This window comes from Peptacetobacter hominis (genome assembly GCF_006861675.1).
GTDB lineage: Bacteria > Bacillota > Clostridia > Peptostreptococcales > Peptostreptococcaceae > Peptacetobacter > Peptacetobacter hominis.
In genome coordinates this window covers 1-115,343 of record NZ_SGJB01000002.1, presented here as the reverse complement: position 1 = coordinate 115,343, position 115,343 = coordinate 1, and the positions used below count along the sequence as shown (strand labels likewise).

Here is a 115,343-nt window from a genome sequence, read left to right as displayed (position 1 = left end):
CACTCCTTGCATATACTGCTGTTTGACGGGTCATATATAGTTATAGTACTTTTATCCTCAAGAGATTTTCTGAATGCATATCCGTAGATTTTTTCACCTATTTTTTCTATATATTTACCTGTTCCAGCAATTCTTATAAGATTTTCATCTACTATTGTTACATCTATATTCAGCACAGATTCTATTGCATCTGCAATATTTTGAATATCACTTTTTATACAGCTAAGATCTATTATCATAAATACCATTCCTTATCATATTTATAAATATCTTCTATCTGCTTCCTCGGCAGTTGTATCTTTTTTTGTTCTGTAATCCATTCTTTTTCTTATTTCCTTCAGTTCAACATATATTCTGTTGAGTGTAAACTGTATGGATATAAGTATTACAAAAAGCATTAAAACGGCAATTATTTTAAAATCCACCATTATAACCACTCCTTTATATATTTCCTGATTAGTATATTATATCATTTTTTTACTGCAATTTAAAAGTCCGGCTGAAACCGGACTTTTTAAACAAATAATAATTATGCTCTTTTTTTCGCTATATATAAGAATGTGTGATTTCTGTTTTCATGCACAAATCCATCAAATCTAAGATTGGCAAATATTCTACTTATATCCTGAGGATAGAAGTCGTTTCCACAAAGACCGCACACTTTTCTTTTTATATATTTCACTTTGCTTTTTATTTTATTAAGATTGAAATCTTCAAGTATAAGCTCTCCATTTTCCTTTAGTACTCTGCTTATTTCTGAAGATGCTTTTTTGTAGTTTCCTGTACAGTTGAACTGCTCAAGAACTATTACTTTGTCAAAATAGTTATTTTCAAAAGGAATATATTCAAGAGTTCCTTTTACAAAGTTACAGTTTTCATTGTGAACAAGAGAATAACATACATCCTCATAATTTGTATTCTCCATTATGGTCACATTCATTCCATTAAGTCTAAGCTCTTTTCCAAGCTTCCCTATATCACCGGCTAGAAGAACCTTCTCTCCTATACCACCTTTTATTTTATCCAGGATATTTTCTATATCGCTGCTTTTTTCATTAAGTATTTTACCTTTAACAGAATGAAATATTTCACCCTTCACAATATTCACCTCTTTACCCTTTATTTTGGAAATTAAACAATATTACCTATTTTATTTCCCATAGATAAGATTATAATCCCAAAAGACAAAGTATTCAAGGGTTATTTATGATTTTTCACGTTTATATTTTATCATACTTTTTTAATTATAAAGCTGTTTCCATTTCCGGCTTTTTAAGTTTTGAAACACCTGATTTAAACATTGTATATGCTGTATAGAATATTACAAATATAACAAGAACCTTAAGCATATCAAGAGGCATTGAACCTACTATAAATGCTGCTATAAGAACTCCAACTATTCCACCTATAGTTATAGCAAGAGAAGATTTTCTTGGATACTGTCCCTCTTTTATAAACTCCATACTTGATATAGGAAGTAGTATTGCACAAGATCCCATCATTATAGGGAATGCTGCTCTTGGTGACATACCAAGGAAATAAAGCATTGCCATACATGGAGCAAATAATCCTATACCTGCTGTCATTAATGCTCCAAATACAAAGTTTCCTACTATACCTATTATAAGTTTTGCTCCTTCAAGTCCTATTGCTTCTCCTCCACCTGGCATAAGATTTATCCAAGGAAGACCTAAAAACATCAGTACTCCTGTGACAAAAAGAGCACCACCCATTATAACTTCTACTATTGCTTCATCAAGTTTTGATATAACTTTAGCACCTATAAAAGAACCAGCCGCTGCAGATGCAAGAAGTAGAACAAGTGTAAGCGGATCTACTTCAACTGCTGTTATAAATATAAGAGCTTCAAGAACCGCCGGTATACAACAACCTATATTAAGCATTCCAGGGATATGCTTATCATGTACCTTTAATTTTAAAGCTTTTGAAAGTGCTACTATTATTGCAAAAGAACCTATTCCTAAAGTGTCTGCAAAGTTTGCTATAAATCCTATAATTCCTGGTTTTACCCATCCCTCATCTTCAAGTCTACCAGCTTTTTTTTCCTTTGAAAAATCCTTTCCAAAGAATCCGGCAAATACTGCTGTAAATGCCACAAGTACTATTCTTACCATAGTCGCCATAAAATCTTTACCTCCAAAAATAAATATCTTTTTATTCATACTAAAATTATTGATTTTTAATAATAGTATGTGTTATTTTTATCAACTTTTATATTATAGCAACGTTTGCATTTTTATTCAACTATTTTTATTTTTTAGTAATTTTTACTTATTTTATTAATATATTATGCGTATTTTATATATTTTTCTGAATTTTATACATTTTATTTTTATTGTATATTTTTTATAAAATAAAATTTTATTAGATAAATATTAATACTAAATTTATACATTTCAAAGATATAAATAGATTTTAAAAGGGCATACTCCAACTGAGTACGCCCTAATTTTTTATTACATTTCCCGTATACTTACCTTATCTGCAGATAATATGGATTTTTTTATCATAGATACAGATGTATAATATATAACAAAAACACATAAAACTTTTATCGCATTCATCGGCATATAAGAAAATACTGTCGCTGCTATTATAACTCCTATAACTCCACCTATTGATATTGCTATCGAAGCTTTTCTTGGATAATTACCCTCTTTTATAAATCTTATACTGGCTATAGGCATAAGAACTGCACAAGAACCCATCATTATAGGAAAGGCACATTCCGGAGACATTCCAAGAATATAAGTAGTTGCCATACACGGTGCATAAAGCCCTATACCAGCAGTCATAAGTGAACCATAAATAAAATTAAGTAAAACAGCTACAACAAGTTTTATACCTGCAAGTCCTGTAGCATTTCCTCCTACAGGTAAAAGACTGATCCACGGAAGCCCCATAAATATAACACTTGCTGTTATAAATAATGCGATTCCCATAGCTGCCTGTATCTTTCTCTCATCAAGCTTTGATGTTATTCCTGCTCCTATATAGGATCCCGCACCTGCTGCTACAAGCATCGGTATAAGTGTACCTCTATCTACATCTACAACAGTTATGAAGATAAGTGCCTCTACTATATTAGGTATCGCACATGAAATATTAAGCATAGCCGGAATCTGTCTATCCTCGATATCGAGCTTAAGTATATTCTTCATAGCAATAATTACAGCAAATGAACTTACACCTAAAGTATCAAAGAAATTTCCCAAAAGTCCGGTTATTCCTGATTTTATCCATCCATGATTTTCATTTTTACCGCTTTTTGAAAAGTCGATATAATCCTTCCCCATCATGGCAGATTGCGCCACTATAAAAGCGGCAAAAATTCCTCTTATTAAATTTACCATTTTGTATCCTCCATGTCTCCGGCGCACAGGGCTGCCGGTACATTTTTTCAGGTAAATATTATACATTTTTTTTATTTTAATTTCAAGTGTTTCAGATTTTCTTGTTTTCTATAAAATTTATTTTTATTACTTTAAATATTTTCTTATAAGTCTACTGGCCTTTGATTGAGATATTCCAAGTTTTTCGGCTACTTTATAGCTACTTTTGTATTTAGAATAATATTTTTTTATTATTTTCTTTTCATATTCATCTATAATATCATCTAAACTTTTATCCTCAAAATTATCCTCATCAATATCTTCAAAAATAGTTTCACTATTAATACTTTCATGATCTATTTTTACTCTAGGAAGTACTGCTCTTACATCATCTACATCTATAGTTTCATTTACGGATATTATTACAAGTTTCTGTATTATATTCTGAAGTTCTCTTATATTTCCTGGGTAATCATATTTTGAAAGCATCTCTATCGCATATTCTGATATACTTTTTTCAGGCATACCAAATTCTATAGAATATTTTCTAAGATAATATTTTATAAGTCCTATAAGGTTTTCTCCCCTATCTCTAAGTGGTGGCATTTTAAGTTCTATTACATTCAATCTATAGTATAAATCCTCTCTGAATAGTTTTTCTTTCATTTTTGATTTTAAATCTGCATTTGTTGCTGAAATTATCCTTATATCAACTTTCTTTGGTGTAACAGATCCTACAGGTATAAATGTTCTTTCCTGAGATAATTGAAGAAACTTTGCCTGAAGAGAAAGAGGAATATCTCCTATTTCATCAAGAAAAAGTGTTCCTCCATCAGCAAGTTCAACAAGACCAGTTTTTCCTTTTGGATTGGCTCCTGTAAATGCTCCCGATTTATATCCAAAAAGTTCTGATTCAAGAAGATGAGGTGGTATAGTTGTACAGTTTATAGTTATAAATGGACCTGATGATCTATTACTTGAGTCATGTATAAACTTCGCTATGGAACTTTTTCCAGTACCAGATTCTCCAAGAAGCATAACATTTACATTTGTTTTAGCAACCTGTCTGGCTCTTGAAAAAATAGATCCCATAACTTTTCCTTCACATATTATATTGTCCTCATATCCTAATGCTGTTCTATAAAAATTTTCAACTTCTGATTTATATCTTTTTACTTCTCTTTGCGAATCTTCAAGCATAGATTTTATTCTATTTAACTCTGTTATATCTCTTACATTTTCAACTATATATTCTATATTCCCATTTTTATCGAATACAGGTGCCGCTGTAAGTATTAATGTTTTTCCGGTATGTGTATCCTGTCTTATAGAAACTGTAGATTTTTTATTTATAGATTCCGGTATAGGACTTTCACTGGCATAACCATGATTTTTCAGATAATCGACATGCTTACCTATTATTTCATCCTTTGATATTCCGTAGTTAAATTCAAATGCCCTATTACAATATATTATTATTCCATTTCTATCGGACACGCATATTTCATCATGAGATGAATCTAATATTTTTTTATAAAAAGAATTATCAAATATCATAATTTCCTCCCTATTTTTTCTATAAATAGAATATATATCTTCAACAGAAAATAATCAAGTCTAAAACGACTTTGAGTTGTATTTAACTCATATTCTGAATATAAATTCATATTTAAAAGTCATTTTAGACTTATCAAGTTTAAATTTCTTTAAAAATTCAGTCTTTCTCTGCATTATAAATTGGCATAAATTTTGCTTATTTATATTAATGTCAGATATATAAAAATAGGATAAATTAAAAATCCGCCAGAACAGTTCTTTATCGCACTGTCCTGACGGATATCATATACATCTCTATTTAAATAGATAAGAATCTATATTTTATTCGTCTTAATGTTATTTTTTGCTTAATGCAGGTTTTAACATTGTGAAAGAAGTATAGAATATAACTAGTATAACTAATATTTTTAGTATATCCATTGGAAGTGATTTAACTAGGTATGCTGCTATGAATACACCTATTACACCACCTATAGTTATAGCTAAAGATATCTTTCTTGGATATTCTCCCTCTTTGATGAATTTTGCAGATGCTATAGGCATTAATACTGCACAAGAACCCATCATTATAGGGAATGCAACTCTTGGAGACATTCCAAGGAAGTATACTAGAGCCATACATGGAGCATATAGTCCTATACCTGCTGTCATTAATGCACCAAGTATAAAGTTACCAACTATACCTATTACAAGTTTAACACCTGTTAATCCTATTTCTTCTCCACCACCTGGCATTAAGTTTACATAAGGATGAGAAAGTAACATTAATATAGCTGTTACGAATAATGCAACACCCATTACAAGCTGTATTTTCTTTTCATCCATTTTTGATATTATTCCGGCACCAACATATGAACCTATACCTGCTGCTGCAAGCATTGTTATTAATGTTATTGATTCAACTTCTATAGTTGTAGTAAATATAAGTGCTTCTGTTACGACTGGTATTGCACAAGATACGTTAAGCATACCTGGTATGTGCTTGTCTGTAACCTTCATTTTTGATACTTTTGTCATAGCTACTATTGGAGCAAATGATCCTATACCAAGTGTATCACCAAAGTTTGCTATAAATCCTATAATTCCCGGTTTAATCCAACCTTCACTTTCTTCCCATCCCTGAGTTCCTTCTGAAGTGTCTGTTAAATCTGTTTTCATTGTAGCTGCATAATCTTTTGCAAATAATACTGCAAATATTGCAGTTAAAACACCTAATACTGCTCTGACTATGTTTACCATAACTTTACCTCCCACTTTTTAATTTTTATATTTAAAGTCTGCTGCAGGAAATTTCCTGCAGCAAACATTTAAACAAACCAATACCCTATTTTATCTTATTTTAAGATAAATCCATATTTAACTGGGTCGTCTTCATCTATTAGGAAGTTATTGAATCCTGTCATCCAAGCTGAACCAGTTATTTTTGGTAATACTGCATCGTATTCACCAACTTTAGTTGTTCCAACTATTTCTCCTTCAAATAATGTTCCTAATATACTTTCGTATACGAATTTTTCGCCTTCTTTTAACTCTCCTTTAGCGTGTAGAGTAGCTAATTTAGCACTTGTACCAGTTCCACATGGAGATCTGTCAACCTGTCCCTGTCCAAATATAACAACGTTTTTATAAGTTGCTTTTGGATTAGTTGGCTCATCCCATATTTCAACTAGGTCAACAGTTTTTATATGATCTAATGTTGGATGCTGTATTTCTATTTCTCTGTTTATTATGTCTCTTAATTCCATAGCCATATCAGTTAATTTAGCTGCATTTTTAGGCTCTATTTTTAATCCAAACTGACTTGCATGTACTATTGCGAAGAAAGATCCACCAAATGATATATCAAATTTAACAGTACCAACACCTGGTAGTTCTACTTCCTGATCTCTCTTGTATAGGAATGCTGGAACGTTGAATATAGAAACTGATTTAACTTTTTCATTTTCAACTCTTACATCACCTTTTATTATTCCTGCTGGAGCTTCCATAACAACCTTAGTTATAGGCTCTTCCATTGGAACTACACCTGTCTCAACAGCTACAGTCATAGCACCTATTGAACCATGTCCACACATGTTTAGGTATCCTCCACCGTCCATGAAGATTATACCGAAATCTGCTTCTGGATCACATGGCTGAGTCATAACTGAACCGAACATATCATTGTGTCCTCTTGGCTCAAGCATTATAGCAGTTCTTATATGATCTAGATGATCTTCTAAGTACTGTTTCTTTTCTGCCATTGTGTTACCTTTTATATTAGGTATACCACCAACAACTATTCTAGTAGCTTCTCCGGCTGTATGAGAGTCTATAGCCTGTATTGTTCTGCTAAATTTCATAACAATTTCCCCCTTAAGTTATATAGCGCTTTGCGCTTTTATTTTAAGCCTTTCGGCTTATAGGCTTTGGTTAGTTATTAAACAAACTATCGTTGACAAGAAAAATATTTTTATCTTTAGAAAAATCCGTCAATTTAATTTTTTAAAAAAATTTAAAAGGTAGAGTTTCTCTTTTCTATATATTGTATATTCTTTCTTTTCAGATTGTTTACACTCTTATTATATAACAAATCTACTGTTTTGTCATGTCTATAACAATAATTTATTATAAAATTTTTTAAATATTATAGTTATTATCTATTAATATTTTTAAAGATATCTAAACGGCTATTATTTGCCCCGTTTTCTCATTTTTAATTTAAGGAACGCAAGTGCTTTTCTGGCATCTGTCTTATCCACGTTGTTTTCTCCAACAATTTCAGTTTCTGTTCCTGATTCAGACTTGTTTATATCCACTATTGTATCCATATATTCATTTACAACTACAAATTTTGCAGCTGTACCATTGAAAGTTATACCTACTGCAGGTATACCTCTTTTTCCTATTTCTTCAAAAGTATTTGCATAATCGACGTGAGAGTTTCCCCATCCGTCAGCAGATACTATTACACCATCAGCTCTCATAGCTTCAAGCCACTGAGCAGCTCTCTGGCCTACAAAGTTTTTGTATTTATTATCCTGTGGTGTACCAACAACCATTACACCCATTAAATCTATATCTGTATCATCTGCACATATTTCAAGAATAGGATCTCTGAAATGATGTAAAGACGTTTCTTTAGTTGAAGGACCTATACCCATAATCTCCACTCCTCACAATTAAACTAATGCTCTTAATGCACCATCTCTATATTCGTTAGGTGATATTATCATAGGTACGTTACACATATCTATAATAGATGTTCCACCTTCGAATCCACTTGGTTCATCTGAAAATAACTGGTTATCATACATAGCACCCTGTCCAGCTATCTGTTTTAATATAACAACTTTTTTTGCACCAGGTCTTACTCTATCGAAAAATTCATGAGATTCTGAAGCGTGTCTTCCGTCTTCTCTTTTTAGAATCTGTCTGATATCCTGTATAAAGTCATCACATGCTTTAAACGCTGCATTAGGAAGGTGTCTATCAAATGGAAGTCCACCTTTAAGAGTTACATCCATATGTATTATATAATCATTTTCAGAAGGTGTACCACATTTACCAAGTATCATCTGCTCAGCAAGCCTTCCTTCAGAAGAACCGAATTCATGCATCTGTCTTCCGTCTTCATCAGCTCCTGTAAGCATTACATATACACCTGTAAGAGTGTGAGTTAAACCTTCTCCCATTTTTCCTAGAACTTTTGTTGATATTGGTATTATATCCATGATAGTATTTATTTCTCTATCATATGCATCTGGATTTTTTGCTTTTGGTTCAATTATTTCAAGTTTTATATCAGTTATAAGATCATCAGCATCTATAAGTTCCTTTATTCTGTCACCTTTAAGTATAAGTTTATTACCTCTTATTATGACATTGGAACCGATTTCCACATCGTTTATGTGGAAAGCTTTGATTGCAAGTCTTCTCATTATTTTTTCTTCCATAACTTTGTCCACCTTTATTTAAACCCCCTCCCCGGGCCGCCGGAAAGGGGGTATTTTTTTAATGGATTAAACCACTATTCAATTTCCAAATATACACTAGACTATATAGCAGCGTGATATTCGAATGGTAATGGAACTATCTTACCAGCAGATGGTATTTCAACAAGCTGCTGTAAAGTAGCTTTTAATATACCAGTCTGCATTTCAACGTTGTGAGGTTCACCAGCGTTAGCACCCATTGGAACCATTGGAGCAACTGCTCTTGGAGATCCGTTCTGTCTAACAACTGGAGGTAGAGCTGCTATTATTATTGTAGGTATACCAGCTTCTTCTATTGCTCTCTGCACGATCACGGCAGTTCTGTGGCAAGTACCTCAACCAGCAGTCATAACTACACCATCAACATTTTCTTCTTTTAATTTTCTAGCGATTTCTGGACCAGTTTCTTCTGTGAATACATGCTGGTTTCCTCCACCACCCATGAATGTGTAGTGCATTGGTGCAACACCTTTTATAAATCCTTCTTTAGCAAGTTCATGTAATCTTTCTATAGGGAACATACAGTTAACGTCTCTGTTTACGTCAGAGTTATCGTATCCACCGTGAGATACCATTAAGTCAGCTGGAGTAGCTGTATCTGGTACCATTCTGTAAGATGTATCCCCTGCTAGGTTAAATCTCTTGTCAGATTTCATATGTACACCAGCAGCTGTAGCTAAAGCTATTACCATGTCTTTTAATTCTTTAGTTACAGGAGTCCAAACTGGAGGAGGTGTTATAGGAACGTATATTTCAGACTGAAGTCCTTTTACTGTTGTAAGACTCATTATATTATCTCTCCCTTCAAATTTAAACCTAAACTTTTTAAGTTTATAATTTTTGTGTTAATTGTTATTTACCCTCATTTGCAATTTCTTCAAGAAGCTGCTTTTTAAGGTTTTCTCTCTTCTTCGCTTCTATCCTAGCGAATTTTTCTTTTTCTCTCAGAATGTTGGCTACATACTCTGGATTAGGCTCTGGACTTAATACCTCAGGATAACTTAGCATAAATCCAACCTCTTGTCCTATCTTAGGTTCGTAGTCAGTTATAAGCATTCTGCTAGGTATTTTGAATTGTCCAAGTCTGCCTTTAAGGTCTATAACGAAAGCTCCGTCATGGATTTCCACTATAACACCTTCAACGTATGTTTCTGAAGATATATATCTAAGTTTTTCCATCTCATACCTCTTTTTCAAACTTGGTTAATTTTATGTTATAGAATTACTGTATTTCTTTTACTTCAACTACACCAGCTTCTATATCATCTTTTTCGTAGATTTCTCTTCTTTTCTTAGATGTTGGAAGAACTGTTTCGTTGTCTTCTAATTCTACTTTTATTCCTAATTCTTTTTCTATAGCTTCAACGTTGTTTAATTTAACGTTTGGATTCCATTTTCTTTCTGGAGCCTTAACTTCAACACCAGCTATAGCATTTTTAAGCATGCACATTATTCTTATAGCATCTTCTGGAGATAATGTGTTGTTTGCTAGTATTTCGTTTTCTATACCCTGTCTAGATTTGTTGTTGTCTACCATGTGAGTCATGTACTTGTTACCAACAACTAGAGCACCCTGAACAGCACAGTAAGAAACACCAACTACTGGTATACCTCTCATACCTATCTGCTCTATGTGAGAAGCGAAGTCTATGTGGTTGTTACCGAATCCTTCTGTAGTAACTACAGCACCGTCAACTTCCATAGCCTCAACTAACATACCTAATCTCTTAGATACATAGAATTTTTCTGAGTTAGCCTGTGGAGATCCTACGAATACAACACCTACTAGGTCTACTTCTTCGTCTTCCATAGCTCTTATTACTAATGGCTCTCTCCAGTAATGTCTAGACATTTCTTTTGAAGCAGGTCCTATACAAGTTAATGCATGTATACCACCGTCTAATACTTCAAGTGGAGAAAGAACAACTGGAACGTTACCAAGGTCAACGTTTGGTCTAGCTCCTAATGTACCAACTGGCTCAGATGGTAATATTAGGTTGTCGTGCATTGCACCCTGTCCCATTATTTCTTTTACTATAACTATTTTCTTTTTACCTTCTCTTCTGTACTGATCTATAGTCTGAGTATCAACTACTAGAGACTCGTCAGCTTTCTTTAAGGCTTCTCTTATTTCCTGAGTTATGTGGTCGAATGCTTTGTGAGCTGCTAGAGGTCCTGGTCTTTCCATGTTAGTACCTTCTTTTATAGTTACCTGACCTTTTATGAATATTTCACCTTTTTCAGCTGCACCTGGTCTACCCCACATCATTGTAGTAGACATTTCACCTTCAGAAGAACCGAATTCACCTATCTGAACTCCGTTTGCATCTGTTCCTGAAAGAACCATTATAACACCGTCTATAGTTCTTGTTACACCTTCACCAAGTTCGCATCCATCTTCTTTAGTTGCTATTGGCTGTATGTCAAGTATAGCTTCTGAGTACTCATTGTATCTGTCTGGAGTTATTATATCTAACTTCATGTCGTATACTAATTCTTCAGAATCTACTGCTTCTTTACATAAGTCTTCAGGAGTTCTTAATGTTAAAGTAGTTCCTTCTATTTTAGTTTCTTCACCAAAAACAACTTTGTCTATTTTGAAGTGTTTTTTAGTTAAAGATCTTATTAATTTTGTTTCTTCAGCTGCTTTAGCTTCAGCTACTGCTGGAACTGCTGCTGCTTCTGCTGGAGCTGCTGCTACTGGAGCTGCACCCATAGCTGCTGCTACACCTAAAGGTATTTCAAGGTTTATATCTTTACCTTCTCCTATGTGTAATTTAAATACTCCACCTGATACTGGAGCTGCTGGAGCTGCTACTGGAGCTGCTTCTACTGCTGGAGCTGCTTCTTCTACAACTTCCTCTGCTGCTTCTTCTGCTTCTCCTGCTGAGAATCCTTCACAGTTTTCTGGAGTTAGAGCTGTTAAAGCATCACAAGTTGCTGTTAATTTAGCTCCTAAAACCTGTCCTATTGTTAAAGTGTTTTCTGGTAGAACTAGTAATCCTGATTCCACTAGGTCTGGGAATATAGCTGGATCCTCTAAGTTTGATGGTTCTACTACTGTTCCTGCTTCAAATCTGCAGCAAGTTACCGCTGGATCATTAGCATGGGCCTGAGCTGTTTCTACAGTTATTGACATAGTAAAATACCTCCTAAAATTTTATTTTTCTAATCTATGTCCAGATATACTAATATAATGATATCTGTACTGTTTTATACCGGCGCCTCTGTATAACAAAGACACCGGGTAGATTACAGTTTTTCACAGTTCAGTTTGTAAATTTCATTCTGAACATTTATTCAATACTCATTGTGTTTAATATACTCAATGGTATTTATTACTAAATCATTCTCATAAGCTGTTTATCTTAACTAAGTATATAGATATTCTTATATAACTAAATTATACTATTTTTTTCTTCTGTATAATCTATGTCCTGCTGCTCTTAATGAATGATCTGTACTATGGTATACTGGCAATCCTAACCTAGGTGCCACTTGCATTACTGTGTTAGTTCAGTCCTCACAGTTACTTATAAGTAGGGCTTCTGCTCCCTGACTCTTAAGTTTAAGAACTGTTTCTGCCTGTCCTGGACACATACCAGGAAGGTCACATCTATATCTTCCATTTACTTCTGTCATTCTCTTACATCTTGCTTCTGCTATTATTTCTGCGTCCATAAGAGATGCTATCTGTTCTAGTCTTTCTTCCTGAGCACCGCACTCACAGCAGATTATACCAAGTTTTCTGCTTTCTTTCATTAATGGCATAGACACAATTATACCACCTAATGTTTTTGTTACCGGAGCATCAAGTTCTCCATGTTTACCAGTGAAAGGTCCTCCTAGAACTATTTCGCCATATGGCTCCTGGATTCCTCCACACTGATCTATAAAGTAACTTACAGGAAGTCCTATAGGTGCATCCATAAATACTTTTCCACTCTGTGCATCTTCATCCTTAACTCTTCCAGCTACAGTTAAATCCTTTGTTATAACAGGTTTTCTTTCTTCTATAGCTGCAACTACGTTTTTAACAGTTTCAACGTTAGATATTATAGCTTTTGCAACACTTGGAAGCTGTCCTGGCTGAAGTTCAACCCCTAGTATTTCTCTTACTATAACTCTTTCGTCTCCTGCTGGATACATATTAGGAAGATATTTTATTTCTATATTAGCTTCTTCCTTAGATGCTTTTCCTAAAGCTATAAGAGCTTTTGTATGGTGAGGTTTTATAGCTATGTATCCTTTAACTGCCTTTGTTATTTCAACAAGGTACTTAAGACCTCTAACAAGTTCTGCTGCGTGATTTTCTACATACTCCATATTGTGAGCTAGTATAGGTTCACACTCTGCAGCGTTTACGATTACATAACCGCCTTCTATATCTCCCTTGTATTTAACGTGCGCTGGGAATCCCGCACCACCTGCACCAACTATACCCGCTTCCTGTATAGCTTCTAGGTATGAATCAGTTTCTTTTATCTTTACAAATTCATCTGGCTGTTCTTCATCTGCTTCTATAAATATGGCAGTATCAGATATTTCTTTTACTGTACCATACATAGATGCATGAATGTTTGCACCCAGACCTGTTGGTTCTGCTATAAGCTGACCTTTTTTTACATGTTCCCCAACTTGTACTACAGGCCGGCATGGAGCACCAACATGCTGTCTTAGTTCCATTCTAAGTAGCATCAAAATCACCCCTATTATCAATCTGTCGCATTATATATTATAGCAATTGGCGTGCCAAATATTTGTTTAGAGTTTTTTTCTATATAATTTGTTTATTTATCCTCTATTTTATCTATATTTGAACACGTTTCTTTAATTTAATTATATCAAATATAATACTATTAAACAAGCAAGAAAAAGGTTTTTTTCGTCGAATTTCCGACATATAGGGTGCTTTTTGATATTTTTTATCTATAGAATAATAAAATAAATCTTTATAATTACTCATTTCGTTAAATATTTATGTAACTTTTGTCGATTTTTCGACACGTGTCAACCATCCGACTTTTAAAGAATTTTCAGAAGAATTTTTTATTTTTATCAATATATATTTTTATTCTATAGAACTTTTTTATATACTTATTTTATACTGTTCCATTTTGTAATATAGAGTTGTTCTTGGTATATTCAGAATTTTTGCAGCCTTTGCCTTATTCCCTCTCGTCATGGAAAGTGCCTTTTTTATATTATTGATTTCAAGTTTTGACGTTGCTTTTGTAAGGTCCATCGGATATTCTTCCTCTGATGAAACCTCCTCTACGCTATTTAAAATATAGCTCGGTATGTCCTCCGCTGTCACTGTATCTGAGTTCCCGGAAAGTACAACAATATTTTCAACTGTATTTTTCAGTTCCCTGATATTTCCTTTCCATCTATAATTTTCAAGTATCTTGTACGCTTCCTTATCAATAGAAAGTAAAGGCCTGTTATTTTCTGCACACATTTCCTCCAGAAAACTGTGTAGAAGAATTCCTATATCCTCTTTCCTTTCTCTCAAAGAAGGAATCTTTATCTCCACTACGTTCAATCTATAATATAAATCTTCTCTGAATGTTTCTTCCTTTACCATTTTTTCAAGATCTTTGTTTGTTGCAGATATTATCCTAGGATTTATTTTTATAGTCTTTTCTCCACCTATACGTCTTACTTCCTTTTCCTGAAGTACTCTAAGAAGTTTTGCCTGCATATTCAAAGGTAAATCTGCAATCTCATCAAGAAATACAGTCCCATCTTTTGCAAGTTCAAAAATACCCGGTTTTCCTTTCTTGTTTGCTCCTGTAAATGCACCTGACTCATATCCAAAGAATTCACTTTCAAAAAGTTCTGACGGTATTGCACTACAGTTTACAGGTATAAATGCACCTTTTCTGCCACTGTATTCGTGTATAGCTCTTGAGAAGACCTCCTTACCAGTACCACTTTCTCCCCATATAAAAATACTGCTGTTTGTTTTTGCAACCTGCTTGGCTATGGATTTTGCTTTTTCTATTTTGTCGCTTTTACCAAGTATTTTGCTGAATATTCCATTTGAAAGATTTTTGACCTCATCCTGAAGATACTTAAGTTTCTCATTTGTCTGTTCAAGTTCATAGGAAAGATTTCTCGCTTCTGTTATATCAAGCTCTGTACATACTACACCCACAAATTCATCTCTGAAGAATATCGGATTTGCATGTACCAATCCATACATATTCTGTTTTTTGTATGTATAGTATACGTCGCTTATTCCTACTCTTGTTTTTAGAACTCTTTCACAAATTGTATTTTCAAGATAATCGCTTATCGGTTTTCCAACTATGTCAGATGATTTTATGTCATATCTTTCTTCCATAAATCTATTCCATAAAATTACTATACCCTCTTTATTTACAGCACATATTCCCTCTTTTATCTGTCCAATTATATACTTAAGCGTTATACCGTAATCCTCAAGATGCATATAAAGAAAATCTCTTATGTGCTCCTGTCTTAAAACTCCAATAACTCTTTCATTTTCCATTACAGGAAGCATACCTATATTTTCTTTTATCATTATGTCCCTGCAGTAATCTATGCTTACACCTTTGCTGACAGAAACTATATTTTTTTTCATTATTCTTTCTATGTTTATATTGTCTATATCTGGATTGTCCCTTTTAAAGTTATGTATATCCGTCATCGATATTATACCTTCAAGAGTATCATTCTCATCCACTACCATAAGAGTTCTTCTGTTATTTTTTATCATCTCATCCACTGCGGATCTTACAGAGATATCTCTTTTTATGGTTTTAAAATCAATATCCATAACTTCTTCCACTTTTTTTAATTCCGGAATTGAAAACATATTATGCTTATCACCTCATTTAAACCAACTGTATTTAATAATAATATAACATACTTTCAATATATTCCGCAAAACGGCGCTATAACTATAGATAGAAACAATCTATAATGTTTTGGCTGTCTTGATAAATAAATATACTGATGATACAATTATAAGGTAAAAGGACTAATCGGTCCTTTATTCAATTAATTCATGGAGGTCGATTCTAATGTTTGAAAATTCATCAGAAGAAATGGTTTATCATAAGCTTCTGCTCCTTTATATATTAAAAAAATCTGATATGGCTCTTACTAATTCTCAGATTACACAGGTTGTACTTGATACAGAGATGATAAACTACTTTTCTCTTCAAACACTTTTATCAGAACTTGTTGAAACAGGTCTTTTGACAACTTATAAGGAATCCGACAAAGAATTTTACACACTTACTTCAAACGGTCTCGATTCTCTTGAATATTTCTTTTCAAGAATTCCTGAATGTGTACTTGAAAAAGTCGGAGCATATATAGATGAGAACAAATCAAACCTTCTTGAAGATACACAGATTAAGGCTGGATTTGTCAAACAGAGCGATATAGAATATATAGTTAATCTCAGAGTAATTGAAAACCAGTCAAATCTAATAGATTTAAACCTTAATGTTTCTTCAGAAAAACAGGCCAATATGATCTGCAACAACTGGAAACAGAATGCTTCAGATCTTTACGGAGAGATTCTTTCTCTTCTTATAGAAAACAGATAGTATATCAGGAGGTAACACTTTATGAAAATAAGCTACAAACCAAGTGGTGTATGCTGTAGAATGATGAATTTCGAAATAGACTCTGATAATAAACTTAGAGATGTTGAGTTTATCGGTGGATGTGACGGAAACCTTAAAGGCATATCAAAACTTGTTGAAGGTATGGATGCAAAAAAAGTATCTGATCTTCTTATAGGAAATACATGTGGTAATAAATGTACTTCATGTCCTGATCAGCTTGCAAAAGCAATCGCTGAAAATATATAAGTATACTAAAAGGCAGTCGGGTATCCAACTGCCTTTATGTATTTATATTATATTTCTTTTTCTGAATATACTTCTTATTTTTCCTGTCATGTATAGAGAGCCCGCTGCTATTATTATATCCTCATCTGATGATACTTCAAGTATTCTATCTATAGCAGACTCTACATCCGGTACTGATTCTGTATTACATCCATAAATGGATATTTTTTCAGCTAATCTATCAGATGACATAGCTCTTGGGCTATCCGGTGTAGATGTTACAGCATAGTCACAAAGAGGTATAAGTTTTGAAAGAACTGTGTCAATATCCTTATCCTCAAGCATACCTATAAGAAATTTCACTTTTTTATCTGAAAAATATTTCTTGATTACCTTTTCTAATGATTCTGCTCCATCTGCATTATGAGCTCCGTCGAGTATAAATACAGGTTTTTCCATAACTTTTTCTACTCTTCCTGCCCATCTTGTGTTTTTCATACCTGTTCTAAGAGAAGTTTCAGTTATTTTGTTTGCCTCTTTTGAAAGAATTTCAATAGCATTTATTGCTGTTATTGCATTTTTTATCTGATGCTCTCCTATAAGCGATATCTCCATATTTTCATATTTTTTATTTTCTGTGGAAAAACTGAATATCTGAGAATCTATACTCTCTTTTATTATTTCCACATCATCAAAGGAAGCCTCTATTAATTCGGCATTATTTTCTTTTGAAATCTCTTTCAGTATGTTCATAACATGTGGTTTCTGTGAATAAACCACAACTTTTGAGTTCGGTTTTATAATTCCACCTTTTTCATAGGCTATTTTTTCCACAGTATCCCCAAGAACCTTTGTATGGTCAAGACTTATAGAGCCTATTACACATACTGATGGATTTTTTATTATGTTTGTTGAATCATATCTTCCACCAAGTCCAACTTCAAGCACAACATAATCCACATTTTCCATCGCATAATACACAAACGCCATAGCTGTCACTATTTCAAACTCTGTAGGATACGGATATCCTTCAGATACCATAATATCTATTTTTTCTTTTATAATACCTGTAATTTCAGCTATTTTTTCATCAGATATGTTTTCTCCGTTTATTCTTATTCTTTCATTGAATACTTCCAGAAACGGAGATGTGAAAAGCCCTGTTTTGTATCCGCTTTCTTCAAGCACCTTCGCTATAAATGAACATATAGATCCTTTCCCATTTGTACCTGCAACGTGTACAAACTTCAGTCTATCCTGTGGATTTCCCAGAAGTTCCATAAGTTTTTCAGTCGTTTCTAGTCCAAGTTTCATACCGAATTTATGACTTTCTTCTATGTATTTAAGAGCCTCTTTACAATTCATCAAATCACCTGCTTTTAGTTTATTGAGAATAAAAGAGAGTCCGCTTTGCAGACCCCCTCTATTCTATTATTTACTATTTAAGTTTTGAGTTTATGCTTTCTAGTCTTTCTTCAACTGACTTCATCATTTCCTCAAATTTTTCTTTTTTAGCTTTTTCCTCATCTACAAGCTTCTGAGGTGCTTTTGCAAGGAATCCCTGATTTGAAAGTTTTCCGTTTACTCTCTTTATTTCACTTTCAAGTTTTGCTTTTTCCTTGTTAAGTCTTTCAAGCTCTTTTTCGAAGTCAACAAGCTCATCAAGAGGTATAAATATCTTAACACCATCTATAACTACGCTTACTGCATCTTCCGGTATACCTTCTTCATTGTCTTTTATTTCAACTTCTGAAGCTGATGCAAGAGTTACAAAGTAATTCTTACCTGCTTCTATGGCTTCTCTTCTTTCTTCTGTAGGAACTGCTATAACCTTAGCTTTCTTTGATGGTGGAACGTTCATTTCAGCTCTTACGTTTCTTATGTTTCTTATTCCTTCCATCATTATATCCATCATAGCCTCTTCTTTTGCCATGTTGTCCTCTTCTGAGAATTCAGGCCACTGAGATACTATTATCATTCCGTCTACTGTTGGAAGATGGTTGTATATTTCCTCAGTTATGAATGGTATAAATGGATGAAGAAGTTTTAATACTTTTTCAAGAACATATGTTAATGTATAAAGTGCAGCTTTTTTAGCTTCAACATCTTCTCCGTAAAGTCTTGGCTTAACCATTTCTATATACCAGTCACAGTATTCAGCCCAAGTAAAGTCGTAAGCTTTCTGAAGAGCCATTCCAAGCTCAAACTTATCCATGTTTGCACTTACTTCTTTAACTATATTGTTTGCTCTTGATATTATCCACTTATCTGCAAGTGTAAGATTTGCTTTTACATCTTCTCTAGTTACACCGTTCATAAGTTCTTCATCATAGTTCATGAAAACAAATCTAGATGCGTTCCATAATTTGTTGGCAAAGTTTCTTGCAAACTCAACTCTTTCCATATAGAATCTCATATCGTTTCCTGGTGAGTTTCCTGTTATAAGTGTAAATCTAAGTGCATCTGCTCCGTACTGATCTATTATTTCAAGCGGATCTATACCATTTCCTAAAGACTTACTCATCTTTCTTCCCTGAGAGTCTCTTACAAGTCCATGTATTAAAACATGTGAGAATGGTTTTTCATTCATACAGAACATAGCTGCAAATGCCATTCTTACAACCCAGAAGAATATTATATCGTATCCTGTTACAAGTACATTTGTTGGATAGTAGTAATTTAATTCTTCTGTATTGTTTGGCCATCCAAGTGTTGAGAAAGGCCATAATGCAGATGAGAACCAAGTATCAAGAACGTCCTCGTCCTGCTTGAATGAAGTACATCCACACTTAGGACATTTTTCAGGAGTTTCTCTTGCTACTACTACCTCCCCACATTCTTCACAGTAGTATGCAGGTATCTGATGACCCCACCATAACTGTCTTGATATACACCAGTCTCTTATATTTTCAAGCCACTGAAGATATGTTTTATCGAATTTATCCGGAACAAACTGAAGTTCCTTGTTTTTAAGTATCTCTATTGCAGGTTTTGCAAGCTCGTCCATTTTTACGAACCACTGCTCAGAAAGTCTAGGCTCTATTACTGTATGACATCTGTAGCATGTACCTACTGCATGATCGTGCTCTTTTATTTTTATTAGGTATCCTTCTTCTTTAAGGTCTTCAACTATGGCTTTTCTACACTCGTATCTATCCATACCAGCGTATTTTCCAGCCTTTTCATTCATAGTACCGTCTTCGTTCATTACGTTTATCTGCTCAAGATCATGTCTTAGACCTACCTCAAAGTCGTTAGGGTCGTGTGCAGGAGTCATTTTAACAACACCTGTTCCAAATTCCATATCAACATAATCGTCTGCAACTATAGGAAGCTCTCTTCCAACTAGAGGAAGTATAGCTGTCTTTCCTACAAGGTCAGCATATCTTTCGTCTTCTGGATGAACTGCTATACCAGAGTCTCCAAGCATAGTTTCAGGTCTTGTAGTTGCTACTTCAAGATACTGGTCGCTGTCTTTTATAAAGTATTTTATGTGATAGAAGTTTCCTGGCTGGTCTTCATGCTCAACTTCTGCATCAGATAGAGTAGTCTTACAATCTGGACACCAGTTTATTATTCTGTTTCCTCTGTATATATGTCCTTCTTCATATAATTTTATGAAAAATTCCTTAACTGCATCATTACATCCCTGATCCATTGTGAATCTCTGTTTATCCCAGTCACATGAATCTCCAAGTTTTTTAAGCTGGTTTTCTATCTTTCCACCGAACTCTTCTTTCCATGCCCATGCTCTCTTCATGAACTCATCTCTTCCAAGTTCGTATTTTGTTTTACCTTCCTGCTCTTTTATTCTCTGAACAACCTTTACCTCTGTAGCTATAGAAGCGTGGTCTGTTCCTGGAAGCCATAGAGTCTCATATCCATCCATTCTCTTCCATCTTATAAGAACATCCTGAAGTGTATGGTCAAGCGCATGTCCCATATGAAGCTGTCCTGTTATATTTGGAGGAGGCATCATTATAGTAAATGGCTCTTTTTCTTTGTTTGGAGTTGAAGAAAAATATCCTTCTTTCATCCATTTTTCATAAAGTCTGGCTTCAAACTCTTTTGGATCATAAGTTTTTGATAAATTTGTTTCCATGTCTTTTTCCCCTTTCGTATATTATATTTTCAATTTCTGAGTTTAAACATTATTTTATATGTTTCTATCCAGTTAAATAAAAAAGAGCCTTTCATCCACAAAGGACGAAAAGCTCGCGTTACCACCTTAATTCCGGAACAATGTTCCGACACTCTACTGACTATAACGGGTCACACCGTTCAAACCTACTTATGTTCAGTCCGAAAACTCAAAAGCTACCTTCAGCAGATTATTTTCCAAGAAATCTCTCAGCCAGTGGATTTCACTCTCTGTAAGTTATTAAACTGCCTACTCCTCTTTTTCACAGTCTATACTGTATAATTGTTTTGTTTCTATATGCTATATTTCCAATTATATACATTTACATGTGTATATGTCAATAATTTTTCTGACAATTTTACATACTCATATTATTTTCCAGTATTTTGTCAACATCTTCAAAACTATCCAGAATTCTATCTATATTGTAGTTGAACACAGGACTTTTTTCCTCATCTATTTCCCATATTATTTCTTCCGGATAATACAGTTTCTCAAGTCTCAGATAGTTTTCATTAGTGAGAAAAAGTTCGTCTTTCTGCTCCATATGCGAAATTATCTGAAGATGAAAATATATTTCTCTGATTATATGCCTTGTAACCTCAATATCATCCATTTCCTCGAGATATGGATTTTCTCCATTGTAATTTTTCTCTGACCTGATTTTATTGTATATATTTTCCATCTTATAAAGTTCTTTTTTATACTTTTCTATATCAATATTCTTGTGTTCTACTATCTTGTCTCTAAACAGTTTTTTACCTATTGATACTATTCTTATATACTCCTCTTTTATGCCACCTACATGATCCGGTCTCGCTATTACATAGTTTATAACAACCGCTATTATAACTCCTACAGATGTATCTAAAACTCTGTGTATTGAATAGCTCATAGGGTCTCCACTTCCAACTCCAAGGTGTATCGCCAGAAATACCACACAGCTTACGGATATGGATGTTATTTTCAATATATTGCACACATATATAGTCAGTATAACTCCTATACCGCACAGTATCGGATTTCCAGGCATTATAAGCGCAAATATAAATCCCATTATACCGCCTACTACAGTACCCTTTATTCTGTTCATTCCAGCCTTTACAGACCCTGTTACAGTGTCCTGAAGGGATATTACCCCTGCTATTGCAGCATAAAAAGGATACTGTACAAAGTTTTTTGTTATAAGTATGGTTATCATTACTACAATTCCTGTTTTTATAGCTCTCATCCCTATTTTAGGAAGCCTGATATCTGATAATCCCATATTCTCCTCCTTGACATATAAGAGTATTTAAAGATTAGTATATCAGAATTTATTTTCCCATTCAATCAGAAAAGGCCGGGATTTTCCCAGCCATCTAAATCCTATCCGAATCTTCCGTTTATGTAGTCTTCTGTTCTCTTGTCCATTGGATTTTCGAATATATCTTTTGTATTATTGAATTCTATTACTTCTCCGTTAAGGAAGAATGCAGTATCATCAGATATTCTGTGTGCCTGCTGCATATTGTGCGTAACTATTACTATTGTATAGTTTCCTTTAAGCTCAGTTATAAGTTCCTCTACTTTACCTGTAGATATAGGGTCAAGAGCAGAAGTAGGTTCGTCCATTAGTATTACTTCCGGTTTCATTGCTATAGCTCTTGCTATACAAAGTCTCTGCTGCTGTCCTCCTGAAAGTCCAAGTGCTGAACTTTTTAATCTGTCTTTTACTTCATCCCATATAGCTGCACCTTTAAGACTCTCCTCAACTATTCTATCAAGTTCTTTTTTATCTCTTATTCCCTGTATCTTTGGTCCATAAGTTATATTATCATATATACTCATTGGGAATGGATTTGGTTTCTGAAATACCATACCAACTCTTGTTCTAAGGTCTATTACATTCTGTTTATTTATATCTTCTCCATCAAGAGCTATTTCACCGTATATTTTTACATTGTCTATAAGGTCATTCATTTTATTAAGAGTTCTTATGAATGTAGATTTACCACATCCTGAAGGTCCTATAAGAGCTGTAACCTTACCTTCCTTTATATTCATGTTTACTCTTTTAAGTGCCTGTTTCTCTCCGTAATAAAGATCCAGGTCTTTTACTGCTATTTTTGTATTATTGTATACCTGCATTTTCTAATTTCCTCCGTACCTTATCTATCCTAATTATCTGCTTGCTTTTCCAAGTTTTTTACCAGTTACTTTTGCTATTGTATTAAGTGCAAGAACTATTACTATAAGTATTATACCTATTGATGAAGCAGTAGCTATGTCACCAGTTTCCTTTGTAAGAAGGTATGCGTGAACTGTAAGAGTTCTTGAACTGCTCATGATTGTCTCAGGAAGTTTTGCAACTGTTCCTGCTGTAAGAAGTATTGCTGCTGATTCACCGACAACACGACCTATAGAAAGTATTATTCCTGATATTATACCAGGCATTGCACTAGGTACTATAACTTTATAAAGTGTCTGAAGTTTTGTTGCACCAAGAGCAAATGATGCTTCTCTGAAACTCTGTGGTACTGTTTTTAATGCTTCTTCTGTAGTTCTTATTATTACAGGAAGTATTATTATCGCAACAGTAAGAGATCCTGAAAGTATTGAATATCCCATTTTTAGAAACACTACAAAGAATATTCCCCCGAAAAGACCATATATTATAGATGGTATCCCTGCAAGAGATTCTGTACAGAATCTTATTGCTGATACAAGTCTTCCCTGTTTTGCATATTCCTGAAGATATATCGCTGAAAGTATCCCTATTGGAGCTGACACTACTATTGATATTCCCACTGTATATACAGTTGCAAGTATCATAGGATAAACCCCGCCGTCTCCTGACGCTGAATAATCATTTGTTATAAATCCAAGGCTCATATTTCCCATACCTTTGACAAATATGTATCCTACTATTATCACAAGCATTGCCACTGTAAAGACAGCTGATCCATATATAAGAGCTTTTAATATTGTTTCTTTTGTTTTTCTGGAACTGTTCAATTAATCCACCGCCTTTTTAGTAAGTCTGTTTAATACTATATTAAGTATAAGTATGAATGTGAATAGAACTACACCTGTTGCAAACAGCATTTCCTGATGTGTTCCGTATGCATATCCCATTTCAAGTGCTATGTTTGTTGTAAGTGGTCTTACACTGTCCATTATACTTCCCGGCATTGCTGCTGAGTTACCTGCAACAAGTATAACCGCCATTGTTTCACCAAGTGCTCTACCTACACCAAGAACAACTGCTGCAAGTATTCCTGATTTTGCCGCTGGAAGAACAACTTTGAATATAGTTTCTATTTTTGAAGCTCCAAGAGCGTATGATCCTTCTTTATAAGCATTGTCAACTGCTCTTATTGCTGTTTCTGACACTGATATTATTGTTGGTAACATCATTATTGAAAGAACAAGTATTACTGCTAGTAAACTCTGACCTTTTGGAAGGTTGAATACATTCTGTATACCTGGAACTATTACTGCAAGTCCGAATACCCCGTAAAGTACTGATGGTATACCGGCAAGAAGCTCAACTGCTGATGATATTATTCCTGATATTTTTGCTGGTGCTATCTCAGCTATAAATATTGCTGTTAATATTCCTATTGAAGTTCCTATTACTATTGATCCTGCTGTAGCGTATATTGAAGCAGCTATCATAGGAAGTACTCCGAACATATCTGATGAAGGTACCCATTCACTTCCAGTAAGGAATGATATTATCGAATAACCTTCCTGTAAGAATGGCTTAAGCCCCATATAAAATACAAATCCTGTTATAACAACAAGGCTCGCTATAGAAAGTAATGCACTGAATAGAAATACATATTTCATAAATCTATCCGCCGTATACTTCGCATTAATATTTTTAACTTTTTTCTCTTTTGATCTGGCTTTTTCTAATGCCTCTGTCTTTACTGACATATTATTTCCTCCTTTTCGACTATCCATCCGTCAATTAATTACAAAACATATATTAAACTTCTTTTTTTAAATTTATATTCAATCAGGGTTAAATCAATAATAAAATTATTAAAAAATTTTAACACTGTTAATAAGGCATAATTTTTATATTTTATAATTTGACGATATAATTGCATAAAAAAAGAGTGCTGTCTAAGTCTCAGCACTCTTATATATTTCACAGGATTCAATTACTGTATTTTTATAAATCCTTCTTCTTCCATTATGCTCTGTCCATCAGCACTTAATATAAAGTCTATGAATTTCTGACCATTTTCTGATAATCCATCAGCAGTATTTACTAATAGGAATGGTCTTGCTATTGGATAAGTAGAGTTAGTAACATTTTCTGCAGTTGGTTCTACATCATTTATAGAAAGAGCATTTATTGTATCATCAACATATCCGAAAGATATATATCCTATTGCATTTTCATTTCCTTCAACAGTTGATTTTATGTTTCCTGAACCATCACTTACCTGAGCATCTGATAATAATTCAGTTGATTCAAATCCTATTATTTCCTGGAATCCATCTCTAGTTCCTGAACCTTCTTCTCTTGATACAACAACTATTGGAGCATCATTTCCGCCAACTTCTTTCCAGTTAGTTATTTTTCCTGTGTATATATCTTTTACCTGATCCTGTGTAAGATTTTTAACAGGGTTCTTTGTATTTGTTATAACAGCTATACCGTCTATAGCTATTTTTGTTTCCTGTAGTCCTGCTTCTTTTTCTTCATCTTTTAAATCTCTTGATGACATACCTATTTCAGAAGTTCCGTCTATTGCATTTTTTATACCTGCTGAAGAACCTATCTGCTGTATTTCTATACTTACTCCTTCATTTGCAGCTTCATATTTTTCTGCAAGTTTCTCCATAGATGGTCCTATTGATGTTGATCCAGATACGCTTATTACAGTTGAATCTCCTGAAGAAGCTTCTTCTCCTCCACCTGAATTTCCACATCCTGTAGCCAAGCATCCTATTGTCATTATCCCAGCTAATAAAATTGCTAATCTTCTGTTTTTCATTTTACCTTTTCCTCCATAATACCTTTGTTTTATAGATTTGTTTTATTAATTATTACAGTATCTATAATACAGTCAGTCTATTAAATAAATATTATGAATTCGTTAAGCAAGAGTAAAGTATGTTAAGTTTCTGTTTTTTTATTTTTTATATAGGAATATTCTATGACCTTATCATCTATAATATTTTCCATATTCTCAAACCCTACACATCCATAAAACATTTGATTTCTATATTTTCCGGATTCAATTTCCTTTTTATAATCTTCTTTTCCAAGTATATGTTCTGTTCTCATTTTATCGAGTCTTTCTCCTGGAACACTACACTTCATGCCTTTTACATATAAGTATAGCCTTTCTGCATAATCCTTATTTTCCTCTACGCATAGATAATATAAAATCATAGTATTTATCAGGCTTCTAAAATAGATAATATCCATTCCCTGTGAAAAACATTTCGGTCCCTTGTTCACTATATCTTTTGCAGTATTTTTTATACTTTCCGGTATAATTTTATCTTCTGCAATACTTTTATATATAACTGATTGTGCAGCTATACACAAAGGAAGTATACTGTCATCATTCAAAACTGTTTTATCTATTTCATCTATTAGTTTTCTATAGAGATACTCGTCTGTCTGATTACTTATATTGCCAATCATACTGTATGTATATATGACAGATATCTCAAATACTTTATTATTTTTTATAAGAAAAAGATGCTCACCATCACCATATATAAAGCTGGGTATACATACAAAAATATCTATCATTAATACAGCTATGGAAATCTCATAAATACCTGTGCATATACCAATAATTATAAAAACAGTACTTATCCGAATATCAGATACAGGCCCCGCTTTTATAGCTTTTCTCCAAGCATTCGAGTGTATTTTAAAATCATCGTCATTTTTGATTTCTCTATTTTCTATATTTGCTCTCCCAAGGTATGAACCATTGAATTTTACTTTTTTCAGCCCTGTAAATTTCCTGTTTTCTCTCAGCAAAACAAAAGGACCGATGTACATAGATGTAAACATCAGTCCATTTTTTTCAGCGGATATTCCATGAAAAAATTCATGTATAATAACGATAATAACCGCCTGAACAATAAATGCCAGAGAAAAAACAGGTATGCTTATTATTTTTCGTACAGACATTAAAATGATTAATACTACTGATACGAAATACATAATTAACATTATTCTTTTTAGAATATTTTTCCCCATATTTAATTCTCCATGAATTTATATAATACTAATTATATTTCCTTCTCAAGTTTTTCGACAAGTTCTCTGAATACATCAAGAGCTTTTTCTACAGATTCTTTTTTCTCCATATCAACGCCCGCTCTTCTCAGCTGATCAAGCGGATATTCAGATCCTCCGCTTTTCAGGAATTCTATATATCTATCTACCGCTTCTTTTCCTTCTGAAAGAATCATACTGCTAAGAGCACTCGCTGCCGAAAATCCTGTAGCATATTTATATACATAGAAGTTTGAATAGAAGTGAGGTATTCTCGCCCATTCTATTCCCACAAGTTCGTCTACATTCATATAATCGCCGTAGTATTTCTTATTAAGACCATAGTATATTTCTGTAAACTCATCTGCTGTAAGAGGATTTCCTGCTTCCGCTTTTTCATGTGCTATCATCTCAAATTCAGCAAACATAGTCTGTCTATGTACAGTCGTTCTGAACTGCTCAAGATAGTAATTAAGAAGATATATCTTCTCATCCTTTTCCTTTGCATTTTCAAGAAGATAGTTTATAAGAAGAAGCTCATTAGTTGTAGATGCAACTTCTGCAACAAATATTCTGTAATCAGAATATATATATGGCTGAGAAGTTCTTGAATAGTAACTGTGTACAGAGTGACCAAGCTCATGTATAAGAGTAAACAGTGAGTTCAGGTCATCAGTGTAACTCATCAGTATATAAGGATGTGAATCATAGCATCCCCATGAATACGCTCCACCTTTTTTACCTTCATTCTCATATACATCTATCCATCTTTCATCAAATGCTTTTCTTATAATAGAAAGATATTCTTCACCTAAAGGCTTAAGAGCATTCAGTATAATCTCCTGTGCCTCTTTGTATGTTATCTTGTACTCGAACTTTTCTGATAATGGAACATAAAGATCATACATATGAAGCTCATCTACTCCAAGAACCTTTTTCTTTATATCGACATATTTTCCAAGAGCCGGAATACTATCTGATACTGCATCTATAAGATTTCTATATACGTCAACACTTATATTGTCCGCAAAAAGAGAAGCTTCTATTGCAGAATTATGTTTTCTCATTTTTGAATAGAATATTTCTGATTTCACAGCGCCATAAAGACTTGATGCAAATGTGTTTTTATATTTTTTATATGTAGAAAACTCACCTTCAAATGCATCTTTTCTCACTCTTCTGTTTCTGCTTTTTATAAGATTTGAATAGTTGAAATGGTCTATTTTTATTTTTTCACCATTTTCACCTTCTATCTCAGGAAACTCCATATCGGCATATGCTAGCATATCGTATACACTCTCTGATACATTTGATATTTCTGATACAGATGCAAGTATCTGTTCTTCTTTTTCAGAAAGAGTATGAGGTCTATCTCTAAGTATATCCTCCATATACTTTTTATAGAATGACATTTTTTCATCATTCAGATAATCGTTTAATCTTTCATCACTCATAGCCATGATTTCCGGAACTATATACGATGATGCCACACCGAAATTTGTAGACAGCATTTCCGTTTTTACAGACTCTGCCTGATTTTCATTTATTCTTGTATCTTCATGGTGTCTCATATGAGTATATACATAAAGTTTTTCAATAGTTCTGGATGCATCTTCAAGTATTCTGAATACCTCAAGAAGATTTTCACTACTTTCTGATATTTTTCCTTTGTATAAAGCTATATCCTCTGTAAGCTTTTCAGCCTTTTTTATATCAGAATCTATTTCGTCCTGTGAAGAATACATCTTTTCAAGACTCCACTTATATTTTTTCTCTATATTTTTTCTTTCTATTCCCATGTTGCCTCCTTACTTAAAGAACTGCTACAAGTATAGCCCCCTCTGCTGTAAAAGTTCCCATTATAGGTCCTATTGGAGCTACCATAATTTTTTCAAAACTGTAGTGTTCCTCTATAAATTTCTTTATTCTTTCTGCCCTATGTGGACAGTTTGCATGCCCTATTATTATATCCTTATGTTCAATGTCTGAAACATCCACATTTTTCTTTACATATTCAAATAGTTTTTTAAGACTGTTTGATTCTCCTCTGGCCTTGTCTATAGGTTTTACAAGTCCCTCATCGATTTTTATTATTACCTTGAAATTCAAAGCATTGATAAGTTTTCCTGCTATAGGATTTACTCTTCCACCTTTTATTGCATTTTCAAGAGTTGCCAGAGTTCCAAAAAATACAATATCTTTTTTCATTTTATCAACTTCAGCCAGTATCTCATCCATACTTTTTCCTTCTTCTATCATTCTCTGAGTTTTTAAAAGCATTAAAGATACTCCTATTGATCCATTTTCAGTATCAATTATCTCAATTCTTTTATTTGATCCATTTTTCTCCTCATACATATTTTTTGCAATAACTGCATTGCTGTATGTACCCGAAAGTTTTGATGTAAGCGTAAATACTATTATTTCCTCATAATCCTCTTTTTCATATATTTCTATGAATCTATTTGGAGATGGGCTTGATGTTTTTGGAAGTTCATCACTTTTTTTCATCTTTTCATAGAATTCCTCCTCTGTTATCTCCACTCCTCCTATGAAAGATTCTTCTCCAAAAGCCACATTTATCCTTACTATATCAGGATTTACAAGATCTATTACCTCCTGTGGAAAATCACATGAACCATCTGTTACAATTTTTATATTAGCCAATTCTAAGCACCCGTGCCCTTTCTTAAATATATTTTATCAATTCTATTGTATACGTTTTTATATTAATATTCTAGTTTTTTATAACGTTTTCTTCTTTAATATATATTATTTTTACTGATTTATATCTTTCCCTTTTCTATTATTCTATTTGTATATGGAATCATAAATTTCGAAACTATACCAACAAATACACCAGTTGCTATCGATGTCACAAGCATAAATGGAAGATATGATACCATCATAAGATTTTTTATTATAAATGAAGCCACCAGAAGCTGTCCTATGTTATGAGCAAGCGCACCTGATATACTTATTCCTATAATCGAAAATCCCTTTATTCTGCTTATAATATACATAACTGCAAGACTTAAATATCCACCAGCTATACTGAACAGAAAGTACGACATCGGTCCTGCAAATATAGAAGAAATTATTATTCTGACAATGAGAACTATAAATGTATCCTTTAATCCTATAGTCATCAGACATACCAGAGTTATGATATTACTAAGCCCAAGCTTTGCTCCTGGAAACATTACCATCATGGGATTAGGTATAAATGTTTCTATTATATATAATATCAGACTGTATCCAACCATAAGACTGAGAAATACAAGCTTTTTTGTACTTATTTTGTTTGAATTCATATATTACCTCCATAAGAGAATTCTCTTCTTAATTATACTACAAAATCTATCTATCATATAAAATATCTCTTCACATCTTGTTCAGCAATATTATTTCTCAATAACGATTGACATATGATAATTTATGAGATATAATATCAATAAGATGATGATAATGAATTTCATTAAGACTTAGGAGGTATTATTATGACAACTGTTTTTGATTTAAACGTAGGCGAAAAAGGCCTTATTAATAATATAAATGGAAATACAAAGCTTGCAAAAAGACTTCTTGCTCTTGGATGCATAAATAATACAGAGGTTGAAGTTAAGAAAATAGCTCCTCTTGGAGATCCTATTCTTATACGTTTCAGAGGTTTTGATCTTGCTATAAGAAAATCTGATGCAAAGAATATAGTTCTTCAGTAAGGAGGTTTTCATTGATTAATATAGCTCTTTTAGGAAATCCAAACGTTGGTAAAACAACTGTTTTTAATATGCTTACAGGCTCTACTCAGTATGTGGGAAACTGGCCTGGAGTTACAATTGAAAAAAAAGAAGGTTTTTTATGTGATGATATAAAGGTTGTAGACCTTCCTGGTATATATGCTATGGATACATTTTCAAACGAGGAAAAAGTCTCAAAATCATTTCTTGAAAAAGAGGATGTAGACCTTATACTGGATGTTGTAGATGCCTCAAACATAGCCAGAAACCTATACCTTACAACACAGCTTATGCAGTTTGACAAGCCTATAGTCATACTTCTTAATATGATGGACGTAGCTGAATCAAGAGGTATGAAAATAGATGCAGAAAAACTTGGTCGTGAATTTGGAGTAACTGTAATACCTATAGTTGCAAAGAAAAAAGAAGGTCTTGAAAATATAGAGTCAATCATAAGAGAAACTGTCAGAAAACCATTTATATACACAAAAGACTGGGGTTCTGAGACAGAAACATACAGTATGATCGAAGAAAGACTAAAAAGATGTACAGAGACACCGGAAGAGTCTAAAAAAAGTATAAGTGATAGAATAGACAGTATAGTTCTAAACCCTGTGCTTGCATATCCTATATTTATAGCACTTCTTCTGCTTCTTTTCAAATTTACGTTTGATTGGGTAGGTGGACCTCTTCAGGAGGGACTTGCAGGTCTTATAGAGACTTATATTTCTTCCCCTGTGGATGCTATGCTTGCTGATTCGAGCCCATGGTTCAGATCGCTTATTGTAGATGGTATAATCGGAGGAATAGGTGGAACACTTCCTTTCTTCCCTCTTATATGTACTCTTTTCTTCGGAATATCGCTTTTTGAAGACAGTGGATATATGTCTAGAACAGCGTTTCTTATGGATAGAGTTATGAGTAAAGTAGGTCTTTCAGGAAAGGCGTTTATACCTATGATAATGGGTATGGGTTGTTCTTCACCTGCTATAATGGCCACAAGAACTCTTGAAAGCGAAAAGGACAGAAAAATAACTGCTCTTATAGCACCACTTATGACATGTGGAGCTAAACTTCCTGTATATGCATTATTTGTTTCTGTGTTTTTCAAGGAAAACAGAGCTCTTGTAACTGCTTCTCTTTATTTTATCGGAATTGTCGCTGCCATACTTGTAGCACTTTTCCTTAATAGAACTAAATTCAAAGAAGAGGCAGAACCTTTTATTCTTGAACTTCCGGAATACAGAATTCCTACTATAAGCGCACTTGTAAAAAACACATGGAACAAATCAAAGGGATTTTTAGTAAAAGTTGTTACAATAATGTTTGCAATGTCTGTGTTTATATGGGCACTTTCATCATTCAACTTTTCTGGATATACATCAGATATAAACAGTTCTTTCCTTGCATATTTTGGAAAACTTATAGCACCTGTATTTCTTCCTCTTGGTTTTACAGACTGGAGAACTTCAGTTGCACTTCTTACAGGACTTGGAGCAAAAGAGGTAGTTGTTAATACACTGGGTGTTTTATACGGTGATTTAAACACTGTACTTCCTACAGTATTTACAGGAGTAACTGCATATGCATTCCTTGTATTTACAGCTCTTTATACACCATGTATAGCTGCTCTTGCAACTATGAGAAAAGAATATGGAAACAGAATGATGCTTACATCTCTTTTCTATCAGTTTGCACTTGCATGGGTTGCAGGTACTGCAGCTAATATAGTCGGATCTGCATTTGTATCAGCTGCATCTCCAATAGAGATTGCCGTTACAGCGGTAATAGTTGTTGTAACTGCTGTAATACTTATAAGAATATTTACAAGACCTGGAAGCTCATGTTCCAGCTGTTCAGGTGGCGGTGAAAACGGAGGATGTGCAAACTGTTCTGCATGTGGAAACCTTAAATCTTGCAGTGAAGGAAATAAAAATCTTCTTGAACAGATGAACAATAGAAAAACAAAATAGTTTATAATCTCTCTGCCAGCTATATGAAAATAGTTTATGGCAGGGAGTTTTTATATTTAAAACAGTTTTTAAAATAAAAAGAACACCGATATTCTTCGGTGTTCTCTGTTTATTATAATGTAATTTTATTTATTATTTACTTAACTCTATAGATTTTTTAGTACATTCATGTATAGCTTCTATAACAGCCGCTCTAAGTCCCTTTTCTTCAAGAACCTTAACAGCCTCTATAGTTGTTCCTGCTGGAGAACAAACCATATCTTTTAATGCACCTGGATGCATTCCTGTTTCCATTACCATTTTAGCTGATCCTAAAACAGTCTGTGCAGCAAATTTATAAGCCTGTGGTCTTGGCATTCCCTCAAGAACTGCAGCATCTGCCATAGCTTCTATAAACATAAATACATATGCAGGACCTGATCCACTTACACCTGTTACAGCATCTATAAGTTTTTCAGTAACTATTTCAGCTTCACCAAATGATTCAAATATTTTCTTAACTTCATCAAGTTCCTCAGCTGAAACATTTTTATTTGAACATATACCTGCCATTCCTTCTCCTACAAGAGCTGGAGTATTAGGCATTATTCTTACTATTTTTTTATCTGAACCGAATATTTCTTCAAGCTGACATATCTGCTTTCCTGCAGCTATAGATATTATAAGCTGATCTTCTCTTACAAGTTCTGCAAGTGGTTTTAATGCAGGTGCAACTATATGTGGTTTTAATGCTATTATAAACGCATCACAGTTTTTTATAACGTCTGCTGAATCTGTTGTTACATTTACACCGTGTGCTTCTTTTACTTTATCAAGAGCAGCCTGACTTAAGTCTGCAACTGTTATATCTTCAGATTTTAGAAGTCCTGCTTTTATTATACCTCCAAGCATGGCACTTCCCATGTTTCCTCCACCTATAAATCCTAGTGTTTTCATAATCAAATCCCCCTATGCTTTAATTTATGTACTATGTTTTAATATTTACAATTATTATTATATATCTTATATGTAATCTTGTATAATACACATTTTTTATTGTTTATATACTATTTTGTTTAACTTTTATCATATATTTTAAAGTATTACAGGAGATAGAATATTCTATCTCCCGTAATTTGAGGTAAAGTTATTATCATTATTAGAATGTCTGCTCTGTTCTTGCGATTATCTCATCCTGTAATGCTCTACTTAGGTTGTTGAAATGATCGCTGTATCCTGCAACCCTAACTATAAGGTCTTTGTATTCATCAGGATTTTTCTGTGCTGCTAAAAGAACATTTTTATCGAATACGTTGAACTGTATATGATGTCCATCCATATTGAAGTATGATCTTATTAGGTTTGCCATATTATCAAGACCTTCTTCACCCTGTACAACTGATGGTGCGAATCTCTGGTTTAGAAGTGTTCCTCCAGTTTTTAGGTGGTCCATCTTAGCACAAGATTTTATAACTGCTGTAGGTCCGTTAGTATCTCCACCTTTTTCTGGTGATATACCTTCAGATACAGGTTTTTCTGCAAGTCTTCCGTTTGGAGAAGCACCCATTACTTCACCGAAGTATACGTGGCAAGTTGTTGGTAGCATGTCTACTCTGTAGTGTCCTCCATTTACTGTAGGTCTTCCTGTAACTTCGCTGTAGTAAGTATTGAATACATCTTTCATTATTTCATCTGCATAATCGTCGTCATTTCCGTATTTTGGAGTTTTGTTTTTAACCATGTTAAGCTCAGCTTCATATCCTTCGAAGTTTGCTTCCATAGCTTTTAACATTGTATCCATATCGAATTTCTTCTTGTCAAATACGTTGTATTTTATAGCAGCTAAACTGTCTGTTATTGTTCCTATACCAACACCCTGTATATATCTAGTGTTGTATCTTGCTCCACCTCTCTGGTAGTCTTTTCCTTTTTCTATACAATCGTCAACTATTGATGACATTAGAGGACAAGGCATGTGTTCAGCACATATTTTTTCTATTACTGCATTTCCTCTGACTTTTACATCTACCATGTAATGAAGCTGTTTTTTGAATGCATCAAATAGTTCTTCATAAGTTTTGAATTCTCTTGGATCTCCAGTCTGAAGACCTATCTGTTTTCCTGTATATTTATCAAATCCATTGTTTAGAGTTATTTCAAGTATTTTTGGTATATTCATATATCCAGTAAGAACATATGCCTCTTTACCGAAGCATCCTGTTTCAACACATCCACTTGTTCCTCCAAGTCTTGCATCAACTACAGTCTTACCAGCTTCAAGCTGTTCCTGTATTATTGCTTCTGTGTTGTAGAATGCAGGCTGTCCCCAACCTTTTCTAGATATTTCACATGCTCTTTTTAGGAATTTCTGAGGAGTTTTTCTACTTATCTGAACGTTTGAACTTGGCTGTACAAGTTTCATTTCATCCATTACATCAAGTATTATATAACTTACATCGTTTACTCCATCCTGTCCGTCTGGTCTTATACCACCAGTGTTTATATTTACGAAGTCAGTATAAGTTCCACTTTCTTTTAATGTTATACCTACTTTTGGAGGTGCTGGCTGGTTGTTGAATTTAACCCACATACACTCTAAAAGTTCCTGTGCTCTTTCTCTTGTAAGTATTCCATCTTCTACATCTTTTTCATAGAATGGGTTAAGATGCTGGTCAAGTCTACCTGGAGAGAATGCATCCCAAGTGTTTAACTCAGTAGTTATACCTATATGTACAAACCAGTACATCTGTATTGCCTGATGGAAAGTTTTTGGTGCATGAGCTGGTACAACATCACAGTTTTCAGCTATTAATAATAAATCTGCTTTTTTCTGCTCATCATCAGTTTCAGAAGCCATTTTTCTTGCAAGTTCTGCATATCTTTTTCCTAATATTGCCATAGCTTCACAGCTTATTGCCATAGCTTCAAGGTCTGTTTTCTTTTCATATGCTTCCGGATCGTTAAGGAAGTCAAGTTCTGCTATTCTCTTTTCTATATCCTCTTTTAATTCAAGGAATCCTTTTCTATATATTATATCTCCACAAACTGTATGTCCTGGAGCTCTCTGCTCCATGAACTCTGTGAACATACCTGCTGCATAGGCATTTTTCCACTCTTCAGTCATGGCATTAACTATTTTCTGTCTTGTCTGTCTGCCTTTCCAGTAAGGTATTATAACTTCTTCCTGTATTTTCTTGTCTTCTTCTGTTACTTTAAAGTCAACAACATCTCTGTCGTTCATTATTTCCATATCTTCTATTGTATGACAGCATATTTCAGGATAAGTAGGAGCTGCCTGAGGAGTATCACCTTTTTCACCTACTATAAGTTCTCCATCTCCTATATAAAGAGTTCTGTTTTCTATATAGTGTTTAAATGAAAGTGCTCTAAGTACCGGCATCTCAACACTACCTTCATATTTTTTATACGCTTCTGTAAATAATAAAGCTCTTTCTATAGATATATGTGGTTTTGTTGTAACACTTTCTTCTCTAAGTTTTTTGGTTCTTTCAAATGTACCTCTCATTTCTTATCCTCCTATCTTTACATTACTGAAATTATTTTTTTCGAAAAGCGATTTTATCTCATCCATTTTGTCATCTGAAGGTTTCTCAAATGCTTCACCTTCGTAATTCATATAAAGCTTAGTATATTTATGCTTTCCTATATCATGATATGGTAGAAGATTTACAGCCTTTATATTAAGACCTTTTAAAACTTCTATCATTTTCATAACTTCTTCATTGTCGTCATCGACATTTACACCAACTATAAGTGGTATTCTTATATTTATATAAGCTCCGTTGTCACTTAGGAACTTCAGATTTTCAAGTATTTTTTTATTTGATTTACCTGTAAATTTTATATGTTTTTCATCGTCTATAAGTTTCATATCATAAAGGAATCTATCCGCATATTTCATTATTCTTTCATAGTTTTCCTTTGGAGCATATCCACATGTGTCTATCGCTACATCTATTCCTTTATTGTGGCATCCTTCAGCAAGTGCACATACAAAATCCATGTCCTGTGCCATTACTTCTCCTCCTGAAAGAGTAACTCCACCGCCTGATTCCTCATAGAACATTCTGTCCTTTTCTATCATTTTTAGAAGTTCTTTTACTGTATATTCGTCACCAACTATTTCTCTTGCATTGTTTATACAGTAATCAAGGCATGTTTCACATAACTCGCATTTATTTTTGTCAAGTCCTACAGTTCCATTTTCAGATATTATCGCATCATGAGGACATATCTGTATGCATCTTTCGCATCCACTGCATCTTTCCCGGTTGTATAAAACTTCTTTTGTATATCTCTGGCTTTCAGGGTTGTGACACCATACACACTCAAGTGGACATCCCTTAAAGAATACTGTACTTCTTATACCAGGTCCGTCATGTATGCTGCACTTCTGAAAATTAATAACTAATGGTTTCATTATATGCATCTCTCCCATAAATAAAGCGTGTTAATTTAACAATTATCTTAAACGTATTTATATATTAAATACTTAGATTATCGGCTATATATTTTCTCTATAATTAGATTAGCTGTATTTATATATTACAAATTTTTCACTTATAAACAGTGTATTTAGCTTTTTATTATATAGAATAATAACCATTTAGCTTTACTTTTATTTTTATGTTTAAATTTTATCATATATATTTTTTTGAGTCTATATCGTTTTCACAACCTGCAATACAAGTATTATATTGTTTTTTTGTTATCAATACATAAATTTTATTGATTGTATTTGAAGAAGGATTTTTTGATATGTATATTGAATTATATATAGGTTATCGTTTTCCTTATTATAAATAAAAAGACACACTTTAAAGTGTGTCCATTTATATTATCTATTATTAAAACTGTACATTTACTTTTGTTTCCTTACCATTTCTTAGAACAGTTATCTCTGCTTTATCTCCAGAACTGTATCCGTATAAAGCTTTTGTAAGATCACTCATACCTGTAATCTCTGTATCTCCAACTTTTGTTATTATATCACCAGTTCTAAGTCCTGCTTTTTCAGCTGAAGATCCTGATACAACCTCTGCAACATATACTCCTGAATCACCTTCAAGATCCTGTCCTAAAGCCTGTTCATAACTTTCTAAATCAGTTCCTTTTATTCCTAGAGTAACTTTTTCATAGTCACCTGTTTTGATTACTTCATTTACTATCTCTTTGGCTGTATTTATAGGTATTGCGAATCCAAGACCTTCACCCTGAGATGCTTTTGCTGTGTTTATTCCTATTACCTCGCCTTTTTCATTTAGAAGAGGTCCTCCACTGTTTCCTGAGTTTATACTTGCATCAGTCTGCATTAATCCTGTCATATTTGCCTGCTCTGTACTTATTGTTCTGTCAAGTCCACTTATTATACCCCGTGTAACACTCTTCTGAAGGTCAAGTCCAAGAGGGTTTCCTATTGCTATTGCTATATCTCCTACCTGAACCTGGTCACTGTCACCAAGATCTGCTGCAGTAAGCCCCGTTTTATCAACTTTTACCATTGCAAGGTCAAGCTGTGCATCATGCCATATAACTTCACCTGACATATCTGAACCATCATTGAAAAGTACATTTACGCTTGTAGCTTCTCCATCTGATACGACATGAGAGTTTGTAAGTATATATCCATTTGAATCAACTATTATACCTGTACCTACACCTTCTGTTTCCTGTGGTATTGCAAACATATTATCCTGACTTACACTTGTAGTCGTTATACCTACAACTGAAGGTGTCGCTTTTTTTGCAACTGCCTGATATACGTTCCGTGCTGTATCTCCATCAACAACTATTTCACTTGATGATCCTGATCCACCTATTACATCTTTCATTACAAGCATCGTAGCCGAACTTCCAAGTACTGATCCAAGTACTGCAACCGCAACTATTAATCCAATTCCATTCTTTTTAAATTTCATATATGTCATCTCCGTTTCTATTATTATTTATCCCTTTTATCTGAGGTGTTCTCTTACCTTATGATGTTATTATATTATCCATTTCTTAATTAAACCTTTACAGCAAAATATTTATACAAAAATATTTTACTTCAGATTCATATACAATTATCCATAAAAAATCCACTGCAAAACGCTATAAAGCGAATTGCAGTGGCTTTTTTCTACTTATTATTTTATTTTATATTCATTCTGAGATATTACTCTTCTTGCTATATTTACAGAGTGATCTGATACTCTTTCAAGACTTGTTATTATATCAAGGAATACAACACCATTATCTATACTGCATAGATTGTTGTTAAGTCTGTACATATGACCTGCCCTACATGTTTTTTCCATCATATCTACATTTTCCTCTATCTGAAGAACCTTATATGCAAGATTTATATCGTCATTTTTAAGCGCCTCAAGCGAATACTTATATGCTGAAATTACACTTGAATATATTTCCTCCAGCTGCTCTTTTCCCTGAGCAGAAAAATCCAGGTCAGTATCTATTGCCACTTTTGAAAGCTCAGCTATATTTTTAGCATAATCCCCTACCCTTTCAATATCATTTACAGTATTGAAAAGATTATCTACAACCTCTCTTGAATCATCATCAAGAGCTGTTTTTGAAAGTTTTAGAAGATAATTAAGTATAGCTTTCTGAAGTGTATTTACTATTTCCTCTTTTTCAAAAACCTTATCTATTCTATGTTCTGATTTTTCAAGAAGTGCAGCTATAGATGAATCCAGACTTTCTTTGGCTTTATTTCCCATTCTTAAAGTTTCCTTCATTGTATTCGCAAGAGCTATAGAAGGAGTTTCAAGCATTCTGTCATCAAGATATTTAACTGTTTTCACTTCATCATCGTCTGTATCACCTTTTTTATCAGGTATTATCTTCATAGATAATTTGATTATAAGTTTATTGAAAGGCAGAAGGAAAATAACTGATATTATGTTGAATAGAGTGTGAGTATTTGCTATCTGTCTTGCAACATTTCCCGGATCCAGTTTTGTAACAAGTGCTACAACCGGAGCATTAAGGAATATAAGGAATAATATTGTTCCTATTACATTGAAGATAAGGTGCATCACAGCAGCTCTTTTCGCATTTTTATTAGCCCCTATACTTGATAAAAGTGATGTTACACATGTACCTATATTCTGACCATAAAGTATTGGAAGTGCAGCAGATAACGGTATAAGTCCCTCAGCTGCTATCGCTACAAGCATACCCATAGATGCACTTGAACTCTGAACAATAGCTGTTATACCAAATCCAAGTAAAAGACCTAGTAGAGGATATTTACCAAATGATATAAGCATATCATTGAATCCCTGATAATTTTTAAGAGGCTCTACCGCATCTTTCATAAATTCCATACCTGTAAAAAGCATACCGAAACCTATAAGTATTTCTGATATATGCTTTATTTTAGGATTTTTACTGAACATATATAAAACTATACCTACTCCCAGAGCAACCGGAGCCATTCCCGTAAGGTCAAAAGATACAAGCTGTGCCGTTACTGTTGTACCTATATTCGCACCCATTATTACTCCTATTGCCTGAGAAAGAGTCATTATTCCCGCATTTACAAATCCTACAACCATTACAGTAGTTGCACTTGAACTCTGTATTACAGCCGTTACAGCAGTTCCCACAAGAACTCCCATAAATATATTGCTGGTAAGAAGCTTTATTATATTTTTAAGCTTTGCTCCAGCTGACTTCTGAAGACCTTCTCCCATTAGATTCATTCCATAAAGGAAAAGTCCCAGTCCCCCCATAAGACCTATTACTATATTCAAAGTTTTTCCTCCTCCAATTATTTATTTATAAATACAGTCAGATGTCAGACATCCTATGATATTATAACTTGCTTCAAAAGGTTTTACAACTATATAAAGCAGTTATATACCTATTTTTCGGGACTGTATATTTCTATTATTTTTTCTGCACACTTTATGCCGTCAACAGCAGCTGTAACGATACCTCCTGCATATCCTGCACCTTCTCCACATGGATAAAGTCTTTCTGTATTTGATGATTCAAATGTATCCGGATTTCTAACTATTCTCACTGGAGCTGAAGATCTCGTTTCCACTCCTGTAAGCACCGCATCATACATATCAAATCCCTTAATTCTTTTTCCCATCATTTTTATTCCTTCTCTCATAGTCTCACACACAAAATCAGGAAGACATTCTGAAAGATTTGTAAAAGTAACTCCAGGAGAATACGATGGTTTTACATTTCCTGCTTTTTCAGAAGATTTATTTTCCAGGAAATCTCCAACAAGCTGTGCCGGTGCATTGTAGTTTTCTCCTCCAAGTCTGAATGCAAGTTTCTCATATTTCTTCTGAAACTCTATTCCTGCAAGCGGATCTGAGCTTCCAAAATCCTCTGGGTTTATATTTACTAAAAGAGCACTATTTGCATTTTCCTTATCTCTACTGTGCTCACTCATTCCGTTTGTAACAACTTCATTTTCTTCAGATGCAGATGCGATAACACTTCCCCCTGGACACATACAGAAGGTATAAGCTGTTCTGCCGTTTGATGTATGTTCTATAAGTCTATAGTCAGCAGCCCCAAGTCTTGGATGTGTATATAAATCACCATACTGAGATTTGTTTATCATTTCCTGTGGATGTTCTATTCTTGCACCTATTGCAAATGGCTTCTGAATTATTTCAACCCCTCTTTTATTCAGCATCCTATACGTATCTCTTGCACTATGGCCTACAGCCAGAATAACTGCCTCTACATCATATTTTTCTGTTTCATTTATATATATGCTTTTTATTTTCCCAGATTCTATTTCAATATCCGTTACCTTTGAATTGAATCTTACTTCTCCACCGAGATTTATTATTTCTTCTCTTATATTTTTTACAACATCTTTAAGTATATCTGTTCCAACATGTGGTTTATGAGAATATAATATATCCTCAGGAGCACCATGCTCTACAAGTTCTCTGAGAACTTTTCTGCATCTTATGTCCTTTATTCTGGTTGTAAGTTTTCCATCAGAGAAAGTTCCCGCTCCACCTTCTCCAAACTGTACATTAGATTCAGGTTTGAATTTTCTGTTTTTCCAGAACTCAGACACATCTTTGCTTCTTGTATCAACATCAGCTCCTCTTTCAAGCATTAAAGGTTTATACCCTCTCTGTGCCAGAAGAAGAGATGCAAAAAGTCCGGCAGGTCCACTTCCTATTACTGCAATTCTTCCATTTAATTTCTTTTCTCCGCTTTCAACACCGATATATTCTTTCTGAGAAACAACAGAAACATCCTTTACTTTTCTCTTCAATATCTTCTGTTCATTTTCAAGCTCAACATCTACAGTATACACAAAATTTATCATTCCTTTTTTTCTTGCATCTATGGACTCCTTGTATATATTGTAGCTTTTAAGCTCACTTTCTTTTATACCAAGTTTTTTTACAAGCCTGTTTTTTACAGAAGATATATCATCATCTATTGAAAGTTTTATATTTGATACTCTTAACAATATTATCTTCCTCTCATAATGTATTTATATATAACACAGATAATGCCTGGCAGAATACTCTGTCAGGCATTTTTGTCTAAAGTATTTCAGATAGACCTTTATTTTTTCTTTGTTATAAGTCCTCTTATTACTTTCATGTTATTGAAAATCTTTTCGATAAAGTTTTCAGCTTCCTCATTGTCAAGAAGTGTTATCTTAAGATTTTCATCATCATCAATACCTTTTTCTCTGCAGTATTCCATCGCCATTGATACAAGTTCTTCTCTTTCTTCTTCAGATATCGAGAAATCTTTGTAATCTATTATTATATACTGCATAACATTAGATGAATGATCTTTGTTATAACCAATTTCTATATGATATATAACTGCATATAGATTTTCTCCATCTCTATATACAGGTACAGCCGGATTTGATTTTATAAAATCAGTAGCCACTGCAATCGAATTACCTAATCTAAGACTCATATTTATACCTCTTTCTAAAATCTATTGTTATATATTATTATACTATAAATAGACTTTCTTTTACATATAAATCAGCCTTAATTAGACGATTTAAGTTCTTTATATCTTTTACCAAGTGTACTTGGACTTATCTCGTATTTTTTAGATATCTGAGCCTGTGTTATATTTTCATCGGCTTCTTTTTTTACAAAATATTCTACTGCTGCCGCCCATCCATATTCAGAACCTTTTATTTCACTGTTTGATTCTTCATATGATTTCCATGTTTCTATACATTTTTCAAGACATTCTTTGTCAGCTATACTTTCAAGTATTGATACAACTGTATTATCCTTTGGTTCTTCCTTTTTCTGACCAGATTCATTTCTCATAGCTGCAGAACTTGCCTCATCAAGAAGCTGCTGCATATATCTGTAGAATATATATGTATGATATGAAAGGAAAAGCTTCATATTTGGACAGTCTTTTTCATACTGTTTAAACAGTCTGTTTATATCATTTACTATAAAGTCTTTTACATTTGCTATTATTTTTACAGTTATATCTATAAGAAGATTTACTCCACTTACTTCTACAACTCTCGCCATAAGACTTTCGCCTTCTACAAATCCATTAAGAAGTTTTGTCTCTTCTGTGTATAATTCTTCTCCTGTAAAACAGTCTTTTAAAAGTATCTTATCACTCTCTACTTTCATTACATCATATATACTTATATATGAATTTCCTATGCTCTGAAGTATAAGTTTTTCATTATTTGTAAGTTTTATTTCAGGATCGTTGTAGAATTTTGTAGCAATAACTTTTCCTGATTCAGTTATATGATCCTGCATATAATATGTTTCAAAGAATCTCTCAAATTTTATCTTAACTTCTTCGTTATCTAATATATAGAATATTTCTTCAGCTCTTTTGTATTCGTTTTTAAATTCTTCTTTTCTTGAATATGCATAAAGTTTTGCATATATTTCTGCATACTGTTTCTGTGCCTCTTTTAATCTTCTTTCATGTCTTTCCTTTTGAAGATCTTTATCCATACAGCAGTTTTTGTATTTTTTACCGCTTCCACAGTAGCATAAATCATTTCTTCCTGGTAACAATGTAGTCTTCACTCCTTTTTATTATTATTTTGAAGTACACAACTAATTATTTTACCATTATTTTACGATTCAGACTAGCCATATTTTTGTTATTTCCGGTTTATTTCTAGATTTATTCTACATTCATAGATATTTCCTTTGTTTTCAGATTCTGAATTCTTTTTATTATTCTTTTGTTTATCTGATTCTATTTTTACAGTATCCAAAGTATCTTTTTTATCCGGTTTATTTTCTTTGTCTGAATCATTCTTTTCATTTGAATTTTGATATGAATTTACCTTTGATATATCTATACTATATATACTTTCATTCATCCCCGAATTTTCTATTTTAGAGATTAAGGAAATAATCTCATCAGATTTTCCATTCAGTTTTATTTCTACAGTTTTTGAAGATGCTTCTCCTGATACCCCGGATTTATTTTCTATATATACAAGACCTTTTTCATTTCCTATTATTGAATTTAACTTTATTATATCGTCTTTTTTATACACCTGCTCTTTTGCTTCCTTCTTATAAAATCTTCTTTTGTTTGAACTTTCGGCTATTTTAATATCGTCTGATATGGTTACTTTTTCATATTCAAGCTCCGTTATTTTTTCTTTTAATGAAGATATTACAGTTATGTTCAAAATTGCAAAAGCTAAGATAAAAAATATTGTTAGATATAATTTTTTCCTTGATATCTTCATAAATATATACCTTTCTTATTTCGATATTTCAAAATAGTATGCGTGTCCATCTCTTTCTATTTTATCAACCTGAGAACCATGCATAATTTTTTTCTTTCTGAAATTCTCAATCTGATCCGTACTGCTGCAGTTGCCTTTTACAACTAACGTATTCTGATCTATATAAAGTTTATTTATATCACAGCTCTCTGAATCAATAAGAATCTGCTTTATATCATCTGATTTTACGGATATACTTTTATCTTCATATATATAATTCGATTTAGTTTCCGACAAAGCTCTTTTTTCTGATTCTATAGATTCAGTTAATACATTTATTTTGTACATTCCATTCAATATAGAAAAAATAATATATATCGACATCAGTAAAAATATCATTGTATATGGATTTCTCAAGACTTTTTTATCATTACCTGTATTAAAATAATTCTCTATAATATATTTTGAGGTTCTTTTTTTAGTCTTCATCTATCTACTGCCATACCTATAATGTTTATATATCCAATATTATCCTCTGATTTTCCATATTTTTTTATTTTCACATCACAGTAACATTTTATCAATTTTATATTTGGATACTTTTCAAATAGATTTATTTTTCTATCTGATTTTCCATATACATATATCGAGTCTGATTTATCAAGTATGTTCCCAACCATATCTTCTTCAAATTCGTCATCCGATACGGTGTAACTTTCCACTATCCATCCGGAATCAGAACAGCTTATTACAATATCATTTTCTCGTATTTCTATATATGTTTCTCTATCTATGCTATTGTCATCTTTTCTATTCATATGTATTATTTTTCCTATTATGTCAAAATCTGCATTCAAAGTTCTTTTTTCAATACCAAGTCTATCGCATATCCTACTGAATAATTTCACATACTTTATTGGAAAAAGAACTGCCTGAACATCAGTATATTTTTCAAATCTTTTTTCTCTTCTAATATTCAAAATATATTTATTCCTAAGGTCTGGAATAAATTCCTCCAGTTCTATTTCGACCGCTTTCTTCAATCTGTCATCTTTAATTTCGGAATCTATCCGTATATTTCTCAGAATAACGTCCTTTTCCTGTATGCTTATATAAATCTCTGATATTTTTTCACTTCCAAGTTTAAGCTTTTCCCCGTCCATATATTTTACGATTTTATCTATATACATATCTTCAGATCTTTTTTCAATGAAGACTCTGGTTTCCAGATTATTTTCGATATATTTTTCAGATTCTATAACTATAGTATCTCCCACAAACTCAAAGAATATACATCTTATTCCTTTTTTCTCAACCAGAAAAGCCACTTTTATATTTTTTCTACCAAACATAATATTTTTATCTCCATTTTAAATTATTAGCATATTTATTCCTGTGCCTCGTTATCTTTTGGATAGAAAATCTGTTCATTCACTTTTATTGTAACACCTCTCTTTTCCGAATCCACTGTTATTTCAAATTTTCCGTCTACACTCTGTGGTTTAGGTACACTGTTGAGATATCCATCTTCTTTAAGTGATTCAACTGTCATACCGTCCATTTCTTTACCATCGATAGAAGCTATTATAGCTGCTGTTGCTATATTGGATGCATTTGTATAGTCAACATTTTTCTTTGCAGTCATCTCAGCTTTTCCATACTTTACAAGTGCTACACTTGCAAGTATTCCCAGTATAGTTACTACTATTATCATCTCGACAAGTGTAAATCCCTTTCTTTTTTTACCTGGAATAACTGATTTTTTTCCTGGACTGTTATATTTTGTACTACTTTCTTTTATCATCATTTTTTCATTTTTCATAATTGATCACTCCTTTTTATATTGATACAACTGCATCTATCATAGGTATAACAAGAGAAATAATAGATATTCCTATCACAAATCCTATAATTATTGTTATAGCTGGTTCTATGAATCTCATAGTTCTATCCAGTTTTATATCCAGCTCTGTTTCATAAAACTTATTTATATTCTTTAGACTTTCCTCAATAAATCCACTTTCTTCACCTGCTCTTATCATGGATATAAATATATCCGGAAATACATCCGCTATCTCAAGTGATTTTGAGAGACTGCTTCCACTTGAAAGATATCTTTTTGATATAGCCAGCTCGGATTTTATATTTCTGTTTCCCAATATGTCAGAAATTATATCCAGAGCATTTGATATAGGTATTCCGCTTTTCATCATTATATACATATTTCCTGAAAACTGTGCACAAAACCATAGTTTATTTATATCTTTAAGTATTGGAAGTTTTAATCTGATACTTTCAATAAATCCTTTATATACTTCTGTTTTCGACAAATATATAAATACAGAAAAAAGTATAAAAACAGAAAGTGGAATGATATAGATATTATTTTTTATGTATAAGGATCCCTTAAACATTATTTCTGTTATAAATGGTGTCTCTATCCCCTTTTGTTCAAATACAAAAGCAAAATTTGGAAGAACATAAATCATCATAAAAGACATTGATAAAAACAGCATTATTATAAGAATTATTGGATAAATAGCAACAGAGATTATCTTTCTTTTAATTTTCTCCTCTCTTTCATAATAATGAGCCATATCCTCGCATACCTTTTCTATATTCCCGGATTCCTCTCCACACTTTATCATTGCTGAAAAAAACTCTGAAAAAATTCCCGATGCTCTGATTGAGGATTCAAGAGAATTTCCTTCCTTGAGCCTTCTTATAATTATTTCAAACCCTTTCTTTATAGTTCCACGTTCACCCCTCATCAGTAGCTCAAATATACTTTCAATACTGTTTCCTGATCTGATAAGAATTGAAAGTCTTGTGCATATCATTTCCAATTCCCTGCTTTTAAGTTTTCTAGATATGTATTTCTCATTTATCCTGCTTAATACATCCTGCAATTATACATTCCTCCATATCTGTAGTTCCACTGCTTATTGCATCAAAACACGTTTTTTCAAATCCTATAAATTTATTGCCAGCCCGTTTTATTATCTTTTCCCGGTTCAATGATAGTCTTATCCGCTCTTTTATATTTTTATCTATAGCCATTATCTCGTATACTGCGGTTCTGCCTCTGTACTTTTTATTTTTAAACAAATTTTCCGTATCACTATTATTTAATTTTCTTACCAGTTTCTGCGCAATTATACCTCTCAAAGAAGCACTTATCATATATGGCTTTATCCCCATATCCTCAAGTCTTATTATCGCGGATACTGCATCCTCTGTATGAAGTGTGCTTATTACAAGATGTCCAGTTATAGCTGCTCTTACAGCAGTTTCAGCTGTCTCGATATCCCTTATTTCACCAACCATTATTATATCCGGATCCTGTCTTAATACTGATTTCAGGCATTCATTGAAGCCAAGTCCCTTTTTTCTGTTTATCTGTATCTGATTTATTCCGTCTATTCTATATTCAACTGGATTTTCAATTGTTGTTATATTTTTTTCATCGTCCATAAGTTCTTTTATTATTGAATATACAGTTGTAGTCTTACCGCTTCCTGTAGGTCCGCATACAAGAAACAATCCTTTTGATTGGGATGTTATTTCTCTTATCATAGATACAGCTTCTCTTGAAAAACCTATTTCGTTGATATTTCTCACAAATGAATTTCTGTTCAGCATTCTAAGTACAAGTTTTTCTCCGTTTACTGTAGGAATTGATGAAACCCTTATATCTATAAATCCATCCTCACAACTTTCATCCATTCTTCCATCCCGCGGTATTTTTCTTTCTGTTATATCCATACCTGCTCTCAGCTTTATATATGATACAAGCGAGGAACATTCTTTTTTTGATATTTTTTCCACTTTTATGAGCCTTCCGTCTATCCTGAACCTTATAAAACATTGTGATTCAAATGGCTCAATATGTATATCGCTTGCATCTTTTCTGTATGCGTTTTTTATTATTCTTTCATATAGTCTACCTATATATCCCTCCTCTTTTTCTGAAGTTTCATCCTTGTATCTGGATATTTTTTCATCAATTTCATCTCTCAATCCCTTTTTAAATATCGTTCTTTTCCCTGTAGCAGCAAGCATTTCCTGGGCTAGTTGAATATTCTCAGTTTCAATTTCAACAATTACAGTATCTTCAGTCTCATCAGAAACATAAGCTTTATAGTTTTGCGCTATCTTTTGTGCAACTTTTGATGTTTCTTTCATACGATTCCCCCTTTGCAGTTCATCTATTTATAGTATCGTCAAAAGATGGATTTTTATTCTGATTATGATAATAAAATATATATACAGCTGAATATTATAATTTCTGCAATAAAAAATACCCTGCGCCTAATTGCACAGGGTATTTTTTATTGTATTAGTCTACAGTTATTTCATATCCGTATTTCTGATACTGTTCAACTATTGTATTCCAGAGTTCCTCTATTCCGGTTTTCTTTGATGATGAAACAGGTATTATTTTTTCATCCTTTTCCATCTGAAGTTTCTTTCTTATTATACTCATATGTTTCTGATACTGACCTCTTGATATTTTATCTGCTTTTGTAGCTATTACAACACAGTCATATCCAAAATGTTTTATCCAGTCATACATCATCTTGTCATCATTTGTAGGTTCATGTCTGATATCTACCAGAAGAAATATTGCACAAAGCTCATCTCTATCGCTAAGATATCTTTCCATTATTTCTCCCCATTTATCCTTTTCAGACTTTGCAACCTTTGCATATCCGTATCCAGGAAGGTCTACAAAGAAAAATTCCTTGTTTATCAGATAAAAGTTAATTGTTCTTGTCTTTCCCGGTGTTGAACTTGTTCTTGCGAAATTTCTTCTGTTAAGAAGAGCATTTGTAAGAGATGATTTTCCAACATTTGATCTTCCTGCAAGTGCTATTTCCGGAAGTCCATCTACAGGATACTGAGACTGCTTCACAGCACTCATAGTTATTTCCGAACTTCTTATTTTCATATATATACTCCTTTCCTATACAAGAGCTTCTCTAAGGACATCGTCCATAGTTTCAACAAGGACAAATTCCATATCTTTTTTCACATTATCTGGTATTTCATCTAAATCTGCCTTACACTCTTCTGGAAGAAGTGCCTTTGTTATACCTGCTCTGTGAGCTGCAAGAAGTTTTTCCTTCACCCCACCTACTGCAAGTACTCTTCCTCTAAGTGTTATTTCACCTGTCATAGCTATATTTCCAGGAACTCCTCTTCCTGTAAGTGCTGATATTACAGCAAGTGCCATAGTTATTCCCGCAGAAGGACCATCTTTTGGTGTAGCTCCCTCCGGAAGATGTATATGTATATCCTTTGTTTTGTAGAAATCCTCTTCTATTCCAAGGCTGTCTGCAACTGATCTTATGTATGATATTGCAGTTCTTGCAGACTCTTTCATAACATCTCCAAGCTGACCTGTAAGTACGATTTCACCTTTACCTTTAAGTACATTTACTTCAACTTCAAGAGTAACACCACCTACAGCAGTCCATGCAAGACCTGTAACAAGTCCTACTCTAGGTTCCTCTTTTGCAAGGTCAAATCTGAATATTTCCTTTCCAAGGAATTTTTCAAGATCTTCAGCCTGTACATCATAACCTTCCATAGATGGATCTTCCACATATTTTCTGGCTACTTTTCTGCATACTTTACCTATTGTTCTTTCAAGTCCTCTTACTCCGGCTTCTCTAGTATAGTATGTAACTATTTTTTTCATAACTTCTTCATTTATAGTTACAAATCCTTCAGGAAGTGCATTTTCTTTTATCTGTTTTGAAAGAAGATATCTCTGAGCTATTTTTAATTTTTCCTCTTCTGTATATCCAGCAATTCTTATAACTTCCATTCTGTCAAGAAGCGGACCTGGTATACCATCAAGGCTGTTTGCAGTAGTTATAAATAGAACTTTTGATAAGTCAAAAGGTATTTCCATGTAGTGATCCACAAAATCCTTATTCTGTTCAGGATCAAGAACCTCAAGCATTGCAGATGCCGGATCACCTTTGTAATCTGAAGCCATTTTGTCTATCTCATCAAGAAGGAATACCGGGTTTTTTGTTCCTGCTTCCTTCATTCCATTTATAATTCTACCTGGTATAGCTCCTATATATGTTCTTCTATGACCTCTTATTTCAGCCTCATCTCTTACTCCACCAAGTGAAAGTCTTACAAACTGTCTTCCAAGAGATCTGGCAACAGATTTTACTATAGATGTTTTACCTACCCCTGGAGGTCCTACCAGACATATTATCGGTCCTTTTGGAGTTCTTGCAAGTTTTCTCACAGCAAGATATTCAAGTATTCTTTCTTTTACTTTATCAAGTCCATAGTGGTCTTCATTAAGTATAGCCTCTGCCTTTGCTATATCCAGTTTTTCTTTGCTCTCCTTGTTCCATGGAAGAGAGAATATAGTATTCAGATAGTTTCTGCTCACTGCTGAATCCGGAGATGCAGGAGACATTCTCTCAAATTTTTCTATTTCTTTCTGTATTTTTTCTTTTGTCGCTTTTGGAGCTTTCATTTTTACAAGCTGTTCTCTATATTTAAGAGCTTCTCCGCTTACATCCTCATCTTCTCCAAGTTCTTTCTGTATAGCTCTAAGCTGCTCTCTAAGGTAATAATCCTTCTGAACTTTATTCATCTGTCTTTTTACCCTTAGAGTTATCTTTTTCTCTATCTTCATTATTTCGATTTCTTCAAGAAGTATGCTGTATATAAGCTCCATTCTCTTTTTGACATCGAATTCTTCAAGTATTTCCTGTTTCTGTGTATTTTTCAGATATATATTTGCTGCGATTGTATCTACAACTCTTCCATAATCCTCTTCTTCAGAAAGAGATATCATCAGTTCAGGAGATATTTTATTTCCTATATTTATATAGTCCTCAAATACATTCATTACATTTCTTAAAAGAGCCTCTTCTTCTACATCTGTTTCTATTATTTCTTCTCCTTCTTCAGGCTCAATTTCTACAAGTTCCTCTACAACTGCTCTGTAGTATCCCTCATCATCAGATACTTCCTTTATTCTACCTCTTGAAAGTCCCTCTACCAAGACTCTTACAGCATCTCCAGGAAGCTTTATCATCTGTTTTATTTTTGATATTGTTCCTACATGATAGAACTCATCTTCATCCGGATCCTCTACTTCAGCATCCTTCTGAGATGTAAGGAATATCATCTCCTCATCAAGCATTGCTTCTTCAAGTGCTTTTAGAGATTTTTCTCTTCCTATATCAAAGTTAAGTATCATATATGGAAATATTGAAAGTCCTCTAAGTGGTATCAGAGGAAGTTCATGATCTATTGTCGTATATTTTTTGTTCATATCAGTTTTCATCTCCTTTTTATCAGAATTTTACTGCTTTTACTATTATATATTTACACTCTTCGTTTTTCAACACTCTATTTCCTATTATCTGTATTAAATTATCATTATATATCTAAAACAGATTTTTTTCAAGATTGCAGTTTTAATAGTAAGCATACATTCATACACTTGTTTTATATCCTTCAAATGTTATAATTAAACAATAGGCATCATATAAAGGAGGATTAGATTATGTTTAAACTGTTCCTTACGTTCTTTAAAATCGGAGCATTTACATTCGGCGGCGGATACGCAATGGTACCGCTTATACAGGAAGAACTTGTAAACAAGCAAAAGCTCGTTTCTGATGAAGAATTTATAGATTATCTATCTATAGCACAGAGTTATCCGGGGGTACTGGCTGCAAATATTTCAATACTTCTTGGGTATAGAATAAATGGAATACCTGGAGTTCTGGTATGTCTTTTGGGTTCTGTACTTCCTTCATTCTGTATAGTTCTCGTACTTTCGTATTTCTATTTCAAAAATTCATCTTCTTCCATACTTGATGGATTTTTCAGAGGGGTAAATCCGGTAGTAATAGCACTTATAGTATATTCGTTCCTGAAACTTCTGGAAAAACTTCCAAAAACTAAACGAAATGTAATTTTTCTTGTAATATCTACAGTGGCTGTAGCGTTTTTCCATATCAGCCCTATTTATATAATAATAGCTGGAGGTGTATATAGTTTATGTCTAAAATAGCACTTCTGTTTCTTATATTCCTAAAAGTAGGAGCATTCAGCTTCGGTGGTGGCTATGCAATGCTTCCTTTTATACAGCAGGAATTTATAAATACATACCACTTCATAACAAACAGAGAATTTCTTGACCTGCTTGCAATATCTCAGTCAACACCGGGACCTATAGCAATAAACAGTGCAACATTCGTAGGTTTCAAAACTGCAGGATTCTGGGGATCTCTTGCCGCATCCACAGGTGTTGTAATATTTTCTCTTGTAGGGCTTACAATCGTATCCCATCTGCTTGATAAGTTCAAAGAGAACAAGAGAATAGAAAATCTACTTATAGTCCTTAGACCTATAACAATGGGATTTATTCTTGCAGCTGCATTTTCTTCTGCAAAGGAAATTTCATGGGGACTATACGATATTGTAGCTTTTACAGTAGCCCTTGTTCTTCTAAAAACAAATAAAATCGGATCTATATCCATAATATTTGTATTTGGACTTATTGGAATACTGATGAGTATATTTTAGTTTTTTAATAAAAATTTTTCACAAAAAATTCATAATTCTGTTTTTTTCGAATAGAGTGTTGTATAATATAATTAATAAATACCCTTTTTATAAGAGGTGATTCCAATGCACAGGATTTTATATATCAGTAATCTAATATGGTAATTTAATAATTTACAGATATGCTAAAGAAGAGGTGTTCTGTATGCTAGACAAAAGAATAAAGCTAACGGAAAATTTTTTAAAAGTATTGTTACTTATTATAGTTGTAGTTATGGTATTTGTAGGTACATCTGATGATATAAATAACAATATAAGTATGCAACAAATAATCGAGTATTCAACAGAGGTAATGTCTATGTTCGCTTTTATTTGCCTAGGTTTTAGAAGACTTTATAAAAGTATAGATGATACATCTGAAACAATTCAAAAGGTAGATCATTACTGTAAGATAAGTTCAATTGGAGCCATTCTAATAACTTGTGTATTGATTTCTTTTACATCAATCAGTTTTTCTATAAAGACAGCTATATTGGTAATATATACTGTGGCTGTATTGATTTGGGGTAATATATTGAGAAAATCATTAAAAACTAAATAGATGAATATTCATGGTGCTATAGTACAAACACTTTTATGTGGTGTATAGTAGCACCTTTTTATTTTATATCTTATATTCTGAAAATAAAAATCAATTCTTAATTATTACACCACAAAATTAAGAATATACTAAGAATTCGTTAATAAGATTTACAGTATTGTCGTATTCAGCAGTTTGTATTTTATATTTTAAAGAAATAGTATATTATATAGACAAATATTAGAATGCAAAATATATTTCAAATAAAAATTTAGATAGGAGGTATCGTTGTGACAGATAAAAAAGCTATATGGAACTATGTTGTATTTTTATTTGATGGTATAAAGACCTATTCTTTTATAGGCATATTAAATATTGTTCTAAGAAAAGATGATAGACTTTTAGTATTTAATTCCTCTGAAAATATCATTTTGTCTGTATTTATATTTGGACTATGTTTATATCTTTTATATCCATATTATTTCAAAAAAGATAACAAAGCTTAATTAAAAAAGCTGTAGCAATGACATATTGTCAATACTACAGCTTTTATATATTACTCAGCATATATTATAGTCGGTTTTACATCGTCCTCTACTACAGATTCTTTTGTGACAATTACTTTTACCGCATTTTCCTCTGAAGGAACTTCAAACATAGTATCCATCATTATGCTCTCAACTATACTTCTAAGTCCTCTGGCACCAGTATTTCTCTCTATGGCTTTTTTTGCTATTTCTCTAAGTGCATCGTCCTCAAATTCAAGTTCGATTCCATCTATTTCAAATAGCTTTTTGTACTGTTTTACAAGTGCGTTTTTAGGTTCTTTAAGAATTGTAACAAGCGCCTCTTCATCAAGAAGATTTAGAGTAGCTATAACAGGTATTCTACCTATAAACTCAGGTATTATACCATATTTAAGAAGGTCTTCAGGAAGAACATTCTCGTATATCTTACCGATATCTATATCTTTTTTGCTCTCTATTTTTGCACCGAATCCAAGTGTTTTTTCGCTCGATCTTCTCTGTATTATCTGCTCAAGGCCGTCAAATGCACCACCTAGTATAAATAATACATTTGTAGTGTCTATCTTCAGGAATTCCTGATGAGGATGTTTTCTTCCACCCTGTGGAGGAACGTTGGCAACAGTACCTTCCAGTATTTTAAGAAGTGCCTGCTGAACACCTTCACCGCTTACGTCTCTTGTTATAGATGGATTTTCTGATTTTCTTGCTATCTTATCTATCTCATCTATGTATATTATTCCCTTTTCAGCTTTTTCTATATCAAAATCAGCTGCCTGTATAAGTTTAAGAAGTATGTTTTCAACATCTTCTCCTACATATCCTGCCTCTGTAAGTGCAGTTGCATCTGCCATTGCAAAAGGTACATTTAATGTTTTTGCCAGAGTCTGTGCAAGAAGAGTTTTTCCTGAACCTGTAGGTCCAAGAAGAAGTATATTACTCTTCTGTATTTCTACATCTTCATCTGTTTTTTTGTATATTCTTTTGTAATGATTATATACTGCAACAGAAAGTGCTTTTTTCGCCTTGTCCTGTCCTATTACATAATCATCAAGTATTTCCATCATTTCTTTTGGTTTTGGAAGTTCTCCGCTGTTTTCAGGCATTGAGCTTCCCTCTTCTATAGCTTCTTCATGTATTATCTCTTCACAAAGTTCTATACATTCATCGCATATATAAACATTAGGACCTGCTATAAGTCTTCTTACCTGATCCTGAGTCTTTCCGCAGAAAGAACATTTAAGCTGTTTTTTTTCTTCGTTTTTTGGCATTGGAACACCCCTCTCCTATAACGGCTTCTCTATAACCTCATCTATTAGACCGTAGGCTTTTGCTTCCTCCGGTTCCATAAAGTTATCTCTTTCTGTATCTGCCTTTATTCTTTCAAGTGGCTGTCCTGTTTTTTCAGCAAGTATCTGATTCATCTTTTCTTTTATTCTGATGATTCTCTTTGCATGTATTTCTATATCAGTAGCCTGCCCCTGAGCTCCACCTAAAGGCTGGTGTATCATTATTTCACTGTTTGGAAGAGAGTATCTTTTTCCTTTTGCTCCTGCTGCAAGAAGGAATGCTCCCATAGATGCAGCCATACCTATACATATAGTACTTACATCAGGTTTTATGTAGTTCATAGTATCGTATATAGCCATACCTGCAGTTATACTTCCTCCCGGTGAGTTTATATACAGGTGTATATCCTTGTCTGGATCTTCAGCCTCAAGAAATAGAAGCTGTGCAACTACAAGACCTGCTGTAGTGTCATCTACCTGATCCCCAAGAAATATTATTCTATCTTTAAGAAGTCTTGAGTATATATCGTATGATCTCTCTCCTCTTCCTGTCTGCTCGACAACATAAGGTACAAGTGCCATTATCTTATCCCCTTTCTGTAATTTTCCACATTTAATATAAGGCTGCCTACGATTATACTATCCCAGACAGCCCTATTTCAGATTAATCTCTCAATATTATACTAATTTAGCGTTTTCAACTAAGAAGTCTATAGTTTTTCTTATTTTTACCTGACCTGCTATGTCTTCTATATCTTCAGGTCTTAGGGCTTTTTTAACTTCTTCAGCTTCCATTCTGTACATTTCAGCCATTTTAGCTATTTCTGCATCAGTTTCTTCTTCTGAAGCTTCTATACCTTCAGCAGCACCTATAGCTTCAAGAACTAATGATCCTCTTACTATCTGCTCTGCATCTTCTCTTCTTTCGTCTTTTAATCCTTCTATAGATTTTCCTGTTATTTCAAGAAGCTGTTCCATCTGTAGTCCCTGAGACTGTAACTGGAATGCAAGCTCGTTCATCATTCTTGAAAGCTGAGCTTCTACCATAGTTTCTGGAGTTTCAAATTCAGCTTTTTCTGCAGCAAGTTTAACTATTTCATTTCTTACCTGGCTTTCTGCCATAGCTTCAGCTTCTTCTTCAAGTTTAGCTTTTATATCAGCTTTTAATTCAGCTAAAGTTTCGAATTCAGTTGTATCAGCTGCGAACTCGTCATTTATTTCTGGAAGTTCTTTAACTTTTATAGCGTTTATTTTAACTTCAAATTTAGCAGGTTTTCCAGCTAAATCTTCTCTTGCATATCCTTCTGGGAATGTTACGTTTACTTCTACTTCTTCATTTAGAGCTTTTCCTTTTAACTGATCTTCAAATGTATCTATGAAAGTATCAGATCCTATTGTTAATTCGTATCCTTCAGCGTTTCCACCTTCGAATTCCTTACCATCAACAAATCCTTTGAAGTCTATAGTTACTATATCTCCATCTTCAACAGTTCTCTCAACATCTACAAGTCTTGAGTTCTGCTCAGCCATTCTGTCAAGCTCAAGCTGTACAGTTTCATCAGTTATTTCAGCTACTTCTTTCTTAACTTCTAATCCTTTGTAGTCTCCTAATTTAACTTCCGGCTTAACTTCTACTTCTACAAGCATAACTAATCCGTTGTCTTCGCTTATTTCTTCAATATCTATAGATGGTCTTCCTATAGCTGCAACACCAGTTTCGTTAACTGCTTTTTCGAATACTTCTTCGAATATTGCATCTATTGCATCTCCGTAGAATATTCCTTTTCCGTAGTTCATTTCTATTATTTTTCTAGGTGCTTTACCTTTTCTGAATCCAGGTATATTGTATTTACCTTTTGTTTTCTTGTAAACTTTCTCTATCGCTTCGTTGAAGTTTGCATATTCAACAGCTATTTTTAAAGTAACTAAGTTACCTTCTCTTTTAAGTAATTCTGCTTTCATTTCTTAAAAATCCTCCCAATTAGTATCTTGTATTAATATTTTATGGACACTCTTAATCCATTATATCTACTATATAACCACTTTATTATATCATATAACTTTTTTTTAATACAACCCTCTGAGGTCTATATTTTAATTTCTTTTACGTTTATTTTTCCCTCTTTTATGTCAAGTATAACAAAGCCTCTATCACTTCCACCTCTGGGAAGAGCCATACTGCCTGGATTTATATATAAAATTCCATTTACTGTCTCTATATGTGTTACATGAGAATGGCCAAATACTGCTACATCAGCACCCATTCTTTCCGCCTTTGTCTGAAGCATATTCGTACCGTATTTCACATCGTATCTGTCTCCATGACATACAAAAAATTTCTTTCCTCCAGCTTCAAAGAAAAGCTCATCTTCAGCATCATCCCAGTCACAGTTTCCAACTACCGCAAGTACATTTACTCCAGTGGCATCATAAAGATATCTGGCATCTATATAATTGTCTCCTGCATGTATTATAAGGTCGCATTCTTCAAGATATGGAACTGCCTTGTCCATAAATCTGGTCATTCTGTGGGTATCACTTACTACACCTATTTTCATTATCTCACAACCCTTTTTATAAATTCTTCTCTCATTTTTTTAAGAGCATTTGCTCTGTGGCTTATTCTGTTTTTTATTTCCGGGTCTATTTCTCCAAATGTCATATCATATCCGTCTACAATAAACATATTATCATATCCGAATCCGTTTTCACCTTTTTCTTCAAAGGCTATTTTCCCTTCTACAGTTCCTCTTGCTGTAAATTCCTTTCCATCTGGAAGAACAACACCTATTGCACTTACAAATCTGGCAGTTCTTTCCTCCATAGGAATATCTTTCATGGCATCGAAAAGTTTAATTCTATTTTCTTCGTCAGTTGCATTTTCTCCTGCATATCTGGCTGAATATATACCTGGTTTTCCACCTATCGCATCTACAACAAGACCCGAATCATCAGCTATACATATTTTTCCTGTCAGCTTGGCTATTGTTCTTGCTTTTATAAGAGCGTTATGCTCAAATGTTTTTCCATCTTCAATTATTTCTATTCCATCGAGATTTACATCTTTCAGAGAATATATATTATAATCAAAGTCTTTCAGTATATCTCCTATTTCCTGAAGCTTGTGTTTGTTTCCAGTAGCTATTATAATATCCTTTCCATAGTCCATACCCATTACAGCATCTCCTATTTCAGGTATTGCAGCTCTCTGTATTTTTATAAGCTCTTTGTTTCCTTTTTCTCCAAGCTCAAGAAGTTTTACAAGTTCTGATTTTGTAAACGGACTTTCTTCTCCTGTTCCCTGAACTTCTACAAACTCCCCTCTGTCTGTCATTACGAAGTTCATATCGACCTGAGCTGATGAATCCTCTTCATAACATAAATCAAGTATCGGAGTTCCGTCAACTATACCTGCACTTATAGCAGATACAAAATTTCTTATCGGAAGATGTTTTATCTCCCTGTTTTCATATAGCTTATATATAGCCTGTGCAGCAGCCACAAATCCACCTGTTATAGAAGCAGTTCTTGTTCCTCCATCTGCCTGTATAACATCACAGTCTACCCATATAGTTCTTTCTCCAAGTTTATCAAGATCAACAACAGATCTTATTGCTCGTCCTATAAGTCTCTGTATCTCCTGACTTCTTCCATCTATTTTCCCCTTTACAGAGTCCCTTACTTTTCTCTGCTGTGTTGCTGAAGGTATCATGGAATACTCTGCATTTATCCAGCCTGTTCCTGTATTTCTAAGAAATGGCGGAACTTTCTCCTCTATAGTTGCAGTACATATAACTTTTGTCTCACCCATCTCTATAAGTACCGAACCGTCGGCATATTTAGTATATCCGGTAGTTATTTTTACCGGTCTTATCTCATCATTTGCTCTGTTTAGGCTTCTTTCCAAAAGAAACACCTCTCTTTCCTGTTACATACACTTATAATACTTTTCTTATGTGTTAATTTTATCATTCATAGACTCTTATTTCCACAGTTATACAATATATTATTTTTCAAGCATTTCTTCTACTTCTTCTTTTGTATTGCATCCTATAAGTTTCATAAACATATCTTCGTCTATTACTTTGATTCCAAGGTCGTTTGCCTTTGTAAGTTTTGAGCCGGCCTCTTCCCCTGCAAGTACAAAAGTAGTTGATTTGCTTACACTTCCAGTTGCCTTTCCACCCCTTAGTTCTATCATTTCTTTTGCATCATTTCTCTTCATCGTAGGCAGAGTTCCCGTAAGCACTATTTTCATCTTTTCAAATATATTTGGAATATCTGCTCCCTTATCTTCTTCTGATTTCATATTTACTCCGGCTTCTCTAAGTCTTTCTATAACAGCAAGGTTCTGTTCCTCTCTGAAAAATCTCACCACACTGTCAGACATTATGCTTCCAAATTCTTCAAGAGACTGAAGCTTTTCAGAATCCGCCTTTATTATTTCATCTATACTGTCAAATGCTGATGCAAGTATCTTTGCACCTTTTGTACCTACAAATCTTATTCCAAGTCCGTTTATAAGTCTCCAAAGTTCATTTTCCTTTGATTTTTCTATGGCTTTTATAAGATTGTCCGCAGATTTTTCACCCATTCTCTCCAGTGGTATTATCTGCTCTTTTTTCAGATAGTATATATCCGCTATATTTTTGATAAGACCCTCATTCAGAAGAAGTGTTATAACAGATTCTCCCATACCATCTATATCCATGGCTTCTCTTGATACAAAGTGTATCATTCCCCTTCTTATCTGAGCAGGACAAGATATATTTATACACTTGACCGCTGCTTCACCTTCAAGTCTTACAGTAGGCTCTCCACATGCCGGACATTTTTCAGGCATAGAAAATTCAACTTCTTCACCATTTCTGTCCTCTTTTACAACTTCTACTATCTGAGGTATTATATCTCCGGCCTTCTGAACTATTACATGGTCATGAAGCATTATTCCCTTTTCTTTTATAAAATCCTCATTGTGAAGTGTAGCTCTACTTACTGTTGTTCCGGCAAGTCTTACAGGTTCAAGTATCGCTGTAGGTGTTATTGTTCCGGTTCTTCCTACCTCGACTTCTATATCAAGTATCTTGCTTTTCTTTCTCTCTGCAGGGAATTTATACGCAATTGCCCAGCGAGGACTTTTTGCGGTGCTTCCCATAACTTTTCTTTTTTCAAGATCGTTTACTTTTACAACCATTCCGTCTATGTCAAATGCAAGATTTTCTCTGTTATCCGTCCAGTAGTATATGAAATCTATTACCTCGTCTATACTTTTACATACTTTGTAGTTTTCGCTTACAGAAAATCCCAGAGATTTAAGATATTCAAGCGACTGACTGTGAGTCTTCATATCCTCTAACTCATCCATATTTTCAAGGTTAAATACAAATATATCGAGAGGTCTTTTTGCAGTAAGCTTTGAGTCAAGCTGTCTTAAAGAACCCGCTGCAAGGTTTCTCGGATTTGCAAATGTCTGCATTTCATGTTCTTCCTGATATGCGTTTATCTTTTCAAAGTTTTCCTTTGAAATATAGACTTCTCCTCTTACTATTATCTCCCTATTGTCGTTTATTTTCAGAGGAACGCTCTTTATAGTCATTGCATTTTTTGATATATCCTCTCCTGTTATACCGTTACCTCTTGTTGCCGCTCTTACAAATTCACCATTTTCATAAGTTATTCCAACAGATAATCCATCTATCTTAAATTCAACGACGTACTCAGAATCCTCACCTGTCATCTCTCTTACTCTTCTATCAAAGTCCTTCAGTTCTTCTGCCGAATACGCATTTGATAAACTCAGCATTGGTGTTCTATGGTCTACCTGTTCAAAACTACTGAGTGCAGTTCCTCCGACTCTGTTTGATGGGGAGTCAATTCTCTTGAATTCAGGGTTCTCCGCTTCAAGTTTTATAAGTTCTCTCATCATCATATCGTATTCATAGTCAGATATTTCAGGACTATCCTGATTGTAGTATTTTTCGCTGTGATAGTTCAGCTTGTCTATAAGGCTGTCTATCTCCTGTTTTATTTTATCTTTATCCATAATATTCTCTCCTGGTGTCATCTTTATTCTTTTACATAACTATTATATCTTTTTTTATACCCTTTTTCACATTTTTGTATTCTGATTTTATCTTTTATATTATTATAAATAAAAATCTCTGGCTCATTTATAAGCCAGAGATTTATTGTTCAAAATAAAGCTATGTTATTTTTATACCTCATCTTCCATAAAAGGAGATAGTGGCATATCCCACGAATCGTGGTCTGTATGTAAAAGTTTATGTGCCTTGTGAGATAATGGCGCCTCTAAATATTCTTCGTATATTTTTGTTATAGAAGGATTTTCATGAGAGAATCTTATCTCAGACATCTGATCAAGTTCGTAAAGTTTATCTACTCTCTTTTCAGTATATTTTTCCTCTTTATCAGCTATAGGCTGACCTCCACCGCCTGAACATCCTCCAGGACATGCCATTACTTCTACAAAGTCGTACTCAACTGTACCTGCTTCGATTGCCTTTATAAGTTTGTCCGCATTTCCAAGTCCACTTACAACAGCAGTTCTAACTTTTATTCCCGCTATATCTATAGTAGATTCTTTCCATCCGTCCATACCTCTTACTTCTTTGAATGCGTCAGGCTTTGGATTTTTTCCTGTTACAAGGAAGTGTGCAGATCTAAGAGCCGCTTCCATAACTCCACCTGTAGCTCCAAATATTACACCTGCTCCTGTACCTATTCCAAGAGGCATATCAAATCCCTCTTCTTTAAGCATGTGTACATTTATGTGTTCTGATCTTATCATTCTGTCTATTTCTCTTGTAGTAAGAACAACGTCAACATCTTTTTCAGCCTTTGAATCGTTTATTGTAGGTATATCGCATTCATGTTTTTTAGCTATACAAGGCATAACTGATATTGAGAATATCTTATCCGGATCCACTCCAAGTATATCAGCATAATATGTTTTTGCTACAGCACCAAACATCTGCTGAGGTGATTTTGCTGTAGAAAGCTGATCTACTATTTCAGGATAATGAGACTTTGCATATCTTACCCAACCTGGACAGCATGATGTGTACATTGGGAATTTATTATTTTCTTTATCTTTAAGTTTTTCTATAAACTCGCTTCCCTCTTCCATTATTGTAAGGTCTGCTGAGAATGTTGTATCGAATATATAGTCAAATCCCATTTTTCTAAGTGCTGAAACAAGTCTTTTTACTGTAGCTTTTTCTCTGTCAAGACCAAGAGTTTCTCCCCATGCAGCTCTTACTGCAGGAGCTATCTGTATAACTGTTATCTTGTCAGGATCTGCAAGTGCATCAAATACCTTGTCCACATCGTCTCTTTCTCTAAGAGCTCCAACTGGACAATGAGTTATACACTGACCACAAAGTGCACAGTCTGATTCCTCTATTTTTCTGTTAAGAGATACGTCTACTTCTGTTCTTGCTCCTGTATTTGATACGTCCCATATGCTTACATTCTGTATTTTTTCACATACCTGAACACATCTCATGCATTTTATACATTTTGTATAATCCTTTATAAGCGGGAACGCTTTGTTCCAAGATCTTTTCTTTATCTTTCTTTCAAAAGGAAGTTCAACTATTCCAAGATTATTTGATATAGTCTGAAGTTCACAGTTTCCGCTTCTTACACATGTTGTACACTGGCTGTCGTGCTGTGAAAGTATAAGCTCTACATTTATCTTTCTTGCTTCTCTTACTTTAGGGCTGTTTGTATATATTACCATACCGTCTTCTACGACATTGTTGCATGAAGTTACAAGCGATTCATTTCCCTCAACTTCAACTACACATACTCTACATGCTCCTATTTCATTAAGATCCTTAAGATAGCATAGAGTTGGTATATTTATTCCGGCAGCAGCTGCTGCATCTATAAGTTTTGTCCCTTTTGGAACTTCTACATTTATTCCATCTACTGTTAATCTTACCATCTTGCAGCTCTACCTCCTTTGAATGAACCGTATCCGAATTTATCACATCTTAGACATCTTGAAGCTTCTCTCTTAGCTCCTTCACATGTCATTCCAAGTTCAACTTCTTCAAAATCAAGTTTTCTTTCACCTGCTGGTCTTTCTGTAACATTTACTCTACCGCATGCAACCTTGTCTTCAAGTCTTACATTTGGAATTTCAACGTCACAGCTTATCAGATGATTATATCCTAAGTAGTTGTCTATATTGGCAGCTGCAACTTTTCCTGCTGCTATAGCCTTTATAACTGTTGCAGGACCTGTTACACAGTCTCCTCCTGCAAATATACCAGGAAGCTCTTCAACCTCACTGCTTGATAAAGCCTCAAGAACTCCTCTTTTTACTGGTATACCAAAGTCTTCGAAAGGCTTGTACTCTATACCCTGGCCTATGGCAACTACAACTATATCACATTCAATTCTTTTTTCTGGAAGATCAGCATTTTCTGGTCTAGGTCTTCCCCAAGAATCCATTTTTCCTATTATCTGTGGCTGAGTCCAAAGTGCTGTTACATTTCCTTCTTCATCACTTTCAACTCTCTTTGGAGCCTGTAGTGTTATAAGTTCGCATCCTTCTGCTTCTGCTCCTTCAACTTCTTCTGCAATTGCAGTCATATCCTCTTTTCTTCTTCTGTATACTATCTTAACGTCTTTTGCTCCAAGTCTTATTGAAGATCTTGCGGCGTCCATTGCAACGTTTCCTCCACCGATTACTGCAACGGTTTTTCCAGTGAAGTCAGGATAATTTCCAAGTCCTATATTATGAAGCATTTCAACAGCTGAAACAACACCGTTGCTCTCTTCACCTTCCATACCTATTTTTCTATCAAGCTGTGCACCGATAGATATGTACATAGCATCGTATTCTTTTTTAAGTTCTTTTATACTTATATCTTTTCCTACTGCTACACCGTATTTTACTTCAACTCCAGTTGAAAGTATTGCATCTATATCTTTTGAAAGACTTTCCTCTGGAAGACGATAGTTTGGTATTCCAAAGTGAAGCATTCCTCCAAGTTTATGTTCTTTTTCATATACTACAGCTTTATGTCCCATTAAAGATAGATAATATGCAGCACTAAGTCCACCAGGACCTCCACCTATTATTGCAACTTTCTTTCCTGTAGAAGGTGCATTTTCCGGAACAGGAACTTCTCCTGCCATATCAACTGCAAATCTCTTAAGTCCTCTTATATTTATAGAGTCATCTATCATATTTCTTCTACATCTGGCCTCACAAGGATGCTCACATATAAGAGCACATGCTGTTGGGAAAGGATTGTCCTTTCTTATAAGTCTTATTGCATCTTTATATCTTCCTTCTCTTATAAGTGCAATATATCCCGGAACATCCACTCCTGCAGGACATAGTGCAACACAAGGAACAGGCTGCTCAAGACTGCAAAGGCATCTTCCATTTTCTATATGTTCTATATAATCGTCCTTGAATCCCTGAACCCCTTTTAATACCATGTGAGCTGCCTCATATCCTATAGCACAGTCAGCAGACTGCATTATAACTTTGGCAGTTCTTTCTATATTGTCTATTATACTAAGGTCAGCATCTCCATCAAGAACCTCTGTAATCATACTTTTAAGCTGATCAAGTCCAACCCTGCATGGTACACATTTACCACAAGTCTGTGAGTGACATAGATTCAGAAAAGATAAAGACAGGTCCACAGGACATAGTCCTGGAGGGCTGGCTACTATTCTTCTCTCCACATCCTTATACAGACTTTCTACAACTACCTGGGCACTATCTGGTGTTGATATTCTAAGTCTACTCATAATTATTCCCCCAATACAAAACAAAATGTTTAAATTTTCAGATATTATAAATTATACATTCATTCTATCATATTTTTATGCATAGGAAAACATTTATTTTGCATGAATTTAATTTTTTTACGAAATATAAAAAATTTGTATTGTTCAGCAATTATACTCTTTAGGTTAATAAAGCTTCGTTATTATTATAATTTTTTTTTATTAATTTAGAATTTCATTTGTTAATTTTTTATTTTAATATTTGCTGTTTTTTATATATTTAAAATATATTTTTAGTTTAACTTAATAATTTAAATACAACGATATTTTGGTATCATTTTGACGGTATTATTGACATATATCTTTTATATTATTAATACCCTTTTTTTAGCTGTAACATAGTGGCTGGTTTTCCTGTTTCTATATAGCTTTTTAAATTTGAATATACATTTTTAAACAGCCTTTCATTATTTCCTTCTGACACCCATGAATTATGTGGAGTTATTATCACATTCTCCATATTCCATAAAGGACTATCCTTATAAAGAGGCTCTTCCTCAAATACATCAAGCACAACCCCTCTGAATTTTGGAGCGTATTTTTCTATGGCTTTTGTATCTACAAGACTTCCCCTTCCTGCATTTACAAAAACAGCGCCTTCTTTCATAAGTTCAAATCTTTTTTCATTCATCATTCTGTAGGTTTTCTTTGTTGATGGCATAAGCCCAACTACAATATCACATTTTCCGATTATGCCATCGAGTTCCTCTGTTTTGAAGCACCTATCAAAATAGTCTATATTTCTTCCATCGGTATTTAATCCCCATACCTCTACATCAAAAGCTTTCAGTCTCTTTGCTGTTTCTTTTCCGATATCTCCTGTTCCCATTATAAGTGCTCTCTTTCCACTGAGTTCAAGCATATTCATTTCATACTTCCATATTTTTTCGGACTGCATTTTTCTAAGTGAAAATACATTTTTATAGCATTCAAGTATCCCCATCAGAATATATTCAGCAATCGGTATACTATATCCCCCTTTATTATTAGAAAGAATTATACCTCTCTCTTCAAAGTATTCTTTGGGAATATGATCAAATCCTACACTCGCAAGTTGTACAAATTTAAGATTTTTCATCCTTGTATAGTCGATTTTGTCGGTATTATAGTATATATAAGCGACTTCTACACTATCTGTTTCCTCTGTATTTTTCAAGATTCTGTCGTCATGAAATACTATTTCATATCCAAGATCCTCTATCATCTTCATTTTTTCATCGTCAAATTTTCTTGTCATAAGAAGTTTCATAAAAATCCTCCATTCACAACGTATAAATTTTTATCCAGCAATAAATATTTTATATTAATTATATTTAAAAGGAGCACCCTGTTTCAGGATGCTCCATATTTCTAAAATACAACTACAGAGTATGGAAGTTCCTTTTTCTCATCAGTCTTATCCATATTTACTGCTCTCATTACCTTTTTGGCAAATAAGTTTAATCTCGATAATATAGATATACTTCCAAGATCTGAGCTTACTAAATCAACTGAACTTATTACATCTCCGTATTCATCTATATATTCAAGTTCTGCCACTACAGTGTTTTCATTTATACTTCCATCTATTTTTTTGTATTTTACTTTTTCAGTATATTCCTCATTGTCCTTTATAACTGCACAACAATCATCTTTTGCCTGAAGGCTTATATTCTGAAGTTCGTCTATATCCTCTATACATCCTGAAGCTACATTATCACCTTTTTTACATATTTTTTCTGTATGATAATTTTCCCCAAGTTTATAAAGTGCTGTTGCTGATTTTACTCTATCTTCCTTGCACCAGTTTCCCATGACAACACCTATCATTCTATTCTCTGGTACATCCTCTCCCTTGCTGGACATTTTGTTTGTAAATACAAGGCAGTATCCTGCAAGATCTGTGTATCCTGTTTTAAGTCCATCCACATTTGGATATACTATAAGCGGATTTGTATTGTAATAATTGAAATCTCTGCTGGAATCTTTATCCATTCTTTTTGATGTTATTTCTATTGTTTCCTCTTCATAATCATCAAGAAGAGCTATAGCCATTTTTGATATATCTCTTGCACTTGAATGATTCTGTTTTGGCGGAGTTCCTTCAGGTTTACTCCAATCGTATATAGGAAGTCCATTAGGATTTATAAAGTATGTATTCTTCATTCCTATTTTCTTCGCCTTCTCATTCATCCTATCCACAAATGCATCAACATCTCCATTACATACATGCGATGCTATTGCTATTGCTCCGTCATTTGCTGAAACAAGCATAAGTCCTTTCAGTAATTCTATAAATTTTACTTTTTCTCCCTCTTTAAGGTGCATAGTAGAACCACTTACTTTAAGCATATCCTTTGTTATTGTTACCAGATCATTTTCTTTTACCTCTCCTGCTGCAAGTGCATCCTGAGCTACATAAAAAGTCATAACCTTACTTATACTTGCAAGAGGTACCGACTCATCAGCATCCTTTTCAGTTATCACTCTTCCTGTAAGCTGATCCACAAGTATAGAGTTTTTGGAATATATTTCGGCAACTCCTTTTTCCTTGTACTGAGCATACGAAACAGGCATTGTAAGTGATATTATCAACATCAGTGATATTATCAGTCCTGATATCTTCTTCAAAAAACCTCCTCCTTCTCGGACATATTAGAATAAATTCCCGTCATACTGAATATTTTACTATAATTTATATATATTGTCTTTTATAATATCTATTTTATATAATGTACTCTTGATATATCAAATCTATCTTTCTGAAGCTGTTCTTTTTCAGGGTATCCACATGATACAAGAGCAAATGCTCTTAAATTTTCCGGCATATCAAGTACAGACTCGACATATTTCATTCTTTCCTCTATAGGAGCAATACCTATCCATACAGCTCCCAGACCAAGATTATCTATTTCAAGAAGCATATTCTCTGTACATGCAGCACAGTCTATTTCTCTGTATTCAGCTCTTATTGAATCATTTCTGTAACATACAACAAATGTAACTGCTGATTTTTCAACCATTTTTGAATACTGACTTGCCTCAGAAAGTTTTTTAAGCATTTCTTTTTCTGTTACAACATAAAATTCCCATGGCTGCTGATTCACTGCTGATGGTGAAGCCATAGCCGCTCTCAGTATTTTTTCTATTTTTTCATCCTCAACCGGTTTTTCAAGGTAACTTCTTACACTTGTTCTGTGAAATATACTATTCATAATAATCACTCCTTTATAATTATTTATTTTCATTAATAGAAAGCCCACCTCTGTATTTAAGGGCAAGCTTTAGAGTAAATGACTGTACAACAGTAAAAAAAATACCACATATAACAGAAACTATACCAAAACTTATAAGACCTATAAGAAGAACTGTTACATTTATGATACCCATTGTAACCGCGACATCCATCCACTCGAATTTCCTTTTTAATATAAGTGCCAGTACATCAAATCCAATCGCTGTTGATTCTGCTGAAAGACACATATAGTATCCTGTTCCTACAATGACTCCTCCAAAAAGAGCTGATATAATAGGGTTTGTATGAATTTCAATACCTGTTTTTCTCAGTAAAGTAAAAAATCATATATGCAATACAACTTAAAATACTTCCGCTGAAGAACTGCTTTCCCAGAAATAATCCATAAAGTAAAAGCAAAATAACGGTTATGGTGTTAGTATATATAGTTATATTAACGTCAGCCATGTTTGACAATATCATGGAAAAACTCGTAACCCCTCCATTTACTATCTCATTTGGAACAGTTATAAAAGCATAAGCAGATGTTATAAGGAGATTTCCAACTATAATTTTAACTATTCTTTTGTAATCCAAATACTTATCGCTGGACATAATTGCCTCCTGTTTATATTTCTGTATATTCATTATATCAGATATGTATATTATAACATTGTTTCTCTTTTGTATGATTCATAATAAATCAAAAATCCGGTGAAATTTTCACCGGATTTACGAAATCTATTATATATTCCAGACGTACTTGCCTCTTTCTCCTGTTCCATAAAAATCGGCAAAGCTAAGACTGAAAATATTTTTATCTATATTGCTGAGATCTATCTCATTTTTAATTATATACTGCCATATACCAGAATTTGAAATATCTCCCTGAAGAAGTATTCCCTTAAGCTTTCCATCCTTCAGGACAGCTCTTTTATAATTTTTCATATCCTCCTGCTCTAAAACAGTATCTCCCTCTTCTTCTTTTATATTTCCAAGACATAGACTTACAAGTCCAAAGAAGTTTATAGTATTTTTCATTGCAAATCTATCTTCGTATTTTTCACATCCACCTGCCATATTTACAGCAGCTGTTTTTCCCTGTTTCATTGCATTTGGCCATATTCCAGAAAGTCCGGCAACATCTCCTGCAGCATATACATCATCTACATTGGTTTTCATAAAGTCGTCTACTTTAATTCCTCTTTCAACTTCTATACCGCTTTCATTTAGAAATTCAACCGCTGGTCTTACACCTGCTGCAACTATAATCATATCGCAGTCTACACTTTCTCCTGTATCAAATGAAACAGAGTGTATTTTTCCATCTTCCATACACTCAGCTTTTTCAGCTCGGCATCCAAGATAGAATTTTGCACCGGCTTTTTCAAATAACTTCTGATATTCAGCTGCTGCATGCGGATTAAGCTGCATAGGAAGTATAGATGGAGCCATCTCTACTATAGTTACATTCTTCCCTCTTTCAAGAAGTCCATATGCCGCATCAAGTCCTACAAGTCCAGATCCTACTATAAGTATATTTTCTGATTCATCCGCCATCTTATCTATTGCCTGCGCATCGTGAAGGTGTCTAAGTCCAAATACATTTGAGGCTTTTCTGAAATCTCCAACTGGAGGTATAAAACTGTTTGCTCCTGTTGCAATTAAAAGTTTGTCGTACTCTACTGTATCTCCGTCTGTAGTGTAGACTTCTTTTTTATTTGTATCTATATTTTTTATAGGGGATTTTATCCATTTTATTGCATTCTTTTCGAAGAAGTTCTCATCTGCAAAATTAAGTGATTTCTCATCTCTTTCATGAGATATATACTTGTGCAGCATACAGCGAGAATGAACGTATTTATCCTCAGAAATCATCACTATTTCGCATTTATCGTCAATATTTCTAAGTTCTTCAGCTGCAGTTATTCCAGCTGCTCCCACTCCTATTATCACATATTTCATCGCCTACACCTCCTCTACATGAATAGCTTTTTTAGGGCATGATTTTACACAGCTTGGCTCTCCACCATGCTCTATACAGAAATCACATTTGATAACTTTTGTTCTTGTAACCCTGTCTGGCTTTAATACTCCAAACGGACAGTTCATTACACACATAAAACATGAACCGCATCTTTTCTCATCGTATGTAACAAGTCCTGTTTCTTTATCTTTTTTAAGAGCACCACTCATACAGGACATTACACACTCGGGCTGATCACAGTGTCTACAGAATACAGGTCTGTAGTTTCCGTCCTTATCCTTGTATATAAAGTTTCTGGATTCATTTTCAGGATCCAGAAGATTAAGAGTGTATATATCTCCCTCGTCCTTTCTATGAGCCTGCATACATGCAACTGAGCAATTTTTGCATCCATCACATTTTTCGTATTCAACTATTATTCTTTTCATATGGCAGCCCTCCTATATGTTAAGTTCTGCACGTTTTTCAAGTATTATATTTTCAAGTATATCCGCAGTCTCAACCGCATCAGGATTTATTATAACCTGTCCACCTGTAAGCTGTTTCATATCTTCAGTAAGTAGCTTCACAGCGACATCACTTCCTGTAACAAATGGCGGAAGTCCAAGGTGAAGGGGAAGTCCAAGCGCAAGTCCAAAGCATCCATCTGCAAGTGCCTGTTCCTCAAGCCACTGAGCTGCAGAAAGTACAAGTGGAAGCTGTGGAAGGTCTACTCCTATCTCCTCAGCAAGTTCAGTTGCAACTATTTCAAGTCTTCCTATTGCAAGACATGGTCCAAAGTTAAGTACTGGTGGTATTCCAAGCTTTTTGCACACTGCCTTCAGTTTAGGTCCTGCAAGTTCCGCTGCCTCTGGAGTCATAAGTCCGCAGTTTTCAATTCCTCCAGATGAACATCCTGCTGTAAGTACTATTATATCCTTTGCTATAAGCTGTTTTACAAGCTCAACAGTAAGAACATCGTGTCCACCAGCTGTAAGGTTTGAACATCCTACAACTCCTGCAACACCTTTTATATCACCTGAAACTATAAGATCTACAAGAGGTTTCCAGTTTCCGCCAAGGAAGTTTTTAAGAGATCCTTCACTTACACCTGTAAGTGTATTCTCATATCCGTGGTCTTCCATAAGATTAAGAGGAACATCTCCTCTTCTTGAAGTATATGAATCTATAACCATATCTATTATTTCCTCAGATACTTCTTCTCTATTTTCAAAATCAAATACTTTAAGTTCCGCATTTGCTTTCTTTGCGACATCGTCAATACATATCTGTTTTATTTTAAGTTCATCACATATAGGTTCTATTCCAGGTAGAGTACAGTTAAACTCTGATATAACAGCATCTATTGCTCCAGTTGCAAGTATAGCCTCACTTGTGTAATTGTTTCCCGCGTGTCCATCGAATATATCCTCATAATGAGCTCCTCTAAGCTGAAGATCCTGACCAACGCATGTACATCCTACAAGTTTGAATCCTTTTGCACCTGCTTTTTTTGCTTTTTCAACTATATCATCTTCTGTAAGTCTCTTCTGAAGATATGTAAACATCGAATGCTGATGTCCTGTTATCATTATATTTATATACTCAGGATCCACTACTCTCATACCTACTGGAGCCATTCTTATTTCAGGTTCTCCAAGTACTATATCGTTTAGTAGATTCGTAAGTGTAAGTCCGTATATTCCTGTAGAAATTCCAAGTTTCAGACAGTCTTTAAGCATATCTACAGGATCTGAGTTAAGGTTTGTTGAACATTTTACAACACCATGACATATCTCAGATTTTGCTCCACCGGGAAGAATACCAAGTTCCTTCCAGTTTTTGAATCTAGGAGCATAAGACATTTTCTCAACAAGTTCCATTTTTTCATACTCAGGAAGATATAAATCCTTAAGTACAGCATCTGCAACTTTTTCAGCTCTTATATATTTATCTTCTTCTGATATTCCAAAAATATCTGCCAGTCTATTAAGTGCATTTTCACCCTTTATTTCTCCTCTTTTCTGGGCTACATCCTTTACATTTCTTGCTGTATTTTCTACAACATGTATGTAGCATCCAGATCCAGAAGCAACTGCTCTAAGGAAGTTTCTTGCCACTATTGTATCTGCTGTAGCTCCACATATACCTCTCGGAGCTTCCGGAGTTATACGGCAAGGTCCATTTGAACAGAGTCTGCAGCATACTCCCTGAAGACCAAATCCACATTTTGTGCTCTGACTCTCAACTCTATGATGAGAAGTTTCAAACGGAAGACCTTTTATATATCCCTCTAAAGGTTTATCCGCACTTTTACATGTATTGCATCCGTAACAATGATTCATATTTTTTCCTCCTGAAAAATGGATTTTTATAAAAAAGTAGATGTATTTAGTCCACTTTAATCTTAAAATTCAGCCTATACATAAGTACAAGCCAAATCCTCTCTTATTGACCAAATATTTCACTCAGAGTTTTTCTTTTAAGAAGTTCTTCTACCTCTCTTTGTATAGATACAAGTTCTTTATGAACACAACAACGTCCATTATTTCCATTTCGGCTGCAGAATCCATTTATACACTGCATAACAGCAAAATCAGGCTCTACAGATGAAACTATATCATATAGATTCATACTTTCTGTATCTTTTGCAAGGCTGTATCCACCGGCTGCACCTCTTTTTATGTTTACAATGCCGGCTTTTGCAAGTTTTTTTATTATCTTGTATGCAAACGCCTCAGGTAATTCCTCCTTCTCACAAATCTCTCTGATTGTCAGTTTATCTACATTATTAAGCGCTCTAACTATTCTTATCGCATAGTCGCTTTCCTTTGTAAATAACATTTTCATCACCTACTTTATGTCTTAATATTATCAAAACTTGATAAATTTTGTCAAGTATATAGTTATTTTTTTAACTAAAATTATAAAGTCTATTTATCGCAAAATATTTTTATCTCCTTTCAAATATTATGATAATCTATTACGCAATGCAGCAGTCAATATGTTTAACAAAAAAACACAGTACAAATCTATAAGAAATGTACTGTGTTATATTTTTAACATTATAATTTGCCTCTATAATTCGCAGATTCCTTTTCCTTCTCCGTACATTGAATACCAGTCTTTATTGAAATCATCAACTGCTTTTTCTATATTAGGATTTGCGAATATCTGTTTTAAAACTGCAACTGGAGCTGTTATTGAATGAGCACCGTAGTTGAATGAATCCCTTACCTGCTGAACTCCTTTGAATGAAGCTGCTACAATCTTACAGTCATATCCATCAACAGCTATTCTATCAGAAAGAGCTGATATAAGATCCATTGGATCTGCTCCAAGGTTTCCTATTCTGTTTACATATGGAGCTATATAATCAGCACCTGCTGCAAGTGCCATATATGCCTGCATAAGGTCGTATACTGCTGTTGCTGTAACTTTTATTCCTTCTGCCTTAAGTGCTTTTATAGCTTTAACTCCTTCATATGAAACAGGAACTTTTATATATACTTCATTGTCTATTTCTTCAAGTATTCTGTGAGCCTCTTTTATTATTCCTTCCGCGTCCTTTGCTATTACCTGAACATGAAGGCTTCTTTCTTTTCCTATTATGTTTCTTATCTCTCTCATATGGTCAAAGAAGTTTTCTGGTGAAGTAGCCTTTACTATTGAAGGGTTACTTGTAACTCCCACTATAGGCATATACTCTACTGCATCTCTTATTTCGTCAAGGTTTACTGTATCAACTATGAATTCCATTTTTTAATATCTCCTTTTGCAATTACTTTTATATTATAAATTTATTTTTATTATTAGTTTTTTATAAAGTCTGTTCAGTTCTTCCTATTATATCATCCTGAGTAGCTTTTGATAATGCATTGAAGAATGCTGAATATCCTGCAACCCTTACTATAAGGTCTCTGTGTTTTTCAGGATGTTTCTGTGCATCTATCAGAGTTTCTCTTGAAACAACATTGTACTGAACGTGGTATCCATCAAGTCTGTTGAAGAATGTTCTTATCATCATTTCAAGCTTATCTCTGTTTTCTTCACTTGCTAACATCTGAGGTGTAACCTTCTGGTTAAGAAGAACTCCCCCTGTTATCTCGTGTGTAGGAAGTTTTGATACTGATTTGAATACTGAAGTAGGTCCTTTCTTGTCACAGTTGTGAGCTGGCGAACATCCTTCAGCTAGAGGTGTACGTGCATTACGTCCATCAGGAGTTGCCATTGTTCCAAATCCCTGTCCTACGTTGGCAGATATACTTGATGTACCTGCATATCTTATACCACCTATTGGTCCTCTTCCATAACGAGTGTTAGGATATTTTTTCATTTCATCTATATATGAATTGTATACCTCTACAACAAGATTATCAACATAATCGTTGTCGTTTCCGTATTTTGGAGCATCGTTTATAAGCATGTACTGTATTTTTTTGTTTTCTTCACTTGTGAAGTCATCTTCCATAGCATTGAAAAGCTGCTCTGGAGTGATTTTCTTTTCTTCGAATACAAGTTTTTTGATTGCTGCAAGGCTGTCTGCCATATTTGCTATCCCCACCTGAAGTCCTGATATGAAGTCGTATACCGCTCCACCTTCTTTTATAGTCTTACCTCTACCTATACAGTCTTCAGTAAGTGCTGAACAAAGAACGTCCGGAACATCCCTTTCAAGTGCAAGGTCTATAGCATTTTCAACTATTACACTCATACGAGTAAGCTCTCTCATAACTTTATCTATAGCTGCCATAAGCTCATCAAATGATTTCATATCCTTGAAGTGTCCGCATCCCTCAACAAATCTCTTTCCTGTTGTTGGATCTATTCCGTCATTCATAACTATAAGAAGTATTCTAGGGAAATTCATGTAACTCATTCCTGTACATCTGTATCCCCATTTTCCAGGAACTGCAGTCTCAACGCATCCTATAGCCGAATAGTTGTATGCATCCTCTTCTTTTACACCTTTTTCTATAAATGAAGGTATTATGACCTCATCTGAGTTAAAAGCAGGCATTCCTGTTCCAAGCTTCATTACCTCGATTGCCTCATCTAAAAATTCCTTTGGCATATTTCTGTGATATCTTACTGTAAGGTTTGGCTGTGGAAGTCTTGTCTGTGCAACTGATTTAAGTACAAGGTATGAAAGTTCATTTGTAGCGTCTTTTTTATCTGTAGTCTGTCCGCCTATTGTAACGTTCTGATACATTGGGCTTCCTGCACTACTGAAAGTATGAGACTGACTTCTTACTTTGTTTATTGTAAGAGTTTTTATCCATAGATTTGTAAGTATTTCAACTACCTCATCATCAGTTATAAGTCCATTATCTACATCGTGCTTGTAGTATGGATATATATACTGGTCAAATCTTCCGTATGAAAGTGAATGTCCATTTGATTCTATCTGAAGTATAAGCTGTATAAACCAAGTAGACTGAACTGCCTCATGGAATGTTTCTGCCGGTTCATATGGAACCTTTGCACATATACGGCTTATTTCAAGAAGTTCCTCTTTTCTCTTTCCTGTTTCCTTTTCAGCAAGTTCAAGGGCAAGTTTTGAGAAACGATCTGCATAAGTCTTAACAGCATCTATTACTATAAGTACAGCTTTGTAGAACTGATACTTGTCTATACTTTCAGGTTTGCAAAGGTCAAGTTCTGATTTAAGTTTTTTTACTCTCTCCTCATATCCTTTAAGTCCTTTTTCAAGTACCTGCTGATAGTCAACTGCAAGATGTGCATCCCCTGAATTAAGTTTTCCTTCCATTCCAAAGAAACCTGTTTCCATATATACACTTACCTCATCAGGAAGAAGTGCTCCACCCTTACTTCTAAGGTTGTTATTTTCCCAGAAAGGTGCTATTGATCTAATATCCTCTTTTGTCTGTTCAGTTATGTAGAATACATCACCATCACGTTTTTCAAATAAATCAAGTTCGTTTAGTACGAATTCAAGTGTATATTCAGGGAATATAGGAGCATCTTTATTTGATTTAGCCTGGTTTCCTACTATAAGAGTTTCATCTTCTATATATATTGTCATCTTTTCAAGTATGTTCTTTAACATAAGTGCACGTTTCATAACAGGAGGCTGATTCTGATTTGCTTTGTATGCCTCTGTCGCAAGAAGTGCTCTCTCTGCACATATATAAGGTTTCTTATCAAGAACCTTTTCTCTATATTCATTCATCCTTGGTGTAAGGTCACCGAAATGTTCAACGTTTTTCATATTATTTTTCTCCTTCTTATTTCATTTGAAAGATATTTATATTTCATTTTATACTTATATTATATATTACCTCGTATGAAAGTCAATATATATTTCATAAAAAGACAGTTAAAGTTTCATTCGTAATTATTTTATTTTACATATTATATTCTATATGATATTATATCCTTAGAAATTATATCGTTATTTTATCCAATAATTGCAATCATATTATCAGGAGGAATTATATTATGAAAAAAGGAATCATATTTAATATACAGAAATTCAGCATTCATGACGGCCCGGGGATAAGAACCACAGTATTTTTAAAAGGATGTCCTCTTAGATGTGCATGGTGTTCAAATCCCGAATCTCAGATAGAGGATATACAGCTATTATACGATGAGAAAAAATGTGTTCATTGTCTGAGTTGTGTAAATACCTGTCCTGAATCTGCTATTTCTCACATAGATGGAAAAATATCAATAGATAATTCAAAATGTGTAAAATGCCTTAAATGCGTTGATAGCTGTATGAGCGATGCACTTTCTTATGAAGGTGAATACTCTTCAGTAGATGAAATCGTTGAAACATGTCTTCAGGATATTGATTTCTATGAAGAATCAGGTGGAGGGGTTACTATCTCTGGAGGAGAGGGAATGAGTCAGCCGGAATTTCTGAAGAATCTTATCTCTGAACTTCATAAACACAATATACATGTCGCTATAGAGACAACCGGATATATAGAAAAAGATACATTCAAAGAGCTTGCAGAAATGCTTGATCTTCTTCTTTTCGATGTTAAGCATTACGATTCCAACAAACATTTTGAAGGTACAGAAGTTCACAATGAGCTTATAATAGAAAATCTTAAATGGGCTATAGAAAACAAAATAGAGGTTCTTCCGAGAATACCTGTTATTCCTGGTTTCAACAATTCTATAGAAGATGCTGAAGGTCTATCAAAACTTCTTGTTTCAGTAGGTGCAAAAAAAGTTCAGCTTCTTCCATTCCATCAGTTCGGAGAGAAAAAATATGAACTTCTTGGAAGAGATTATAAACTGAAAAATATAAAGGCTCTTCAGAAAGAAGACCTTGAAGATTACAGACAGATTTTTGTAAGTAACGGACTTGAGTGCTTCTTTTAAAACTCACTAATATAGAATATATCCAATAAATCTTAATAATAAAAAGCTGTCATCGAACCTACAAAAGATTCATATGACAGCTTTTTATTATTATTAATTGTAATATGAAATTATATCCATTCAAATTTATTTATAAATTCCTGCAACTCATTTATAAACCTGGATACATGAAATCCATCACATACCGCATGATGAACCTGTACAGATATAGGCATGATATATTTTCCATCTTCAATGCAGTATTTTCCCATAGTAAATATCGGAAGAAGATAGTCATATCCTTTCTGAAGGTTTAGATTAAATCCCTCAAACGAAATCCATGGTATCATCGACACAGGAAAAGTATTTATCGGTGTACCCGGTTTCGCATTCATAGATGTAAAATTTCCGTAATTCTCTACATCTTCAATATAAAGTCTTTTGAACTCGCTGTAATCTTTTCTGTATTCAGTCCATATATTGGAAAACATCTCTGTTTCTTTGTTGAATACAGTGTAGCAGGGCATCATCTCGTCAAACACTCCTACTCTGCCATCCTCATCCAGTGATGTTCTGAATTCATCATATCTATTTACAATAGTTGAAATTGCATACAGCATGGCCGGATATATTTTTTCATTTCTGTTTTTTATATTTGATATATCCAGTTTTGCACTTATACTGTATGTGCATGGTATATTTTCTTTATAATGTCTGAAATACTCTTCTCTTTTCCAGTTATTTCTATCTATATACTCAAATTTCATATTATTCCCCTTTGTGCCCTATTTTATAACCTCAATATTTTTTTCTTTCAGATATTCCTCATATTCCGCCGGAATTCCATCGTCTGTGTATACCTTTGATATTCTCGATGTATCCAGAAGTCCAACCACACCTTTCTGACCAAACTTTCCAGAGTCCGCAACAACTATTACATTTGACGCCTGTTTTGCCATATCTCTTATAGCCTCACCACGCATATAGTCTCTTCCTGTGAAACCTGTTTCAAATGTAAATCCATCTATTCCTAAAAATAACTTGTCTACAAAGAATCCCTCTACACACTTTCTGACCATAGGTCCCACCATTACCTGGGATTCATTCTGATATTCTCCACCGAGAAGTACTATTTTTACCGTAGAATATTTTCTGATATAGTCAGCTATAAACGCCGAGTTTGTAATCATAGTAACATCTTTTTTGGTCTTTGCTATTTCAAGTGCCACAAGTGCACAGCATGAACCTGATTCTATTATTATAGTTTCTCCGTCTTTTATGGATTCTACAGCTCTTTTTGCAATTTCCTGTTTCGTTTCATAGTTATATGCAAGTCTTGTATTTATATCGTCACTGTTGTTCAAAGTCGCATATCCATGCTCTCTTACTACAGTTCCCATACTTTCAAGTGCTGCAAGATCCTTTCTTATTGTTACCTGAGATACACCAAGTACCTCTGAAAGCTTTGTAACTTCTATTTTTTTATATTTTGTAAGTAAATCCAGTATCTGTAAATGTCTTTTATTCATAATCATTTCCTCGTTATATAAGTTTCATTATAAATAAAAATATAGCATAATATAGTTTCGAATACAAGTATATTAACTTTCGTTTGATGTGTTTTTAATATCATATTTCTTTAAACAATATAACAATATACATATTATCAACTGTTATAAAAACATATAAAAAGAACCCTGTATAAAACAGAGTTCTTTAAATTATCTTCTACAAAGTATATTTTTAATATCCAGATATGTTGCTTTCGTTTTTCATTATTTTTACAAGTCTGCTTGTACCTAATCTGTCTGCTCCAAGTTCCATAAACTTCTCAGCATCATCAAAAGATGAAATTCCACCGGCAGCTTTTATTTTTACATTCTCTCCTACATGCTTTTTCATTAAAGCTATATCATCAAATGTAGCTCCTCCTGTAGAGAATCCTGTAGATGTTTTTATATATTCTGCTCCAGACTCTGTTACAACTCTGCACATTTCTATCTTCTCCTCTTCAGTAAGAAGACAAGTTTCTATTATAACTTTAAGTATTTTTCCATCACATGCTTCATGTATTTTCTTTATTTCTTCTTTTATTTCGTCAAATTTTCCGTCTTTCACATCTCCTATATTTATTACCATATCTATCTCAGATGCTCCGTTTTCTACAGCATTTTTTGCTTCAAATACCTTTACTTCTGTAGTACTGTATCCATTTGGGAACCCTATTACTGTACATATCGGCATTTTACCATCAGCATATTCAGCTGCTCTTTTTACAAATGATGCCGGTATACAGGCAGATGCCGCATTGTATTTTATACTGTCATCTATTACAGTTTTTATATCGTTCCACGTAGCTGCCTGTCCTAGTAATGTATGATCAACTGCTTTTAAAATATCTTCTCTTTTCATCTTCATTATCTCCTTTATTATATAAGTTTATCAAGTACAGAGTTTCCTATTGTTCCCTCTGGCATTTTTACATCAAAATTATCTGCTATTGTAGCTCCAATTACTGCAAATGTATCCTGCTCATCTATTTTTCCATGTCCTGACATAGATGGAGAATATGCTATAAATGGAACTTTTTCTCTTGTATGATCTGTTCCTGAATGTGTAGGATCATTTCCGTGATCTGCTGTTATTATAAGAAGGTCGTCCTCTTTCAGATTTTCCAGAAACTCTCCAAGTTTCACATCAAATTTTTCAAGTTCTTCTGCATATCCTTCAGGATTTCTTCTGTGTCCCCAAAGAGCATCAAAATCAACCAGATTTACATAGCAAAGCCCATTGAAGTCTCTTTTTGCAATTTCAATTGTCTGTTCCATTCCATGAACTGAGCTTTTTGATTTATTGCTTTCTGTAAGACCCTCTCCGTCAAAAATATCAAATATTTTTCCTACAGATATTACATCATATCCTGCTGTTTTAAGAGCATCAAGAGCTGTCTTTCCATATGGCTTAAGTGCGTAGTCATGTCTGTTTGCAGTTCTTTTGAACTCTCCTTTTTTTCTTCCCACATAAGGTCTGGCTATTATACGCCCTACTTTCCATTCGTCCTTCATTGTAATCTCTCTTGCTATCTCACAGCATCTATAAAGTTCTTCAAGACCGAAAGTTTCCTCATTTCCGCATATCTGAAGCACAGAGTCAGCAGAAGTATAAACTATCATATGTCCTGTAGCTATTTCCTCTTCTCCAAGTTCATCCAGTATTTCTGTTCCGCTTGCACTTTTATTTCCGATTATAGTCTTTCCTGTTCTTCTTGAAAGTTCATCTATAAGTTCTTTTGGAAATCCTGTTTCAGTAAAAGTTTTGAAAGGCTCTGTTATATGAAGTCCCATCATCTCCCAATGACCTGTCATCGTATCTTTTCCGTTGCTCATTTCTCTAAGTTTTGTGTAATATCCAAGTGGATTCTCTACAGGAGCAATATTTTTCAGATTATGCAGATTTGCCATTCCAAGTTTCTGAAGGTTTGGTATCTTCATATCCTTATTTGTTTCTGATATATGTCCAAGGGTATCGGCATTTTCGTCCCCGTATTTTGCTGCATCTTCAAGAGCACCAACTCCAAGTGAGTCTATTACTATTGTAAAAATTCTTCTGTATTTCATTGTATCTCCTCCAAGTCTTACTATCTTATGTCTATTTTATTATATTATATATCCTTTTAGACTTTTTTATACACACTCAGACCGCGAAAAAATCGCGGCCTGATTATTTTACATTAGAATAACATTACAAATCCTACTATCATGGCACTTAGTATACTTACAAGTACACCACCTATCATAGCTCTAACTACAAGTCTTGAAAGTACGTGTTTCTTTTCAGGGCAAAGAACTGCTATTCCTGAAACACATATACCAAGGCTGCTGACATTTGCAAATCCGCATAGAGATATTGCACATATCATAGCTGTTCTTGGATCAAGAGTACTTAAAGTTCCACCAAGACTTTCAAAAGCTATAAACTCGTTAAGTATAAGTTTTTTACCAAGAAGTGTAGCTTCCATAAATATATCTTTTCCATCAAGTCCCATAAGATATCCAAATGGTGCAAATACATATGAAAGTATCTGCTCAAGGCTAAGTCCTACAAAACCTAATATCTGGTTTACAGCGAAAACAAGCCCAACCATTGCAACAAGAGATGCTGCTATCGAAATAACCATCTGTATTCCTGTATTTGCACCTTCTGTTACGGCTTCAATTACATTTGTATTGCTTCCTTTGTTGTCCATTTTTACTTCTGCTATTTCGCTTACTGTTTCCGTCTGAGGAAGTATCATTTTTGCTATTATTATACTTCCTATAGGTACAAGAGCACTTGCTATAAGAAGGTAGTTCATCGGTATTCCAAGTGCTGCGTATCCTCCAAGTATTGAAACTGACATACTTCCCATACCAGATACCAGAACAACCATTATTTCACTGTCTGTCATTCTGTTCAGATATTTACTTACAAGTATTGGACTGTCTGTCTGCCCAAGGAACATATTTGCAACTGCTACAAATGATTCAACTTCTGTTGTTCCCATAAGTTTTCCAACTGCTTTTCCTATCCACTTTACAATAAACCCAAGTACTCCTATATAATATAGAAGACTTACAAGTGCAGAAAGGAATATTATATTACCAAGAACCTGTACTATAAATATAACACCTGTAGGAGCAGAACCATCTGCAAGACTTCCAAATACAAAGTCAAGACCTGCTTTACCACAGTTTATTACAGCTGTTACAGCATCCGATATCGCCGATACAATCTTTGTACCAATCGGTACTTTTACAAGTATTATCGCTATTACAAACTGTATTATTATCGCTTTTAAAACAAGTTTCCATTCTATATTCTTTTTATCCCATGATATAAGGGCTGTTATCGCTATTACAAGAAGGATTCCTATAAGGTTAAGTGCAAATTTCATGGACTACCTCCTATTTTCTTTCTTTATCTTCTTTTATAAGTTTTCTAAGTGCTTCAACTCCAACTTTTATAGCCGCTTCTGTATCGTGAACTATAGGATTTTCAAGTCCAAGAGCATCTCTTTCCTGATTTGCTACAACAAGGAATGTAGATCCACATCTAACTCCAAGATGGCTTGCCGCTATGAAAAGTGCTGCCGATTCCATTTCAGATGCCTTGCATCCAAGTCTTTTCCATGCTTCCCATTTATTCAGAAGTTCATAGCTTACAGGCATTCTTGCCGGTTCGTGCTGACCGTAGAATGCGTCTTTACACTGAACAACTCCGTGATGATGAGTGTATCCAAGATCTTTACATGACTGTACAAGTGCATTTGTCACATCAAGATCTGAAACTGCCGGATATTCTATTGGTGCGTACTCTTTACTTGTACCTTCCATACGAACTGCTCCTGTAGCTACAACTATATCTCCACCTTTTACATTTATGTCTATTCCACCACATGTACCAACACGTACAAATGTATCTGCTCCACAAAGTACAAGTTCCTCCATAGCTATAGAGGCTGATGGACCACCTATACCTGTTGATGTAACGCTGACTTTTTCTCCGTCAAGATATCCTGTATATGTAACATACTCTCTGCTGTCTGCAACAAGTTTTGCATCGTCAAAGTGACGAGCTATTTTCTCACATCTTTTTGGATCTCCCGGAAGTATTACATAACGTCCTACATCTCCCGGTCTTATCTGTAAATGATACTGTAAACCTACTTCTCCTGAATAATTCTGCATAATGATTACCTCCTAATTTATTTATATTTGTCTAATTACTTGTCTAATTTTTATTTCTGAAATAAGTATAGCATTAGACAGGTATAATTGCAACCGTTTTCTTTTTATTTTTTGTATATTTTTATGTATACAACTTGTCTATTTTTTATAATTCAGTTATTTCAATATTTTCGGAGTATATATCCTTCCAATTTATTTTTTGAATACATTTTCCTGTATAGTATTTGACATAGTAAATTATCACAAGTATAATAAATTTATCAGATTAATAGACAGGTATGGTGATTATGGATAAAAAAGAAAGCAAACTTAAATATGTAAGAGTATACGATGCTCTTTATGACAAGATAAAAGACGGAACTTATCCAAAGGGTTCACAGCTTCCCTCAGAAAATGTTCTTTCAGCTGAAATGAATATAAGTAGAATGACTCTAAGAAAGGCACTTACTCTACTTCAGGAGGATGGTCTTATCAAAAATATACAGGGTGTAGGAAATTTTGTAAAAAATAACACGGAAAAAATAGACAACTACGAAGAAAAAAATATACATCCTATATACAGTTATTGTACAGAAAAAATAGACAGCGTGGAATTTGAGTTCAGGATAGAGCCACCTACAAAGTCTATAATAGATGCAATGGACAACAGATATATGCCAGCCGTAGTAATAACAGACAGATGGTATAAATGCGGACCTGATACGGTCGCTTATACACTCAGCTTTGTTCCTATAGATGTAATTGCTGAGTCAAAGATAGATCTCAACGAAAAAGATCAGCTTCTTGAGTATCTGGAAAAAAGATGCTACAACGAAATGAAAACCTGCAAAAGAATCTGTTCACATTCATCTGCAGGAAACTTTTCAGCTATAAACTACAGGCTGTCCGAAGATGATTCGTTCCTTCTTGTATATGAAAATATAATTGATCAAAACAACAGAATTATAATAAACAACAAACATTATATCCCACTTAATCTTTTCAGAATAGAAATAGATTTATAACAAAACAGGAGCTATTGCACTACCGTCTTTTCGACGTTTTGCAACAGCTCCTTTTATTTTACCGCCATTTTCTTCTGTTTTTATACCGCATAAATATAAATAAAAATACAAGAATTATAATTCCTATCACACTTACATTTGCCACTGCACTATTTCCACTTTCTATAGCTGTACTGTATATTCCATAATACGCCCAGGCTACAGGAAGAGGGTAGAATGCATTTCTTATAAGAAACATTATTATCCGCACTATTATAATACCAAGTATAAGTATTGTAGCTCCTGCTGAATCTGTTACATATCCGGCTCCGGATCTCTTTGTAAAAAATGCAGCCTCATTTACAATCGATGCCACAGTAAGCCATCCTCCATAAAGTCCGAATGTAAGTCTCAGAAGCTGTCTTTCACCCTTGTAAATTCCCTCCAGTCTCATCATGATAAATAAAAGCGTATACATAAATCCAAGTATAAATATTGTAGATATACCTATCATTTCATATGAGAAAAATACAATCCATCCTATATTCAATATACATGATATCCAGAATGGTACACTTATTCTCTCTACTGCATTTTTGTAGTAATCATCATCTTTTTTTATTATCATCACAATCAGAGACACTATAAGAAGTATATATATTACACTCCATATTCTGAATGTGAAGGGTGCCGGTGTTATCACCGTATTGTACATATCCGAAACTTCCTTTTGCGAAAGTCCATTTATAAGTCCCATAGCACCTGCTGCATTTACTCCCAGGGTAACTATCAGTAGAACAATATTTACCCATGCTTTTGTTTTTGCGTTCATTTTTATCGCCTGCTCTCTATAATCTGTTTATTATAGATTTCTATATAGAAAGCTGAAAACCTCTATCTCATAGAAATTATATAATTATATTAAAAATACCCATATATTGGGACTTTACTCATATATAGAAAAATACGGGGCAGAAAATATCTGTCCCGTATCTATTTTAATAATATATTACATTATTTCTCTGAAAAGAGCTTTTGCATTTTCAACATCTATATCTCTTGGGTTTCCTGGTGCACATGCATCTGCACAAGTTGACTCTGCAAGGAAATCAAGATCTTCTTCTTTTATAGCTTCAAGTTTTTCAGGTATACCAACATCTGCAGAAAGTTTTCTTACCGCATTTATAGCTGCTTCTCTATATTCTTCAACAGACATATTATCTACACCTTCAACACCCATAGCTCTTGCTATCTCTCTGTATTTTTCTCCAGTAGTTTCTTTGTTGTAGTTCATAACTATTGGAAGCATCATTGCACATGCAACACCATGAGGAGTGTCGTATACTGCTCCAAGTGTATGAGCCATTGAGTGAGCTATACCAAGTCCAACGTTTGAGAATCCCATACCAGCTATATACTGTCCAAGAGCCATTCCTTCACGTCCTTCCTTAGTATTTTCAACTGCACCTCTTAGAGATTTTGCTATTATTTCTATAGCTTTTAAGTGGAACATATCTGTCATTTCCCATGCTCCCTTAGTTATATATCCCTCTATTGCATGAGTAAGTGCATCCATACCAGTTGAAGCTGTAAGTCCTTTTGGCATAGAAGACATCATATCAGGGTCTACAACTGCTATTATCGGCATATCGTGAGGATCTACGCATACAAATTTTCTCTTGCGCTCAACATCAGTTATTACGTAGTTTATAGTAACTTCTGCTGCTGTACCTGCTGTTGTTGGAACTGCTATTGTTGGAACACATGGGTTCTTTGTAGGAGCTGTTCCCTCAAGGCTTCTTACATCTTCAAACTCAGGGTTTGCTATTATTATACCTATAGCTTTTGCAGTGTCCATTGAAGAACCTCCACCTATAGCTATTATATAATCTGCTCCTGAAGCTTTGAATTTTTCAACACCGTTTTTAACATTTTCTATTGTTGGATTTGCTTTTATATCTGAATATATCTCATATTCAAGACCTGCATTTTCAAGGACATCTGTAACTTTTGAAGTTACTCCGAATTTTATAAGATCTGGATCTGAACATACAAATGCTTTTTTGAATCCACGTATTTTTGCTTCGTTAGCTATTTCATTTATAGCTCCTGCTCCATGAAATGAAGTCTGATTAAGATTTATTCTGTTTGCCATTATAATACACCTCTTATTTGATATTTATTGCGATATAACGTTTAAGCTATATCTCTTAATTATAATTTTAACAATCTTGCAAAAAAATAAAAGTTACACTATTTCACAAGTGTAACTTTTAAAGCCCAAATGTTACAGATTGATAAATCTGTAACATAAATATCACATATTATTATCTAAAATCTTCCAGATATAAGTTGTAAAAAATCAGTTAGTCAAGAATTTCAAGTCTTTCAAAAAGCTCTGCAAGCTCTCTTGGCATTGCTCTTACAAGAAGCTTTGCAAGTTCCTCATCACTGACTTTTATGTCTCCAAGAACCCATTTTACAGTCATTGTTATAGACTCTCTGCAGTACATCTCGAGCATAAACATTATATCTGAAGACGGTTTTTCTCCATTCTTTTCCTCTATAAGGTTACAGTAAAACTCCAGAATAAGCTCAAAATCATGCTGTTTCAGTGAATTCTGATCATCTGAACGAAAGGCAACCGCGAAAAACAGCTTCTCTTCTTCTATATACTGAAACTTTTTAACAAGCCCCTCGTATATTGTCTTTCCATCTCCCATTCTTTCAAATGACTCGAGAAGTATCCTGTCAAAATACCAGTTTATAAGATCATATTTATCGAGAAAGTTTCTGTAAAATGTCTGTCTTGTCATACCACATTTTTCTGTAATCATTCTGACTGTTATAGAATCTACAGACTTTGACTTCATACATTCCTTCATGGCTTCGACAAACTTCATTTTTGTCTTTTCAGTTTTTGGTGTATCTTTTGTATCCTGTTTTATATTTTTATATTCTTTCATAATTCAAATATCCTTGTGTTATTGTTTATGGAAGAGGTTTATCTCCAGCAAGATAAAGTCTGTACCACTCTTCTCTTGTAAGTTTTACATCCACTGCCTTTGCAGTCTCCTCAAGGTGAAGTGGTGATGTAGTACCCGCAATAGGCTGCATCATAGCCGGATGTCTAAGTATCCATGCAACAGCAATTGCATTTTTTGTCACGCCGTATTTCTCAGAAAGCTCATCCAAAACATCGTTTAACTTCTGATATTTAGGATTGTCTATAAATGTTCCATCAGCCCATGATGCCTGAACTATACTCCAAGGCTGTATAACTATATCGTTAAGTCTGCAGAAATCTAAAACTCCTCCATCTTTGTCCTGCGCAAAAGGCTCAACCATATTCATATTAAGTCCTGAGTCTATCATAACAGAATGCACTATTGAAAGCTGAAGCTGATTTATTATAATAGGGTATTTACTGTATTTTTCAAGCAGCTGTATCTGAAGTGGAGTATGATTTGAAACTCCGAAATTTCTTACCTTCCCTGTTCTGTGAAGCTCATCAAAAGCCTCTGCAACTTCCATCGGATCACAAAGTGCATCCGGTCTGTGAAGAAGAAGTATATCTATATATCCACACTGAAGTCTTTCAAGAGATTCATCCACACTCTTTAAAATATGTTCCTTTGAAAAATCATACATTTTCCCTGGAACTATAGCACATTTTGTCTGTATAATCATCTTTTCTCTAAGCCCTGGATTTCTCTTCAGAACTTCTCCAAATAACTGCTCTGATTTTCCACCGCCATATATATCTGCATGATCAAAGAAATTTATCCCCAGTTCAAGCGCTTTGTATATAAGTTTTTCCACATCTTCAACACTTTTATCCGCAATACGCATACATCCAAGTGCCAGTTTTGATGCTTTAAGGTCTGTTTTCGGTATATTTATGTATTCCATAATCTGTCCTCCGTTCGTATGTTATGTTTATATTATATCATATTGAGCAGTATTATTATTTTTTCTCGTCTCAATTGCAATTTTATTTTTCATATAATCTATAAATTTTTTCGATATATTTTACACCATATTATGAACAATATCCCGAAATAAGTTTGTTTAATATATATTTGCGCGAACTATACAATCCATTTTAAAGTTTTGTTTTTTTATTATTTATACAAAATAACATGATAATATTCGTTAACATTTTATTTTTACTTAACATTATTAAAAAAAGTAATATAATAAAGATAACAGGAATTTGTTGAAACGGAGGGATTATATATGAGATTAAAAAATAAAGTTGTGCTTGTAACAGCATCTACTCGTGGAATTGGACACCGGATAGTAAAACGCTGTGCCGAAGAAGGAGCCATTGTATACATGGCTGCCAGAAATGAGGAACTTGCAAAGGAAAAAATAGCTGAACTTGAAAAAGAAGGACTTTCAAATATAAAATTTGTCTACAATGACGCTACAAAACCAGAAACATACAAAACTATGATAGAAGAAGCTGTAAAAAACGAAGGTCACATAGATGTACTTGTAAACAATTTCGGAACATCTGACCCAAGAAAAGACCTTGATATATCACACACAGATCCTGAGGTATTTTTATCTACAGTAAATATAAACCTATCAAGTGTATTTATAGCTTCACAGACTGCTATAAAATACATGTCTGAAAACGGCGGAGGAAGTATAATAAACATCTCTTCTATCGGAGGAAGTGTTCCTGATATATCTCAGGTGGCATACGGAACTAGTAAAGCTGCTATAAACTACCTTACAAAACTTATAGCTGTTCAGGAAGCGAGAAACAATATAAGATGCAATGCTGTACTTCCTGGAATGACTGCAACTGATGCAGTACTTAACAAGCTTTCAGATAATTTCAGAGATGTATTTATGAAGAATTCTCCTATCAAGAGAATGGGACTTCCTGAAGAGATTGCAGGAGCTGTTGTTTATTTTGCAAGCGACGATGCTGCATTCACTACTGGACAGATAATGTCTGTATCTGGTGGATTCGGACTTGCTACTCCAGTGTTTGGTGACTTGGCTGAAATGAAGGAAAGAAGATAGTATAGATAAAAAGAGAGACTTATGTCTCTCTTTTTGCAAATATATAAATTATTGTATTGTAGATTTTCTTAATGAATCAATCCACTCTTCTAATTTGTTAACCAAAATATATTGTTGTTCTAAAACTTCCATACCAACTTTAGGAATATCACTAATTCCTGCCTTTAATTCTATATTATTTTCAATATACTTTTTTAATGATTTTATATTTTTATCAATATTATCTAAATATTGCTTTTGAACATCTTTTGTCATATATTCCATATTCACAATAACCGCATTAAAATCTAAATATATATTGATCGGCTTACAGGAAATATCCAACATCAATTTTTCAAACTCTTTTTCTCCTGCCTTTGTTAAAGAGTATACCGCTTTTTCTGGCATTTTACCTTCTTTTTTGATTTGACTCTCTATATAACCTTTTTGTTCTAACTGTATTACTTTCTTATAGATTGATGGAGTACTTATTTTTACCCATTTTGAGATATTCCTATATTCAACTAATTTTTGTAAATCATACGCACTTAAAGATTCTTTTTTTAACATACCTAAAACAATTAAATCTATAGTCGCCATATAAAACTCCTCCTTTTAAAATTTCTTGACAACTACTATAAATTATAGTAGTATATTTTACACAACGCAACTACTATAAATTATAGTAGTATATTTTATTGTATTTGGAAGGAGATTTTTATATTATGAATGCAAAGATTAAAAAAATTGAATTGTTAGACAGTGCCCCAATAACAAAAGCACTTTTAGTTATGGGTATACCTACTATGATAGGTATGCTTATAAATGCTTTATACAATATTGTTGATGCTTATTTCATAAGCGGACTAGGTAATAGTCAAATGGGAGCTATATCAGTTATTTATCCTTTAGGTCAGGTTATTGTTGGACTTGGTCTTCTTTTCGGAAATGGAGCTGGATCATATATTTCAAGATTACTTGGTCAGAAAAATAAAGATAAAGCTAACAATACCGCAAGTACTGCCGTCTATGGAAGTTTGTTAGTTGGTTCTTTTATAATTATAATTTCACTTTTATTTTTAAAACCTCTATTGATATTTTTAGGTGCAACTGACAGCATATTACCTTATGCTATTGTATATTCGAGAATTTACATCCTCTCATGTATTTTTAATATTTTCAATGTTACTATGAATAACATTGTTACAAGTGAAGGTTCTGCAAAAACTACAATGTTTGCGTTACTTATCGGCGCTTTTTCAAATATTATATTGGATCCAATATTTATATATAAATTCAATATGGGTGTTTCTGGAGCTGCTATAGCAACTGCTATCTCTCAAATAATAACAACTTCCATATATTTGAATTATATAAAGAAAAATAAAAGTATTTTTAACTTCAAAATAAGAGATTGTAAATTTTCAAAAGATATTTTATCAGAAATATTTAAAATAGGTGTACCTACTCTTATATTTCAATTGTTTACAAGTATTTCTATTTCTCTAGTCAATAATGCCTCTAGTATTTATGGTGACTCCGTTATTGCTGGTATGGGAATTGTTACTCGTCTAGTTTCTATCGGTAGTTTAACCGTATTCGGCTTTATCAAAGGATTTCAACCAATTGCCGGCTACAATTATGGAGCAAAAAATTTCTCTCGTCTCAAGGAATCAATAAAAATATCTATTATTTGGTCAACGATATTCTGTATAATTACAGGTTTAATATTTATTATTTTTAACAAAAACATAGTCTCATTATTTTCAAACGGTAATACAATGATGATAAATATAAGTTCAAAAGCTCTAAGAGCAAATGGATTTACTTTTATGTTTTTTGGATTCTATACTGTTTATTCATCTTTATTTTTAGCACTTGGTAAAGGAAAAGAAGGCTTTTTCCTTGGAGCGTGTAGACAAGGTATTTGCTTCATACCAATAATATTAATATTTCCTCATATATTAGGTATAGATGGTATTCTATATTCACAACCAATTGCTGATATAATATCTGTAGTCATAACAGTATTAATGGCTTTAGCTCTAAATAAAAATATTAATTCCTCTGAAAATAATTTATAATGTATAAAAACATCATAGAGTTTATCTGTTGTATATTAATACTGATATTCCCTATACATCAGTATTAAAGCCAGTTTTTTATATGATATAATAAATAAAAAAAATAAATTCTCATTTTACGAGGTGATTCATATGAAAAATTTTACAGAAAGACATCACGCATTTATTTCAGCGACATACTACAAATACCTTATAGAAAAATTCGCTGACAGAGGAGAAAAAGCCTTCATCATGGCTACTCAGAGATACGCAGAACAGAGAGGATCTCGTATGGCACAGAGAGCCATCAGAGATGGAAAAGAATTGAACTTCAAAACATACTGTGAATACGGAGAATGGGAGTTCACTCAGGAAACAAAGGACGAAATAAAAAATATGGGTATAGAAAACCAGCTTGTAGTCCTAAACTACTCACCTGATTACGAATACAACTCATACGCATGTCCATGGAGTATGCAGTACAAGGAAATGGGTCTTTCAGATGCAGCAGAAATATACTGCGCACATCTCGATAACTCCATAGCAAGGGGATTCAATCCTTATCTCGATTTCAAAACTACACAGACTATACACAATAGCACTCACTGTAATTTTGTACTTAAGGATGCAAATTTGAATCCGGAAGAAATGAATCCCAAAAATCCAGACAATATGAAAGGATTTGACTATCACTGCGGACATATCTACTACACTTTCAAAAGAATAACTGAAAGTATATTCGGTTCAGAAGGAAGCGATATATCTGCTTCTGTGCTAAAAGAATTTGCCGGAAAATACGGAACTGATATGGCTGATGAAATCGTCAAATACAGAGATATAGATTTTGATGTGATTTAGTATCTAAATATTCAAAACATTAAATTGTATTATTCCATTTATTATGATATTTTATGATTGTACACATATTGAAAGGAGCAAAATTCATATGAATAACTTTAAAGACAAAATAGTTGAGCTGACAGATGAATATCAGCCTTTGTTCGAAAAAATATCAAGATATATTTTCGAAAATCCCGAACTTGGAGGAGAGGAAGTCCTTTCTGCAGAATATATTTCAAATGTTCTTAAAGAACACAACTTCAAAGTTGAAACTCCTTATGAATCTCTTCCAACAGCTGTAATAGGTTCATATATAAATGATCCTGCATATGAAAACTACGCATTCCTTGCAGAGTATGATGCTCTTCCGGGATATGGAGAAAATAACAACGAAAATGCACATGCATGCGGACACAACTGGATTGCAGCTTCAATGACTGGATGCGCAATAGTTCTTTCAAAAATATCAAAGGAATTAAAGATAAATGTTCACCTTATAGGTACTCCTGCCGAGGAAACTTTTGGAGCAAAATGCAATATGATTGAGCTTGGTGCATTTGATAATATAGACTTTGCTTTCCAGGCACATATGGACGCCAAAAATAATATGTATGTCTACAATCTTGCAATGAACGCTATAGAATTTACATTCCGCGGTGTTCCTTCTCACGCATCACGGGCCCCTGAAAAAGGAGTAAATGCACTTGATGCAGTAATTTCAATGTTTGTAAATGTTGGACTTCTTCGTCAGCAGATGCCTTCAAAAGATAGAATCCACGGTATAATAACAAATGGGGGAACTGTTCACAATGTCATACCGGATTTAGCTGTATGCAGATTCTGTATGCGTTCTCCAGAAAAATCATCTCTTGAAGTACTTAAAAATAAAGTTATAAATATTGCCAAAGCCGCTGCACTTAGTACAGGATGTTCTCTTGAGTATGATTTCTTTGAAAATCCATTTGACAATATGCTTCACATCGATAGCATGATATCTGTAACAGAAGAAAACTTTAATAGATTCGGCGTTGTGGATTTTGCAGAAAAAGGATTTGTAGGCTCTCCTGGATCATCTGATATAGGAAATGTGAGTTATGTATGTCCTACAATATATGCAGAAATCGGAATAGATACACCTGAATCATTCCCTATTCATTCAAACAAAGCACTTGAGTATGCGGATTCTCAGATTGCATACGACAGAATGAATCAGATTATAAAAGGATTCTGTTCTACTGTTGTAGATATATCTCAGAATAGAGAGCTTGCAGATAAAATAAAAGAAGAATTCAAAGAAAAATCTTCAAAATAGCGGTTTATAAACATCTACATTATTATAAATCATTAAATATATTACTATTTGAAATAAGTTATCTACAAATATATAGATTTTAATATACAAAGAAAAAGCTGATTCGTGATATACACGCAATCAGCTTTTATTAATATAATCTTCTTACTCCGGCTTCATCAAGCCATCTGCATACGTCATTTGATTTCATTCCAGAGAAAATAAATCTCTTTCCGTTTACATCATATATATGGATAAATTTAATAAATAATGATTTTCTAACTTCATATCCATCTATTTCAGATATACAGCTGTTCATATACTCATATCCACTCCATGATTCATAGTAGCAGATTCTTTTATCTGTAACATATAAATATCCTCTTGTCGGCTCTCTTGAAATAGAATTTGAATATTTATAAGCCATCATAGCTTTTCCAATAAGTGTTTCATTTTCTTTTAAGTAAAATTCTGACATATATCCACCCCCTTTAAATACAACTCCTATAAAGTTATTATATCAATATATACTATACAAATTTATAAAAAATATATTCTTTTGACTATTTATAATATAATCTTATTGAATACTATAAAAATACAATATGATTAATCATTATATACGATATTAATATAAAGAGAGTATTGAAGTAACAACGAATATATTGATATAATCTAAAAAATAGTATTTTTACTAAACTGAACAAAAGTAATATATAAGGAGAGTGATTGCTTGAACGGATCTTTACTGATTATCGGATTTGTAATTTTTATATGTATACTATTAAATAGATTCCTCGAAAAAATACCAATACCATCTCTTTTGATTTTCATTGCTCTTGGTATGATACTTGGAGAAAACGGACTTTTAAAAATACAGTTTGACAACTATTCAGCAGTTAATATAACCTGCTCTGTCTGTCTTATATTTATAATGTTTTACGGTGGATTTGGAACAAACCTCAAAGCTGCAAAACCAATTCTACTACCTTCAGTGATTATGTCTACGCTTGGAGTTGTAGTAACCGCCGGAATAGTAGCTTTATTTGCTCATTTTGTATTATCGCTTCCATGGCTTGAATGTTTACTAATCGGATCTGTTATTTCATCAACGGATGCCGCATCTGTTTTTAATATTCTCCGTTCCCGGAAACTTTCTCTCAAATATAACACCGACTCTTTACTTGAAATAGAATCAGGATCAAATGACCCTGTGAGTTATATGCTTACAAATATTGCAATCTTACTTATTGCTGGTCAATCTGTATCCGTGCCTTTGCTTCTTGCAAAACAGATTTTAATAGGTATTTTCTGTGGTATATTTATGGGATATATAGCTGTAAAGCTTCTTCATAAAAACTTGTTGCCTTCTCAACAGAGCCATACTGTTTTTTTATTTTCGATAATGTTGCTTTCGTACGCTCTTCCATCTGAATTTGGTGGCAACGGATACCTTAGTGTATACCTTTGCGGTATATGGATTGGTAATTCCAATCTTCCACAGAAAAAATATCTGGTACATTTTTTCGACGTACTTACACATGTTGCACAGGTACTAATATTTTTCCTTTTAGGACTCCTTGTAACACCGGTTGAACTTCCATCTGTAATTGTACCTGCTTTTATACTAACTTTATTTTTGACTTTTGTAGCACGTCCTTTGGCAGCTTTTATACTTTTAACTCCATTTAAGCCAAAGTTAAGACGGATACTTCTGATTTCATGGTCAGGTCTTCGTGGTGCTGCTTCCATAGTTTTTGCAATAACTGCTGTACTCAGCGGAATAAGTGTTACATATAATATGTATAATCTGGTATTCTGTATGGTTATTTTATCTATATCTGTTCAGGGAAGTCTTCTTCCATTTATTGCAAAAAAACTGGATATGATAGACCCTGATACTGATGTAGCCCGTACTTTCAACGATTATCAGGAAGACAGCGATATAAGTTTTATCAAAATACATCTTCATGCAGAACATAGTTGGTGCAATCAGTCTCTTAAACAAATCAGACTTCCTTCTGACTTACTTGTAGCCATGGTTATTCGTGGACATGATATAGTTATACCTACAGGAGATACCGTACTTGAAAAAGGGGACCTTATTGTTCTTGCCGCTCGAAGTTTTGAAGACCGTGAACATTTGGCACTTCGAGAAGTAGTTGTAAATCCAAAGGGCAAATATACAAATCGTACACTTTCAGAAATTCCACAGGCTCATTTGAATAGAGCAATTTTAATCAAGCGTGGTATAGACACCATCATTCCCTCTGGAAATACAATTATAAAACCAGGAGATATAATAGTTCTCGCACAATCTTCTGCAAAAAATAATAAATAAAAAATACCTCCATGAATATTCAAAAGAATATCTATGGAGGTATTTTTATAAAATAAATTATTATCGTATCTGTTTTTATTTACATTATCGTTATTTTACACATATAGGAACAATCTTTTCACCTTTTACGTCTATAAGTCCCTTGTCTGTAAGTTTTAACGCCGGACTTACCGGAAGTCCAAGAGTCCCAAGAGACATTATAGGATTCATATGATTGTATCCGTATTCAGTCATACTGTTTATTACAGACTTTAATCCAGCTGCAATTTCACTTATAGGTTTTTCTGAAAGTATTCCACATACAGGTAACTGAAGTCTGGAATCCACTTTTCCATCTTTTACAGTTATTACCCCACCCTGCATTTCCTGAATTTCCTTCACAGCCATATACATATCTCTAGGATCATCTCCTGCTACAAACAGATTGTGGTGATCGTGGAAATATGTTGTAGCAACTGTTCCCGTCTTGTGACAGCTTCCAGTTATAAATCCATATCCTATATTTCCATTTTTACCGTGTCTTTCGAAAACCATAGCAAGTCTGCACTCAGAATCCTGCCACTGAAGCATATGATCCTTTACCTTCATTGTTACGATTTTTTCCTTTGTCTGAGTTCTATCAAGGAATATTTCTATAGCCCTTACCTGAACCTCTTCAACATCTTCATCTATCTTTACTGAAAACATTGACGGATCCAGTTTTGGAAGATGCACACTTTCATAAAAATCCTTAGGGAATCTATATGAATGACCTATCTCGCGAACTGCCTTTCCTCTTTTGAAAACAGCCAATGGTTTTAAAAGATTCTTTGAATCCAGAAGCATAAAGTCTGCAAGTTTTCCAGGAGCTATACTTCCTCTATCAGTAAGTTTCATTCTTCTGCTTGGAGTATATGTCGCACAGTATATCGCATCTTCAAATCCAAATCCAAGATCTATAGCATTCTGAACAACATAGTTAAGCTGCCCTTTTTCATATAGAGTATCTGCCATAGTATCATCTGTTACAAAACAGCAGTGTTCATATAGATTATTTTCCTTTACATAATCTAAAATCTCAGGCTTTAACATTTTGTCCTGAATTTCCATAAACATTCCGTTTTCTACACGCTGTCTGAATTCCTCAAGAGTATGCTCTGTATGGTCTGCATCTATTCCAAGATAAAGGAATTTTGCAAGATCCAGATCCACAAGGCTTGGACAATGTCCCTCTATTATAAAATTAGGTTCTTCCTGTCTCAGATAAGATATAAACTTGGATATCTCAAGATTATTCTCATGTATAATCTGTCTGTAGTTCATAACCTCACCCACACAGATTACATCTTTTTCCTGCATCAGATGTTTCATTGCAGAAAAATCTATCTTGTCACCTGTAGTCTCAAGATTTTCATTTGTAGATGGAACACTGCTAGGTATTCCATAGTAAATATCTATCTGCGACTCCTGTGCCGCTGAAATCATTTCTAAAATTCCGCGTATTCCCTTTACGTTTGCTATTTCGTGAGGTTCTGCAACAAGTGTTGTAACTCCGTATTTAAGAACACAATCACCAAAAGGAATAGGCGTCATCATAGAACTTTCAACGTGCATATGAATATCTATAAGACCGGGAACCATATATTTTCCTGTCCCGTCTATAACTTCTTTTGCGTCGAACTCTTCCGAATGTTTTCTGTCTATGTAATAAAATCTATCCCCTAAAACTGAAACATCCGCATTCACGAATTTTTTCAGGTAAGTATTGAAAACATTCACGTTTTTGATTAATATATCCACTTTTTCCATAATATATTACACTTCCATATCTACACTATATTATTGAATAGAAATAAAGCATACATATTGCTACAAGTATATACATAACAGATTTAACTTCTTTAGCTCTTCCACCTGCAAGTTTCAGTATTAAATAAGCTGGTAAAGCTACACATATTCCGTTAGCTATATTGTTTGCAAATATTGTAAATGCTATACACATAAATGCAGGAACTGACTCAGTCATATCTTCAAATTTTATGTTTTTCATAGCTGATAACATGTTTATTCCTATGAATATAAGAACTGGGCTTGTAGCAGCTGATGGTATTATAAGTGCAAGTGGTGCAAATAATAGTGATAAAGCGAAGAATAAGCTTGTAAACACAACTGTAAGTCCAGTCTTTCCTCCTGCTTCAACTCCTGCACTTGACTCAAGATATGTAGTCATACTTGGCATACCGAATAATGCACCAAAGCTTGTTGCAACAGCGTCTACTTTGAAACATTTGTCTATTCCAGGAAGGTTTCCTTCCTCATCAAGATAACCTGCTTTCGCACCAACCCCAAGAACTGTTCCGAATGTAGAGAAGAAATCCGGTACAAACAGTGCTATAAGGAACGGTATATAAGCAAAGTTTAAAGCTCCTATAAAATCAACTTTCATAAACTGTGTTCCAATATTTGCCGGTAATGCAACTATTGAAGTAGGAAGCTCTGTAACTCCAAAAGGTATACCTATTATTGTTGTAAGTATTATAGTTATTATCATACCACCAGGTACATTTCTAACCTTCATTATTAATAATATTATAAATCCTATTAAAGCAACTATAACAGCTGGAGAAGTAAGATCCCCGAATGCAAGATTGTTCTTGTCAGCATTTGCTATTATAAGTCCGCAGTTTTTTGCTCCAAGAAGTGCTATAAATAATCCGATACCTGCACTTACCGCGTGCTTTAAACTCATTGGTATAACTCTAAGTACGGCATCTCTTAGACCAAGGAATGAAATTATAACAAATAGTATACCACTCCAGAATATAACCCCTGCAGCAACAGATGCTGGTATACCTTCATTTGCTATCATACTTGCTACGATACCGACACTACCAAGTCCCGGTGCAAGAGCGAATGGACGGTTTGTGTATAATGCCATTGCACAAGAAGTAATTATAACTAATACTATCATTACTGTTAATGTAACATGTTTGTCATATCCACCTGCTTCAAGCATATTTGGGATAGTAGCCAGTACATAGGCCATAGTTACAAATGTTGTTAGTCCAGCAAGTAACTCTGTCTTTATATCAGTGTTATACTATTTAAGCTGGAACTGTTTCTCTAAAAATTCTCTCATTTTTCAATCTCCTTACTTGTTATCAATACTTTTCCATTGTATAATAAAATAAATTATAGTACCAATTCATATTTTTCATATTTTTTATTCCACAAAAGAATAGGAGGAGAGAAAATGAGCTTTCAGGAATTTGAATATATAATAGCAATAGCAAAACACAAAAATCTGACAAAGGCTGCACAGGAGCTTTTTGTATCACAGCCAACCCTTACAAAACATCTGCAGAAACTTGAACAACAGATCGGCGGAAAGATTTTTGACAGAAACGGAAACTCTTTTTCGCCTACTTATCTTGGAAGAAAATATCTGGAATATGCAAATCATGTTCTATCTCTGGAAAGAGCATGGGAAAGAGAGCTTTCAGATATAAAGGATTCTAAAACAGGAGAACTGAACATCGCATTTCCTCTGATGAGGAGTTCGTGTATAGTTCCAAAGGTAATGGATGAATTCTGTGAAAAATATCCGGGTGTAAAGATAAATCTACTGGAGGAGGCACACGCTATTCAGGAGAGACTTTTGCTTGATGATAAAATAGATTTTGCGATTTTTAATGAAACTGTACTTCATCAGAAACTCGAGTCTGAAACTCTGTGCGACGAGGAGATTCTTCTTCTGATTCCACAGAATCACCCTCTGATATACAAGGCAAAGGATACGGAAAATCACAGACATCCATGGATTGACCTATCTCTTATCAAGGATGAGCCATTTATACTTCATTTTCCGGAGCAGACTACAGGTAAGATTACTGTTGAGCTTTTCAGAAAGTACAATATAGATCCGAATGTGAAGATTCATACGAGAAGTACGGAGACTGCTGTCAAGCTGTGTGCAAGAGGTCATGGTCTTTGTTTTGTTCCGGAGAGTTATATAAAGAATATGGAGATTGACAACAAGCCGATGGCTTTTTCTGTCGGTGAGAAGGGGATTTACAGCAGGCTTATTATTGCCTATAAGAAAGGAACATCCCTGACATCATATGCCAGGGATTTTATAAAGATTACACAGAGTTTTCTGTAGTGTATATTGTGCCAGAGTTTTATACTTTGGCATTTATTATTTTGATAGAATTTTCATTCTTTCAAATGCTATTATAAACCAATCTGATTCTTTTTTAGATTTTATTGAAGCTGGTTCATATGCATGGTGATTGAAATATCTCCATCTTGAATATATAGCAGAACCGAGTAAATCTATATCTGTTACATCATCTATTATTTTTTTCAGTTCTTCAGAATTATAAACCGCATCTCCATATTTTTCTGCAAATGCATTTCCACAATCCATTTTGAATCCTAGATTTTCACAATCGTCTGCAAGGTAGTGGTCTACTAGTTCTCTATAATTTGTATTAGGATTTTCAAATTTATCTAGCCATTTTTCAGCAAAATTATATATTTTAGTTAAGTTATCATCTATATCACGTTCTGAAGACTTATATAAAAGTTCTTTTCTTAATTTTGATTTTATAAGTTCTCTACGTTTTTTAATAAAAGTAATAAAATTCTCATAACTATACTCCATATCTGGGATATAGTTTGTTTTTCTATACTGATTTTTTTCTTCGTCTGTAATAAATTGATTTTTAAACCACTTATCAAAATCTGTATTTTGTTTTTCCTCATTTAATGTTGCTGGTAATAACTGTAGATTACTTATATCATTTACTAAATTTATATAGTCTTTGATATCATCATTGTCTATTCCAATTTTTCTTAAATATGATTTTTTAAATTTACTCTTTGGATATATATGATCTTCATGAAATTTATTATTAAAATCAAGATGAGGATATAGTAACATTAACGTAGATAGAGTTTCTTTTGATCCATATTTTAAATTTAATAAATATTCATCTATATCATCTTCTGAAAATTGTATTGATTTATTTGTTCCTTTAAATTTATTAAATATCTTATCAATAGGAAATTCATTCAAACCATTATTTTTTATAATTTCTCTTATTGGTCTTATAACATTATCCGGTTGACCACTAAAAGTTTTCTTTAATAAAGATGAAATTAACCATTTTTTTATCTTTTGTCTACTTTCTTTTGTATTACTTGAGTATATAAAATTATCTGGCATACCAATTGTTAATAGATAATATGCTATTGGTATCAAAGCATTATTAGAACTTAATGTTTCTCCAGAATATCCAAAGGAAGAAACTAAATTTACAGATTGCCTTATTGCTTTTTTTATGCTGTTCCAATTTTCTTCTATCTTTATCATATTACTCTTATTAAAGTTATCTACTTTAAAAGCTATATCTGGAAAATCAGATAAAACTAACGATGTTTTTAAAACAAAATCTTTATTAATTTTGAATCCATTACCTATAGAATTTATCTCTTCTACAAATTCAGTTATTTCCTCTCTTGCATCGTAGTTATTCCATTGTGCAGACGCAATTGATAATAGTAAATCTGAATAAGTAAGTACTGTTCCACCACTATTCACTCTTATAAAAATATTTAATACCTTATCTAGTTCCGAAGACTTCTCTTTATAATAACTAAGTGTTCTTTCTGTGTGTATAACCTTATGTAATTGAGATAGCGTATTTGTTGCAAACTTGGCTTGTTCTCTTGAATATCTGTATTCTTCAGAATAACTTATATTATCTGTAACATATGTGGCTACATCTCCAAGATTTTCCATGTTCATTATTTTCCCAACTTCAAACCAATAAGACTCTTCATCATTTTTTACTTTTTCTGGTACAAGAAATCTAAAATCAAATTTATTTGTTTCATCTTTAGATTCTGATATAAGATTTAAGTATAACTTTCTTATTGGATATGCATTATTGTTATTCTTCTGCTTATACTTTAATCGGTAGGCATAGCTTCCATTCAATCCAATGTATATAGATGTTAATCTTTGTTGTCCATCTAATACTGCTGTTACAGAATCTAATCCACTTAAATTAATCTTTTTATTATGTACAGAGTTTTTTTCATGATAGTTTCTTAAGAACTCATAAAAATCATACTCCGCTATTTTAGTTTTTTCAATTTCCCAAAATAAAAAAGTCCCAATAGGATAATCTTGCATAAGACTATCAAATAATGTTTCTATTTGGTCTGTATTCCATACATATTCTCTTTGTATAGACGGTAATACATATTTATTATTTGATATATCTTTTATAACTTCTGCTATCGTTAATGGTGTTTCATATGCCATTTGATATTCCTCCCTAGTTATACGCTTTTATTTTATAACAAATATATAATTATATTATCATATATACATTATAATTAAAATATAAATCTTTTAATATTTATAATTAATAAATAATAACTTATTTTATAGTGTAAGTTAGTTTGATATAGCTAATTTTCCGATATGTATTCCATCAGTTCTGGATATTCATCTTCATTATCTCTTATATATCCTCTTTTATATTCAGCAAATGCAGATGACCTTTTTAAAAAGCCTCTTAGAATTCTTCTTGGAATAATACCCTTATCTTCTTTATATCTTTCCAAAGCAACATAAAAAGCATTTATCTCTTCTTTTAGTTCACTAAGTCGCATATCACTTTTTATAACTCTCATACCTGTATTTTTCTTATTGAACACATCAAATACAAGTTCCGCTGTATTTACAGCATCGTAATTATCAGTATCTCTTTCTGTTACAACAACATTATTATCAATAAATCTAAAACTTATAAACTCTTCCGAATCTATTTTACAACAATCTATAATATTTTCTTCGTATTTAGATATATTTTTTATACTGTTACAATGTCCACATGATAAAAATAGATTTTTCCAATCGTATTTTCTATCCACATATTTCCCATTTTTATGTGGACGAAGATGCTCTACTTCTGGATCCTGAAGTTTATCAATACCACATATATAACACTTCCCATAAAAATCGTGATAAAGTTGATTCAAAATATCTTCTTCAGTATATGATTTTTTCTTCTCAAGAGATTTCGGTGCAGGAAAACTTCTATCTACTTTTATCATTATAAATCAGTTCTCCTCTCAAATTCCTGTTTAAGTTCTCTATACTGAGTAGTTATATCCAGTGCTAAGTAATCTGGTATTTCTTCAAGATATATTTCTAGTCGCTGAATCTCGGCGAAATCCTCATCTTCCAATACTTTCTTTTTAACTAGACTTTTGTATTCCTCGAACTTTCTCGATAGTTCCTGAGATAAGGAATTTACATTGAAATAACCTTCAACTATCCCATCATAAGGAACATTATTAAGTCCATCCTTTACAAATGTATGATTTTCAAGATCGTATATTACCGCATTCTCAATACTATTAAGTACAAACGGAGAATGTGTTGTAACCACAAACTGTATATTAGGGAATACAGTAGTCAATAGTCCGAGAATTTCTCTCTGAAGTTCAAGGTGTAGATGTGTCTCTATTTCATCTATCAATACGATTCCAGGCATATTATACTCAAATCTTCTGTTTGAGTTTTTCTCCATTCTCATTATAAGATCCACAACTATATCCAAAACTGCTGCATATCCACTTGATAGTGTATTGAAATCAAATTCATTTCTTCCGTCTATTCTTATTCTGAAATCAAATTTATCTTCATCAAATACAAGTTCAAGCGAATTGTTGTTGAATATTTTCTTTAGAAGATTTTCAAGAGATATAAACCAGTTGCCTATCTGCTCTGCTTTTTCTCTTTTGTTTCCAGTCAAAGATAATGCCTGAGTTACTTTCATATCTACAAGGTATTTGACGAATTTTGAACTCGGCTTTTCGTATATTGAATATTTGTCGTTTAAGTTTATCTTTTCTACGTTTTTAACTTCTTCTGTTTTAAATACTCTATCTGCCTGATAGTATGCAAGTATTATTTCTCCAGAGTTAAATTTGTTGTATATTTCTGGTTCTGTTATGTTGAAGTTTATATCTAATACGTTTCTACTTTCTTCTGATTTATTATTAGAAACATATTCTATATATTTTGATAAGGCTTCAATCAGGCTTGTTTTTCCGCTTCCGTTTTTGCCTGTGAATATTATATGTTTACATTCATTATCTGATATGTTTATTTCTATATTTTTAAGATGTCTTACAGAGTCTATATGTATATTTTTTATAAATACATTTTCCATTCATCTGCCCCCTTAGATCTGATATATTCTTATTATATCATCATACAAGATACGTTGTATAATCTATGTTAATGATAACAAGTAATTAATATGTATTAAAAAATAAAATACCAGGAAAATTAACTTATACACCTAATAATCCTGATCTTTTATAATATTTCTATTTTTTTTATTATATCTAAAAGAGATTTGTAACTGTCTACAACATTGTATAAAACTTCTCCAGTAATTATATCTTTAGTAACTACTTGTATCTGATTTTAAGAAAGATGAGAATGAAATTACACACTACTAAACGAATCTTACAAGACTAAAAATGTAATATTAAAGCTAGCAAATTTAAAAAGATATTTTATATAAACCTAATATATTATAAGAGAAAAAGAATACCCTTATGCAAGAGTATTCTTCAACAAACTCTAATATGGCGAGCTTTATTAAATACAAAAGAAGTTTAGAATTTACATTATTCATAAGATAAAATTATTTCAAATAATTGTTTTGAAAAAACCTTATTTTATCAATTAATTTATCATTGTCAGGTATAACATGTAAAGATTTTACTTTATCTCTAATTTCTTCTAATAAATCTAAAACACCGTCTGATGTAATATTAGATTCAAGATATCCTAACATTTCTATAAATTTCTTTTGGCATAAAGGAAATTGTAGCTTACTCTTTATTGATTCATACATAAAAGAAATTAATGCAATAAATGATTGTTTTGTATCAAAATTTTTAATTAATTCAATATAAATAGGGTTTGCATCCCATACTTCTCCATTACCATTAGTCAAGAATACAGACACTATCACTTTTACATATTGAAAATTCATTTGTTGAGGAATAGTACCATGATTACCTACTACAGTACGCAATTGTCTTGCAAAAGAAGGTTCATTATAAAAATTATTAAAATTGTTATGAGCCATCATTAAGTTTTCTAAAGACTCTTTGATGATCGGAGCTTTTACCGTATCTGGTAAATAAGACATTCCTCCCACAACTTCTAAAAACCTCTCTGCTTCATTTTTAGTTTGGTTCTCTCCATTTGCCAAAAATGTTGCATATCTAATACCAAAGTCCGACTTTACTTCTTCAGATATTATTTTCCATAATTCAGGTGCTAAATTGTTTATATTACTTCTTGTTTGTTGACTTGTTTTTTCGTCAATGTATATACCAAAAAATCCCTTCGCCAATGCATCAGCTTTTTCAATACTTAATTCAGTAAAAAATGGAACTATTACTGAAGCTTGAACATCATCAATCACTTCGGATTTAATATTTGCTAATAATCGGCCTATTTTAACCTGTATACTTGATGGTGGGGTTGCAATTACTTCTTTAATACATGTTTCTAACCATGAAATTAATTTTAGTCCTGTTAATTCTTCCTGATTCGGATGTGCTGCACTTGCCCAATTCCTCATATAACGGATGAAATCTAAATGCTTATACCCTATTTTTGTAATCAAACCAATTTCTAATGCACCCTTAATTAAATCAAAATCATCTAACTTCAATAAATCTTCTGGTGAAGTAAATTGTTTTCTTCTCTCATCACTTATTACAACATCATAGAAATACTTAACATCTCCATTTATCACTCTAATTCTTAATTGTTTAATCGTTTCGTCCCACAAATAATTTAATGCTGCATCAAACAACCCTGTTGATACTGCAACAAAAAACTTAGACAAATAATATGATTCCCTTATCAACTCATTATCCATTTTTTCTAAGACAAACGGAAGATTTGCTATTACTATTTTTCGTTCGTTTAACGAAGATAAAATATTGTCTGTTGGTAACCCTATTTCATGTAAAACCGATAAATACATATTATTTGAATCTTGTATAATTTGTGATATCTCATTCTGATTGTTTCTAATTGATAATTCAGTTTCCATAAAATTTTCTCTCCTTATTAAATAGTTTTTAGCAATATAAATTATATTCAACTCTATCTCTATATATTATCTCTTCTAAATTTTAGACAATAATGCCATATTCTCCATATGGCTCGATAGGATATGCTGAATATTTTGGATATTTTTATGTTTATGGGAACAAGTCCGTATCCTTTCTCGTTTTCGAGCCGTCTATGGGAATATGTCTAAGCAATTTCGTATACTTACAAAATTTCGTAGTCTTCTATTATTCCTACCGGATAAGCCATATGCTTGTCAAACAACACAATGTTCTTTCCTACAGGGCATACGGTACTCCCATAAATAATACCAGAATAACCCAATGAAATATAATATTGAGCTATTGTTTGAAATGGTGCATAAGTAATTGCTTTATTATCACAAACAACAAGTGGTTCAAAAATCTGTTCTGATAGTAACTTTGTATATGTATACACACCCCATCGAGTTAAATGTTCCTCAATCTCTTTTTTGTTGATGTTCATCTTTGGAACAAAACCTAAATCCTTCGCAATTTTGATACCTCTTTTGACTTGTGCTTGTCCATATTCTTCTAAATCCGCATTCAATTCTGCATAAGAAACATCATCCGCAATAGTCAAGTCTACTAATTTACACTCATCATATTTAGAATCGAATTGAAAATAGCAAAATCCAAATCTATTTCCTTTTTTTGCTCGGCATTCGGCTTGTGCACATTCGTGTATATCATTATCATCACCAATTGCTAAATAAAGCCATTCCACACGAGGAGGACTAAAACGATTATCTTCTTTAATATACTCTTCTTTAGGAAGAAAACGCTCATAATCAAGAACTTCGTCAGTTTTTAATATAGTGCCTCTTCCTATTAGCTTACCTGTCAAGTCTTTAAGAGCAATTGTTTTATGTTCAATACCAAAATGTTTATGAAACAGATCATCATATACCTTTAAAAAAGTTTGTTTCTTAGCCTTTTCAATCTCATTATAAGAAAACGACCCATTTGCTAAACATTCTCGGAATTCATTCCATGTGTTTCTAATAGTTAGTTCACTATTTTTTATGTCCCTAAAATCAAAAATGTTTCCCATATTTCAACCCCTCTTGGTTTAGCAAATTCATACTGTAATTCACTGTAAGTTTTAGTAAATCGTCTATATCCCATAAAGCCATCAAGTTTTCTCGTTCTTCGGCAAATGCAAGAGCATCTTTTGTGAATTTGGAAGATGTAACAATTACCGATTGGTTTGCTTGCATTGCCATCTGAACTCCATATACACTCCTAACTACACTGACATCAACCTTATGATTTTCGCCCCAGTGTTTACATTCAACGATTAACGTATATGGTATGGGGTCTGCTTTTGTTACAATAATATCCTTTCCACCATCTCTTGTTGCTTGTGTAATTTTTACAATAAAACCAAGTTTTTTAAATATATCAGCAACAAAAAATTCAAATTCTCTCGATGACATTCTTTTGATTTTTTCTCTGTTATATTCTAATAAAGACTCGGCTCTCTCATATTCTGCATAAGCCTCATTATAATAGTCAGCATCAAATTCATAATCCATTTCTACTATAGGCTCATCCACAAAACAACCACCATGACATTCTGAATCCGAGAAATTAAAGGCTCCTACTGGATATTCGTATCCTCTAATGCTGAAGTTTATCCATGAGTGGCACTCGTCACAACATATTTCTCCTTGAAAGTCATATTCTATTTCTTCGCTCATCGGTCTGTCATACACTGAAGTTTCGTAATCTAAGCTGTCCACTTCAACCAATGTTACATTACCACATTCATCACATTTAATATAAAATTTGCTTGGAATTCGCATCATCTTTATCGAATACCTCCTTCCTTCTTTTCATTATATTCATCCCAACAACTGACGAATCTCTCTTGTAAATAAAATCTTTCTCTTTTAATAAAATTCTTCAAAATTCTCTAATTCAAGAGAAACTACATCTGGTATAAGAGCCTCTTTATGAAACACTGCCTTTTGCTCATCATTCATATCGTTATAGTAATCCACAAGGTGCATAGCATTCTTACTGCCATTACTTCTACCTTCAAGTAACTGAATGTTTGGCAGACGGTTTCTGTTGCCACGGTTCTGCCAACAGCGTAAGATTATCCTCTTCCGCAAGCCAAGGAGTAAAGTTCAATGCTTCATGCGGCCAGACCTTTCGTAATTCTTTTATTTCTTTTAATTTCTCTAAATTTATTATGGTACTATTCCTCCTTGTCACAAGATAATCGTCTTGTCCACTCGACCTTTCCCATTTTCAACCTGTCAACTCAACCTTCTTTTCATATCACAGCAAGGTTCTTTTATCGTTCAAAAGAGCAGATAAGAAACACACTCCCAATTCTCGGAAATTCCTTGTTTTCAAGCCTTTTTCGGTATTCAGTTCTGTACTTTTGTCATCAAGACTACGCACTCCACATGCACACTATGAGGGAACATATCAACCGGCTGCACTTCATCACACTTATAACCTCTCTCATCCAGATAAGCAAGATCCCTTGCAAGAGTCGATGGGTTACAAGAAACATAAACCACCCTCTCTGGCTGCATAGAAACTATAGTATCAAGAACTTTCTCATCGCATCCTTTTCTTGGAGGATCGACTACCACAACATCAGCTCTTTTTCCCTGCTTGTACATCTCAGGAACTACTTCCTCAGCCTTTCCAGCATAGAACTCTGTATTATCAAGTCCATTAAGCGCTGCATTTTTCTTTGCATCCTTTATCGCGTCCTCTACAATCTCTATCCCGTATACTTTCTTTGCCTTCTGAGCCAGAAACAGCGATATTGTCCCTATTCCGCAGTATATGTCAAACACAGTCTCATTTCCTGTAAGTCCCGCATATTCAAGCGCCTTGTTGTATAATACCTCTGTCTGAACAGGGTTTACCTGGAAAAACGATAATGGAGATATTTCAAACATAAGCTCTCCTATATAGTCGTTTATTCTTCCGTCTCCGTATACTGTTATATTCTCTCTTCCAAGTATTACATTTGTCTTGTTTTTATTTACATTTATTACAAGTGTCTTGAATCCTTCCACTCTTTCCTTCAGCATATCTACAAGCATTTCTATACAAGGAAGATTTTTCCCGTTTGCTACAAGTACGACCATTACCTCGCCAGTTGTAAATCCAATCTTTGTAACTATATGTCTAAGTACTCCTGTGTGTTTTACCTCGTCGTATATTTTTACTCCGCACTTTTCTATATACTCTCTGACTGTCTCTATTATCACGTCGTTAAGCTCGTGTTGTATCACACATTTTGATGTAGGTATTACATCGTGGCTTTTCTTTCTATAGAATCCTATTACAGGTTTTCCGTTTCTTGACTGAACTGGAAACTGTGCCTTGTTTCTGTATCTGAATGGTGTTTCCATTCCTATAGTGTCGTGTACATTTACTCCCTCAAGCTTTCCTATTCTCGATATTACCTGCTTTACTTCATTTGTTTTCAGTTCAAGCTGTTTTTTGTAGTCAAGCTCCTGGATCTGACATCCACCGCACATTCTAAGCGACTCATCACATACTCTTTCCACTCTGTATGGAGATTTTTCTATGAACTCAACTATATCTCCAACTGCATAATTTTTCTTTGATTTGCTTATTTTTACCCTTACTTTGTCCATGAAAAGTCCGCCGTCTACAAATACAGTGAACCCATCGTACTTTCCAATTCCTACTCCACCGTCTCCAATATCTACTATATCAACTATATACTCTTTGTTTTTTTCAAGCATATTTATCCTCCGTTCAAATTATCTTCTAAACTTTAATTTTATCAGAAAAAGCGTGTATTCTCAACCTATGCAAAAAGGAGAGTTCATATCAAACTCTCCTTTTTAATATTGTTTAATTGTTCATAAATCTTGAATACACATCGTCCAAATATGTTTTTATAGATTCGGCTGATTTATATGTTTTTCCGTTGTCTCTATCCAGTACATCTACAAATACGTATTTATTATTCTTCTCATCTATAAATACATTGAATTCATAATTACCCTCTGAGTTGTCTGTGCTCTCCATTTTGATTATACATCCATTATCAAAATAGTCTGTTCCATGCATATTATAATAACTAAATACATCCTCTATAGTGTATTTATTATTTCCTTCAATATAAGGAGCCCACATAAAGTTTTTGATAACCCCTTGATATTTTGTATTCATATTTCCAGATGGTAATTCAGAATCATATGGATAAAAATTTCCCCCATCTGATTCATTTAGGTTTTTCTCTTCCTCTTCTGCAAAACTCAATTCTTTTTGAGTTGATGCTTTGTTGTCCTCTGTTATATTATCAGTACCCTTTTTTAAATTTTTGTTCTCAATCTCAAGTCTTGAGATTTCTATTTCCATTTTTGAATGCTCTGGATTTCTACATATTGATACACTACTTCTTCCAGCAAAAAATCCTATTCCTAGAAATACAATCCCCAATAATGCTGACATTAATAACATCATTATATTGTTGTTCTTCATAACTTACTCCCATTATATTCCTATGATTCTTCTATATACATCTTCAAGATATGTCTGTATTGAATCTGGAGATTTATATGTTTTTCCGTTGTCCTTATCCTTTACATTCAATACTATATACTTATCTTTATCTCTATCAAAGAACACCTTAAAGTTATAATTTCCTGTTTCCGGATTTACACTATCCATATTTATAAGTGTTCCGTTGTCATAGCTTTCAACTTCATATATCTCATAGTTATACATGACATCAGATATAAGCATCAACGCTCCTCCCCATTCATACTGAGAATTCATAAAATTGTCCATATCATTGTCATATGCAACACAGCTTCCACCCCATGGAAGATCATCAGAATATGTATATATATTTGATTCTTTATCTTCTTCTTTTTCTTCTGTTTCACTGGTTTCTTCCTTCAGCTTTTGATTTTCTTCTTCAAGTGCAGATAACTCTTCTTCAAGATTATTATGTTTTGAATCACTACACAAAGGTGCTGTTTTTTCCCCTAGAAAAAAACCTACTCCCAGAAAAAGCAGTGCAATTATAGCTGATACAACTATTGTTGCTACGCTATTGTTTCCTTTATTCATATCTTCAATTACATCCCCTTCTGACTAAATACCAATTTATATATTAGCTATTTCTGATTTAATTACCACACGTAAAACACAGCCCTGGAGTATCACTTTCAAATTCAAAAAGATTATTTCCGCAGTTCTCACATTTCGGATAAGCTTCATGACATTCTATATGCACCATATATCCAATTCCATGAAGATGTTCTAGATTTTCCATACTATCTGACTTCCCACAGATCCGACAAACACCCATTTTTTCATCATTCGTATATGTCTCGTTATCATAATTATCTGAGGTATCCGTATATGCTTCCTCTTCAACTTCTTCTTGTATCTCAGGTTTTTCTACAGCCCAAGTAGTTTCCTCATTACAGCTTTCACATACTTTTGTAAGTTTATTCGACTCAGCAGCACACTTTGCACAATATACTTTAATTTCCTGCACAGGTTCTTCTTTAACCTCGCTTTCTTGATTATTTTTATTACATCCAGTAAAAGACATCATCACTGACATCATAAACACAAGTATATATATTAAACTTTTTTTCATTTATCTTCCCCCCATTTTATGACAATATATCTATAAATTCATACTCACCTATATTTTTATTATATTTTGATAAATATATGAATCCATGAATTTCATATTCTAATTTTAATTTTACTATTTGACCCTCTACATTTAGATTTATTTCATAAGTATATAAATGATCTTTTTCTTTTGATGAAATAACCTCATATGGATATCCAATAAATGAGTCTTCTGTTATTTTATAATTGTATCCTTCTTCTGAATACCAGTCACCATAACATTTTGCAAATCCAATCGGTAATATATAGTCTGTTAATAATGCATAACTTTCAAACTTACCTTTATCCTCGTTGTATTTTTGCATTGTTGTTCCTAACTCAGTCATTCCAAGTTTATATTTTTCTACACTTCCACTCTTGTATACTTCAAATATGCATTCATAATCATTTGGAGCACTTATAACATTACAAGGGTTTCCATTTAATGTATCCCTTCCAAATATTACTTCCGCATTTTTATGGTCTACATCATACCATACTTCTACATCTGTATAGTATGTTGATGGTATTTTTTTCCCACTTTTTATATCTCCAGATTGTACTTTATTTGCTTCTCTGAATGCGTTCTCATTTCCATTTCCACCAACCTGAACAATTGATGAAAATTTCTTATCGTACATTACAGATTTTTGAGACAATGATAAATTATTAGAAACAATCATTACTGGAGATTCATTTTTTGCTGCTAAAACTCCTACAGCAAGTGCATCTACAAGTTGACTTGCTCCCTTACTTCCATCTTTTGCTATATAGATATTATTTAGTTCTGCATCCTTGTAGAATCTCTTGATTACTTTTGCATTTGTAGAATTTCTATTTCCACCACTTATTCTTTCCGCATTTGGAAGAGTATTCTTTGTTGAATCTGATATAGCTGCTGTTCCCCCTATTACATAGGACTTTTCTATACCCTCTTCTTTTATAAATTCTTTTGATGTCTCTATTCCTTTTTTAGGATTAGCTAATATTATCGCCATATTATTCTGCGCTGCTGCAGCAGATATACTTACCGCATCTGCAAGTCCTGTATTTCCATTTACAACTGCAATTTCTTTTATGTCAATATATTCTGATAATTCCTCAGCAATTTCTATAGCAGTTTCTTCTCTTGTGTCACCAGATATTCTTTCAACAGAATATCCTTTTGATGATAAATTTCCCTCTAAAAATCTAGGAAGCACTGATGTTCCACCTATAAGATATATATTTTTTGCACCTAATCTTTTTATCTCATTCTCTGTACTCTTATTAAGTGAATTTTTACCTGTAAGAAGTATTGGTGCATTTAAGTTTTTAGCAAGTGGTGTAGCTGCAAGTGCATCCGCTATTGCAGAATCATTTACAAGAATTACATTTTCAGATGTGCTCCATCCATTTTGGCTTATCTTTACAGCTGTCTCATGTCTACCACTGCCAGCTATTTTTTCCTGAGTCGCTGCTTCAGATACAGTCGGATATAGACCAACAGATCCAAATGCTATCATAGTACTCATTGTTATCGATACTTTTTTCTTTAAATCCATAATACTTCATCCCCCTATTCTAAGTATTAATTACACCCTCATATATTAGTAAATACATTACTAATTAAAATATAATACTTTTTAAGTTTTATTTCAATCATTTTTATTATTTTAACAAAAAAGACATTATCCATATCTTTTATCGATTGAATAATGTCTTTCTAAAATTAATATCTCAAATAATCATCGTATTTTATTATCTGCCCGTGTTCAATAAACACCCTCGGTATCCTTCTTGAAATATTACACATAATCTCATGCGCAATAGTTCCACAGTCCTCTGCAAACTCACTTACAGAAATACCGCCTTTGCCAAATATTACAGCCTCATCTCCAACTTCTACACTGTCATCAACTTTTACCATGCACTGATCCATACATATTCTACCTACAATGTCATAGAATTTTCCGTTTATAGATACCTTAGGATTTTTTCTTCCTCTGACAACACCGTCAGCATATCCTATTGCAAGAGTCGCAATTCTCTCTTTTTCCTTTGCTTCATATGTACATCCGTAACTTATTTTCTCTCCTGCTTCTATTTCCTTTACATGAGATACCCTCGTTTTTATTGTCATAACAGGTTTCAGCTCAAGCCTTTCAGTCATTATCTCATCAGAAGGATAGCATCCATACATGATTATACCTGTTCTTACCATGTCAAATCTCAGATCATCACAGTCTACCGTTGCGGCACTGTTTGCGGCATGAAGCATTGGTATTTTTACACCTTCTTCTTTAAGCCTTTTTATCATATATTTGAATTTCTCTGCCTGCATATTTGTAAATGCCTTGTCAGCCTCATCTGCAGCTGCAAAGTGAGTAAATATCCCTTTTATATTTATTCTGTTCATTTCAGATATTTCCTTGATTTCAGATATTGACTGTTCATTTACCTGAAATCCGATTCTATTCATTCCTGTATCTATCTTTATATGAACCTTTGCATCCATTTCAAGGCCTTCAGCCACTCTGTTTATCTCCCTTGCAGCATCTATTGAATACACTGTAAATCTTACATCGTTTCTAAGTATGTCTCTATATCTTTCCTTTGGTGTATATCCAAGTATAAGTATTGGAAGGTCTATCTGTTTTCTTCTAAGCTCCATAGCTTCTTCAGCTCTTGATACAGCCAGATATTCAACTCCATTTTCTTCCAGTGTTCTGGCTATTTCAACTGCTCCATGTCCGTATGCATCGGCTTTTACAATCCCACACATAACCTCGTTGTTTACAAGTAACTTTCTTATGTTCGCAAGATTTTCCTTGAATGCATCAAGATCTATTTCTGCCCATGCAACGGCTCTTATTCTATTTTTATCTATCATTTTTATTTCCTCCGGTATTATTTATTAATACCCTCTTAAATACTCTCTTCTATATATATTCTTATATTCTATTGTATTTCTTCTCTGTATTTTTTTCAATGAAGATAATATAAATTTATTCTTTAACACTTTTTTTATATCTATACAGATAAATACGCTTATAGGCTTTGTTCTTTTTAATTAATTTTATATATGTTATAATGTCCACAGGAATCATGATAGAGAGTGGCTTGCGAACCTATTTTCAAAGAAGGGAGGTATCTAACTTCAATGAAAGGAGGTTTCGTGAATGGACGAGATATTTTTGACAATTCTTGCTAACTTTATATGCCCATTACGGGTTATATTAGTTTCCAAGTATATAGAAAAATACCACTCTCATAAGTGTAGTTAACCCCTTTTGTTAGACATAAGTTTAAACAAAGGGGGATTTTTTATGAGTAAATATAGTAAAGAATTAAAATTAAAAATAGTTGAAGAATATATTAACTCTAACATTGGATATAGAATTCTTTCTAAAAAATATAATATAGAAGCATCTATTCTAAAAAATTG

The 115,343-nt window shown here is 33.4% G+C and carries 103 protein-coding genes and 1 other annotated feature (1 of these 104 running past the window's edge); of the genes, 16 read left to right on the top strand and 87 right to left on the bottom strand.

Going from position 1 to position 115,343, the window contains the following annotated elements; genetic code table 11:
* The 15 genes from EXD82_RS01770 to prdR form a co-directional block, all read right to left on the bottom strand.
* Positions 1–239, bottom strand: the 5' portion of a protein-coding gene (locus tag EXD82_RS01770) for a sigma-54 interaction domain-containing protein (RefSeq protein ID WP_142535204.1). Its footprint begins 1,543 nt before the window's first position; 239 of the gene's 1,782 nt are visible here — the first part of the coding sequence; it begins with the start codon at positions 237–239; its stop codon lies beyond the left edge, outside the window.
* A gap of 21 nt (positions 240–260) precedes the next feature.
* Positions 261–428, bottom strand: a complete 168-nt coding sequence (locus tag EXD82_RS10255; protein WP_174919130.1) for a hypothetical protein — start codon at positions 426–428, stop codon at positions 261–263.
* A 101-nt stretch (positions 429–529) separates the two neighbouring features.
* Complete coding sequence (locus EXD82_RS01765; protein ID WP_246081985.1) at positions 530–1,099, bottom strand: class I SAM-dependent methyltransferase; 570 nt, start codon at positions 1,097–1,099, stop codon at positions 530–532.
* A gap of 145 nt (positions 1,100–1,244) precedes the next feature.
* A complete protein-coding gene (locus EXD82_RS01760) occupies positions 1,245–2,144 on the bottom strand; it encodes a sulfite exporter TauE/SafE family protein (protein ID WP_142535202.1) in 900 nt (299 codons plus the stop codon).
* 333 nt (positions 2,145–2,477) lie between these two features.
* On the bottom strand, positions 2,478–3,374 hold the full coding sequence (locus tag EXD82_RS01755) for a sulfite exporter TauE/SafE family protein (protein ID WP_142535201.1): 897 nt from the start codon (positions 3,372–3,374) through the stop codon (positions 2,478–2,480).
* A 126-nt stretch (positions 3,375–3,500) separates the two neighbouring features.
* Positions 3,501–4,910: a sigma-54 interaction domain-containing protein gene (locus EXD82_RS01750; protein ID WP_142535200.1), complete on the bottom strand. Its 1,410-nt coding sequence runs from the start codon at positions 4,908–4,910 to the stop codon at positions 3,501–3,503.
* 336 nt (positions 4,911–5,246) lie between these two features.
* A complete protein-coding gene (locus EXD82_RS01745; RefSeq protein WP_142535199.1) occupies positions 5,247–6,149 on the bottom strand; it encodes a sulfite exporter TauE/SafE family protein in 903 nt (300 codons plus the stop codon).
* Between the two features lie 95 nt (positions 6,150–6,244).
* Positions 6,245–7,252: a proline racemase gene (locus EXD82_RS01740; RefSeq protein WP_142535198.1), complete on the bottom strand. Its 1,008-nt coding sequence runs from the start codon at positions 7,250–7,252 to the stop codon at positions 6,245–6,247.
* 330 nt (positions 7,253–7,582) lie between these two features.
* A complete protein-coding gene (locus tag EXD82_RS01735; protein ID WP_142535197.1) occupies positions 7,583–8,053 on the bottom strand; it encodes a glycine/sarcosine/betaine reductase component B subunit in 471 nt (156 codons plus the stop codon).
* A gap of 18 nt (positions 8,054–8,071) precedes the next feature.
* Complete coding sequence (gene prdD, locus EXD82_RS01730) at positions 8,072–8,845, bottom strand: proline reductase cluster protein PrdD (protein WP_142535196.1); 774 nt, start codon at positions 8,843–8,845, stop codon at positions 8,072–8,074.
* A 101-nt stretch (positions 8,846–8,946) separates the two neighbouring features.
* On the bottom strand, positions 8,947–9,672 hold the full coding sequence (gene prdB, locus EXD82_RS01725; RefSeq protein WP_142535195.1) for a D-proline reductase (dithiol) protein PrdB: 726 nt from the start codon (positions 9,670–9,672) through the stop codon (positions 8,947–8,949).
* A 64-nt stretch (positions 9,673–9,736) separates the two neighbouring features.
* Entirely contained in the window at positions 9,737–10,063 is a 327-nt protein-coding gene (locus EXD82_RS01720; protein ID WP_142535194.1) for a CBO2463/CBO2479 domain-containing protein, read from the bottom strand.
* A gap of 43 nt (positions 10,064–10,106) precedes the next feature.
* On the bottom strand, positions 10,107–12,023 hold the full coding sequence (gene prdA / locus EXD82_RS01715; RefSeq protein ID WP_142535193.1) for a D-proline reductase (dithiol) proprotein PrdA: 1,917 nt from the start codon (positions 12,021–12,023) through the stop codon (positions 10,107–10,109).
* Positions 12,024–12,292: 269 nt separating this feature from the next.
* The gene (gene prdC / locus EXD82_RS01710) at positions 12,293–13,582 is read right to left on the bottom strand and encodes a proline reductase-associated electron transfer protein PrdC (RefSeq protein ID WP_174919129.1); all 1,290 of its coding nucleotides are present in this window, start codon (positions 13,580–13,582) and stop codon (positions 12,293–12,295) included.
* A 391-nt stretch (positions 13,583–13,973) separates the two neighbouring features.
* Positions 13,974–15,728, bottom strand: a complete 1,755-nt coding sequence (gene prdR, locus EXD82_RS01705; RefSeq protein WP_142535191.1) for a sigma-54 dependent transcriptional regulator PrdR — start codon at positions 15,726–15,728, stop codon at positions 13,974–13,976.
* Between the two features lie 208 nt (positions 15,729–15,936).
* On the opposite strand from prdR, the gene EXD82_RS01700 reads away from it, so the two are divergent.
* Both EXD82_RS01700 and EXD82_RS01695 read left to right on the top strand, forming a co-directional pair.
* Positions 15,937–16,470: a DUF4364 family protein gene (locus EXD82_RS01700; protein WP_142535190.1), complete on the top strand. Its 534-nt coding sequence runs from the start codon at positions 15,937–15,939 to the stop codon at positions 16,468–16,470.
* 21 nt (positions 16,471–16,491) lie between these two features.
* A complete protein-coding gene (locus EXD82_RS01695) occupies positions 16,492–16,737 on the top strand; it encodes a TIGR03905 family TSCPD domain-containing protein (RefSeq protein WP_174919128.1) in 246 nt (81 codons plus the stop codon).
* Between the two features lie 42 nt (positions 16,738–16,779).
* Here the strand turns inward: EXD82_RS01695 and EXD82_RS01690 are convergent, their stop codons facing one another.
* The 11 genes from EXD82_RS01690 to EXD82_RS01640 all read right to left on the bottom strand — a co-directional run bounded on the left by EXD82_RS01690 (position 16,780) and on the right by EXD82_RS01640 (position 30,415).
* Positions 16,780–18,081 carry a bifunctional folylpolyglutamate synthase/dihydrofolate synthase gene (locus tag EXD82_RS01690; RefSeq protein ID WP_142535189.1) on the bottom strand — a complete coding sequence of 434 codons (1,302 nt, stop codon included), beginning with the start codon at positions 18,079–18,081 and terminating at the stop codon, positions 16,780–16,782.
* A gap of 73 nt (positions 18,082–18,154) precedes the next feature.
* Positions 18,155–20,818 carry a valine--tRNA ligase gene (locus EXD82_RS01685; RefSeq protein WP_142535188.1) on the bottom strand — a complete coding sequence of 888 codons (2,664 nt, stop codon included), beginning with the start codon at positions 20,816–20,818 and terminating at the stop codon, positions 18,155–18,157.
* 97 nt (positions 20,819–20,915) lie between these two features.
* Positions 20,916–21,132 (bottom strand) — a binding site (T-box leader).
* Between the two features lie 83 nt (positions 21,133–21,215).
* Complete coding sequence (locus tag EXD82_RS01680) at positions 21,216–22,124, bottom strand: FUSC family protein (protein WP_142535187.1); 909 nt, start codon at positions 22,122–22,124, stop codon at positions 21,216–21,218.
* 101 nt (positions 22,125–22,225) lie between these two features.
* Positions 22,226–22,987 (bottom strand): phosphate ABC transporter ATP-binding protein PstB, encoded by a 762-nt coding sequence (gene pstB / locus EXD82_RS01675; RefSeq protein ID WP_142535186.1) that lies wholly within the window; start codon positions 22,985–22,987, stop codon positions 22,226–22,228.
* Between the two features lie 33 nt (positions 22,988–23,020).
* The gene (pstA, locus tag EXD82_RS01670; protein ID WP_142535185.1) at positions 23,021–23,854 is read right to left on the bottom strand and encodes a phosphate ABC transporter permease PstA; all 834 of its coding nucleotides are present in this window, start codon (positions 23,852–23,854) and stop codon (positions 23,021–23,023) included.
* On the bottom strand, positions 23,855–24,781 hold the full coding sequence (gene pstC, locus EXD82_RS01665) for a phosphate ABC transporter permease subunit PstC (protein WP_142535184.1): 927 nt from the start codon (positions 24,779–24,781) through the stop codon (positions 23,855–23,857). It abuts the gene before it with no gap.
* A gap of 230 nt (positions 24,782–25,011) precedes the next feature.
* The gene (locus tag EXD82_RS01660) at positions 25,012–25,854 is read right to left on the bottom strand and encodes a phosphate ABC transporter substrate-binding protein (RefSeq protein WP_142535183.1); all 843 of its coding nucleotides are present in this window, start codon (positions 25,852–25,854) and stop codon (positions 25,012–25,014) included.
* Positions 25,855–25,976: 122 nt separating this feature from the next.
* Positions 25,977–27,083, bottom strand: coding sequence for a hypothetical protein (locus tag EXD82_RS01655; RefSeq protein WP_142535182.1), 1,107 nt, complete (start codon positions 27,081–27,083; stop codon positions 25,977–25,979).
* 32 nt (positions 27,084–27,115) lie between these two features.
* Positions 27,116–28,900 carry an oligoendopeptidase F gene (gene pepF / locus EXD82_RS01650; RefSeq protein WP_142535181.1) on the bottom strand — a complete coding sequence of 595 codons (1,785 nt, stop codon included), beginning with the start codon at positions 28,898–28,900 and terminating at the stop codon, positions 27,116–27,118.
* A gap of 13 nt (positions 28,901–28,913) precedes the next feature.
* Complete coding sequence (locus EXD82_RS01645; RefSeq protein ID WP_142535180.1) at positions 28,914–29,768, bottom strand: DegV family protein; 855 nt, start codon at positions 29,766–29,768, stop codon at positions 28,914–28,916.
* A 119-nt stretch (positions 29,769–29,887) separates the two neighbouring features.
* A complete protein-coding gene (locus EXD82_RS01640) occupies positions 29,888–30,415 on the bottom strand; it encodes a Gx transporter family protein (RefSeq protein WP_142535179.1) in 528 nt (175 codons plus the stop codon).
* Positions 30,416–30,601: 186 nt separating this feature from the next.
* On the opposite strand from EXD82_RS01640, the gene EXD82_RS01635 reads away from it, so the two are divergent.
* Positions 30,602–30,823 (top strand): FeoA family protein, encoded by a 222-nt coding sequence (locus EXD82_RS01635; protein ID WP_142535178.1) that lies wholly within the window; start codon positions 30,602–30,604, stop codon positions 30,821–30,823.
* Positions 30,824–30,834: 11 nt separating this feature from the next.
* Positions 30,835–32,814 carry a ferrous iron transport protein B gene (feoB, locus tag EXD82_RS01630; RefSeq protein WP_142535177.1) on the top strand — a complete coding sequence of 660 codons (1,980 nt, stop codon included), beginning with the start codon at positions 30,835–30,837 and terminating at the stop codon, positions 32,812–32,814.
* A 132-nt stretch (positions 32,815–32,946) separates the two neighbouring features.
* Here the strand turns inward: feoB and proC are convergent, their stop codons facing one another.
* From proC to lon, 16 genes are all read right to left on the bottom strand, one after another.
* Entirely contained in the window at positions 32,947–33,750 is an 804-nt protein-coding gene (gene proC, locus EXD82_RS01625) for a pyrroline-5-carboxylate reductase (RefSeq protein WP_142535176.1), read from the bottom strand.
* Positions 33,751–33,952: 202 nt separating this feature from the next.
* Positions 33,953–36,319, bottom strand: coding sequence for a trans-4-hydroxy-L-proline dehydratase (gene hypD, locus EXD82_RS01620; RefSeq protein WP_142535175.1), 2,367 nt, complete (start codon positions 36,317–36,319; stop codon positions 33,953–33,955).
* A gap of 3 nt (positions 36,320–36,322) precedes the next feature.
* Entirely contained in the window at positions 36,323–37,234 is a 912-nt protein-coding gene (locus tag EXD82_RS01615) for a trans-4-hydroxy-L-proline dehydratase activase (RefSeq protein ID WP_142535174.1), read from the bottom strand.
* A gap of 427 nt (positions 37,235–37,661) precedes the next feature.
* Positions 37,662–38,732 carry a serine protease HtrA gene (gene htrA, locus EXD82_RS01610; RefSeq protein WP_142535173.1) on the bottom strand — a complete coding sequence of 357 codons (1,071 nt, stop codon included), beginning with the start codon at positions 38,730–38,732 and terminating at the stop codon, positions 37,662–37,664.
* A 210-nt stretch (positions 38,733–38,942) separates the two neighbouring features.
* Positions 38,943–40,574, bottom strand: coding sequence for a Na/Pi cotransporter family protein (locus tag EXD82_RS01605; protein WP_142535172.1), 1,632 nt, complete (start codon positions 40,572–40,574; stop codon positions 38,943–38,945).
* Between the two features lie 110 nt (positions 40,575–40,684).
* Positions 40,685–42,283: an NAD(P)/FAD-dependent oxidoreductase gene (locus EXD82_RS01600; protein ID WP_142535171.1), complete on the bottom strand. Its 1,599-nt coding sequence runs from the start codon at positions 42,281–42,283 to the stop codon at positions 40,685–40,687.
* A 98-nt stretch (positions 42,284–42,381) separates the two neighbouring features.
* Positions 42,382–42,750: a hypothetical protein gene (locus EXD82_RS01595; RefSeq protein WP_142535170.1), complete on the bottom strand. Its 369-nt coding sequence runs from the start codon at positions 42,748–42,750 to the stop codon at positions 42,382–42,384.
* Positions 42,751–42,827: 77 nt separating this feature from the next.
* Positions 42,828–43,847 carry a YecA family protein gene (locus tag EXD82_RS01590; protein ID WP_142535169.1) on the bottom strand — a complete coding sequence of 340 codons (1,020 nt, stop codon included), beginning with the start codon at positions 43,845–43,847 and terminating at the stop codon, positions 42,828–42,830.
* Positions 43,848–43,936: 89 nt separating this feature from the next.
* On the bottom strand, positions 43,937–44,539 hold the full coding sequence (locus EXD82_RS01585; RefSeq protein WP_142535168.1) for a hypothetical protein: 603 nt from the start codon (positions 44,537–44,539) through the stop codon (positions 43,937–43,939).
* A gap of 15 nt (positions 44,540–44,554) precedes the next feature.
* Entirely contained in the window at positions 44,555–45,007 is a 453-nt protein-coding gene (locus EXD82_RS01580) for a hypothetical protein (RefSeq protein WP_142535167.1), read from the bottom strand.
* Positions 45,004–45,870, bottom strand: a complete 867-nt coding sequence (locus tag EXD82_RS01575) for a type IV pilus biogenesis protein PilM (RefSeq protein WP_142535166.1) — start codon at positions 45,868–45,870, stop codon at positions 45,004–45,006. Before EXD82_RS01575 ends, EXD82_RS01580 begins: the two co-directional genes overlap by 4 nt.
* A 35-nt stretch (positions 45,871–45,905) precedes the next feature.
* On the bottom strand, positions 45,906–46,340 hold the full coding sequence (locus EXD82_RS01570) for a prepilin-type N-terminal cleavage/methylation domain-containing protein (protein WP_246081984.1): 435 nt from the start codon (positions 46,338–46,340) through the stop codon (positions 45,906–45,908).
* 16 nt (positions 46,341–46,356) lie between these two features.
* Positions 46,357–47,427, bottom strand: coding sequence for a type II secretion system F family protein (locus EXD82_RS01565; RefSeq protein ID WP_142535165.1), 1,071 nt, complete (start codon positions 47,425–47,427; stop codon positions 46,357–46,359).
* Positions 47,399–48,703 carry a GspE/PulE family protein gene (locus EXD82_RS01560; protein ID WP_142535164.1) on the bottom strand — a complete coding sequence of 435 codons (1,305 nt, stop codon included), beginning with the start codon at positions 48,701–48,703 and terminating at the stop codon, positions 47,399–47,401. Before EXD82_RS01560 ends, EXD82_RS01565 begins: the two co-directional genes overlap by 29 nt.
* Positions 48,704–48,857: 154 nt before the next feature.
* The gene (gene yihA, locus EXD82_RS01555; RefSeq protein WP_174919127.1) at positions 48,858–49,469 is read right to left on the bottom strand and encodes a ribosome biogenesis GTP-binding protein YihA/YsxC; all 612 of its coding nucleotides are present in this window, start codon (positions 49,467–49,469) and stop codon (positions 48,858–48,860) included.
* 15 nt (positions 49,470–49,484) lie between these two features.
* Positions 49,485–51,833: an endopeptidase La gene (gene lon, locus EXD82_RS01550; protein ID WP_142535163.1), complete on the bottom strand. Its 2,349-nt coding sequence runs from the start codon at positions 51,831–51,833 to the stop codon at positions 49,485–49,487.
* Between the two features lie 234 nt (positions 51,834–52,067).
* Between lon and EXD82_RS01545 the strand changes: the two genes are divergently transcribed.
* From EXD82_RS01545 to EXD82_RS01530, 4 genes are all read left to right on the top strand, one after another.
* Complete coding sequence (locus tag EXD82_RS01545) at positions 52,068–52,580, top strand: chromate transporter (RefSeq protein ID WP_142535162.1); 513 nt, start codon at positions 52,068–52,070, stop codon at positions 52,578–52,580.
* On the top strand, positions 52,568–53,095 hold the full coding sequence (locus EXD82_RS01540) for a chromate transporter (RefSeq protein ID WP_142535161.1): 528 nt from the start codon (positions 52,568–52,570) through the stop codon (positions 53,093–53,095). Before EXD82_RS01545 ends, EXD82_RS01540 begins: the two co-directional genes overlap by 13 nt.
* Positions 53,096–53,279: 184 nt before the next feature.
* Positions 53,280–53,675: a hypothetical protein gene (locus EXD82_RS01535; protein WP_142535160.1), complete on the top strand. Its 396-nt coding sequence runs from the start codon at positions 53,280–53,282 to the stop codon at positions 53,673–53,675.
* Positions 53,676–53,944: 269 nt separating this feature from the next.
* Complete coding sequence (locus tag EXD82_RS01530) at positions 53,945–54,160, top strand: hypothetical protein (protein WP_142535159.1); 216 nt, start codon at positions 53,945–53,947, stop codon at positions 54,158–54,160.
* Between the two features lie 50 nt (positions 54,161–54,210).
* Here EXD82_RS01530 and clpX read toward each other — a convergent pair whose 3' ends face one another.
* From clpX to EXD82_RS01435, 19 genes are all read right to left on the bottom strand, one after another.
* Entirely contained in the window at positions 54,211–55,449 is a 1,239-nt protein-coding gene (gene clpX, locus EXD82_RS01525) for an ATP-dependent Clp protease ATP-binding subunit ClpX (RefSeq protein WP_142535158.1), read from the bottom strand.
* Between the two features lie 15 nt (positions 55,450–55,464).
* Positions 55,465–56,049, bottom strand: coding sequence for an ATP-dependent Clp endopeptidase proteolytic subunit ClpP (clpP, locus tag EXD82_RS01520; protein ID WP_142535157.1), 585 nt, complete (start codon positions 56,047–56,049; stop codon positions 55,465–55,467).
* Positions 56,050–56,145: 96 nt separating this feature from the next.
* On the bottom strand, positions 56,146–57,429 hold the full coding sequence (gene tig / locus EXD82_RS01515) for a trigger factor (protein ID WP_142535156.1): 1,284 nt from the start codon (positions 57,427–57,429) through the stop codon (positions 56,146–56,148).
* 125 nt (positions 57,430–57,554) lie between these two features.
* Complete coding sequence (locus EXD82_RS01510) at positions 57,555–58,025, bottom strand: metallophosphoesterase (protein WP_142535155.1); 471 nt, start codon at positions 58,023–58,025, stop codon at positions 57,555–57,557.
* Positions 58,025–59,374 (bottom strand): ribonuclease PH, encoded by a 1,350-nt coding sequence (rph, locus tag EXD82_RS01505; RefSeq protein ID WP_142535154.1) that lies wholly within the window; start codon positions 59,372–59,374, stop codon positions 58,025–58,027. Before rph ends, EXD82_RS01510 begins: the two co-directional genes overlap by 1 nt.
* Positions 59,375–59,473: 99 nt before the next feature.
* Positions 59,474–61,510: an NAD-dependent DNA ligase LigA gene (gene ligA, locus EXD82_RS01500; protein WP_142535153.1), complete on the bottom strand. Its 2,037-nt coding sequence runs from the start codon at positions 61,508–61,510 to the stop codon at positions 59,474–59,476.
* Between the two features lie 171 nt (positions 61,511–61,681).
* The gene (locus tag EXD82_RS01495) at positions 61,682–63,436 is read right to left on the bottom strand and encodes an NADH-dependent [FeFe] hydrogenase, group A6 (RefSeq protein WP_142535152.1); all 1,755 of its coding nucleotides are present in this window, start codon (positions 63,434–63,436) and stop codon (positions 61,682–61,684) included.
* Positions 63,430–65,265 carry an NAD(P)-binding protein gene (locus tag EXD82_RS01490; RefSeq protein ID WP_142535151.1) on the bottom strand — a complete coding sequence of 612 codons (1,836 nt, stop codon included), beginning with the start codon at positions 65,263–65,265 and terminating at the stop codon, positions 63,430–63,432. The genes EXD82_RS01495 and EXD82_RS01490 overlap by 7 nt, the downstream gene beginning before the upstream one ends.
* 352 nt (positions 65,266–65,617) lie before the next feature.
* Positions 65,618–66,553, bottom strand: coding sequence for a phosphoglycerate dehydrogenase (locus EXD82_RS01485; protein WP_142535150.1), 936 nt, complete (start codon positions 66,551–66,553; stop codon positions 65,618–65,620).
* A gap of 101 nt (positions 66,554–66,654) precedes the next feature.
* Positions 66,655–67,914 carry a D-alanyl-D-alanine carboxypeptidase family protein gene (locus tag EXD82_RS01480; RefSeq protein ID WP_142535149.1) on the bottom strand — a complete coding sequence of 420 codons (1,260 nt, stop codon included), beginning with the start codon at positions 67,912–67,914 and terminating at the stop codon, positions 66,655–66,657.
* Positions 67,915–68,003: 89 nt separating this feature from the next.
* Positions 68,004–68,498, bottom strand: coding sequence for a nitroreductase family protein (locus EXD82_RS01475; RefSeq protein ID WP_142535148.1), 495 nt, complete (start codon positions 68,496–68,498; stop codon positions 68,004–68,006).
* 19 nt (positions 68,499–68,517) lie between these two features.
* Positions 68,518–68,787 (bottom strand): YitT family protein, encoded by a 270-nt coding sequence (locus tag EXD82_RS10465; protein ID WP_281282218.1) that lies wholly within the window; start codon positions 68,785–68,787, stop codon positions 68,518–68,520.
* A gap of 43 nt (positions 68,788–68,830) precedes the next feature.
* Positions 68,831–69,133 (bottom strand): YitT family protein, encoded by a 303-nt coding sequence (locus EXD82_RS10460; RefSeq protein WP_174919126.1) that lies wholly within the window; start codon positions 69,131–69,133, stop codon positions 68,831–68,833.
* 129 nt (positions 69,134–69,262) lie between these two features.
* Positions 69,263–70,483 carry an NAD(P)/FAD-dependent oxidoreductase gene (locus EXD82_RS01460; RefSeq protein ID WP_142535145.1) on the bottom strand — a complete coding sequence of 407 codons (1,221 nt, stop codon included), beginning with the start codon at positions 70,481–70,483 and terminating at the stop codon, positions 69,263–69,265.
* Positions 70,484–70,486: 3 nt separating this feature from the next.
* On the bottom strand, positions 70,487–70,933 hold the full coding sequence (locus EXD82_RS01455) for a 4Fe-4S dicluster domain-containing protein (RefSeq protein WP_142535144.1): 447 nt from the start codon (positions 70,931–70,933) through the stop codon (positions 70,487–70,489).
* Positions 70,934–70,945: 12 nt separating this feature from the next.
* Positions 70,946–72,829: an anaerobic carbon-monoxide dehydrogenase catalytic subunit gene (gene cooS, locus EXD82_RS01450; RefSeq protein ID WP_142535143.1), complete on the bottom strand. Its 1,884-nt coding sequence runs from the start codon at positions 72,827–72,829 to the stop codon at positions 70,946–70,948.
* A 103-nt stretch (positions 72,830–72,932) separates the two neighbouring features.
* Positions 72,933–73,328: an RrF2 family transcriptional regulator gene (locus EXD82_RS01445; RefSeq protein WP_142535142.1), complete on the bottom strand. Its 396-nt coding sequence runs from the start codon at positions 73,326–73,328 to the stop codon at positions 72,933–72,935.
* 234 nt (positions 73,329–73,562) lie between these two features.
* Complete coding sequence (locus EXD82_RS01440) at positions 73,563–74,243, bottom strand: fructose-6-phosphate aldolase (protein WP_142535141.1); 681 nt, start codon at positions 74,241–74,243, stop codon at positions 73,563–73,565.
* Positions 74,244–74,304: 61 nt separating this feature from the next.
* Positions 74,305–76,716, bottom strand: coding sequence for a glycyl radical protein (locus tag EXD82_RS01435; RefSeq protein ID WP_142535140.1), 2,412 nt, complete (start codon positions 76,714–76,716; stop codon positions 74,305–74,307).
* 230 nt (positions 76,717–76,946) lie between these two features.
* Here EXD82_RS01435 and EXD82_RS01430 point away from each other — a divergent pair, with 230 nt between their 5' ends.
* The gene (locus EXD82_RS01430) at positions 76,947–77,843 is read left to right on the top strand and encodes a glycyl-radical enzyme activating protein (RefSeq protein ID WP_142535139.1); all 897 of its coding nucleotides are present in this window, start codon (positions 76,947–76,949) and stop codon (positions 77,841–77,843) included.
* A gap of 110 nt (positions 77,844–77,953) precedes the next feature.
* On the opposite strand, the gene catA is transcribed toward EXD82_RS01430, so the two are convergent.
* The 6 genes from catA to udp all read right to left on the bottom strand — a co-directional run bounded on the left by catA (position 77,954) and on the right by udp (position 83,548).
* A complete protein-coding gene (gene catA / locus EXD82_RS01425; RefSeq protein ID WP_142535138.1) occupies positions 77,954–78,589 on the bottom strand; it encodes a type A chloramphenicol O-acetyltransferase in 636 nt (211 codons plus the stop codon).
* Between the two features lie 18 nt (positions 78,590–78,607).
* Positions 78,608–79,351, bottom strand: a complete 744-nt coding sequence (locus tag EXD82_RS01420; RefSeq protein ID WP_142535137.1) for a DeoR/GlpR family DNA-binding transcription regulator — start codon at positions 79,349–79,351, stop codon at positions 78,608–78,610.
* 214 nt (positions 79,352–79,565) lie between these two features.
* On the bottom strand, positions 79,566–80,234 hold the full coding sequence (gene deoC, locus EXD82_RS01415; RefSeq protein ID WP_142535136.1) for a deoxyribose-phosphate aldolase: 669 nt from the start codon (positions 80,232–80,234) through the stop codon (positions 79,566–79,568).
* A 17-nt stretch (positions 80,235–80,251) separates the two neighbouring features.
* A complete protein-coding gene (locus EXD82_RS01410; RefSeq protein ID WP_142535135.1) occupies positions 80,252–81,439 on the bottom strand; it encodes a phosphopentomutase in 1,188 nt (395 codons plus the stop codon).
* Positions 81,440–81,552: 113 nt separating this feature from the next.
* Positions 81,553–82,755, bottom strand: coding sequence for a NupC/NupG family nucleoside CNT transporter (locus EXD82_RS01405; protein WP_142535134.1), 1,203 nt, complete (start codon positions 82,753–82,755; stop codon positions 81,553–81,555).
* A 10-nt stretch (positions 82,756–82,765) separates the two neighbouring features.
* Positions 82,766–83,548, bottom strand: coding sequence for a uridine phosphorylase (gene udp / locus EXD82_RS01400; RefSeq protein WP_142535133.1), 783 nt, complete (start codon positions 83,546–83,548; stop codon positions 82,766–82,768).
* Positions 83,549–83,835: 287 nt separating this feature from the next.
* Between udp and EXD82_RS01395 the strand changes: the two genes are divergently transcribed.
* Positions 83,836–84,552, top strand: a complete 717-nt coding sequence (locus tag EXD82_RS01395; protein ID WP_246081983.1) for a GntR family transcriptional regulator — start codon at positions 83,836–83,838, stop codon at positions 84,550–84,552.
* Between the two features lie 58 nt (positions 84,553–84,610).
* Here EXD82_RS01395 and EXD82_RS01390 read toward each other — a convergent pair whose 3' ends face one another.
* The 4 genes from EXD82_RS01390 to EXD82_RS01375 all read right to left on the bottom strand — a co-directional run bounded on the left by EXD82_RS01390 (position 84,611) and on the right by EXD82_RS01375 (position 88,443).
* Entirely contained in the window at positions 84,611–85,363 is a 753-nt protein-coding gene (locus EXD82_RS01390) for a TspO/MBR family protein (RefSeq protein WP_142535131.1), read from the bottom strand.
* A 177-nt stretch (positions 85,364–85,540) separates the two neighbouring features.
* Positions 85,541–86,686 (bottom strand): lactaldehyde reductase, encoded by a 1,146-nt coding sequence (fucO, locus tag EXD82_RS01385; protein WP_142535130.1) that lies wholly within the window; start codon positions 86,684–86,686, stop codon positions 85,541–85,543.
* A gap of 211 nt (positions 86,687–86,897) precedes the next feature.
* On the bottom strand, positions 86,898–87,497 hold the full coding sequence (locus EXD82_RS01380; protein ID WP_142535129.1) for a TetR/AcrR family transcriptional regulator C-terminal domain-containing protein: 600 nt from the start codon (positions 87,495–87,497) through the stop codon (positions 86,898–86,900).
* 25 nt (positions 87,498–87,522) lie between these two features.
* Positions 87,523–88,443: an aldo/keto reductase gene (locus tag EXD82_RS01375; RefSeq protein ID WP_142535128.1), complete on the bottom strand. Its 921-nt coding sequence runs from the start codon at positions 88,441–88,443 to the stop codon at positions 87,523–87,525.
* Between the two features lie 327 nt (positions 88,444–88,770).
* On the opposite strand from EXD82_RS01375, the gene hdhA reads away from it, so the two are divergent.
* Complete coding sequence (hdhA, locus tag EXD82_RS01370) at positions 88,771–89,571, top strand: 7alpha-hydroxysteroid dehydrogenase (RefSeq protein WP_142535127.1); 801 nt, start codon at positions 88,771–88,773, stop codon at positions 89,569–89,571.
* Between the two features lie 48 nt (positions 89,572–89,619).
* Here hdhA and EXD82_RS01365 read toward each other — a convergent pair whose 3' ends face one another.
* A complete protein-coding gene (locus tag EXD82_RS01365; RefSeq protein WP_142535126.1) occupies positions 89,620–90,150 on the bottom strand; it encodes a PadR family transcriptional regulator in 531 nt (176 codons plus the stop codon).
* Between the two features lie 125 nt (positions 90,151–90,275).
* On the opposite strand from EXD82_RS01365, the gene EXD82_RS01360 reads away from it, so the two are divergent.
* The 3 genes from EXD82_RS01360 to EXD82_RS01350 all read left to right on the top strand — a co-directional run bounded on the left by EXD82_RS01360 (position 90,276) and on the right by EXD82_RS01350 (position 93,765).
* Positions 90,276–91,634 (top strand): MATE family efflux transporter, encoded by a 1,359-nt coding sequence (locus EXD82_RS01360; RefSeq protein WP_142535125.1) that lies wholly within the window; start codon positions 90,276–90,278, stop codon positions 91,632–91,634.
* 132 nt (positions 91,635–91,766) lie between these two features.
* Positions 91,767–92,471 carry an L-2-amino-thiazoline-4-carboxylic acid hydrolase gene (locus EXD82_RS01355; protein WP_142535124.1) on the top strand — a complete coding sequence of 235 codons (705 nt, stop codon included), beginning with the start codon at positions 91,767–91,769 and terminating at the stop codon, positions 92,469–92,471.
* A gap of 88 nt (positions 92,472–92,559) precedes the next feature.
* Entirely contained in the window at positions 92,560–93,765 is a 1,206-nt protein-coding gene (locus tag EXD82_RS01350; RefSeq protein WP_174919125.1) for a M20 family metallopeptidase, read from the top strand.
* Between the two features lie 130 nt (positions 93,766–93,895).
* On the opposite strand, the gene EXD82_RS01345 is transcribed toward EXD82_RS01350, so the two are convergent.
* Entirely contained in the window at positions 93,896–94,222 is a 327-nt protein-coding gene (locus EXD82_RS01345) for a hypothetical protein (protein ID WP_142535122.1), read from the bottom strand.
* A gap of 255 nt (positions 94,223–94,477) precedes the next feature.
* Between EXD82_RS01345 and EXD82_RS01340 the strand changes: the two genes are divergently transcribed.
* Positions 94,478–96,085, top strand: coding sequence for a potassium/proton antiporter (locus EXD82_RS01340; RefSeq protein WP_142535121.1), 1,608 nt, complete (start codon positions 94,478–94,480; stop codon positions 96,083–96,085).
* 90 nt (positions 96,086–96,175) lie between these two features.
* Here EXD82_RS01340 and EXD82_RS01335 read toward each other — a convergent pair whose 3' ends face one another.
* Both EXD82_RS01335 and EXD82_RS01330 read right to left on the bottom strand, forming a co-directional pair.
* Positions 96,176–97,873 carry an adenine deaminase C-terminal domain-containing protein gene (locus EXD82_RS01335; protein WP_142535120.1) on the bottom strand — a complete coding sequence of 566 codons (1,698 nt, stop codon included), beginning with the start codon at positions 97,871–97,873 and terminating at the stop codon, positions 96,176–96,178.
* Positions 97,874–97,898: 25 nt separating this feature from the next.
* Entirely contained in the window at positions 97,899–99,152 is a 1,254-nt protein-coding gene (locus EXD82_RS01330) for an NCS2 family permease (RefSeq protein ID WP_246081986.1), read from the bottom strand.
* Between the two features lie 165 nt (positions 99,153–99,317).
* Between EXD82_RS01330 and EXD82_RS01325 the strand changes: the two genes are divergently transcribed.
* Positions 99,318–100,226, top strand: coding sequence for a LysR family transcriptional regulator (locus EXD82_RS01325; RefSeq protein WP_142535119.1), 909 nt, complete (start codon positions 99,318–99,320; stop codon positions 100,224–100,226).
* A gap of 36 nt (positions 100,227–100,262) precedes the next feature.
* Here EXD82_RS01325 and EXD82_RS01320 read toward each other — a convergent pair whose 3' ends face one another.
* From EXD82_RS01320 to alr, 12 genes are all read right to left on the bottom strand, one after another.
* A complete protein-coding gene (locus EXD82_RS01320; protein ID WP_142535118.1) occupies positions 100,263–102,398 on the bottom strand; it encodes a DUF262 domain-containing protein in 2,136 nt (711 codons plus the stop codon).
* Positions 102,399–102,547: 149 nt separating this feature from the next.
* Positions 102,548–103,195 (bottom strand): HNH endonuclease, encoded by a 648-nt coding sequence (locus tag EXD82_RS01315; protein WP_142535117.1) that lies wholly within the window; start codon positions 103,193–103,195, stop codon positions 102,548–102,550.
* Positions 103,195–104,319 carry an AAA family ATPase gene (locus EXD82_RS01310; protein WP_142535116.1) on the bottom strand — a complete coding sequence of 375 codons (1,125 nt, stop codon included), beginning with the start codon at positions 104,317–104,319 and terminating at the stop codon, positions 103,195–103,197. Before EXD82_RS01310 ends, EXD82_RS01315 begins: the two co-directional genes overlap by 1 nt.
* 483 nt (positions 104,320–104,802) lie before the next feature.
* Positions 104,803–106,233 carry a hypothetical protein gene (locus tag EXD82_RS01305; RefSeq protein WP_142535115.1) on the bottom strand — a complete coding sequence of 477 codons (1,431 nt, stop codon included), beginning with the start codon at positions 106,231–106,233 and terminating at the stop codon, positions 104,803–104,805.
* A 224-nt stretch (positions 106,234–106,457) separates the two neighbouring features.
* A complete protein-coding gene (locus tag EXD82_RS01300) occupies positions 106,458–107,327 on the bottom strand; it encodes an RES family NAD+ phosphorylase (RefSeq protein ID WP_142535114.1) in 870 nt (289 codons plus the stop codon).
* The gene (locus EXD82_RS01295) at positions 107,311–108,084 is read right to left on the bottom strand and encodes a restriction endonuclease (RefSeq protein WP_142535113.1); all 774 of its coding nucleotides are present in this window, start codon (positions 108,082–108,084) and stop codon (positions 107,311–107,313) included. The genes EXD82_RS01300 and EXD82_RS01295 overlap by 17 nt, the downstream gene beginning before the upstream one ends.
* 570 nt (positions 108,085–108,654) lie before the next feature.
* Complete coding sequence (rlmD, locus tag EXD82_RS01280) at positions 108,655–110,019, bottom strand: 23S rRNA (uracil(1939)-C(5))-methyltransferase RlmD (RefSeq protein ID WP_142535111.1); 1,365 nt, start codon at positions 110,017–110,019, stop codon at positions 108,655–108,657.
* A gap of 112 nt (positions 110,020–110,131) precedes the next feature.
* A complete protein-coding gene (locus EXD82_RS01275) occupies positions 110,132–110,764 on the bottom strand; it encodes a hypothetical protein (RefSeq protein WP_142535110.1) in 633 nt (210 codons plus the stop codon).
* A 12-nt stretch (positions 110,765–110,776) separates the two neighbouring features.
* Entirely contained in the window at positions 110,777–111,358 is a 582-nt protein-coding gene (locus tag EXD82_RS01270; RefSeq protein ID WP_142535109.1) for a hypothetical protein, read from the bottom strand.
* Positions 111,359–111,416: 58 nt separating this feature from the next.
* The gene (locus tag EXD82_RS01265) at positions 111,417–111,896 is read right to left on the bottom strand and encodes a hypothetical protein (protein WP_142535108.1); all 480 of its coding nucleotides are present in this window, start codon (positions 111,894–111,896) and stop codon (positions 111,417–111,419) included.
* A gap of 16 nt (positions 111,897–111,912) precedes the next feature.
* Complete coding sequence (locus EXD82_RS01260; protein WP_142535107.1) at positions 111,913–113,460, bottom strand: cell wall-binding repeat-containing protein; 1,548 nt, start codon at positions 113,458–113,460, stop codon at positions 111,913–111,915.
* Positions 113,461–113,627: 167 nt separating this feature from the next.
* Entirely contained in the window at positions 113,628–114,788 is a 1,161-nt protein-coding gene (gene alr / locus EXD82_RS01255) for an alanine racemase (protein WP_142535106.1), read from the bottom strand.
* Positions 114,789–115,343: the final 555 nt, after the last annotated feature.

What these genes read in the sequence shown, in the direction of transcription:
- lon (WP_142535163.1), bottom strand. Translation starts at nt 51,833, where the DNA reads ATGAACAAAAAATATACGACAATAGATCATGAACTTCCTCTGATACCA.
- EXD82_RS10255 (WP_174919130.1), bottom strand. Translation starts at nt 428, where the DNA reads ATGGTGGATTTTAAAATAATTGCCGTTTTAATGCTTTTTGTAATACTT.
- EXD82_RS01365 (WP_142535126.1), bottom strand. Translation starts at nt 90,150, where the DNA reads ATGGCGACTATAGATTTAATTGTTTTAGGTATGTTAAAAAAAGAATCT.
- EXD82_RS01750 (WP_142535200.1), bottom strand. Translation starts at nt 4,910, where the DNA reads ATGATATTTGATAATTCTTTTTATAAAAAAATATTAGATTCATCTCAT.
- EXD82_RS01720 (WP_142535194.1), bottom strand. Translation starts at nt 10,063, where the DNA reads ATGGAAAAACTTAGATATATATCTTCAGAAACATACGTTGAAGGTGTT.
- EXD82_RS01535 (WP_142535160.1), top strand. Translation starts at nt 53,280, where the DNA reads ATGCTAGACAAAAGAATAAAGCTAACGGAAAATTTTTTAAAAGTATTG.
- EXD82_RS01405 (WP_142535134.1), bottom strand. Translation starts at nt 82,755, where the DNA reads ATGAAATTTGCACTTAACCTTATAGGAATCCTTCTTGTAATAGCGATA.
- EXD82_RS01440 (WP_142535141.1), bottom strand. Translation starts at nt 74,243, where the DNA reads ATGGAATTCATAGTTGATACAGTAAACCTTGACGAAATAAGAGATGCA.
- EXD82_RS01260 (WP_142535107.1), bottom strand. Translation starts at nt 113,460, where the DNA reads ATGGATTTAAAGAAAAAAGTATCGATAACAATGAGTACTATGATAGCA.
- rlmD (WP_142535111.1), bottom strand. Translation starts at nt 110,019, where the DNA reads ATGCTTGAAAAAAACAAAGAGTATATAGTTGATATAGTAGATATTGGA.
- EXD82_RS01445 (WP_142535142.1), bottom strand. Translation starts at nt 73,328, where the DNA reads ATGTTATTTACAAAGGAAAGCGACTATGCGATAAGAATAGTTAGAGCG.
- deoC (WP_142535136.1), bottom strand. Translation starts at nt 80,234, where the DNA reads ATGAAAAGAGAAGATATTTTAAAAGCAGTTGATCATACATTACTAGGA.
- hypD (WP_142535175.1), bottom strand. Translation starts at nt 36,319, where the DNA reads ATGAGAGGTACATTTGAAAGAACCAAAAAACTTAGAGAAGAAAGTGTT.
- EXD82_RS01615 (WP_142535174.1), bottom strand. Translation starts at nt 37,234, where the DNA reads ATGAAACCATTAGTTATTAATTTTCAGAAGTGCAGCATACATGACGGA.
- EXD82_RS01495 (WP_142535152.1), bottom strand. Translation starts at nt 63,436, where the DNA reads ATGGTAAGATTAACAGTAGATGGAATAAATGTAGAAGTTCCAAAAGGG.
- EXD82_RS01655 (WP_142535182.1), bottom strand. Translation starts at nt 27,083, where the DNA reads ATGGGGAAAAATATTCTAAAAAGAATAATGTTAATTATGTATTTCGTA.
- EXD82_RS01430 (WP_142535139.1), top strand. Translation starts at nt 76,947, where the DNA reads ATGAAAAAAGGAATCATATTTAATATACAGAAATTCAGCATTCATGAC.
- EXD82_RS01380 (WP_142535129.1), bottom strand. Translation starts at nt 87,497, where the DNA reads ATGAAAGAATATAAAAATATAAAACAGGATACAAAAGATACACCAAAA.
- EXD82_RS01345 (WP_142535122.1), bottom strand. Translation starts at nt 94,222, where the DNA reads ATGTCAGAATTTTACTTAAAAGAAAATGAAACACTTATTGGAAAAGCT.
- EXD82_RS01700 (WP_142535190.1), top strand. Translation starts at nt 15,937, where the DNA reads ATGTTTGAAAATTCATCAGAAGAAATGGTTTATCATAAGCTTCTGCTC.
- ligA (WP_142535153.1), bottom strand. Translation starts at nt 61,510, where the DNA reads ATGGATAAAGATAAAATAAAACAGGAGATAGACAGCCTTATAGACAAG.
- EXD82_RS01635 (WP_142535178.1), top strand. Translation starts at nt 30,602, where the DNA reads ATGACAACTGTTTTTGATTTAAACGTAGGCGAAAAAGGCCTTATTAAT.
- EXD82_RS01760 (WP_142535202.1), bottom strand. Translation starts at nt 2,144, where the DNA reads ATGGCGACTATGGTAAGAATAGTACTTGTGGCATTTACAGCAGTATTT.
- EXD82_RS01745 (WP_142535199.1), bottom strand. Translation starts at nt 6,149, where the DNA reads ATGGTAAACATAGTCAGAGCAGTATTAGGTGTTTTAACTGCAATATTT.
- EXD82_RS01585 (WP_142535168.1), bottom strand. Translation starts at nt 44,539, where the DNA reads ATGAAGATATCAAGGAAAAAATTATATCTAACAATATTTTTTATCTTA.
- EXD82_RS01510 (WP_142535155.1), bottom strand. Translation starts at nt 58,025, where the DNA reads ATGAAAATAGGTGTAGTAAGTGATACCCACAGAATGACCAGATTTATG.
- prdD (WP_142535196.1), bottom strand. Translation starts at nt 8,845, where the DNA reads ATGGAAGAAAAAATAATGAGAAGACTTGCAATCAAAGCTTTCCACATA.
- EXD82_RS01435 (WP_142535140.1), bottom strand. Translation starts at nt 76,716, where the DNA reads ATGAAAAACGTTGAACATTTCGGTGACCTTACACCAAGGATGAATGAA.
- EXD82_RS01485 (WP_142535150.1), bottom strand. Translation starts at nt 66,553, where the DNA reads ATGAAACTTCTTATGACAAGAAAATTTGACGATGAAAAAATGAAGATG.
- EXD82_RS01595 (WP_142535170.1), bottom strand. Translation starts at nt 42,750, where the DNA reads ATGAGTCTTAGATTAGGTAATTCGATTGCAGTGGCTACTGATTTTATA.
- EXD82_RS01275 (WP_142535110.1), bottom strand. Translation starts at nt 110,764, where the DNA reads ATGAAGAACAACAATATAATGATGTTATTAATGTCAGCATTATTGGGG.
- EXD82_RS01540 (WP_142535161.1), top strand. Translation starts at nt 52,568, where the DNA reads ATGTCTAAAATAGCACTTCTGTTTCTTATATTCCTAAAAGTAGGAGCA.
- EXD82_RS01410 (WP_142535135.1), bottom strand. Translation starts at nt 81,439, where the DNA reads ATGAAATACAGAAGAATTTTTACAATAGTAATAGACTCACTTGGAGTT.
- udp (WP_142535133.1), bottom strand. Translation starts at nt 83,548, where the DNA reads ATGCAGAATTATTCAGGAGAAGTAGGTTTACAGTATCATTTACAGATA.
- tig (WP_142535156.1), bottom strand. Translation starts at nt 57,429, where the DNA reads ATGAAAGCAGAATTACTTAAAAGAGAAGGTAACTTAGTTACTTTAAAA.
- prdR (WP_142535191.1), bottom strand. Translation starts at nt 15,728, where the DNA reads ATGTTTTCAATTCCGGAATTAAAAAAAGTGGAAGAAGTTATGGATATT.
- EXD82_RS01300 (WP_142535114.1), bottom strand. Translation starts at nt 107,327, where the DNA reads ATGGGAAACATTTTTGATTTTAGGGACATAAAAAATAGTGAACTAACT.
- cooS (WP_142535143.1), bottom strand. Translation starts at nt 72,829, where the DNA reads ATGAATCATTGTTACGGATGCAATACATGTAAAAGTGCGGATAAACCT.
- EXD82_RS01680 (WP_142535187.1), bottom strand. Translation starts at nt 22,124, where the DNA reads ATGGGATTATCAGATATCAGGCTTCCTAAAATAGGGATGAGAGCTATA.
- catA (WP_142535138.1), bottom strand. Translation starts at nt 78,589, where the DNA reads ATGAAATTTGAGTATATAGATAGAAATAACTGGAAAAGAGAAGAGTAT.
- EXD82_RS01490 (WP_142535151.1), bottom strand. Translation starts at nt 65,265, where the DNA reads ATGAGTAGACTTAGAATATCAACACCAGATAGTGCCCAGGTAGTTGTA.
- hdhA (WP_142535127.1), top strand. Translation starts at nt 88,771, where the DNA reads ATGAGATTAAAAAATAAAGTTGTGCTTGTAACAGCATCTACTCGTGGA.
- clpP (WP_142535157.1), bottom strand. Translation starts at nt 56,049, where the DNA reads ATGGCACTTGTACCTTATGTTGTCGAGCAGACAGGAAGAGGAGAGAGA.
- EXD82_RS01740 (WP_142535198.1), bottom strand. Translation starts at nt 7,252, where the DNA reads ATGAAATTTAGCAGAACAATACAGGCTATAGACTCTCATACAGCCGGA.
- alr (WP_142535106.1), bottom strand. Translation starts at nt 114,788, where the DNA reads ATGATAGATAAAAATAGAATAAGAGCCGTTGCATGGGCAGAAATAGAT.
- EXD82_RS01265 (WP_142535108.1), bottom strand. Translation starts at nt 111,896, where the DNA reads ATGAAAAAAAGTTTAATATATATACTTGTGTTTATGATGTCAGTGATG.
- EXD82_RS01575 (WP_142535166.1), bottom strand. Translation starts at nt 45,870, where the DNA reads ATGTTTGGTAGAAAAAATATAAAAGTGGCTTTTCTGGTTGAGAAAAAA.
- pstC (WP_142535184.1), bottom strand. Translation starts at nt 24,781, where the DNA reads ATGTCAGTAAAGACAGAGGCATTAGAAAAAGCCAGATCAAAAGAGAAA.
- EXD82_RS01690 (WP_142535189.1), bottom strand. Translation starts at nt 18,081, where the DNA reads ATGAATTGTAAAGAGGCTCTTAAATACATAGAAGAAAGTCATAAATTC.
- EXD82_RS01455 (WP_142535144.1), bottom strand. Translation starts at nt 70,933, where the DNA reads ATGAAAAGAATAATAGTTGAATACGAAAAATGTGATGGATGCAAAAAT.
- pstB (WP_142535186.1), bottom strand. Translation starts at nt 22,987, where the DNA reads ATGCAGGTATACAATAATACAAAAATAGCAGTAAAAGACCTGGATCTT.
- EXD82_RS01310 (WP_142535116.1), bottom strand. Translation starts at nt 104,319, where the DNA reads ATGGAAAATGTATTTATAAAAAATATACATATAGACTCTGTAAGACAT.
- EXD82_RS01390 (WP_142535131.1), bottom strand. Translation starts at nt 85,363, where the DNA reads ATGAACGCAAAAACAAAAGCATGGGTAAATATTGTTCTACTGATAGTT.
- EXD82_RS01545 (WP_142535162.1), top strand. Translation starts at nt 52,068, where the DNA reads ATGTTTAAACTGTTCCTTACGTTCTTTAAAATCGGAGCATTTACATTC.
- EXD82_RS01695 (WP_174919128.1), top strand. Translation starts at nt 16,492, where the DNA reads ATGAAAATAAGCTACAAACCAAGTGGTGTATGCTGTAGAATGATGAAT.
- EXD82_RS01460 (WP_142535145.1), bottom strand. Translation starts at nt 70,483, where the DNA reads ATGAAATATGTGATAATAGGAGTGGGAGCAGCTGGAATAACTGCAGCT.
- EXD82_RS01560 (WP_142535164.1), bottom strand. Translation starts at nt 48,703, where the DNA reads ATGAAAGAAACATCAAAAGTTGCACAAAAGATAGCGCAAAACTATAAA.
- EXD82_RS01755 (WP_142535201.1), bottom strand. Translation starts at nt 3,374, where the DNA reads ATGGTAAATTTAATAAGAGGAATTTTTGCCGCTTTTATAGTGGCGCAA.
- EXD82_RS01735 (WP_142535197.1), bottom strand. Translation starts at nt 8,053, where the DNA reads ATGGGTATAGGTCCTTCAACTAAAGAAACGTCTTTACATCATTTCAGA.
- EXD82_RS01355 (WP_142535124.1), top strand. Translation starts at nt 91,767, where the DNA reads ATGAAAAATTTTACAGAAAGACATCACGCATTTATTTCAGCGACATAC.
- htrA (WP_142535173.1), bottom strand. Translation starts at nt 38,732, where the DNA reads ATGAAATTTAAAAAGAATGGAATTGGATTAATAGTTGCGGTTGCAGTA.
- EXD82_RS01335 (WP_142535120.1), bottom strand. Translation starts at nt 97,873, where the DNA reads ATGGAAAAAGTGGATATATTAATCAAAAACGTGAATGTTTTCAATACT.
- EXD82_RS01320 (WP_142535118.1), bottom strand. Translation starts at nt 102,398, where the DNA reads ATGGCATATGAAACACCATTAACGATAGCAGAAGTTATAAAAGATATA.
- EXD82_RS01395 (WP_246081983.1), top strand. Translation starts at nt 83,836, where the DNA reads ATGGATAAAAAAGAAAGCAAACTTAAATATGTAAGAGTATACGATGCT.
- clpX (WP_142535158.1), bottom strand. Translation starts at nt 55,449, where the DNA reads ATGCCAAAAAACGAAGAAAAAAAACAGCTTAAATGTTCTTTCTGCGGA.
- EXD82_RS01475 (WP_142535148.1), bottom strand. Translation starts at nt 68,498, where the DNA reads ATGAATAGTATATTTCACAGAACAAGTGTAAGAAGTTACCTTGAAAAA.
- EXD82_RS01570 (WP_246081984.1), bottom strand. Translation starts at nt 46,340, where the DNA reads ATGAAAAATGAAAAAATGATGATAAAAGAAAGTAGTACAAAATATAAC.
- proC (WP_142535176.1), bottom strand. Translation starts at nt 33,750, where the DNA reads ATGAAAACACTAGGATTTATAGGTGGAGGAAACATGGGAAGTGCCATG.
- yihA (WP_174919127.1), bottom strand. Translation starts at nt 49,469, where the DNA reads ATGAAAATAAGAAGTTCGGAAATAACTATGAGTGCTGTGAAGCAGTCT.
- EXD82_RS01420 (WP_142535137.1), bottom strand. Translation starts at nt 79,351, where the DNA reads ATGAATAAAAGACATTTACAGATACTGGATTTACTTACAAAATATAAA.
- EXD82_RS01315 (WP_142535117.1), bottom strand. Translation starts at nt 103,195, where the DNA reads ATGATAAAAGTAGATAGAAGTTTTCCTGCACCGAAATCTCTTGAGAAG.
- EXD82_RS01350 (WP_174919125.1), top strand. Translation starts at nt 92,560, where the DNA reads ATGAATAACTTTAAAGACAAAATAGTTGAGCTGACAGATGAATATCAG.
- fucO (WP_142535130.1), bottom strand. Translation starts at nt 86,686, where the DNA reads ATGGCAAACAGAATAAATCTTAATCAGACTTCATTTCATGGAGCAGGA.
- EXD82_RS10460 (WP_174919126.1), bottom strand. Translation starts at nt 69,133, where the DNA reads ATGTCCAGCGATAAGTATTTGGATTACAAAAGAATAGTTAAAATTATA.
- EXD82_RS01295 (WP_142535113.1), bottom strand. Translation starts at nt 108,084, where the DNA reads ATGATGCGAATTCCAAGCAAATTTTATATTAAATGTGATGAATGTGGT.
- EXD82_RS01375 (WP_142535128.1), bottom strand. Translation starts at nt 88,443, where the DNA reads ATGGAATACATAAATATACCGAAAACAGACCTTAAAGCATCAAAACTG.
- EXD82_RS01640 (WP_142535179.1), bottom strand. Translation starts at nt 30,415, where the DNA reads ATGAATTCAAACAAAATAAGTACAAAAAAGCTTGTATTTCTCAGTCTT.
- EXD82_RS01305 (WP_142535115.1), bottom strand. Translation starts at nt 106,233, where the DNA reads ATGGAAACTGAATTATCAATTAGAAACAATCAGAATGAGATATCACAA.
- EXD82_RS01660 (WP_142535183.1), bottom strand. Translation starts at nt 25,854, where the DNA reads ATGAAAAACAGAAGATTAGCAATTTTATTAGCTGGGATAATGACAATA.
- EXD82_RS01270 (WP_142535109.1), bottom strand. Translation starts at nt 111,358, where the DNA reads ATGAATAAAGGAAACAATAGCGTAGCAACAATAGTTGTATCAGCTATA.
- EXD82_RS01685 (WP_142535188.1), bottom strand. Translation starts at nt 20,818, where the DNA reads ATGGAAACAAATTTATCAAAAACTTATGATCCAAAAGAGTTTGAAGCC.
- prdA (WP_142535193.1), bottom strand. Translation starts at nt 12,023, where the DNA reads ATGTCAATAACTGTAGAAACAGCTCAGGCCCATGCTAATGATCCAGCG.
- EXD82_RS01360 (WP_142535125.1), top strand. Translation starts at nt 90,276, where the DNA reads ATGAATGCAAAGATTAAAAAAATTGAATTGTTAGACAGTGCCCCAATA.
- EXD82_RS01580 (WP_142535167.1), bottom strand. Translation starts at nt 45,007, where the DNA reads ATGAAGACTAAAAAAAGAACCTCAAAATATATTATAGAGAATTATTTT.
- EXD82_RS01325 (WP_142535119.1), top strand. Translation starts at nt 99,318, where the DNA reads ATGAGCTTTCAGGAATTTGAATATATAATAGCAATAGCAAAACACAAA.
- pepF (WP_142535181.1), bottom strand. Translation starts at nt 28,900, where the DNA reads ATGGGAATAGAAAGAAAAAATATAGAGAAAAAATATAAGTGGAGTCTT.